Origin of the sequence: Pseudomonas bananamidigenes (genome assembly GCF_001679645.1) — a bacterium.
GTDB lineage: Bacteria > Pseudomonadota > Gammaproteobacteria > Pseudomonadales > Pseudomonadaceae > Aquipseudomonas > Aquipseudomonas bananamidigenes.
In genome coordinates, this window is record NZ_LRUN01000010.1 from 57,672 (window position 1) to 173,014 (window position 115,343).

103 protein-coding genes and 2 pseudogenes (2 of these 105 cut by a window edge) are annotated in these 115,343 nt (G+C 60.2%); 73 read left to right on the plus strand and 32 right to left on the minus strand.

The annotated features are described in order from the left end of the window. Window positions 1–413, minus strand: partial view of a response regulator gene (locus BBF94_RS04820; protein ID WP_065257907.1) — the start only. The gene continues 3,073 nt to the left of window position 1, outside the view; the window shows 413 of its 3,486 coding nt (coding positions 1–413); the start codon lies at window positions 411–413; its stop codon lies off the left edge, out of view. Window positions 414–676: 263 nt separating this feature from the next. Here BBF94_RS04820 and BBF94_RS04825 point away from each other — a divergent pair, with 263 nt between their 5' ends. The 12 genes from BBF94_RS04825 to BBF94_RS04880 all read left to right on the plus strand — a co-directional run bounded on the left by BBF94_RS04825 (window position 677) and on the right by BBF94_RS04880 (window position 13,839). Then, window positions 677–1,042, plus strand: a complete 366-nt coding sequence (locus BBF94_RS04825) for a response regulator (RefSeq protein WP_065257908.1) — start codon at window positions 677–679, stop codon at window positions 1,040–1,042. 92 nt (window positions 1,043–1,134) lie between these two features. Next, entirely contained in the window at window positions 1,135–2,424 is a 1,290-nt protein-coding gene (locus tag BBF94_RS04830; RefSeq protein ID WP_065257909.1) for a glycosyltransferase, read from the plus strand. 151 nt (window positions 2,425–2,575) lie between these two features. Continuing rightward, window positions 2,576–3,418, plus strand: coding sequence for a PI-PLC domain-containing protein (locus BBF94_RS04835; RefSeq protein ID WP_065257910.1), 843 nt, complete (start codon window positions 2,576–2,578; stop codon window positions 3,416–3,418). A 76-nt stretch (window positions 3,419–3,494) separates the two neighbouring features. Beyond that, window positions 3,495–4,400, plus strand: a complete 906-nt coding sequence (locus tag BBF94_RS04840; RefSeq protein WP_065257911.1) for an AraC family transcriptional regulator — start codon at window positions 3,495–3,497, stop codon at window positions 4,398–4,400. Window positions 4,401–4,627: 227 nt separating this feature from the next. Continuing rightward, entirely contained in the window at window positions 4,628–5,938 is a 1,311-nt protein-coding gene (locus tag BBF94_RS04845) for an ABC transporter substrate-binding protein (RefSeq protein WP_065257912.1), read from the plus strand. A 182-nt stretch (window positions 5,939–6,120) separates the two neighbouring features. Next, window positions 6,121–7,047, plus strand: coding sequence for a carbohydrate ABC transporter permease (locus tag BBF94_RS04850; protein ID WP_065257913.1), 927 nt, complete (start codon window positions 6,121–6,123; stop codon window positions 7,045–7,047). Between the two features lie 8 nt (window positions 7,048–7,055). Next, a complete protein-coding gene (locus BBF94_RS04855) occupies window positions 7,056–7,886 on the plus strand; it encodes a carbohydrate ABC transporter permease (protein WP_065257914.1) in 831 nt (276 codons plus the stop codon). A 23-nt stretch (window positions 7,887–7,909) separates the two neighbouring features. Continuing rightward, complete coding sequence (locus BBF94_RS04860) at window positions 7,910–9,013, plus strand: ABC transporter ATP-binding protein (protein WP_065257915.1); 1,104 nt, start codon at window positions 7,910–7,912, stop codon at window positions 9,011–9,013. A gap of 15 nt (window positions 9,014–9,028) precedes the next feature. Beyond that, window positions 9,029–10,501: a mannitol dehydrogenase family protein gene (locus BBF94_RS04865; protein WP_065257916.1), complete on the plus strand. Its 1,473-nt coding sequence runs from the start codon at window positions 9,029–9,031 to the stop codon at window positions 10,499–10,501. Between the two features lie 224 nt (window positions 10,502–10,725). Then, on the plus strand, window positions 10,726–12,222 hold the full coding sequence (xylB, locus tag BBF94_RS04870) for a xylulokinase (protein ID WP_065257917.1): 1,497 nt from the start codon (window positions 10,726–10,728) through the stop codon (window positions 12,220–12,222). A 13-nt stretch (window positions 12,223–12,235) separates the two neighbouring features. Beyond that, complete coding sequence (locus tag BBF94_RS04875) at window positions 12,236–13,174, plus strand: carbohydrate kinase family protein (RefSeq protein ID WP_065257918.1); 939 nt, start codon at window positions 12,236–12,238, stop codon at window positions 13,172–13,174. Between the two features lie 44 nt (window positions 13,175–13,218). Beyond that, on the plus strand, window positions 13,219–13,839 hold the full coding sequence (locus BBF94_RS04880; RefSeq protein WP_065257919.1) for a transglycosylase SLT domain-containing protein: 621 nt from the start codon (window positions 13,219–13,221) through the stop codon (window positions 13,837–13,839). A gap of 143 nt (window positions 13,840–13,982) precedes the next feature. On the opposite strand, the gene BBF94_RS04885 is transcribed toward BBF94_RS04880, so the two are convergent. Further along, entirely contained in the window at window positions 13,983–15,284 is a 1,302-nt protein-coding gene (locus BBF94_RS04885; RefSeq protein ID WP_065257920.1) for an OprD family porin, read from the minus strand. 268 nt (window positions 15,285–15,552) lie between these two features. Between BBF94_RS04885 and tssI the strand changes: the two genes are divergently transcribed. The 7 genes from tssI (at window position 15,553) to BBF94_RS04920 (ending at window position 24,909) form a co-directional block, all read left to right on the plus strand. Then, window positions 15,553–17,748: a type VI secretion system Vgr family protein gene (tssI, locus tag BBF94_RS04890; protein ID WP_065257921.1), complete on the plus strand. Its 2,196-nt coding sequence runs from the start codon at window positions 15,553–15,555 to the stop codon at window positions 17,746–17,748. A gap of 1 nt (window position 17,749) precedes the next feature. Further along, on the plus strand, window positions 17,750–18,313 hold the full coding sequence (locus BBF94_RS04895; RefSeq protein WP_082302368.1) for a transglycosylase SLT domain-containing protein: 564 nt from the start codon (window positions 17,750–17,752) through the stop codon (window positions 18,311–18,313). After that, complete coding sequence (locus BBF94_RS04900) at window positions 18,310–18,843, plus strand: hypothetical protein (protein ID WP_065257923.1); 534 nt, start codon at window positions 18,310–18,312, stop codon at window positions 18,841–18,843. Before BBF94_RS04895 ends, BBF94_RS04900 begins: the two co-directional genes overlap by 4 nt. Before the next feature lie 149 nt (window positions 18,844–18,992). Next, entirely contained in the window at window positions 18,993–21,065 is a 2,073-nt protein-coding gene (locus BBF94_RS04905; protein ID WP_065257924.1) for a type VI secretion system Vgr family protein, read from the plus strand. Further along, a complete protein-coding gene (locus tag BBF94_RS04910) occupies window positions 21,062–21,913 on the plus strand; it encodes a DUF4123 domain-containing protein (RefSeq protein ID WP_065257925.1) in 852 nt (283 codons plus the stop codon). Before BBF94_RS04905 ends, BBF94_RS04910 begins: the two co-directional genes overlap by 4 nt. 59 nt (window positions 21,914–21,972) lie before the next feature. Continuing rightward, the gene (locus tag BBF94_RS04915; protein WP_065257926.1) at window positions 21,973–22,767 is read left to right on the plus strand and encodes a hypothetical protein; all 795 of its coding nucleotides are present in this window, start codon (window positions 21,973–21,975) and stop codon (window positions 22,765–22,767) included. A 12-nt stretch (window positions 22,768–22,779) separates the two neighbouring features. Then, the gene (locus BBF94_RS04920) at window positions 22,780–24,909 is read left to right on the plus strand and encodes a lipase family protein (protein ID WP_065257927.1); all 2,130 of its coding nucleotides are present in this window, start codon (window positions 22,780–22,782) and stop codon (window positions 24,907–24,909) included. Between the two features lie 90 nt (window positions 24,910–24,999). Here the strand turns inward: BBF94_RS04920 and BBF94_RS04925 are convergent, their stop codons facing one another. Beyond that, window positions 25,000–25,296, minus strand: a complete 297-nt coding sequence (locus tag BBF94_RS04925) for a hypothetical protein (RefSeq protein ID WP_065257928.1) — start codon at window positions 25,294–25,296, stop codon at window positions 25,000–25,002. Window positions 25,297–25,791: 495 nt separating this feature from the next. Between BBF94_RS04925 and BBF94_RS04930 the strand changes: the two genes are divergently transcribed. Both BBF94_RS04930 and BBF94_RS04935 read left to right on the plus strand, forming a co-directional pair. After that, window positions 25,792–26,058 (plus strand): DUF2790 domain-containing protein, encoded by a 267-nt coding sequence (locus tag BBF94_RS04930; protein WP_065257929.1) that lies wholly within the window; start codon window positions 25,792–25,794, stop codon window positions 26,056–26,058. A 90-nt stretch (window positions 26,059–26,148) separates the two neighbouring features. Then, window positions 26,149–26,547 carry a hypothetical protein gene (locus tag BBF94_RS04935; protein ID WP_065257930.1) on the plus strand — a complete coding sequence of 133 codons (399 nt, stop codon included), beginning with the start codon at window positions 26,149–26,151 and terminating at the stop codon, window positions 26,545–26,547. On the opposite strand, the gene BBF94_RS04940 is transcribed toward BBF94_RS04935, so the two are convergent. Continuing rightward, window positions 26,544–26,813, minus strand: a complete 270-nt coding sequence (locus BBF94_RS04940) for a DUF1652 domain-containing protein (protein ID WP_065257931.1) — start codon at window positions 26,811–26,813, stop codon at window positions 26,544–26,546. The two genes, BBF94_RS04935 and BBF94_RS04940, sit on opposite strands and share 4 nt — an antisense overlap. 369 nt (window positions 26,814–27,182) lie before the next feature. Between BBF94_RS04940 and eco the strand changes: the two genes are divergently transcribed. After that, a complete protein-coding gene (gene eco / locus BBF94_RS04945) occupies window positions 27,183–27,668 on the plus strand; it encodes a serine protease inhibitor ecotin (RefSeq protein WP_065257932.1) in 486 nt (161 codons plus the stop codon). A 20-nt stretch (window positions 27,669–27,688) separates the two neighbouring features. After that, window positions 27,689–27,994, plus strand: coding sequence for an NIPSNAP family protein (locus BBF94_RS04950; RefSeq protein ID WP_065257933.1), 306 nt, complete (start codon window positions 27,689–27,691; stop codon window positions 27,992–27,994). 21 nt (window positions 27,995–28,015) lie between these two features. On the opposite strand, the pseudogene ilvA reads toward BBF94_RS04950, so the two are convergent. From ilvA to BBF94_RS04965, 3 genes and pseudogenes are all read right to left on the minus strand, one after another. Continuing rightward, a pseudogene (gene ilvA / locus BBF94_RS04955) lies at window positions 28,016–29,014 on the minus strand (threonine ammonia-lyase, biosynthetic); the annotation flags it as partial. A 200-nt stretch (window positions 29,015–29,214) separates the two neighbouring features. After that, window positions 29,215–30,138, minus strand: coding sequence for a magnesium transporter CorA family protein (locus BBF94_RS04960; protein WP_065257934.1), 924 nt, complete (start codon window positions 30,136–30,138; stop codon window positions 29,215–29,217). 7 nt (window positions 30,139–30,145) lie between these two features. Beyond that, complete coding sequence (locus tag BBF94_RS04965) at window positions 30,146–31,720, minus strand: RimK family protein (protein ID WP_065257935.1); 1,575 nt, start codon at window positions 31,718–31,720, stop codon at window positions 30,146–30,148. A 92-nt stretch (window positions 31,721–31,812) separates the two neighbouring features. Between BBF94_RS04965 and rimI the strand changes: the two genes are divergently transcribed. Then, window positions 31,813–32,916, plus strand: coding sequence for a ribosomal protein S18-alanine N-acetyltransferase (gene rimI, locus BBF94_RS04970; protein ID WP_065257936.1), 1,104 nt, complete (start codon window positions 31,813–31,815; stop codon window positions 32,914–32,916). Window positions 32,917–32,921: 5 nt separating this feature from the next. Here the strand turns inward: rimI and BBF94_RS04975 are convergent, their stop codons facing one another. Next, on the minus strand, window positions 32,922–34,067 hold the full coding sequence (locus BBF94_RS04975; RefSeq protein WP_065257937.1) for a PQQ-dependent sugar dehydrogenase: 1,146 nt from the start codon (window positions 34,065–34,067) through the stop codon (window positions 32,922–32,924). Window positions 34,068–34,117: 50 nt separating this feature from the next. Continuing rightward, entirely contained in the window at window positions 34,118–34,441 is a 324-nt protein-coding gene (locus BBF94_RS04980; protein WP_065257938.1) for a hypothetical protein, read from the minus strand. 186 nt (window positions 34,442–34,627) lie between these two features. Between BBF94_RS04980 and ku the strand changes: the two genes are divergently transcribed. After that, window positions 34,628–35,470 carry a non-homologous end joining protein Ku gene (gene ku / locus BBF94_RS04985; RefSeq protein ID WP_065257939.1) on the plus strand — a complete coding sequence of 281 codons (843 nt, stop codon included), beginning with the start codon at window positions 34,628–34,630 and terminating at the stop codon, window positions 35,468–35,470. A gap of 40 nt (window positions 35,471–35,510) precedes the next feature. Here the strand turns inward: ku and lpxO are convergent, their stop codons facing one another. Next, the gene (lpxO, locus tag BBF94_RS04990) at window positions 35,511–36,410 is read right to left on the minus strand and encodes a lipid A hydroxylase LpxO (RefSeq protein ID WP_065258020.1); all 900 of its coding nucleotides are present in this window, start codon (window positions 36,408–36,410) and stop codon (window positions 35,511–35,513) included. Window positions 36,411–36,853: 443 nt separating this feature from the next. Further along, complete coding sequence (locus BBF94_RS28120; RefSeq protein ID WP_082302370.1) at window positions 36,854–37,330, minus strand: hypothetical protein; 477 nt, start codon at window positions 37,328–37,330, stop codon at window positions 36,854–36,856. Here BBF94_RS28120 and BBF94_RS27905 point away from each other — a divergent pair. Beyond that, entirely contained in the window at window positions 37,239–37,433 is a 195-nt protein-coding gene (locus BBF94_RS27905; protein WP_176704416.1) for a hypothetical protein, read from the plus strand. The genes BBF94_RS28120 and BBF94_RS27905 overlap by 92 nt on opposite strands. Before the next feature lie 49 nt (window positions 37,434–37,482). Here the strand turns inward: BBF94_RS27905 and BBF94_RS04995 are convergent, their stop codons facing one another. Beyond that, the gene (locus tag BBF94_RS04995; protein WP_065257940.1) at window positions 37,483–37,941 is read right to left on the minus strand and encodes an anti-virulence regulator CigR family protein; all 459 of its coding nucleotides are present in this window, start codon (window positions 37,939–37,941) and stop codon (window positions 37,483–37,485) included. A gap of 307 nt (window positions 37,942–38,248) precedes the next feature. On the opposite strand from BBF94_RS04995, the gene BBF94_RS05000 reads away from it, so the two are divergent. After that, window positions 38,249–39,835: an ABC-F family ATPase gene (locus tag BBF94_RS05000; protein ID WP_065257941.1), complete on the plus strand. Its 1,587-nt coding sequence runs from the start codon at window positions 38,249–38,251 to the stop codon at window positions 39,833–39,835. A gap of 146 nt (window positions 39,836–39,981) precedes the next feature. Then, window positions 39,982–41,169, plus strand: coding sequence for an MFS transporter (locus BBF94_RS05005; RefSeq protein WP_065257942.1), 1,188 nt, complete (start codon window positions 39,982–39,984; stop codon window positions 41,167–41,169). Between the two features lie 3 nt (window positions 41,170–41,172). Here BBF94_RS05005 and BBF94_RS05010 read toward each other — a convergent pair whose 3' ends face one another. After that, window positions 41,173–42,210, minus strand: coding sequence for an alpha/beta hydrolase family protein (locus BBF94_RS05010; protein WP_065257943.1), 1,038 nt, complete (start codon window positions 42,208–42,210; stop codon window positions 41,173–41,175). A 235-nt stretch (window positions 42,211–42,445) separates the two neighbouring features. Continuing rightward, window positions 42,446–43,057: an FMN-dependent NADH-azoreductase gene (locus BBF94_RS05015; protein ID WP_065257944.1), complete on the minus strand. Its 612-nt coding sequence runs from the start codon at window positions 43,055–43,057 to the stop codon at window positions 42,446–42,448. 130 nt (window positions 43,058–43,187) lie between these two features. Between BBF94_RS05015 and BBF94_RS05020 the strand changes: the two genes are divergently transcribed. Together BBF94_RS05020 and BBF94_RS05025 are read left to right on the plus strand one after the other, a co-directional pair. Next, window positions 43,188–44,096 (plus strand): LysR substrate-binding domain-containing protein, encoded by a 909-nt coding sequence (locus BBF94_RS05020; protein WP_065257945.1) that lies wholly within the window; start codon window positions 43,188–43,190, stop codon window positions 44,094–44,096. Continuing rightward, window positions 44,093–44,452 (plus strand): MmcQ/YjbR family DNA-binding protein, encoded by a 360-nt coding sequence (locus BBF94_RS05025; protein WP_065257946.1) that lies wholly within the window; start codon window positions 44,093–44,095, stop codon window positions 44,450–44,452. Before BBF94_RS05020 ends, BBF94_RS05025 begins: the two co-directional genes overlap by 4 nt. 4 nt (window positions 44,453–44,456) lie before the next feature. Here BBF94_RS05025 and BBF94_RS05030 read toward each other — a convergent pair whose 3' ends face one another. Both BBF94_RS05030 and BBF94_RS05035 read right to left on the minus strand, forming a co-directional pair. Beyond that, complete coding sequence (locus BBF94_RS05030; protein ID WP_065258021.1) at window positions 44,457–44,882, minus strand: DUF1294 domain-containing protein; 426 nt, start codon at window positions 44,880–44,882, stop codon at window positions 44,457–44,459. Beyond that, a complete protein-coding gene (locus tag BBF94_RS05035) occupies window positions 44,879–45,709 on the minus strand; it encodes an undecaprenyl-diphosphate phosphatase (RefSeq protein ID WP_065257947.1) in 831 nt (276 codons plus the stop codon). Before BBF94_RS05035 ends, BBF94_RS05030 begins: the two co-directional genes overlap by 4 nt. 304 nt (window positions 45,710–46,013) lie before the next feature. On the opposite strand from BBF94_RS05035, the gene BBF94_RS05040 reads away from it, so the two are divergent. From BBF94_RS05040 to BBF94_RS05080, 9 genes are all read left to right on the plus strand, one after another. Next, a complete protein-coding gene (locus tag BBF94_RS05040) occupies window positions 46,014–47,648 on the plus strand; it encodes a methyl-accepting chemotaxis protein (protein WP_065257948.1) in 1,635 nt (544 codons plus the stop codon). Between the two features lie 81 nt (window positions 47,649–47,729). Beyond that, window positions 47,730–48,293, plus strand: coding sequence for a nicotinamide riboside transporter PnuC (gene pnuC / locus BBF94_RS05045; protein ID WP_065257949.1), 564 nt, complete (start codon window positions 47,730–47,732; stop codon window positions 48,291–48,293). Then, window positions 48,290–48,814, plus strand: a complete 525-nt coding sequence (locus BBF94_RS05050; protein WP_065257950.1) for an AAA family ATPase — start codon at window positions 48,290–48,292, stop codon at window positions 48,812–48,814. The genes pnuC and BBF94_RS05050 overlap by 4 nt, the downstream gene beginning before the upstream one ends. A gap of 343 nt (window positions 48,815–49,157) precedes the next feature. Further along, window positions 49,158–49,607: a hypothetical protein gene (locus BBF94_RS05055; protein ID WP_065257951.1), complete on the plus strand. Its 450-nt coding sequence runs from the start codon at window positions 49,158–49,160 to the stop codon at window positions 49,605–49,607. A 1-nt stretch (window position 49,608) separates the two neighbouring features. Continuing rightward, complete coding sequence (locus tag BBF94_RS05060; RefSeq protein WP_065257952.1) at window positions 49,609–50,178, plus strand: adhesin; 570 nt, start codon at window positions 49,609–49,611, stop codon at window positions 50,176–50,178. Window positions 50,179–50,249: 71 nt separating this feature from the next. Further along, entirely contained in the window at window positions 50,250–51,218 is a 969-nt protein-coding gene (locus BBF94_RS05065; RefSeq protein WP_065257953.1) for a heme utilization protein, read from the plus strand. A 63-nt stretch (window positions 51,219–51,281) separates the two neighbouring features. Further along, the gene (locus BBF94_RS05070; protein WP_065257954.1) at window positions 51,282–51,962 is read left to right on the plus strand and encodes a C39 family peptidase; all 681 of its coding nucleotides are present in this window, start codon (window positions 51,282–51,284) and stop codon (window positions 51,960–51,962) included. Between the two features lie 44 nt (window positions 51,963–52,006). Beyond that, window positions 52,007–52,753, plus strand: a complete 747-nt coding sequence (locus BBF94_RS05075) for a hypothetical protein (protein WP_065258022.1) — start codon at window positions 52,007–52,009, stop codon at window positions 52,751–52,753. 46 nt (window positions 52,754–52,799) lie between these two features. Then, window positions 52,800–54,107, plus strand: coding sequence for a hypothetical protein (locus BBF94_RS05080; protein WP_065257955.1), 1,308 nt, complete (start codon window positions 52,800–52,802; stop codon window positions 54,105–54,107). Between the two features lie 80 nt (window positions 54,108–54,187). Here the strand turns inward: BBF94_RS05080 and BBF94_RS05085 are convergent, their stop codons facing one another. Further along, on the minus strand, window positions 54,188–55,513 hold the full coding sequence (locus tag BBF94_RS05085) for a sigma-54 dependent transcriptional regulator (RefSeq protein ID WP_065257956.1): 1,326 nt from the start codon (window positions 55,511–55,513) through the stop codon (window positions 54,188–54,190). Between the two features lie 344 nt (window positions 55,514–55,857). Between BBF94_RS05085 and BBF94_RS05090 the strand changes: the two genes are divergently transcribed. The 3 genes from BBF94_RS05090 to nhaB all read left to right on the plus strand — a co-directional run bounded on the left by BBF94_RS05090 (window position 55,858) and on the right by nhaB (window position 59,272). Then, window positions 55,858–56,124: a hypothetical protein gene (locus BBF94_RS05090; protein WP_065257957.1), complete on the plus strand. Its 267-nt coding sequence runs from the start codon at window positions 55,858–55,860 to the stop codon at window positions 56,122–56,124. A 281-nt stretch (window positions 56,125–56,405) separates the two neighbouring features. After that, window positions 56,406–57,695 carry an NHL repeat-containing protein gene (locus BBF94_RS05095; RefSeq protein WP_065257958.1) on the plus strand — a complete coding sequence of 430 codons (1,290 nt, stop codon included), beginning with the start codon at window positions 56,406–56,408 and terminating at the stop codon, window positions 57,693–57,695. Between the two features lie 74 nt (window positions 57,696–57,769). Then, window positions 57,770–59,272 carry a sodium/proton antiporter NhaB gene (gene nhaB, locus BBF94_RS05100; RefSeq protein WP_065257959.1) on the plus strand — a complete coding sequence of 501 codons (1,503 nt, stop codon included), beginning with the start codon at window positions 57,770–57,772 and terminating at the stop codon, window positions 59,270–59,272. Window positions 59,273–59,317: 45 nt separating this feature from the next. Here the strand turns inward: nhaB and BBF94_RS05105 are convergent, their stop codons facing one another. From BBF94_RS05105 to gnd, 3 genes and pseudogenes are all read right to left on the minus strand, one after another. Next, window positions 59,318–60,127, minus strand: coding sequence for a Cof-type HAD-IIB family hydrolase (locus BBF94_RS05105; protein WP_065257960.1), 810 nt, complete (start codon window positions 60,125–60,127; stop codon window positions 59,318–59,320). Beyond that, a pseudogene (gene zwf, locus BBF94_RS05110) lies at window positions 60,124–61,646 on the minus strand (glucose-6-phosphate dehydrogenase). Before zwf ends, BBF94_RS05105 begins: the two are co-directional and overlap by 4 nt. Continuing rightward, complete coding sequence (gene gnd / locus BBF94_RS05115) at window positions 61,643–62,623, minus strand: phosphogluconate dehydrogenase (NAD(+)-dependent, decarboxylating) (protein WP_065257961.1); 981 nt, start codon at window positions 62,621–62,623, stop codon at window positions 61,643–61,645. The pseudogene zwf and the gene gnd overlap by 4 nt, the downstream one beginning before the upstream one ends. A 274-nt stretch (window positions 62,624–62,897) precedes the next feature. Between gnd and BBF94_RS05120 the strand changes: the two genes are divergently transcribed. The 4 genes from BBF94_RS05120 (at window position 62,898) to BBF94_RS05135 (ending at window position 67,825) form a co-directional block, all read left to right on the plus strand. Then, window positions 62,898–63,080, plus strand: a complete 183-nt coding sequence (locus tag BBF94_RS05120; protein ID WP_065257962.1) for a DUF6026 family protein — start codon at window positions 62,898–62,900, stop codon at window positions 63,078–63,080. A 213-nt stretch (window positions 63,081–63,293) separates the two neighbouring features. Continuing rightward, on the plus strand, window positions 63,294–65,042 hold the full coding sequence (locus BBF94_RS05125; RefSeq protein WP_065257963.1) for a phosphoethanolamine transferase CptA: 1,749 nt from the start codon (window positions 63,294–63,296) through the stop codon (window positions 65,040–65,042). Between the two features lie 146 nt (window positions 65,043–65,188). Continuing rightward, the gene (locus tag BBF94_RS05130; RefSeq protein ID WP_065257964.1) at window positions 65,189–67,435 is read left to right on the plus strand and encodes a TonB-dependent siderophore receptor; all 2,247 of its coding nucleotides are present in this window, start codon (window positions 65,189–65,191) and stop codon (window positions 67,433–67,435) included. Between the two features lie 183 nt (window positions 67,436–67,618). Then, window positions 67,619–67,825, plus strand: coding sequence for a hypothetical protein (locus BBF94_RS05135; RefSeq protein WP_065257965.1), 207 nt, complete (start codon window positions 67,619–67,621; stop codon window positions 67,823–67,825). A 102-nt stretch (window positions 67,826–67,927) separates the two neighbouring features. On the opposite strand, the gene BBF94_RS05140 is transcribed toward BBF94_RS05135, so the two are convergent. From BBF94_RS05140 to BBF94_RS05165, 6 genes are all read right to left on the minus strand, one after another. Continuing rightward, window positions 67,928–68,509 carry a DinB family protein gene (locus tag BBF94_RS05140; RefSeq protein ID WP_065257966.1) on the minus strand — a complete coding sequence of 194 codons (582 nt, stop codon included), beginning with the start codon at window positions 68,507–68,509 and terminating at the stop codon, window positions 67,928–67,930. 17 nt (window positions 68,510–68,526) lie between these two features. Beyond that, a complete protein-coding gene (gene zapE / locus BBF94_RS05145; protein ID WP_065257967.1) occupies window positions 68,527–69,645 on the minus strand; it encodes a cell division protein ZapE in 1,119 nt (372 codons plus the stop codon). A gap of 22 nt (window positions 69,646–69,667) precedes the next feature. After that, window positions 69,668–70,009: a nuclear transport factor 2 family protein gene (locus BBF94_RS05150; RefSeq protein WP_065257968.1), complete on the minus strand. Its 342-nt coding sequence runs from the start codon at window positions 70,007–70,009 to the stop codon at window positions 69,668–69,670. 51 nt (window positions 70,010–70,060) lie between these two features. Next, window positions 70,061–70,777 (minus strand): helix-turn-helix transcriptional regulator, encoded by a 717-nt coding sequence (locus BBF94_RS05155; RefSeq protein ID WP_065257969.1) that lies wholly within the window; start codon window positions 70,775–70,777, stop codon window positions 70,061–70,063. 177 nt (window positions 70,778–70,954) lie between these two features. Further along, window positions 70,955–71,914 carry an agmatinase gene (gene speB, locus BBF94_RS05160; RefSeq protein WP_065257970.1) on the minus strand — a complete coding sequence of 320 codons (960 nt, stop codon included), beginning with the start codon at window positions 71,912–71,914 and terminating at the stop codon, window positions 70,955–70,957. 26 nt (window positions 71,915–71,940) lie between these two features. Beyond that, a complete protein-coding gene (locus BBF94_RS05165; protein WP_065257971.1) occupies window positions 71,941–73,032 on the minus strand; it encodes a polyamine ABC transporter substrate-binding protein in 1,092 nt (363 codons plus the stop codon). Between the two features lie 99 nt (window positions 73,033–73,131). Here BBF94_RS05165 and BBF94_RS05170 point away from each other — a divergent pair, with 99 nt between their 5' ends. The 4 genes from BBF94_RS05170 to BBF94_RS05185 all read left to right on the plus strand — a co-directional run bounded on the left by BBF94_RS05170 (window position 73,132) and on the right by BBF94_RS05185 (window position 76,788). Further along, window positions 73,132–74,031, plus strand: coding sequence for a LysR family transcriptional regulator (locus BBF94_RS05170; protein ID WP_065257972.1), 900 nt, complete (start codon window positions 73,132–73,134; stop codon window positions 74,029–74,031). 142 nt (window positions 74,032–74,173) lie between these two features. Further along, window positions 74,174–75,640 carry a nucleobase:cation symporter-2 family protein gene (locus tag BBF94_RS05175; RefSeq protein WP_065257973.1) on the plus strand — a complete coding sequence of 489 codons (1,467 nt, stop codon included), beginning with the start codon at window positions 74,174–74,176 and terminating at the stop codon, window positions 75,638–75,640. 70 nt (window positions 75,641–75,710) lie between these two features. Further along, window positions 75,711–76,184 (plus strand): LEA type 2 family protein, encoded by a 474-nt coding sequence (locus tag BBF94_RS05180; RefSeq protein ID WP_065257974.1) that lies wholly within the window; start codon window positions 75,711–75,713, stop codon window positions 76,182–76,184. A 52-nt stretch (window positions 76,185–76,236) separates the two neighbouring features. After that, window positions 76,237–76,788 carry a GNAT family N-acetyltransferase gene (locus tag BBF94_RS05185; RefSeq protein WP_065257975.1) on the plus strand — a complete coding sequence of 184 codons (552 nt, stop codon included), beginning with the start codon at window positions 76,237–76,239 and terminating at the stop codon, window positions 76,786–76,788. On the opposite strand, the gene BBF94_RS05190 is transcribed toward BBF94_RS05185, so the two are convergent. Next, complete coding sequence (locus BBF94_RS05190) at window positions 76,778–77,701, minus strand: carbon-nitrogen hydrolase family protein (RefSeq protein ID WP_065257976.1); 924 nt, start codon at window positions 77,699–77,701, stop codon at window positions 76,778–76,780. The genes BBF94_RS05185 and BBF94_RS05190 overlap by 11 nt on opposite strands. 84 nt (window positions 77,702–77,785) lie before the next feature. Here BBF94_RS05190 and BBF94_RS05195 point away from each other — a divergent pair, with 84 nt between their 5' ends. Next, window positions 77,786–78,700 (plus strand): LysR family transcriptional regulator, encoded by a 915-nt coding sequence (locus BBF94_RS05195; RefSeq protein ID WP_065257977.1) that lies wholly within the window; start codon window positions 77,786–77,788, stop codon window positions 78,698–78,700. Here BBF94_RS05195 and BBF94_RS05200 read toward each other — a convergent pair whose 3' ends face one another. After that, window positions 78,701–78,955: a hypothetical protein gene (locus tag BBF94_RS05200; protein WP_065257978.1), complete on the minus strand. Its 255-nt coding sequence runs from the start codon at window positions 78,953–78,955 to the stop codon at window positions 78,701–78,703. Between the two features lie 153 nt (window positions 78,956–79,108). Between BBF94_RS05200 and BBF94_RS05205 the strand changes: the two genes are divergently transcribed. Beyond that, on the plus strand, window positions 79,109–79,426 hold the full coding sequence (locus BBF94_RS05205; RefSeq protein WP_065257979.1) for a DUF883 family protein: 318 nt from the start codon (window positions 79,109–79,111) through the stop codon (window positions 79,424–79,426). Between the two features lie 55 nt (window positions 79,427–79,481). Here BBF94_RS05205 and BBF94_RS05210 read toward each other — a convergent pair whose 3' ends face one another. After that, a complete protein-coding gene (locus tag BBF94_RS05210; protein WP_065257980.1) occupies window positions 79,482–80,513 on the minus strand; it encodes an Ldh family oxidoreductase in 1,032 nt (343 codons plus the stop codon). A 184-nt stretch (window positions 80,514–80,697) separates the two neighbouring features. On the opposite strand from BBF94_RS05210, the gene BBF94_RS05215 reads away from it, so the two are divergent. Continuing rightward, window positions 80,698–85,476, plus strand: coding sequence for a dermonecrotic toxin domain-containing protein (locus BBF94_RS05215; protein ID WP_065257981.1), 4,779 nt, complete (start codon window positions 80,698–80,700; stop codon window positions 85,474–85,476). A gap of 145 nt (window positions 85,477–85,621) precedes the next feature. After that, the gene (locus BBF94_RS05220; protein ID WP_065257982.1) at window positions 85,622–86,623 is read left to right on the plus strand and encodes a FecR family protein; all 1,002 of its coding nucleotides are present in this window, start codon (window positions 85,622–85,624) and stop codon (window positions 86,621–86,623) included. Between the two features lie 57 nt (window positions 86,624–86,680). Here the strand turns inward: BBF94_RS05220 and pvdQ are convergent, their stop codons facing one another. After that, on the minus strand, window positions 86,681–89,023 hold the full coding sequence (gene pvdQ, locus BBF94_RS05225) for a bifunctional acylase PvdQ (protein ID WP_065257983.1): 2,343 nt from the start codon (window positions 89,021–89,023) through the stop codon (window positions 86,681–86,683). Window positions 89,024–89,325: 302 nt separating this feature from the next. Between pvdQ and BBF94_RS05230 the strand changes: the two genes are divergently transcribed. Further along, entirely contained in the window at window positions 89,326–89,703 is a 378-nt protein-coding gene (locus tag BBF94_RS05230) for a fe2+ zn2+ uptake regulation protein (protein WP_065257984.1), read from the plus strand. A gap of 18 nt (window positions 89,704–89,721) precedes the next feature. Here the strand turns inward: BBF94_RS05230 and BBF94_RS05235 are convergent, their stop codons facing one another. Beyond that, window positions 89,722–89,910, minus strand: a complete 189-nt coding sequence (locus tag BBF94_RS05235) for a hypothetical protein (RefSeq protein WP_065257985.1) — start codon at window positions 89,908–89,910, stop codon at window positions 89,722–89,724. A gap of 157 nt (window positions 89,911–90,067) precedes the next feature. Here BBF94_RS05235 and BBF94_RS27910 point away from each other — a divergent pair, with 157 nt between their 5' ends. From BBF94_RS27910 to BBF94_RS05260, 6 genes are all read left to right on the plus strand, one after another. Then, entirely contained in the window at window positions 90,068–90,205 is a 138-nt protein-coding gene (locus tag BBF94_RS27910; RefSeq protein ID WP_176704417.1) for a hypothetical protein, read from the plus strand. A gap of 261 nt (window positions 90,206–90,466) precedes the next feature. Continuing rightward, a complete protein-coding gene (locus BBF94_RS05240; RefSeq protein WP_065257986.1) occupies window positions 90,467–91,717 on the plus strand; it encodes an MdfA family multidrug efflux MFS transporter in 1,251 nt (416 codons plus the stop codon). Between the two features lie 9 nt (window positions 91,718–91,726). After that, window positions 91,727–92,857 (plus strand): LuxE/PaaK family acyltransferase, encoded by a 1,131-nt coding sequence (locus BBF94_RS05245; RefSeq protein WP_065257987.1) that lies wholly within the window; start codon window positions 91,727–91,729, stop codon window positions 92,855–92,857. Window position 92,858: 1 nt separating this feature from the next. Beyond that, the gene (locus BBF94_RS05250; RefSeq protein ID WP_065257988.1) at window positions 92,859–95,309 is read left to right on the plus strand and encodes an aldehyde dehydrogenase family protein; all 2,451 of its coding nucleotides are present in this window, start codon (window positions 92,859–92,861) and stop codon (window positions 95,307–95,309) included. Then, the gene (locus BBF94_RS05255) at window positions 95,293–96,582 is read left to right on the plus strand and encodes a phenylacetate--CoA ligase family protein (protein ID WP_065257989.1); all 1,290 of its coding nucleotides are present in this window, start codon (window positions 95,293–95,295) and stop codon (window positions 96,580–96,582) included. The genes BBF94_RS05250 and BBF94_RS05255 overlap by 17 nt, the downstream gene beginning before the upstream one ends. Beyond that, entirely contained in the window at window positions 96,582–97,526 is a 945-nt protein-coding gene (locus BBF94_RS05260; protein ID WP_065257990.1) for a GNAT family N-acetyltransferase, read from the plus strand. Before BBF94_RS05255 ends, BBF94_RS05260 begins: the two co-directional genes overlap by 1 nt. Window positions 97,527–97,566: 40 nt before the next feature. On the opposite strand, the gene BBF94_RS05265 is transcribed toward BBF94_RS05260, so the two are convergent. After that, entirely contained in the window at window positions 97,567–98,100 is a 534-nt protein-coding gene (locus BBF94_RS05265; protein ID WP_065257991.1) for a hypothetical protein, read from the minus strand. Window positions 98,101–98,472: 372 nt separating this feature from the next. Here BBF94_RS05265 and BBF94_RS28535 point away from each other — a divergent pair, with 372 nt between their 5' ends. From BBF94_RS28535 to BBF94_RS05325, 12 genes are all read left to right on the plus strand, one after another. Continuing rightward, on the plus strand, window positions 98,473–100,464 hold the full coding sequence (locus BBF94_RS28535) for a methyl-accepting chemotaxis protein (protein WP_065257992.1): 1,992 nt from the start codon (window positions 98,473–98,475) through the stop codon (window positions 100,462–100,464). 157 nt (window positions 100,465–100,621) lie between these two features. After that, the gene (locus tag BBF94_RS05275; RefSeq protein ID WP_065257993.1) at window positions 100,622–101,068 is read left to right on the plus strand and encodes a DUF411 domain-containing protein; all 447 of its coding nucleotides are present in this window, start codon (window positions 100,622–100,624) and stop codon (window positions 101,066–101,068) included. Beyond that, on the plus strand, window positions 101,068–101,502 hold the full coding sequence (locus BBF94_RS05280; protein WP_065257994.1) for a YqaA family protein: 435 nt from the start codon (window positions 101,068–101,070) through the stop codon (window positions 101,500–101,502). Before BBF94_RS05275 ends, BBF94_RS05280 begins: the two co-directional genes overlap by 1 nt. 85 nt (window positions 101,503–101,587) lie before the next feature. Continuing rightward, window positions 101,588–102,613: an alpha/beta fold hydrolase gene (locus tag BBF94_RS05285; RefSeq protein ID WP_065257995.1), complete on the plus strand. Its 1,026-nt coding sequence runs from the start codon at window positions 101,588–101,590 to the stop codon at window positions 102,611–102,613. Between the two features lie 13 nt (window positions 102,614–102,626). Then, window positions 102,627–103,580: a D-2-hydroxyacid dehydrogenase family protein gene (locus tag BBF94_RS05290; protein WP_065257996.1), complete on the plus strand. Its 954-nt coding sequence runs from the start codon at window positions 102,627–102,629 to the stop codon at window positions 103,578–103,580. Between the two features lie 528 nt (window positions 103,581–104,108). After that, window positions 104,109–105,695: a glycogen synthase GlgA gene (gene glgA / locus BBF94_RS05295; protein WP_065257997.1), complete on the plus strand. Its 1,587-nt coding sequence runs from the start codon at window positions 104,109–104,111 to the stop codon at window positions 105,693–105,695. 18 nt (window positions 105,696–105,713) lie between these two features. After that, window positions 105,714–107,516, plus strand: coding sequence for a malto-oligosyltrehalose trehalohydrolase (gene treZ, locus BBF94_RS05300; RefSeq protein WP_065257998.1), 1,803 nt, complete (start codon window positions 105,714–105,716; stop codon window positions 107,514–107,516). Further along, the gene (gene malQ, locus BBF94_RS05305; RefSeq protein ID WP_065257999.1) at window positions 107,513–109,591 is read left to right on the plus strand and encodes a 4-alpha-glucanotransferase; all 2,079 of its coding nucleotides are present in this window, start codon (window positions 107,513–107,515) and stop codon (window positions 109,589–109,591) included. The genes treZ and malQ overlap by 4 nt, the downstream gene beginning before the upstream one ends. After that, complete coding sequence (locus tag BBF94_RS05310; protein ID WP_065258000.1) at window positions 109,588–112,362, plus strand: malto-oligosyltrehalose synthase; 2,775 nt, start codon at window positions 109,588–109,590, stop codon at window positions 112,360–112,362. Before malQ ends, BBF94_RS05310 begins: the two co-directional genes overlap by 4 nt. Window positions 112,363–112,391: 29 nt before the next feature. Beyond that, complete coding sequence (locus BBF94_RS05315; RefSeq protein WP_065258001.1) at window positions 112,392–112,721, plus strand: DUF2934 domain-containing protein; 330 nt, start codon at window positions 112,392–112,394, stop codon at window positions 112,719–112,721. 149 nt (window positions 112,722–112,870) lie between these two features. Next, on the plus strand, window positions 112,871–115,030 hold the full coding sequence (gene glgX, locus BBF94_RS05320) for a glycogen debranching protein GlgX (RefSeq protein ID WP_065258002.1): 2,160 nt from the start codon (window positions 112,871–112,873) through the stop codon (window positions 115,028–115,030). A 1-nt stretch (window position 115,031) separates the two neighbouring features. Beyond that, window positions 115,032–115,343, plus strand: the start of a protein-coding gene (locus BBF94_RS05325; RefSeq protein WP_065258003.1) for an acyl-CoA dehydrogenase family protein. Its footprint extends 687 nt past the window's final position; only the first 312 of its 999 coding nucleotides appear in the window; the start codon lies at window positions 115,032–115,034; the stop codon falls past the right edge of the window.

A 115,343-nucleotide genomic window follows, 5' to 3' on the forward strand; every position in this document is an offset into this window, starting at 1 on the left:
GCGCGTTGCAGGTCAATCATCGATTGCGCGTAGGTCGCCCACTCGGTCTGCAGGGCTTGCAGACGACGCAGGCGGTCGGTCTGAACCGGGTTGTCGGCCGTCAGCTCCAGCAAGGTGTTGAGTGCCACGGCGATACGCGGTTTGGCGGTTTCATAGGGATCGAGGAAATGTTCGTCGCCGCTGAGCAGGAAACCGCGCATGCCGGTTTCCAGATCGACCGTGAGTTTCACCGCTTCGTTGGCGTTATTGATGACGCGGTCGGTGTGCTCCACCCACTGGATCGTCGACAACAGATAAGTGATCAATGAAACAAAAAATACGGCACTGACGACGCCGACGCCCAAGGGCAGACTGACGTTACGGCTCAGGAGTTTGCGAAAGCGTTGCTCATCAACCGAAGACGGAGTGGACATGTGGCAGCCTTGTCGAACTGTCGAAAACCAGGGAGTTTGCCCCAAAACGGCGGCATGGATCCATTTTTCTCACAGTGTTAGCACTGTTTTCTCATATTTGCCTGCACCGAATTGCCAGCCAACGGGTATCCTGCCTGCCCGTCTGCCGCTGTTCTTTTTTGTATCCATTCGGGAACTTGTGGCCATGCGCCACTTACTCATGCAAGAGCCCGGCAAAATCCTTCGACCGGCGCCACCGCCCCCCTTTCTTGAGAGCCGCCACTATGTCCACCGCCACACCCACCATCCTTGTAGTAGAAGACGACACCATTGTGCGCATGCTGATCGTCGACGTGCTGGAGGAACTGGACTTCGAGGTGCTGGAAGCTGACGGCAGCGAACAGGCCCTGGCGATCATTCAGGATGTGAATCAGCACATCGATCTGATGATGACCGACGTCGGGTTGCCGATCATGGATGGTCGTCAACTGGCCAGCGAAGCGCGCAACGTGCGTCCGGCCCTGCCGATTCTGTTCGCCAGCGGCTATGCCGAGACCATTGAAGTGCCGGCGGACATGCACGTGATCGGCAAACCCTTCTCGATCGATCAATTGCGCGACAAGGTGAAAAGCATTCTGAATCAACAGTGACACACCGCGTCTCAGCGCGGATTCACCCTCGGGATATGTTTTAATCCGCGCGTTTTTTCTCTTCTCTCTCGTTCTTCAGGAAACACCTTTTCATGAGTCAGCCCGCAACCAAAGTCCTCGTCATTGGTTACGTCTGGCCGGAACCCCGTTCGTCCGCGGCGAGCGGGCACGTCATGCAGATTCTCGATACCTTTTTGCAGCAGGGCTGGGACATTACATTTGCCAGCCCTGCGGGCGTCGGCGAACATCCGGCCGATCTTGCCGAACTGGGCATCCGCACGGTTCCGATCGAATTGAACAACAGCAGTTTCGATGTCTTTGTCAGCGAGCTGGCGCCGGATATCGTGCTGTTCGACCAGTTCATGATCGAAGAACAGTTCGGCTGGCGCGTGGAAAAGCACTGCCCCGATGCCCTGCGCGTTCTGGAAACTTCGGACTTGCAGAGCCTGCGCCACGCGCGTCATCAGCGCTTGAAAGATCGGCTGAAGGCCAGCGACGACGCGGATGACTTCCACCAACTGTTCGCGCCTGCACTGCGCGAAGAATTCGAACGGATGGCCGACACCGATCTGGCCAAACGCGAGATTGCCGCCCTCTACCGCTGCGATCTGAACCTGATGATTTCACCGGTGGAAATCGAGCTGCTGGTGCAGCAGTTCAACTTGCCGCGCCATTTATTGCACTGGTGTCCGTTGATGGTCGAACCACCAACCACGCCGGCGAAAGCCTATGAAGATCGCGCGCACTTTCTGAGCATCGGCAACTTCCGCCACGCCCCCAACTGGGACGCGGTTCTATGGTTGAAGTCGACCGTCTGGCCGCTGATCCGCGAACAGCTGCCGAAAGCGCAACTGCATATCTACGGTGCCTACACGCCGCCCAAGGCCGCTGCGCTGCACAATGCCGCGCAGGGTTTTCACATCATGAACTGGGCCGAGGATGCATTGCAGGTCATGTCCGACGCGCGTGTCTGCCTGGCGCCCTTGCGCTTCGGCGCGGGAATCAAGGGCAAACTGATCGATGCCATGCTCTGCGGAACGCCGAGTGTCACCACGCCGATCGGCGCTGAAGGCATGCACACCGATCAGCCCTGGCCGGGCGCCATTTGTCGTACGGCGCAGGATCTGGCCAATGCCGCCGTCGAGCTGTATCGCGACGAGACCCGATGGCAGACAGCCCGGTCACAGGGGCAGGCGCTGCTCAGTCAGGTTTACCCACAGTCCGTCCATGGACCGGCATTGATCAACAGGTTGCAAGAGTGTCGCAACAATATTGTTCAACTAAGACGTGACAACTTTATCGGCAGCATGTTGCGTCACCACGCTCACAAGAGCACGCAATACATGGCCCAATGGATTGAAGCCAAGAACCAGCACAAATAACTTTCTTGAAACCTGAAAAAACAATAGCCAACAACTTGCATCAATCCCGGCATCGTCAATTCGGCTACCGGACTTTATAAACATCCTGCCCGCGCTGCCTGCATGTCTTATATGCGCAGCGCATTAGTCGAAACTTACGCAGGATGCACACATGAGCACCAATGACTGGATGGGTTCAACACCCGCCATTGATGTATTGTCGATTTCCGAACTGACCTTGCCGGGGACCCATAACGCCGGCAGTGACTGGCGCGCTTCGTATCCGTTTTTCGGCCCGCCGCGCCATTGGCTGGCCTGTCAGCACGATACTTTCATCACCCAACTGAACCGTGGCTCCAGAGCGCTCGACATCCGCCTGACCTACGACGCCCAGGCGGAAGGCCCGGACAGGTTCGTCATGCATCATAACGGCCACCGAAACTCTCGAACCCTTGGAAGACTGTTCAACGACGTCAATAAGTTCCTGGATAACAACCCGGACGAATTCATTGTTCTGGATTTTCACAGTCTCGACGGGGACGACTTCGACTACGACTACTTCAATAAAATGATCATGCACTTTCTGGGTCACCGCCTTGTTCCTCGCCGGAACTTGTCCTTGAATCTGCGAGATCTCAAGCGACTCCACACACAACAACGTGTGTTCGCGGCCGCCAGATCACATTGGCAACTGGATCACACGGTATTTCACGAATCGATCAGTCATCGATGGTCCGGCAACGGCATTACCAGTCAGGATGAATTGAGGCAGTTCATTGGCAGTGTCATGCAGAACCCGCCGGGGAGCTGGCGCCCCTGGTCATTGTCCGCCACCAGTTACACAGCCCTTGGCGGCCCCGTCGACATACACGACGAGTTGAACGAATGGTTCGACCTGGACAAAAGTGACTGGGCCTTGAAGTGCAACATCATCAACGTCGACTTCATGGAAGAGTCGGACCTGGTGGAATTCTGCCGGATAGCCAGTTTGATGAAAGCCCGGCAACGCACTTGATGGCCTGCCTGAAGGCTGGCGCAACGCGCTTGCAAAGAGGCATGATCGCCGGGCGATAACAAAAAAGTGCCCAGCCATGACCCGCACAGCCCGCGTGACCGACCCTTCTTACGAACTGATGGATGACCACAACGGGTTGTCCATCATCTATCGCCAGCACGGTTTCCCTTGCCCGCTGGTGCGCTGGCACTTTCACAAGGAATACGAGTTGCACTTGATCGTCGCCAGCTCGGGCAAGGTGTTCATCGGCGACTACATCGGCAATTTCCACCCGCAGACGCTGTTTCTGACCGGCCCCAACCTGCCGCACAACTGGATCAGCCAGGTGGCGGAGGACGAAGTGGTCGAGAAACGCGACATGCTGGTCAACTTCACCGATGAGCTGTTCGAAAGCGGCCATCAAGTGTTTGCCGAGCTGAAAACCCTGGCGCCATTGCTGGAACGTGCCCAGTACGGCATCGAGTTCCGGTGCCCGCACACGATCCGCCAGGCCACAAATCTGATGCAAAAGATTGCCGACACCCGGGGCATCACCCGTCTGGGGCACTTTTTCATTTTGATGGAGCTGCTCGCCGCCACTGACGACTATCAACTGCTGTCGGGCGTGACCACCCCGCAACTGGCCGACGAACACAATATCGACCGCACCAACCGCGCGGTGGATTACATCTTCGCCCACTACGCCCGCGAACTGCCGCTGGAGGAAGTCGCCGAGCATCTGGGCATGAAAACGACCTACTTCAGCCGTGTGTTCAAACAGGCGACGGGGCGCAACTTCATCGAGTTCGTCAATCGCCTGCGCATCAGCAAATCCTGCGAGTTGCTGGCGGACGGCGACAAACCGGTGACCGAGGTGTGCTTCGAGTCGGGTTTCAACAACATCTCCAATTTCAACCGACGCTTTCAGCAACTCAAAGGCATGACACCCTCGCACTACCGGCGTCTGGTGGTACAGCGTCTGACGGAGCAGAACCACGGCTGAACGCTGAAAACCTGTACGGTTTCATTACCCTCGCCTTCCTGAAATGCCCTTCCCTGTGCTGGCCGCCTCAATCCCGAGTGCAAAAAAGTATCGATTCAAGTGTCAGGGATGATTTGTCAGCCCTGCGTCGGAAGGCTGTAATCAGTGCACATTCTTCCCCCGCCGGAAGAACACAAAAACAATAACTGTCCTTCTGTAACCCGCCGGGTGCAGAAAAGGAGTGCACGATGCAACCCACTGCAAAAGCTCTGCTGGCCCTCACCTGCATGACCCTCAGCAGCGTCAGCCTTGGCGCCCAGACCCTGACCATCGCCACCGTCAACAACAGCGACATGATCCGCATGCAAAAGCTCTCGAAAACCTTCGAGACCGAGCACCCGGACATCAAGTTGAACTGGGTCGTGCTGGAAGAAAACGTCCTGCGCCAGCGCCTGACCACCGACATTGCCACCCAGGGTGGCCAGTTCGACGTGTTGACCATCGGCATGTACGAAGCCGCACTCTGGGGCGCAAAAGGCTGGCTGGAGCCAATGAAGGACCTGCCGGCCAGTTACGCCCTCGACGATGTGTTCCCGTCGGTGCGTGAAGGTCTGTCGGTCAAGGGCTCGTTGTATGCCCTGCCGTTCTACGCCGAAAGCTCGATCACCTATTACCGCACCGACCTGTTCAAGGACGCCGGCCTGACCATGCCCGAGCGTCCGACCTGGGAGCAGATCGCCGGCTTCGCCGAGAAACTCACCAACAAGGACAAGGAACAATACGGCATCTGCCTGCGCGGCAAGGCCGGCTGGGGCGAGAACATGGCGCTGATCACCACCGTGGCCAACGCCTATGGCGCGCGCTGGTTCGATGAGCAGTGGAAACCGGAATTCAGCGGAGCGGAATGGAAAAACGCGCTGAACTTCTACGTCGACACCATGAAAAAGTCCGGGCCACCCGGCGCATCCAGCAACGGCTTCAACGAAAACCTCGCGCTGTTCAACAGCGGCAAGTGCGCAATCTGGGTCGATGCCAGCGTTGCGGGCTCGTTCGTCACCGACAAGACCCAAAGCAAGGTCGCCGATCATGTCCGCTTCACCTATGCGCCGCATCAAGTCACCGACAAAGGCTCGGCCTGGCTGTACTCGTGGGCGCTGGCGATTCCCACCAGCTCAAAGGCCAAGGATGCCGCCAAAGAGTTCAGTGCGTGGGCCACCTCCAAAGAGTACGGCGAACTGGTCGCCAAGACCGACGGCATCGCCAACGTACCGCCGGGCACTCGTGCCTCGACCTACAGCGACGCCTACATGAGCGCCGCGCCGTTTGCCAAGGTGACGCTGGAATCGCTCAAAGCGGCCGACCCGAGCAAACCGACCCTCAAACCGGTGCCTTACATCGGCATTCAACTGGTGACCATCCCCGAGTTCCAGGGCATCGGCACCCAGGTCGGCAAGCTGTTCTCGGCGGCATTGATCGGCCAGACCACGGTCGACCAGGCACTGACCGCTGCACAGCAAACCACCGAACGCGAGATGAAGCGCGCGGGTTATCCGAAGTAGCCGCTCCTCATTTCAATTGTGGCGAGGGAGCTTGCTCCCGCCGCTGCGAAGCGGCCCCGAAAAACCAGCATGCGGTTTATCAGACATATCGTGTTGACCGGTTAACGACTGCTTCGCAGCCGAGCGGGAGCAAGCTCCCTCGCCACAGATATCTCGCTGTTTCCGAGTAAGTGACCACCACCATGAATACTTCAACTGCCAAAGCCCACATCGACCTGTCGCACCCCCGGCGCAAAAACCGCGTGGCCAACCCCGGCTGGTTTCTGGTCAGCCCGTCGGTGGCCCTGTTGCTGCTGTGGATGATCGTGCCACTGGGCATGACCGTCTATTTCTCGATGATCCGCTACAACCTGCTCGACCCGGGCATCAACGAGTTCGTCGGGCTGGATAACTTCACGTTCTTTCTGACCGACTCCGGCTTCCTGCCCGGTGCCACCAACACGTTGTTGCTGGTGGGCAGCGTGCTGCTGATCAGCGTGGTGTTCGGCGTTTTGATCAGTGCGCTGCTGGAGGCCAGTGAATTTCTCGGTCGCGGCATCGTGCGGGTGATGCTGATTTCGCCATTTTTCATCATGCCCACGGTCGGGGCGCTGATCTGGAAGAACCTGATCTTCCACCCGGTGTCCGGAATCCTGGCGTACATCTGGAAGCTGTTCGGCGCACAACCGGTGGACTGGCTGGCCCATTACCCGCTGCTGTCGATCATCATCATTGTGTCGTGGCAATGGCTGCCCTTCGCGATCCTGATCCTGATGACGGCCATGCAGTCCCTCGACCAGGAACAGAAGGAAGCCGCCCGCCTCGACGGCGCCGGTCCTGTGGCGATCTTCTGGCACCTGACCCTGCCGCACCTGGCGCGACCGATTGCCGTGGTGGTGATGATCGAAACCATCTTCCTGCTGTCGGTGTTCGCCGAGATTTTCACCACCACCAATGGCGGCCCCGGCTACGCCTCGACCAACCTCGCCTACCTGATCTACAACCAGGCGCTGGTGCAGTTCGACGTCGGCATGGCCTCGGCCGGCGGCCTGATCGCCGTGGTCATCGCCAACATCGCCGCGATCATTCTGGTGCGGATGATCGGCAAAAACCTGACTGACAAAGCCTGAGGCCCGCCATGACTCTTCAACAATCCCGCCGACTGCAAAGCCTGCTGCTCGGCACGCTGGCCTGGGCCATCGCGATCATCATTTTCTTCCCGATCTTCTGGATGGTACTGACCAGTTTCAAGACCGAAATCGACGCCTTCGCCACACCACCGCAGTTGTTCTTCACGCCTACGCTGGAGAACTACCTGCACATCAACGAGCGCAGCGACTACTTCAGTTTTGCCTGGAACTCAGTCGTGATTTCCTTCAGTGCCACCGCCCTGTGCCTGCTGATCGCGGTGCCGGCGGCCTACTCGATGGCGTTCTACGAAACCCAGCGCACCAACGGCACGCTGCTGTGGATGCTCTCCACCAAGATGCTGCCGCCGGTGGGCGTACTGATGCCGATCTACCTGCTGGCCAAGAGTTTCGGCCTGCTGGATACGCGCATCGCGCTGATCGTGATCTACACGCTGATCAACCTGCCGATCGTGGTCTGGATGGTTTACACCTACTTCAAGGACATCCCCAAGGACATCCTCGAAGCCGCCCGCCTCGACGGCGCCACCCTCGCCCAGGAAATGCTCCGCGTACTGCTGCCCATCGCCAAGGGCGGCCTGGCCTCGACCGTACTGCTGTCGCTGATCCTGTGCTGGAACGAGGCGTTCTGGTCGCTGAACCTGACCTCGTCCAAAGCCGCTCCGCTGACCGCGTTGATCGCTTCCTACTCAAGCCCCGAAGGCTTGTTCTGGGCCAAGTTGTCGGCCGTCTCGACGCTTGCCTGCGCGCCGATCCTGATCTTCGGCTGGATCAGCCAGAAACAATTGGTCCGCGGCCTGTCGTTCGGCGCCGTCAAATAAGAATTCGCAAGAGGAGCGCCACCATGGCCAACCTGAAAATCAAGCATCTGCAAAAAGGCTTCGAAGGGTTTTCCATCATCAAGGGCATCGACCTTGAGGTGAACGACAAGGAATTCGTGGTGTTCGTCGGCCCGTCGGGCTGCGGCAAATCCACCCTGCTGCGGCTGATCGCCGGGCTCGAAGAAGTCAGCGGCGGCACCATCGAGCTGGACGGGCGCGACATCACCGAAGTCAGTCCGGCCAAGCGTGACCTGGCGATGGTGTTCCAGACCTACGCGCTGTACCCGCACATGACCGTGAAGAAAAACATGTCGTTCGCCCTCGACCTGGCTGGCGTGCCAAAAGCCGAAGTCGAGAAGAAAGTCGGCGAAGCGGCGCGCATTCTCGAACTGGGCCCGATGCTGGAACGCAAACCGAAACAGCTGTCCGGCGGTCAGCGTCAGCGCGTGGCCATCGGCCGGGCGATCGTGCGCAACCCGAAAATCTTCCTGTTCGACGAACCGCTGTCCAACCTCGACGCCGCGCTACGGGTGCAAATGCGCCTGGAGCTGCTGCGCCTGCACAAGGATCTGAAAGCCACCATGATTTATGTGACTCACGATCAGGTCGAAGCCATGACCATGGCCGACAAAGTCGTGGTGCTCAATGGCGGCAGGATCGAACAGGTCGGCTCGCCGCTGGAGCTGTATCACCACCCCGCCAACCTGTTCGTCGCCGGGTTCCTCGGCACGCCGAAAATGGGCTTCCTCAAGGGCAAGATTGCCCGAATCGATGGCCCGAGCTGCGAAGTCTCGCTGGACGCCGGCACCCGCATCACCCTGCCTTTCAACGCCTCGCACCTCAGTGTCGGCAGCGCCGTGACCCTCGGCATTCGCCCGGAACATCTGGAACTGGCGCAATCGGGCGACTGCACCCTGCAAGTCACCGCCGACGTCAGCGAACGACTGGGCAGCGACACCTTCTGCCACGTCACGACCAACGCCGGCGAAGCCCTGACCATGCGCGTACGCGGTGATCTGGCGAGCCGTTACGGCGAACAACTGAACCTGCACCTGGACGCCGCCCACTGTCATCTGTTCGATGCCGACGGCGTGGCGCTGACCCGCCCGTTGCGCGCCGCCGCCTGATTTCGAGACCGACCGATGAAACTGAACCAACAGAACCTCAATCGCCTCACCGCCGAAGTGAAACTCCCGGCCTACAGCCTCAGCGAAACCCGTCAGGGCATCGCCCACATCGGCGTCGGGGGGTTCCACCGCGCACATCAGGCGTATTACACCGACGCGCTGATGAACACCGGCGAAGCGCTGGGCTGGGCCATTTGCGGTGTCGGTCTGCGCACCGAAGACCGCCGCGCCCGGGACGACCTCAAGGAACAGGATTACCTGTTCACTCTGTTCGAACTCGGCGACAGCGACGACACCGAAGTCCGCGTCATCGGCTCGATCCGCGACATGTTGCTGGCCGAGGACAGCCCTCAGGGGCTGATCGACAAACTCGCCGATCCGCAGATCCGTATCGTCTCGCTGACCATCACCGAGGGCGGCTACTGCATCGATGACAGCAACGGCGAGTTCATGGCGCACCTGCCACAGATTCAGCACGACCTGACCTACCCGCAACAGCCGCAAACCGTGTTCGGTTTCCTCTGCGCAGCCCTGGCCAAACGACGCGCAGCGGGCATTCCGGCGTTTACCGTGATGTCCTGCGATAACCTGCCGCACAACGGCGCCGTCACCCGCAAGGCGCTGCTGGCCTTCACCGCGCTGCTGGATCCGGATTTACGTGACTGGATCGATGCCAACGTCAGCTTCCCCAACGCCATGGTCGACCGCATCACGCCCATGACCAGCACTGCGCATCGCCTGCAACTGGCAGACAAACACGCCGTCGACGACGCCTGGCCGGTGGTCTGCGAGCCCTTCGTGCAATGGGTGCTGGAAGACAAATTCGTGAATGGCCGCCCGGCCTGGGAAAAGGTCGGTGTGCAGTTCACCGGCGATGTTTCGCCCTACGAAGAGATGAAGATCAAACTGCTCAACGGCAGCCATCTGGCGCTGACCTATCTGGGCTTTTTGAAGGGTTACCGTTTCGTCCACGAAACCATGAACGACCCGTTGTTCGTTCGCTACATGCGCGCCTACATGGACCAGGACGTGACCCCGCAACTGGCATCGGTGCCGGGCATCGACCTAACCGAATACAAAAACACGCTGGTGGCGCGATTCTCCAACCAGGCGATTGCCGATCAACTGGAGCGGGTGTGTTCGGACGGTTCGTCGAAGTTTCCCAAATTCACCATTCCGACGATCAATCGGTTGATTGCCGATGGGCGCGAAACCAAGCGCGCGGCGCTGGTGGTGGCGGCGTGGGCGCTTTATCTGAAGGGTGTGGACGAGAATGGCGACACTTATTCGATTCCGGATCCTCGGGCGGCGTTTTGTCAGGCGTTGGTGGCGGATGATGCGCTGATTACCGAGCGGTTGTTGGGGGTTGAGGAGATTTTCGGGGTGGCAATTGCGCGTTCGGCGGAGTTTGTCGCAGCATTCGAGTGGTGTCTGAACAGCTTGCGAGAAGAAGGCGTCACTCGGACTTTGGAACAGGTTCTAGCCTGAAAAGCCCCTCATCGGAACGCCGCCCGCCTAGCCCTCTCCCGGAGGGAGAGGGAACCTACCGAGGTGCTCTTTCGAGATACATCGACCTGAACGTTTTGAGTCGAACTCAGGAATTGAAAGGCTCCACGATCTGCTCCCTTTCCCCCTCTCCCCTTTGGGGCGGTCCGACGTTTCGGGAGGGTTGGGGTGAGGGGTAGTCGCAAAAAAAACAACAGGTTCACACCATGAACAACCAACAACTCTTCCTCGGCATCGACTGCGGCACCCAAGGCACCAAAGCCATCATCCTCGACGCCACCAGCGGTCAGGTCCTGGGCCAGGGTGCCGCTGCCCACACGATGATCAGCGGCGCCAACGGCCGTCGCGAGCAAGACCCCGCGCAGTGGCTGGAAGCCTTCGCCCTCGCTACCCGCCGAGCTTTATTGGCGGCCAATGTCGACGGCCAATCGATCCTCGGCATCGGTGTTTCCGGCCAGCAACACGGTCTGGTGCTGCTCGACGACCAGGGCCAGGTCCTGCGCCCGGCCAAGCTTTGGTGCGACACCGAAACCACGGCAGAAAACGATCGCCTGCTGACTTGCCTCGGCGGCGAAACAGGCGCGCTGGAACGCCTCGGCGTGGTCATTGCGCCGGGCTACACAGTGTCCAAACTGCTGTGGACCAAGGAACAACACCCCGCCGTATTCTCACGGATCGCAAAAATCCTGCTGCCCCACGACTACCTGAATTTCTGGCTGACCGGCCGTGCGTGCAGCGAATATGGCGATGCGTCCGGCACCGGCTATTTCAACGTACGCACCCGGCAATGGGATTTGCAGCTGTTGCGCGACATCGATGCCAGTGGCCGTCTGCAAGCGGCGCTGCCGGAGTTGATCGACGCCCATCAAGCCGTGGGCACGATCCTGCCGGCGATTGCCGAGCTTCTGGGCATCAACCCCAATGCGCTGGTGTCCAGCGGTGGCGGCGACAACATGATGGGCGCCATCGGCACCGGCAATATTCAGTCGGGGGCGATCACCATGAGCCTCGGTTCGTCCGGCACGGTGTACGCCTACGCCGAGGCGCCCAGGGTCAGCCCGGATGCCTCGGTCGCGACCTTCTGCTCATCCAGCGGCGGTTGGCTGCCGTTGATTTGCACCATGAACCTGACCAACGCCACGGGGGCGATCCGCGAGCTGTTCGAGCTGGATCTCGACACCTTCAACGCCTTGGTGGCCCAGGCGCCGATCGGCGCCGAAGGCGTAAGCATGCTGCCGTTCCTCAACGGCGAACGCGTGCCTCCCCTGCCCCACGCCACCGGCAGCCTGCATGGCCTGACGATCGATAACCTGACCCGTGCCAATCTGTGCCGTGCCGCCGTCGAGGGCACGACCTTCGGTTTGCGATACGGACTGGATCTGCTGCGCCAGAATGGTTTACAAAGCCGCAGCATTTGCCTGATCGGCGGCGGCTCGAAAAGTGCGGTGTGGCGGCAGATCGTCGCCGACATCATGAACACCCCGGTGATCTGCACCGAGCAAAGCGAAGCCGCCGCCCTCGGCGCGGCGATTCAGGCGGCATGGTGCAAGGCGTGGTCGAACGGCCACGAAGACAGCCTGACCGACTTGTGCGAGCGCTGCGTGAAGCTCGACCTGAACAGTGAAACCCTGCCGGTTGCCGCCAATGTCGCGGCCTTCCAGCAGGCCTATGAACGCTATCGACAGCATGTCGCAACCTTATAAAGAGCAAACAACTATGTACCTGGTGTGTGGCGAAGCGCTGTTCGATTTCTTCAGCCAAGACGATGCCGGCGGGCAGGCATCGAAAGTCAATTTCAAGGCGATTGCCGGTGGCTCGCCATTCAACGTGGCAGTGGGTTTGCGTCGCCTGGGCGTGGACTCGGCGCTGTTCGCCGGGCTGTCCACCGACTACCTCGGCCGGCGCTTGCGGCAAGTGCTGCAGGACGAAGGCGTACGCCCGGATTATCTGGTGGATTTCGCCGCCCCGACCACGCTGGCCATGGTCGCGGTGGGCGCCAATGGTTCGCCGCATTACAGCTTTCGGGGCGAAGGTTGTGCCGACCGGCAGCTGAGCCTGGCGCATCTGCCGACGCTCGGGCCTGAAGTACGCGGCCTGCACTTCGGCTCTTTTTCGCTGGTGGTGCAACCGGTGGCCGATACCCTGCTCGCCCTGATCCAGCGCGAAAGCGGCAAACGCCTGATCAGCCTCGACCCGAACGTGCGCCTCAATCCCGAGCCGAACATCGACCTGTGGCGCGAGCGGATCGCCACACTGGTAGAGCTGGCCGACCTGATCAAGGTCAGCGACGAAGATTTGAGTCTGCTGTATCCGGAGCAGGACCCGCAGCGTGTGATCGAAGGCTGGCTGCAGCATCGCTGCCAGGTGGTGTTCCTGACCCGAGGGGGTGAAGGCGCGACCGTATTCAGCCGTGCTCACGGCTCATGGTCGGTGCCGGCGTCTTCGGTGAAGATCGCCGATACCGTCGGTGCCGGCGATACCTTCCAGGCCGCATTGATCACCTGGCTGACCGAGCATGAGCTGGATTCGGTGGACGGCGTACAGCATCTGCAACGCGAACAGATCGACGCCATGCTCAGGTTTGCCGTAGAGGCGGCCGCCCTGACGTGCAGCAAGACAGGTCCGGATTTGCCTTATCGCCATCAGTTGACCTGACCGCGTAGACTGGCGCCCTTTTTTGCACGACGGGATGACGGCTTTTGAATTCGGGGCGCACGGCTGGACTGTTGGTATTGGCGGCACTGTTGAGCGGTTGCGGAACATCGCCGCCGCGTTCACCGGAAAACCTCTGCGAGATTTTCCGCGAGAAAAGTGATTGGTACGACGCCGCGCAAGTCACGCAAAAGCGCTGGGGCGTGCCGATCCAGGTGCCGTTCGCGATCATGTATCAGGAGTCCGGCTACCGCTACGACGCCAAGACCCCGCGCAAATACCTGCTGTGGGTGATCCCGTGGGGCCGGGTCTCGACCGCCGCCGGTTACGCCCAGGCCAAGGATGAAGTCTGGGCCGACTATCAGAAAAGCACCGGTCGCCATGGCGCCGACCGTGAAGATTTCGATGACGCCATCGACTTCGTCGGCTGGTACATGGACAAGACCACCTCGATCAACGGGGTGTACAAGTACGACGCCTATAACCAGTACCTCAACTACCACGAAGGCTGGGGCGGCTTTCGGCAGAAGACTTATGCCAGCAAGGCATGGTTGCCGCCGGTGGCGCGCAAGGTGCAGAACCGCTCGGACATGTACGGCCAGCAATACGCGGCGTGCAAGGATGACTTGAATCGCGGGTTCTGGAGCCGGTTCTGGCATTGGCTGTAGCGTAGACGGCAAAGACACCTTCGCGAGCAGGCTCGCTCCCACATTGAGATCTGCGTCGCCCCATATCCTGGGGCCGCTGAAGATCCCCCGTGGGAGCGAGCCTGCTCGCGAAAGCAATTGAACAGGCTCTACAGCTCTAACGATTACAACACCGAAAAGTTGTAGCTCACGATCAACCGGGTCTCATCCACGTCCCGGGCGAACTTCTCGTAGTTGGTGCGATAAGTCGCGTTACGCAGACGCAGGCTGACGTCCTTGAACGTCCCGCTCTGGATCACGTACTTCAGCTCGCTGTCGCGTTCCCACTCTTTGCCTTCCTGATCGCTGCCCGGCACCTTGATGTGATCGCCGTTCACGTAACGGGTCAGGAAGCTCAGGCCGTTGATGCCGATAGCCTTGAAGTCATAGTCGTAACGCAGCTGCCAGGAGCGTTCCTGCGCGGCGGCGAAGTCGTTGACCTGCACGTAGTTCACCAGGTACGGGTTGCTGCCATCGAGGTACGGCATCGAGTTGTCGCCGTTCATGCGCTGCCAGCCGGCGCTGAAAGTGTGGCCGCTGATGCCGTAGGACAGCATGCCGCTCAAGGCCCGGTTGTCGATGGAACCGGCTTTCGCATCGCCGCTGTCGGCGCTTTTCAGCAACCGCAGATCGGCTTTCAGTACACCCTCACCCAGCGGCTGGTTGGCCAACAGGCCGACGAAGTGCTGGCGATAGATATCTTCCAGCTCGGCGTAGTGATACTGAGCGGTCAGACGGTCGTTGATCTTGTAGTCGAAGCCGTACATGTCGAAATGATCGGCGGTGGTGTTGCACGCATAGCGCTTGTTCTTGCAGTGCACGCGAATGTCCTGGGAGTCGGTCGAATCCCGAGCGGTGTACTTGTCCAGGCGTGCGGCCATGAAGGTCAGGTCCTTCACTTCCTTTGAAGTCAGCATCGCGCCGTTGAACATGGTCGGCAGCAGGCGACCATCGTTGTACTTGAGCAACGGCAGATCCGGCAGCAGCGCGCCGTACTTCAGCACCGAGTCCGAGATTTTGACCTTGGCGGTCAGGCCCATTTTTGCGTACTGACCTTTCGAACCGCGCGGGTTGTCGCCGCTGGACGGCAGCAGGCCGCTGTTGCTGCGGTCGGGGCTGGAATCGAGCTGAAAGCCCGCCATGCCCAGCGCATCGATACCAAAACCGACGGTGCCTTCGGTATATCCCGATTGCAAATTGAGAATGAAACCCTGCGCCGACTCTTCGCGCTTGGAAGCGCCCTGATCACTGGAGGTGTGCCCGTCGCGGAAATCGCGGTTGAAATACACCGTGCGCGATTCGATCTTCGCTGTGGTGTCTTCGAAAAAACCGCCGGCCTGGGTCTGCGTGGTGAAACCGGCGCACAGCACCAAGGCTCCGAAGCCAAGCGACTGGCGCGGGGTGATGAGGGGAAATGGGGGACGCATTGAAAACTCCGACAAAACAACGATTGCGCAGGCGCGCAAACAAAACAGAAACGGCTCCCGTCCCGGCACAGTGAAGTGTCGGGAGGAAGTGAACACGCGGGGGTGAGCGCCCATGATGGCAGATGGCTTTGACGTGCTACAGGCGACTTTAGTCTGAAATTGACCGGCAGTTCAGATCAGCGTCCGGTCTTCAGAAACTTACGATTGTGCGAAGCCGGTGAATCCCGCTACATTTGCCTCCTGCTTATTCACGGACGGAATTCAGAGCATGCTGGACGCCAATGCCATTCATATCAGCTTCTCGATCGAGGGGGCTTCGGCCGACCTCCAGGTCCTCAGCTTCACCGGCCGCGAAGCCCTCAACGAACCGTTCCGTTTCGACCTCGAACTGGTCAGCGCCCGTCCCGACCTCAAACTCGAAGAACTCCTGCACAAGCCCGGTTGCCTGACCTTCGGCGCCACCGGCGAGGGCAAGATCCATGGTCTGGTGTATCGCATCGAGCAAGGCGATTCCGGCAAGACCCTGACCCGTTACAGCATCAGTCTGGTGCCGCAACTGGCCTACCTGCGGCATAACCATGACCAGCAGATTTTCCAGAACCTCAGCGTGCCGAAGATCATCGCCCAGGTGCTCGAAGATCGCGGCATTCTGGCCGATGCCTACAGCTTCCAGCTCAACGCCGAGTACCCGGAACGCGAGTACTGCGTGCAGTACGACGAGTCCGATCTGCATTTCATCCAGCGCCTGTGCGAAGAGGAAGGCATTCATTTCCACTTCCAGCACAGCAGCAACGGCCACAAACTGGTGTTCGGCGACGACCAGACCGTGTTCCGCAAACTGAAACCGGTGAACTACCAGCAAGACTCCGGCATGAGTGCCGACAAACCGGTGATCAAGCGCTTCAACCTGCGCCTGGAAACCCGCACCAGCCGCGTCAGCCGCCGCGATTACGATTTCGAGAAACCGAAGATCCTGCCCGAAGGCGCAGCCAAATCCACATTCGCCCCGGACCTGGAAGACTACGATTACCCCGGCCGCTTCACCACCCGCGAGCGCGGCAAGTTCCTCTCGACCCGTGCCCTGGAACGCCATCGCAGCGACTACAAACTCGCCGAAGGCCAGGGTGACGAACCGACCCTGACCACCGGCCATTTCCTCACGCTGGCCGAACATCCCCGCGCCGAATGGAACGACCTGTGGCTGCTGCTGGAGATTTTCCACGAAGGCAAACAGCCGCAGGTGCTGGGGGAAAACGTCACCAGCGACGTCACCGACAGCAAGAGCGATTTCCATCAGGGCTACCGCAACTCGTTTGTCGCGACACCGTGGGACGCCCACTACCGCCCTGCCCTCGAACACCCGAAACCGAAAGTCCTCGGCAGCCAGACCGCCATCGTCACCGGCCCCGCCGGCGAAGAGATCCACTGCGACCAGTACGGCCGCGTGAAAGTGCAATTCCATTGGGACCGCGAAGGTCAGGCCGACGACAAGACCACCTGCTGGCTGCGCGTCGCCAGCGGCTGGGCCGGCGCGGCCTACGGTGGCATCGCCATCCCCCGCATCGGCATGGAAGTGCTGGTGACCTTCCTTGAAGGCGACCCCGACCAGCCATTGGTGACCGGCTGCCTGTACCACAAGGAAAACGTCGTCCCCTACGATCTGCCGGCGAACAAGACCCGCAGCACCTTCAAGACCCTGAGCTCCCCGGGCGGCAAAGGCTACAACGAGTTCCGCATCGAAGACAAGAAAGGCGCGGAACAGATCTACATCCACGCCCAGCGCGACTGGGACGAAAACATCGAGCACGACCAGAAAATCCGCGTCGGCAATGAACGCCACGACACCGTTGAGGCCAACACCCTCAGCGAATTCAAGGTCGAGGAACATCGCATCACCCATCTGGACCGCAAGAGCGAAATGCGCGCCAACGATCACCTGACCGTAGGCGTGAGCCAGCATGTGAAGGTCGGCACCGGGCAGTTCGTTGAAGCGGGTACGGAGATTCATTACCACGCCGGCGAAAAAGTGGTGATTGAAGGCGGGATGGAGCTGACGGCCAAGGCTGGGGGGAGTTTCGTCAAGGTGGATGCGGGTGGCGTGACCATTAGCGGTGCGGAGGTGAAGGCCAATACCGGGGGTGCGCCGGGTACCGGCACTGGGATCGGGATTCTTACTCCCCTGATTCCAGCCGCAGCCGCCGTAGGGAGTGTCGGGCAATTGCTGGAGCGCAAGATTGTCCCCGAGAAATCCGAACATGACCTGGACTTTCTTGTCACCAGTCAGGACACCGGGCTACCGCTCAAGAACTTTCCCTACGTTATCAGGACCACCTCCGGCAAAAGCATCGTCGGCCGCACCAATGAAGAAGGCAAGACCGCAAAGATTTCGAGCACTGAAGCGGAAATGGCAGTAATCGAAGTCTTTGATGACATTCCACCGATCAACCCGGGATGGGACGATTGAAATGGCTGAAAAAAAACCACTGACCACCACTCAGAAGCCACTCACGCCGAAAGCGGACACGGCCTCAGCAAAAGTTGCCGTGGATGACAGTAAACGCTTGAAAGAAATCCGCAAACTGGTTGAAGCCAATAACCAATCCACGATTGATACCAACACCGTAATTTGCCAGATCTACATGGAATCGCGTTTCGATCCTGAAGCCGGTCGAGGGAAGCACGCAGCCAGGGGACTCATGCAAATGCAGGAACCTGCAGTCAAGCAAGTCTATAAATACCGTAAGAAAAAGGAACTGGGTCGTATGCCCAACCAGGCCCAGACTGACGAGGCATTCAGTGCCGGAGCGGCTTTTTACGCGTCTCCCCTTATCTGGGACGAAGCCCAGAACATCAGAATCGGTACCGAGTACATGCAATATTGGCTGGACATTTCGAGTTCCACCGAGGAGGCATACAAAAAGTACCGCGGTAAATCGAACGGGGTTTATTACCGCAAAATCAGTGAGTGTGCCAGAAAGCTGGACGCCAGCCCCAACTCTATGGAAGTGCTCAGAGATACATTGAAATGAAAAAACTGTGGTTCCCTTTCCTCCTCGCACTTGCCTGTGATCCCGCTTTTGCAGACGCCCCAAAAACCCTTCTGGACTGCCCCCTTTCGGACGGCTCGGTGGCCTCTCTGCTGTCCACCTCCAGCGAGGACGGGCAAAGACTTTCCGTCAAAATCGATAACCACACCGAAACGGCTTTCACCGACATGCCCGATTCAGACTTTGTTGGTGAAGTCGCCATGGCCAAATGCACGGGTTCCGGGCTGATCTACGCCATGAACTATGGCTCTCCGTATTTGAAAGGTGCCTTCATTCGCAGGCATCCGGGCAGCAAAGTTCTGGAACGCATCGATTTTGCCGAAAAGGCCCTCCCGGTTTCTCTGTACCTGAATGCGCAGCAGATGCGCCTGGTCATCCCCAACAATGGTTATGAGATCCCGGAAAAATTCATCGTCTACGACTACACCAGTCCGAAGGGCCAGCCGGAAGAACCCAAAGGGATGAATGTGATGCCTGACAAGAAAGGCTTCGAAATCATCAAACTGAAATGACCGCGTAGTCGTACAGCCTCGTATTCGTTGGCGAAATCGCCCGTCCTAAGGGAAAACCCTACGCCCCTGACGGGCATTTGCGGGTTGTACGAGCCGGGCTAATCCTGCACCATCCGCCCCTTGCTTATTCAATGGACGGAAATCAAGGCATGCTGGACGCCAATGCTACGCACATTACCCTCACGCTCGAAGGCGCTTCCGCCGACCTGCAAGTCCTCAGCTTCACCGGCCGCGAAGCCCTCAACGAACCGTTCCGTTTCGACCTCGAACTGGTCAGCGCCCGTCCTGACCTCAAGCTCGAAGAGCTCCTGCACAAACCCGGTTGCCTGACCTTCGGCGCCACCGGCGAGGGCAAGATCCACGGTCTGGTGTATCGCATCGAGCAAGGCGATTCCGGCAAGACCCTGACCCGTTACAGCCTCAGTCTGGTGCCGCAACTGGCCTACCTGCGGCACAACCACGACCAGCAGATTTTCCAGAACCTCAGCGTGCCGAAGATCATCGCCCAGGTACTGGAAGATCGCGGCATCCTGGCCGACGCCTACAGCTTCCAGCTCAACGCCGAGTACCCGGAACGCGAGTACTGCGTGCAGTACGACGAGTCCGACCTGCATTTCATCCAGCGCCTGTGCGAAGAGGAAGGCATTCACTTCCACTTCCAGCACAGCAGCAACGGCCACAAACTGGTGTTCGGCGACGACCAGACCGTATTCCGCAAACTGAAACCGGTGAACTACCAGCAAGACTCCGGCATGAGTGCCGACAAACCGGTGATCAAGCGCTTCAACCTGCGCCTGGAAACCCGCACCAGCCGCGTCAGCCGCCGCGATTACGATTTCGAGAAACCGAAGATCCTGCCCGAAGGCGCAGCCAAATCCACATTCGCCCCGGACCTGGAAGACTACGATTACCCCGGCCGCTTCACCACCCGCGAGCGCGGCAAGTTCCTCTCGACCCGTGCCCTGGAACGCCATCGCAGCGATTACAAACTCGCTGAAGGCCAGGGTGACGAACCGACCCTGACCACCGGCCATTTCCTCACGCTGGCCGAACATCCCCGCGCCGAATGGAACGACCTGTGGCTGCTGCTGGAGATTTTCCACGAAGGCAAACAGCCGCAAGTGCTGGGGGAAAACGTCACCAGCGACGTCACCGACAGCAAAAACGATTTCCATCAGGGCTACCGCAACTCGTTTGTCGCGACACCGTGGGACGCCCACTACCGCCCTGCCCTCGAACACCCGAAACCGAAAGTCCTCGGCAGCCAGACCGCCATCGTCACCGGCCCCGTCGGCGAAGAGATCCACTGCGACCAGTACGGCCGCGTAAAAGTGCAATTCCATTGGGACCGCGACGGCCAGGCCGACGACAAGACCACCTGCTGGCTACGCGTCGCCAGCGGCTGGGCCGGCGCGGCCTACGGCGGCATCGCCATCCCCCGCATCGGCATGGAAGTGCTGGTGACCTTCCTTGAAGGCGACCCCGACCAGCCATTGGTGACCGGCTGCCTGTACCACAAGGAAAATGTCGTCCCTTACGACCTGCCGGCGAACAAGACCCGCAGCACCTTCAAGACCCTGAGCTCCCCGGGCGGCAAGGGCTACAACGAATTTCGCATCGAAGACAAGAAAGGTGCGGAGCAGATCTACATCCACGCCCAGCGCGACTGGGACGAGAACATCGAGCACGACCAGAAGATCCGCGTCGGCAATGAAAGGCATGACACCGTTGAGGCCAACACGCTCAGCGAATTCAAGGTCGAGGAACATCGCATCACCCATCTGGACCGCAAGAGCGAAATGCGCGCCAACGATCACCTGACCGTGGGCGTGACCCAGCATGTGAAGGTCGGCACCGGGCAGTTTGTCGAAGCGGGTACGGAGATTCATTACCACGCTGGCGAGAAAGTGGTGATCGAAGGCGGGATGGAGCTGACGGCCAAGGCCGGGGGGAGTTTCGTCAAGGTGGATGCGGGTGGCGTGACCATTAGCGGTGCGGAAGTGAAGGCCAATACGGGTGGTGCGCCGGGGGTGGGTTCCGGTATCCAGATTCTGGAGCCGGTCATCCCGTGGGCCGCCGCCAAAGACAAGGCAGGCACCCTGCTCGTCCCTGCTGCCGCGCAAATGGCCCTGGCCAAAGCTGCGCGCAAGGCCGGTGACACCCGCTGCCCGATCTGCGAGGCCTGCCGTGAAGGCAAGTGTGATTTGGGAGCCGTGGCATGAGTGACGCGCTCAACAACTGGCTGGGTGAACAATCGCGCCTCAATCGCGTACTGATCCTCGTGCTCGACTGCCTCGCCGAACCGAACCCGGTCACGCCGTTGTACAGCGCCGGCGTAATGCAGCGCTCGGTGCAGCTCTACCGACGTACCGAGTTCGCCCAGTTTGCCGCCATCAGCCCATGGCTGACCGAACTCGAAAACCCGGGCAGCGAAGCGGTCACCCAATTGCTGGATGACCCGCAGCGTAACTGGGGCTGGATCGGCAGCATGGACAAGGCTGATCTCGACAGCCTGACCCATCACTGGATCGCCCGCATGGTCATCGACGAGGACGGCGATCGCTCGCTGTTCCGCTTCCAGGACAACCGCGTACTCGCCCGCTGCCTGGCCAACATGAAAGACACCGAATGGCCACTGCTGCTCGGCCCGATCAGCAGCGTGCTGTATTGGGATGAAGATCAGTGGAAAGGTGCGGACAACAGCAGGCCGGGCATGTATGCCGTGCCGAATCCGGCGCCTTGGCTGCAAGTCCCTACCCCGCCGGAACGAACCCGCGAAATCCTGCGAGCCAACCTTAAACGCTGGCTGTTGGTGTATCACGCCGAAACCGCCGCGAAACTCTCCGAAACCCGCCCAATCCTTGAATGGCTGGAAGAACAGATGGATCTGCTCGAAGCCTGGCAATGGAACGCACCAGAGCAACGGGAATTCATGTTGACCCTGCGCCTTGACCCCAAAAATGCCGGGGATGTGGCCTGGCAGCCCTTGCCGGGGGAAACACCGAAAAAGCATTTCGAGCGGTGCGCACGGTTTTTCGCTGTTCACAGCGATGACGTCGCACTGAATTGAAATCAAGACCTTGGGCGTCACTCGCTCGAAACGACCGCCACGGGACAAAGGACAATCAAATGCGTCATCGCAACGTTTTCAATGGTTTTTTTCGTAGTTTGATGATTGGGCTGGGTGCAATTGGGGCTACTGGTTGTTCGGTTGCTCAGCAGGACAGCTTTACGTTGGTGACTGAGCTTCCGCCAGGGTTTGAGATACTAGTTGAGGCGAAGTATGTGCCTCGGATGGGTGAGACGTGCAGTGTCCCTGTCAAGAGGGGACGTGAACATCCAGGTTACAAGTTCTTCGAACAGAAACACAGTGATAAGGCCCAAACTGCGAACTTTCAAGTTCCTTTGACCAGTATCGAAGGGGGATGCCCGCTCGTTTTGGATAATTTCGATTACGAAATTTATGCCAAATATGCCGCCGGCCCTTCTGACGTTGGAAGAGACTACTCAGGAGTTGGATTTCAGGAAGGTACGACGGACAAAGGAAGTCTTCCCTCTCCTCTGATGTTACAACGACAGTGTGAGTGGTTGTTTCGCACCACTGGGCCGGATCGAAATATCGTTAAGATCTTAAAATGCGCTCCAGTGGACACAGCGGAACAAGTAAACGGCTCCGTTGCGAAAGGGCCTTTGCAACGCACGCAGTTGGCAGGAAAGACGTTGAACGTTTCTTTCTCAATGTCCAATGAGGAAAGGCCAGCTGTCGGAGACAACTGGGTGAAATTCCCCAATGGATGGAAGAGGTGCATGGGCAAGAGTCTCGAAGACCCCTATGCATTCTGTCGCGGTAACACAACCGATTTCAAACCTTTCAAAATGCCGGACGGACGCGATTGCACCATCTATCCGACGTGTACCGAATAAGGACATTCATTAATGACGGTCAAAAAAGTAGAGCAACCGCTACTCAAAAACACCAAAGAACCCTGTCCGCTCAGAGGCACAAAAGTCCGTTTTCGACTGGTAGATGAGTCTGGTGATGGCAAGCCCTATGCCGGTTTGAAATATGTCGTAACCGACAGCGTCGAACAACGCTATGAGGGTACGCTTGATGCGGCTGGCTTTGGAGAAGTGTTGAACCACTATGAAGGCCCTGTTGTTCTGACAGTAGATCAGCCTTACGCCGGAGCGGAAGAAGAATATAACTGGTTGATGACACGTCCGAACTACCCGCTGAAAATCAGCGAATTACAAGTTCGAGCCGAAAAAACGCGCTTTATCCGTAAGGATGGCCAACGGGTTGACAACAACCCTGCAAAAGCTGAAGCGGGCCAGTTTTTTCATGTCGAAGTACGTCATCTTGTTGAAAAGAATTCGCATCTTCCTCCAGAGTCAAAAGCGAAATATCCTCCTAACCAGAACCTGCTGAAAGTCATGGGAGACATCGGCTTTGGCCCGGAGCAATCAAAGCTTTGGGGCGTTGCCCTAGTGCCAAACACACTCACAGTTCTTGAAGTTCGCCCGTTACGGGCTTTCCGCCCAATGCTTTCAAGAGACAATAAATTCAGCGCATTGAATTTGTACCAGCTCTCATTGTTTGCCACATTGAGCTATTGCGACTTCGGACAGGTACCAGCAGAACAGCCTACCGACACCGTCAGTTTTCCTCTCGACCCGAGCGTAGGAAACATGTTCGGCGAAGGCATGGCTTGCTATAAAGAATCGTGGAAGATCGATGCCAAACAATCATCGGCTTACTATCCGCTGTATGAAGATGTGCCTTATTCAAAACGTTTCGAAATCCTACCGTTCGACCCTGCCTTGTATGATCAAAACAAGCCTGAGCGTGGGCCAGAACAGGAGCATCCAGCGAAGTGGCACTTTTTCGATGACAGCAAAAAGAAAGGGGGCACCAATACTCAAGCATTCATCACCCATCACGACGAAATCATTCTTATTTCCATACGTGGGACATTAGAAGCCGTTGACTTTTTGCGTGATACCGATGCGGAGCAAATTCCGGTAAACCCCGGTGTGGGCAAGGCGCACCAAGGTTTCTACCAAGCCTATGAAGCGATGAGTAAGTTTGTCGAAACTTATCTCAATAGCTTTCATGTAAATCAAAAAGTCATCATTTGCGGCCATAGTCTTGGAGGCGCCATAGCGACTCTGCTTGCAGAAGCACTAAGACAGGGTTCAACAAAGTACGACATTCTCCTCTATACATACGGCTCACCCCGCGCAGGCGATGCAGACTTTGTTCAAGGCGCAGCGGCCTTGGCACACCACCGCATGGTCAACGATAACGACCCGATTCCAAGCGTGCCAGCGCCGTGGATGAACACTCGCAAAAGAATCTGGATGCCTGGTGCCGTCCTTAGTTTTATCACGGCGCCATTTGGCGCTCTGATTTTTGCCTTGGGTCTGAGTCGAACAGGAGGTTCACCTTACGAGCATCAGGGCGATCTGCACCACTTTATGCCTGTGCACTTCAAAGGGCGTGAGCAATCTTCCGTACTGTGGAACCCTGGATGCGAGTCCATCGAAGAAGCCGCGTGCACCCGGGCGGTGAAAAAGTTCGGCGACTTGCCTGATCGCGCCATGTTTATCCGCCAGCTGTTCAAGATGTCTGACCACTTCATGCTGGCATCTTACATTCCAAATGCATGGGCAACGTTGCGCCGCTGGCAACAGACCCAGGAAAGCGGCGGCACGGTGGTTACAAAGACTGAATACGACCAGATCTACTACCAATTGCAGGAAATGCAGGATCGCTTGAAAGCCAAAGAGGCGGAGTTGAACAGTCCTTTCCAATCCGATCGCCGAGCCGCCATGCAACAGGCAAGTGTATTGAGAGCGGAAATCGGTAGACTGGACACCTCTCGCCAGCGCCTTCATACCCTGAACTATCTCAAGCTCACACCTGAGGACATCTACGGTTCTGCCACTCAGGCATCAGAACATGATCAGAACGTTGAACGATGGCTGGCGAAGAAAGAAAACAATGTGGAGGTTCGACTCGCGATGATTCCTCAGGCGGGTAGTGCTCAGCTAAGGACTGCGTGATTCGGTATGAACATCCGATCTCACCGGCTTCATCCAGCCCAATGACCAAGGGGAGTCCAGACGGACTCCCCTTTTTGCTTTTGCGTTCCGTCAAACCGGCGCCTGCCAGTTCAACATCCGTTGCTGCGCAACCTGCAGCAAATCATTGCCGTCCTGCGCCAGCAGGTACAGTGCATGGGTGATGTGGGGAATGTCCTGGACATCGGCGTGTTTGAAGCACAGGCAATGCAGGGTTTCGAGCAGGTCGGCGGCGGCGCGTACGCGTTGGACGGCGGCTTCGAAGATGTCTTGGGGGTTGGCTTCGGTGTCGATGACCAGCGGTGCGCTGTCGGTGACGCCGCTGTTGAGCGGGAGGTAACGGGCGGAGCTTAGTTTCAGTATTGGCATTGGAATGACTCAAGGCAGCTTGAATGTAACCGCCGGCACCGTGACCAAACGATGGGGAGGCGGACTGTGTACAGGCTTGGTCAACCGAGAACCACCCGACTCGGCTCGCCCGAAGGCGACCCTGCACACAGCCGCCACAGCAATGCACTCCACAGACACGAATGTCCGTCGGGGCGAATAATGGCACACATGCACAGGTGATTACGTTAGGTGACCAAACCTAAGTCGCTGATTTTGCAGCGACACCAAAACCATAACCGCCCCGCTCCAGCCGCCGGAAGCAGACAAGGCAGCGGTTCCTGTAGGAAGGCGCCGAGACTCCCCCGAGAAACAATCCCCCGTCAGACAGCCGGCGTTCAGCCCGGTTAACCCTCGCTTAACGCCGTGGTCAAAGACTCTAGTCATCCGCACGCTCTCAGCTGATGCTGACGCCCAGTGCGGCAGGTCTGGCGTGTTTCACGCCGGGCTTTCTATCCGTCGCACGGGAGTCACTCCATGAACATTCGTCCGTTCCTGCTCACCACCGTCCTCGCCTGCACTGCGTTTGCCGGGCTGGCCCAGGCCAATGACACCACAACCACCAAAGCAGTGCCGTACACCTATGGCATGCCGTTGAACGTGGCCAAAGTGGTGTCGATGAGCGAGCAGCCAACCAAGGCCTGCAAAGTGATCGATGCCGACATGAAGTACATCGACACCAATGGCAAACCCGAAGAAATCACTTACCGGAAAATGTCTGACGCCTGCGACTTCCAGAACTGACAGAAAGCTCTGATTTGCAGCTTTGCGGTAGGCGGGCAAGGGTCCCGAAGGTTATGCTCGGGGCCCTCCTCACTGCCGCAAGGATTCGCCATGCAGTTGTCGTTTCGCACGTTGTCGACCATCACCTTTTCCCTGTGTTTCCTGCTGGCGCTGGCCTGGGGCCTCGTGCCGCAAATACTGCTTTCGATCTGGAGCATTGAGTACTCCGAGGCGGCAGGATTTGTCGCACGACGCATGGCGGTGCTGTTCGCGGCGTTGGGGGTGATGTTCTATATGGTGCGCAACGCGCCAGTGTCGATCGCGCGCAATGCGCTGAGCAACGGTTTTATCGTCGGCTGCTTTGGTCTGGCCGTACTGGGTTCTGCCGAATGGCTCAACGGCCATGCCGGCCCCGGGATTCTGCTCGCGGTGCTGGTCGAGTTCGCGCTGGGCCTTGGTTTCGTGCAGGCCCGGCGCGTGACGGTCGAACTGGGTGAAACCGTGGGTTAACCCACTTTCAAACGCTGTGCAGGCTGATGATTGGCTGTGCGTTGCGCAAGATCGGAGCGCAACCCGGCAATCAGGCCGTTGATTTCTCGGCAACTGTTCAAGTGAGTGGCATCGATGCCGCTGACCAGCAGATCGACCTGGTCGGTCTGATGGTCGCCGAATACCTTGACGGTCATCGACAGATCCGAAGACAGCGTGCATTGACAGCGTTTCGGCAGAAAGCTGCTTTCAATGATGTTGCGCAGTTCCAAGGCAGACAAAAACATGGCGAACCCTCTCCTTTCTGTGAGACTGCCAATCAAGTATTCACAAGTCCGTTACCACTGTTCCCGGCAGGTGTGTCCCCGCTGAATCCCTGGGTGTGGCAAGCGGCTGTACTGCGAAATGCCCATTGGAGTGTAGGCGCCCGGACTCGGTACGCCGCACCCGAACAACGCATAAAACGTGCCGTCCATCGGGTCGTGTTAACTCCGTTGAAAATCAATGGCTTGGCGAAAGCATCAGTCTCTGGTCCGTTGCAGAATGCAAGATCACCCCATTTGCGCCACGCATTTTGCAATCCACCGGTGGTTTGCATTCATGGCGCACGGCAGTGAAAATGCCCCCAACCACCCTACACCCGCCAGGAGGCTTCCATGGGAAAATTCACTGTCTACGCGACCGCCGGCCTGATGCTCGCGAGCGTCTCTACCCTTACTCACGCCGCCAAACTCGAAGACACGGCGCCCTACCCCAAAGCCGAAGCGGGCTTTACTCGCCAGGTCATTCACCTGCCGCAACAGGCCCAGGAAGACAACTTCAAAGTCGAAATCCTCGCCGGCAAAACCCTTGAGGTCGACTGCAACCGCCAGCGCCTGGGCGGCACTCTGGTAGAGAAAAACCTCGAAGGCTGGGGCTATCCGTTCTACCGCCTGGAACAAGTCAGCGGCCCTGTGAGCACGCTGATGGCCTGCCCGCCTGGTACCCAGAAAAAGCGCGCCTTCGTACCGGTGATCGGTGAAGGCTTCACCGTGCGCTACAACAGCAAGCTGCCGATCGTGGTCTACGCACCGAAAGACGTCGAGGTGCGTTATCGCATCTGGTCGGCTTCGGACAAGGTCGGCACTGCCATTCCCGAGTAACTCGCCAAGGAGCAGCGGCATTGATTACCTGCCATGTCAGATACGTGATTGATCCCTACCAGCTCGACGCCTTCGAAGCCTACGCCAAGACGTGGCTAGGCATCGTCGAACGGCTGGGCGGAACGCATCACGGCTATTTTCTGCCCTCGGAAGGCGCGAGCAACATCGCCTACTGCCTGTTCAGTTTTCCGTCCCTGGCGGATTACGAAAGTTATCGCCACATTGCACTGACCGACCCGGAAAGCACGGCATTGGTGGACGATCTGGTCGAAAAGAAGTTCATCGTCAGCTACGAGCGCAGCTTTCTGCGCCCGTTGTTGCCCTGATAACCCTTACGCCACAATCCCGCCGGCCGCAGCGCGCTCGGCAACGTGGCGCAAGCTGTCGAAGTTGATATTGGCGCCGGAGTCGATGGCGATCAGCGTCTGATTCCGCGCGCCGGTTCGCGCCACGTACTGCTTGATACCCGCGACCGCCAATGCGCCGGAAGGCTCGGTGATCGAGCGGGTATCGTCGTAGATATTCTTGATCGCCGCGCAGAGTTCGTCGTTGCTGACGGTGATCACTTCATCCACACAGAAGCGACACACCTCGAAACCATAGGCACCGATCTGCGCCACCGCCACGCCATCGGCAAAGGTGCCGACGCTGGGCAGCACCACTCGCTCACCCGCTTGCAACGCAGCCTTCAGACAGGCCGAGTGCTCCGATTCAACGCCAACGATGCGCACCTCTGGCCGCAGGTATTTGACGTAGGCCGCGATGCCGGCAATCAACCCGCCACCGCCCACCGGGACGAAGATCGCATCGAGGGGCCCCTGATGCTGGTGCAGGATCTCCATCGCCACCGTGCCTTGACCGGCGATGACATCGGGATCATCGAACGGCGGGACGAATGTCCGCCCGGTCTGTTCGGCCAGTTGCAGCGCGTGAGCCAGGGCAAACGGAAAACTGTCGCCATGCAGTACCGCCTCGGCGCCGCGACTGCTGACGCCCAGCACTTTCAATTCCGGGGTGGTCGCCGGCATCACGATCGTCGCCGCAATGCCCAACTCACGGGCCGCCAGTGCTACGCCCTGGGCATGATTGCCCGCCGATGCCGTGATCACTCCACGCGCCTTCTGCACATCGCTCAACTGCACCAGCCTGTTACAGGCGCCGCGAATCTTGAAGGAGAACGTCGGTTGCAGATCTTCGCGCTTGAGCAGAATCCGGTTGCCCAGTGTTTCGGACAGCGCCGGCGCGGGTTGTAGCGGCGTGCGCACTGCCAGTTCATACACCGGCGCGGCGAGGATCTTTTTCACGTACTGCTCGAGCAGGGCTTGCTGGGCGGGGCTGTAGCGCATGGTCGTCTCCTGACTTTTTATTCAAAACCCCGGAGACAGAAAGTAGAAACCCGCCTCTAGGGCGGGTTGGGTGCTGCAGTCGTGAGCTAGCCCGCCAAATGAGGAATGGCGGTAATAATGCTTGGCTGGCAGCGCAATACGGTGGAAGTCATGGGCTCGAAATTAGCCCGGGCGTTGCTGGCAAGTCAATGGCGATTTTTTCATTTCGCCAGGCGCCTGAGCCCGAACAACATCCCGCCCGCCCCCAACAGCATCGCAGCAAGAAACAACGGGTACGAAATCCACCACGGCGTTCCGGCGGTCATCATGCTGAATTCCGACATGCCGCCAATGCTGGCAATTAGGTTGAGCGGAAGGAACACCACGTTGATCAGCGTCAGCTTGCGCAACAGGTTGTTCATGCTGTTGTTCATCAGGTTGCCCCGGGCGTCGATCAGCCCGGAGAACACTGTCGAGTAGATTTCCGCCTGTTTGTAGCACTGGTTGTTTTCGATGATCAGGTCGTCGATCAGGCCAATGGCTTCGCTGCCGAAATGCTGTTTTTCCGCGTGATTGCGCAGCCGCGTGAGCACCGCGCCGTTGCTGTGCAGGGCGTTGATGTAATAGATCAGGCTTTCGCTGAGGTTGAACATCTGCACCAGATGCTGGTTCTGCATCGACGCGTTGAATTTCTGCTGCAACTCCCGGGCGACCAGTTTGATCACCTTCAGGTGCCCGAGGTAGTGATGAATATTGTTGAACAGCAGATCCAGCAACACATCCAGCGGCGTGTTGAGCGGCCGACCCGTGCCGAGACCGTGCAGCGGCGTATCGTCGGTGGCGATCACCAGCAACTGGCCCGGCGAAAACAGCAAACCGCAGGACGACACCTCGAACGCCAGGCTGCCGCCGCCGGAATAGTTCTCGGGCCGCTTCCAGATCAGAAACAGATGATCGGGATGGAATTCAATCCGCGACACCTCGTCCGGGTCCAGCGCCGAGGCCAGCGCGTGCTCATCGAGTTTGAAGTGACTGTGCAGCAAGTCCCGCTCGGCGGCGTCGGGGTCGCTGAACAGCATCACCTCGGCGTCCAGTTGCTCGACCCGCTGCAACGCGCCATGGCTCAGTGCGAAGCTGTTGATCATCGGCCGGTCACCAGGCCTGGCCACGGCGTTTGAGTTCCAGGCGGCGCACGAACTCTTCCAGCACCAGTGAATACAGATCGTCTTGCAGGTAGGCGTCCTCGATACCGGCGTCGAGGTTCGGGTTGTCGTTGACCTCGATCACCACCACCTTGTCGCCGGCCTGCTTGAGGTCGACGCCGTACAAGCCGTCGCCGATCAGGTTCGCGGTCTTCACCGCCAGTTCCACCACGGCACGCGGTGCCTCGTGAACGGCCAGTGTTCGGCACTCGCCATTGACGTCCTGGCCCTTGGCCTTGTGGTTGTAGATCTGCCAATGGCCCTTGGACATGAAGTACTGGCAGGCGAAGATCGGTTTGCGGTTCAGCACGCCGATGCGCCAGTCGTACTCGGTGTAGAAAAATTCCTGGGCCAGCAACAGCACTGAGTGCTCGAACAATTCGGCAGTGGCTTCGAGCAAGGCTTGCTGACTTTCAACCTTGATCACGCCTCGAGAAAAGCACCCGTCCGGGATTTTCAGTACCAACGGGAAGCCAAGGCGTTCGCCGACCCGCTCGAAGTCCTCCGGTCGCTCCTTGTAGAGAATTTCCGTGGCGGGCATGCCCAGTTGATGGCTGTTGAGCAGATCGGTGAGATAGACCTTGTTGGTGCAGCGCAGGATCGACGCCGGATCATCCATCACCACCAGCCCTTCGCTTTCGGCTTTCTTGGCGAAGCGATAGGTGTGGTTGTCAACGCTGGTGGTTTCGCGGATCAGCAAGCCGTCGTATTCAGCCAACCTTGCATAGTCCTTGCGCTCGATCAGTTCGACATCGATGCCCATACCCTTGCCGACCCTGACGAAGTTTTCCAATGCCTTCGCGTTGGAGGGCGGTAACGCTTCCTGGGGATCATGCAGGATCGCCAGGTCATAACGCGCCACTTGTGGTGAGCGCGGTACACGCCAGATCTTGCGGCTGAAGCCATCCAGCGCATTGGCAAACTGGTCTTCCTGGTCGTCGCGCAACTTGTGCAGGGCACCGGACTTTATGCCTTCGATGTGCCAGCCGTTGGTTCGACGAAACTCAGCTAACAGAATCGGACACGGAAACACTTCAAACAATTGCCGGGCCAGATCCTGCAACGGCTCGATATGGGTTCTGCCGAAATAAAGTGTCAGCGTGAAACCTTCGGTGTCGTTGTAAAGATGATGACTGAGAGCCTTTTCCAGAGTTTTGTCCAGATCATCCAGCGCCAGACCATAAAGGGATTTGCGGGTCAGTTCACTGATGGTGCGCACCGACGGAATAACCTTGTGCCCCCGGGCCTCAGCCAGCAACGAACAGTAGTAGCCGTGACCCAGATACTTGTAGCTGCGGCAAAGATTGATCACCTGCACCCGTTTCCCCGGCTCGCTGTCGGGCGGTTGTTCGAGGTATTCCTGGGCCGTCAGTATGTCCTCGCTGGGGAAGTACGAGGCCCAGTCTTCCTTGCGTTCGACGATGATCAACACTTGACTGGACGTTCTGATCTGCGGTTTTAAATAAGTTGCCGGTGGCAAACTTTGACTGGATACTTCGCGCCAATGACCCTGTACCGCTGACATAGAAATTGATCCGTTGGAGAACAAGACCATTTCTATTAAGCACGAACTTTTTCGAAAGTCCCGTTTCGTTACGCAACTTTTACGGCGGTCATATGAACACTGTTTTTCGCTTGGCGACAGTTGATGATTTAGCGGCGCTGCTGGCGCTGGAAATGCATTGTTTCACCACGGACCGGCTCACCCGCCGCAGCTTTCAGTGGATGATCACCCGCGCCCACGGCCAATTGCTGGTGGCCGAGCGCGAGGGGCAGCTATCGGGGTATGCGCTGGTACTGTTCCATCGCGGGACTTCGCTTGCGCGGCTGTATTCCATCGCCATTTCTCCCGAGGCACGAGGTGCCGGCCTGGGCAAACAATTGTTGCAACACATCGAAGCCTGCGCTCTTGAGCACGACTGCGTTTATCTGCGGCTTGAAGTGCGCATCGACAATCCCGCCGCCATCGCCTTGTACGAACGCAGCGGCTATCGGCGTTTCGCAGTGATTCACGATTATTACGAAGACCATGCGGACGCCTTGCGTCTGGAGAAACGAATCCTGCAACACCGCGATTCGCGCAGCATCAAGGTGCCCTACTACCGACAAACCACCGATTTCACCTGCGGGCCGGCCTGCTTGCTGATGGCCATGGGTGCTTTGCAGGCCGATCGCTTGCTGGAGCGCCGCGAAGAATTGCAACTCTGGCGCGAAGCGACCACGGTGTTCATGACCGCCGGCCACGGTGGTTGCAGCCCTCAAGGCTTGGCGCTGGCGGCCTGGCGCCGTGGGTTTCGCGTTCGCTTGCAACTGAGCATGGCGGGGCCGTTGTTTCTCGACGGAGTGCGCGACGCGCATAAAAAAGACGTCATGCGCCTGGTGCATGACGAATTCATGGCACAACTGAAAGACACCGATGTGGAACAGACCATCGGCACGTCACTGGATTTGCCGCGACTGCTCGGTGCCGGCGGACAACCGTTGGTGCTGATCAGCAGCTATCGCCTGACCCGCTCCAAATCCCCGCACTGGGTTATCGTCACCGATTGCGACGAAGATTTCGTCTATCTGCATGACCCGGATGTCGACCACAGCCAGCATCGTCAGCCCATGGACTGCCAGCATGTGCCGGTCAGCCATGGGGAGTTCGAAAAAATGTGCCGGTTCGGCCGGGGCAAGCTGCGGGCGGCGGTGATCCTCTACGCCCGCTCACCCGCATGAAGCGTTCATTTGAGTCCGACCTTGTACAGCGCACCGTCGGACTCATCCGTCAGCACGTACAGATAACCGTCCAGGCCCTGCCGGACATCGCGTATCCGTTGCTTCAAATCGCCCAGCAAGCGCTCTTCGTGCACCACCTTGTCGCCGTCGAACTGCAGGCGAATCAGTTCCTGAGTGGCCAGTGCTCCGATGAACGCATTGTGCTGCCAGGCTTTGAAGCGATCGGCATCATAGAACGTCATGCCGGTGACGCCCGGTGATTTTTCCCAGACATGGTGCGGTGCAACCGTGCCTTCGACGGTTTTGCCCCGGGCTTCCGGTATCGGCTGCATCGAGTAGTTGATGCCGTGGGTTGCCAGCGGCCAGCCGTAGTTCTTGCCGCGTTCGATGATGTTCACCTCGTCGCCGCCACGGGGGCCGTGTTCGTTCTCCCAGAGCGTGCCGTTCCACGGGTTGAGCGCTGCGCCCTGCGGGTTGCGATGGCCGTAGGACCAGATTTCCGGACGGACACCGGACTGGCCGACAAACGGGTTGTCGTCCGGAACCTTGCCGTCCGGGTAGATGCGCACGACCTTGCCCTGCAACTTGTCCAGATCCTGTGCGGTGGGGCGATCGTTGTTCTCGCCGAGGGTGATGAACAGATAACCGTCACGGTCGAACACCAATCGCGAGCCAAAGTGATTGCCGACCGACAGCTTTGGCTCCTGACGAAAGATCACGTTGAAGTCCTTGAGGGTTTTCAGGTCGTCCGACAGTCGCCCGCGTCCCACGGCCGTCCCGGCCTTGTCACCGGCGCCACCGCCTTCGGCGTATGACAAATACACCAGCCGGTCCTGCTTGAAGTCCGGCGACAGCACCACATCGAGCAAGCCGCCCTGCCCCTTGGCCCAGACCTTGGGAACGCCATCGATCGGTGCCGACAACTTGCCGTCAGCCCCCACCACCCGCAGGTTGCCCGGACGCTCGGTCACCAGCATGCCCTGTCGATCCGGCAAAAACGCCAGCGCCCAAGGATGCGCCAGGCCCTGGGCGATGGTGGTGACTTCAAGGGTGCCCTGCTCGCTTTGCAGCTCTTTGGAGGCGGCGGCAAACGCCGGACTGCAGAGGACTGTGCCGGCACACAGCCCGGCCAATAGGGTTTTACGCAACATGCACGATTCCTTTTGTTCGATTGAAGGGCTGGCAGAAGCGGTTCTGCCATTCAACGGTTGCTGTCGCCGTCACGGGCGGGTGGATTGGGAATGAATTTCGGCGGTGTGCCCGGCACCGAACGCGCCGGCTGACCATTGCCGATGCCGCCGTTTTCGAGGGTGGGCTGTCGAGGTACAGGCACGGTGTTCGGCCCGCGAATCACCGGATTGGCGGGCTGCGTGCCCTGCATGCTGTTGGGATTGGCCCGGTGGATCGGGCTGTTGTAGGGATTGCTGCTGTTGCCGGTCGGACTTTGTGCCAGCAGCAAGGCATCAGCGTGAACCAGCCCGCCACTGAAGGCGAGCAATGCGATGCCTGACAGAAAACGGTTCATGGACGGCCTCTCTCGATGCGCTGGATTCAGAGCCTTCGAGTCCACGCTACGCCGAGGGTTCGGATTTGTTAACCCCGTCCTCGCTAAACAAGGTGTAACACGATTTGACCTGCAGCTCGCCGGCAACCCGCAGAAACTTTTGCGCAGGCAGACAGGTCAGCCGAACATCACGCGGAGAACGGCAGCATGGCTCGGGCAATCTGGAAAGGCGCAATCAGTTTCGGACTCGTGCATATCCCTGTGGCACTGGTCTCGGCCACCTCGTCGCAGGGCGTGGACTTCGACTGGCTGGACAGCCGCAGCATGGACCCGGTGGGTTATAAACGGGTCAACAAGGTCACCGGCAAGGAAGTCACCAAAGAGCACATCGTCAAAGGTGTGCAGTTCGAGAAAGGCCGATATGTGGTGCTCAGCGAGGAAGAGATCCGTTCGGCGCACCCGGTTTCGACCCAGACCATCGATATTTTTTCCTTCGTCGACAGCGCGCAGATCCCGTTGCAGAACATCGATACGCCCTACTACCTCGCCCCTGACAAGCGCGGCGGCAAGGTCTACGCCTTGCTGCGTGAAACCCTGAGCAAGACCGACAAGGTCGCGCTTGCCCGTGTGGTTTTACACACGCGCCAATATCTGGCGGCGTTGATGCCGCTGGAGTCGGCGCTGGTGCTGGTGAAACTGCGCTGGCCGCAGGAAGTGCGCAGCCTCGATGAACTGGCACTGGGCAGCGAGGTGACCAAACCGCAACTGGCCAAAGCCGAGCTGGACATGGCCAAACGGCTCGTTGAAGACATGAGCGCAGACTGGAAACCCGAGGATTACCACGACGAATTCGAAGACAAGATCATGGCCCTGGTGGACAAAAAGGCCCATGAAGGCAAGATCGAAGACGTTGAGACCGCAGACGGCGAAGAAGAGCGCAAGTCTGCTGATGTGATCGACCTGACGGAACTGCTCAAACGCAGTCTGGGAGGAAAAGCCGCTGCCAAACCGGTCAAGAAAACAGCCAAAAAAACCAAAAAGGCCTCGTGAAATGAATCGGGCGACTGTCTTGCAACAGTCGCCCGAGTTATCAGATCAGAATGAAGATGGCCAGCAGACCACCGAAGATCGCCCACTTTTCCAGGTAGTAGCGCGTGCGATTGCGTTTTTTCAGTTCTTTGCCGCGCAGGCGGATCTTGTAGATTCTGGTGAACAAGCGGTTGATGCCACCCGTGCGGTCGCCGGCATCGTTCGGAGCCCCCGCCGCCGACATTACAGTGCGGCTGAACCAGCCGTTGAATGCAGCCGCCCAGCGATACTTCATCGGGCGCTCGACGTCGCAGAACAGAATGATGCGGTTCTGGTCGGTGGTGTTTTCCGCGTAGTGAATGTAGGTCTCGTCGAACATCACCGCTTCACCGTCGCGCCAGTGATAGCTCTCGCCATCGACGTTGATGTAGCAACCGGCGTCGTTCGGCGTTTCCAGGCCCAGGTGATAACGGTAGGAACCGGCATACGGGTCACGGTGACGCACCAGTTTCGAGCCCGGCGGCAACTCGGCGAACATCGCGGCCTTGATCGAACCGATGCTCTGCACCAGTTCAGTGGTGCGCGGGCACATTTGCAATGCCGACGGGTGGCTGTCGCCGTACCATTTCAGGTAGAAGCGTTTCCAGCCCGTCTTGAAGAACGAGTTGAAACCGACGTCGTCGTACTGATTGGAGCGCTTGATCGCACCGGCACGCAGAAGATTCTGACCTTCCTCGCGGATTTCTTCCCAATGGGCCTGCAACGGGCTCAGATCGGGAAAATCTTTCGTATCGAGGTAAGGCTTGTTGGGGATCTTCGAGAACAGGTACAGGAAGCAGTTGACCGGCGCCAGGAACGTCGAGTGGTCACTCAACTGGCGGCCCAGCTTGTGGCGCACACGCCCACGCAGGTGAACGTATGCAATGGAAATGACATAAATAGCGGCAATGATGAGTTTCACGGAAATGGTCACACGTCAAAAGTGAACAAACTGCGCGCCTGCCGGCCAGGGGCTCAGGACATGATGCAGTGGCATGAATACAAAATACGGTCCCGAGGGCACTTCCCTGAGCGCTCGCCGTCAGCGGCTATTGGGTGATCGGATGGCATTTTAGCCATACTTTGTAACCAATGGTGAACCTCATCTGTGAAAAACTGTCCGCCGAATCGGCCAAACTCGGCTCCCGAGTGAGCCCTGTCTGTCACCTCAGCGATACGGCAGCTCATCGAGTGAATGAGAAAACAGCGCGACAGCGGGCCGGAGTCAGGTGTCTGGTCCGGAGGGTGAGCCTGATGAAACGGGGAAACGCTCTGAGCATTCAGGCGCTTGACCCGGCACTTTCGTACCGGGTGAATGGAGAACCGCACCCTGACGTGTAAAGGGTGCGGCTGGCGGGTTCGGGTTTACCTGGAGGTTGAAACGCCTGCCTTGCTCAAGCCTTTGGCATTGTGATCGCCCGGCGTTGTAGCCGAAATCGCCGTAGCCTTCGACAAGCCGCGTGTCGTCTTGGAATGCGCGACGCCCGAGGTGGTTGCCCCGTGTCCACGCTCAGCGCCGTGATCGCGCCCCGCATGACGTCCGCTCACACCGTGATCCCGAACGGCCCTGCCTGCATGATCCGCTTCCTGGCCTTCTGCGCGGCCATTGTTGGAGGCACTGCCTGAATGCCCGGCGTTATCGCCGCCATGCCCTGCATTCCCCGCGCCGCCGCCGTGGCTTCCACCACTGCCCGCACCGCCTCCGCCATTCCCGCCATGACCGCCCCCATCCTTGGCATAGGCTGAAGCCATGATCGACAGTCCGGAAGGCAACAACGGCGCAGCCGCAAACATCATGACGCACGACATGACAGCAACGAATCTTTTCTTTTCAAAACGCATGATGGCATCCACAAGGGTTGGTTTTACTGCCCTCTCAGACGCACACGGCGAGATCTGGTTCAGCGACAAACGACCGGCGGAATCGGTTTTGCCCCATATATAAAGTGAGTGAGAACGCCTTGCTTTTACAGCCGGTATCCCAGCCGACCCGACTAGTCGAACGCGCCATTCAGAACTTCGTAAATGAGCCCGCTTGCGATGGCCACCAGAATCAGATCGGTACCCGCCTGTTGCCATTCATATCCGTCGTAATGAGGCAGCCGCCCCACCAGCCGGCCATCCAGTTTTTTGGCAATGCCGGGCGGAAGAGGTTTTCCACGTGCCAGGTTTTTCTGGATTCCGGGTGGCAACGCAGGTCCGGGACTCCAGTAGTCTCTGTAACCGTTGAGCACGCCCAGCACACTGCCTCGATCGATAACGGGCGCAGGCGCGCGGCCTGAATTGAACCCCTTGTTCTTGCCACCCTGATTTCCATGCCCCTGACTGTTCTCGGGCCCGCCCTTTCCATGCCCTTTGCCATTGCCGTTTCCGGGGTCTGCCAACGCCGTTGCGGAGCCCGCAATCAACGCCAGGCAAGTAACAGATGCCACAACCAAACGTGCCTTGAACATGACCATTCCTTACAAGAAGAAACTGCTTGTTGGAATGTAGACGAGCTTGCGGATGTCGGTCAGGTTTTCCTTATCGACTGCCATACAACTGCCGCATGACTTATGCGACAATGCGCGCCATGTCTGGCATGAATCCCGCCTTTATTGCCCAACAGCTCTGGACGATGAGTCCGGATGCTGCTCTCGCCCCACGCCCGCTGGCACCATGCAGACGGTGACCGGGCCCGGGAAGAAAAAGCTCCAAAATGCCCCAGAAACGGCCCAAGCGCCCGATGTGCGGCTCGCAACCCATTGATAGGTAAAGCAATTGATCTCCACAGCTAACATCACGATGCAGTTCGGCGCAAAGCCGCTGTTCGAAAACGTTTCGGTGAAATTCAACAACGGCAACCGTTATGGCCTGATCGGCGCCAACGGTTGCGGCAAGTCGACGTTCATGAAAATCCTCGGCGGCGACCTTGAGCCGTCTGCGGGCCAGGTGATGCTCGAGCCGAACGTGCGTCTGGGTAAATTGCGTCAGGATCAGTTCGCCTACGAAGAATTCACCGTGATCGACACCGTGATCATGGGTCACGAAGAGCTGTGGAAGGTCAAGGCCGAGCGCGACCGCATCTACTCGCTGCCGGAGATGAGCGAAGAAGACGGTATGGCCGTGGCCGAGCTGGAAACCGAATTCGCCGAGATGGACGGCTACACCGCCGAGTCCCGCGCCGGTGAACTGCTGCTGGGTCTGGGCATTCCGCTGGAACAGCATTTCGGCCCGATGACCGAAGTCGCACCGGGCTGGAAACTGCGCGTGCTGCTGGCGCAAGCCCTGTTCTCCGATCCGGAAGTGCTGCTGCTCGACGAACCGACCAACCACCTGGACATCAACACCATCCGGTGGCTGGAGTCGATCCTGACGGCGCGTAACAGCACCATGGTCATCATTTCCCACGACCGTCACTTCCTCAACAGCGTCTGCACCCACATGGCCGACCTGGATTATGGCGAGCTGCGTCTGTTCCCGGGCAACTACGACGAGTACATGACCGCCGCGACCCAGTCCCGTGAGCAACTGCTGGCGGACAACGCCAAGAAGAAAGCCCAGATTGCCGAACTGCAGACGTTCGTCAGCCGCTTCTCGGCCAACGCCTCGAAAGCCAAGCAGGCCACCTCCCGTGCCAAGCAGATCGACAAGATTCAGCTGGCCGAGGTCAAGCCATCGAGCCGCGTGAGCCCGTTCATCCGCTTCGAACAAAACAAGAAACTGCACCGCCAGGCCGTGACCCTGGAAAAAATCTCCAAGGGTTTCGACGGCAAGACCCTGTTCAAGAACTTCAGTTTTACCGTCGAAGCCGGCGAGCGCGTAGCGATCATCGGCCCGAACGGTATCGGCAAGACCACCCTGCTGCGCACCCTGATGGGCGAACTGACCCCGGACGCCGGTACCGTGAAGTGGACCGAAAGCGCCGAGCTGGGCTACTACGCGCAGGACCACGCCCATGATTTCGAAGACGATGTCAGCCTGTTCGACTGGATGGGCCAGTGGACTCAGGGCGAACAGATGATTCGCGGCACCCTGGGCCGCATGCTGTTTTCCAACGACGAGATCCTCAAGTCGGTGAAGGTCATCTCCGGTGGTGAGCAAGGTCGCATGCTGTTCGGCAAACTGATCCTGCAAAAGCCGAACGTCCTGGTGATGGACGAACCGACCAACCACCTGGACATGGAATCGATCGAGGCGCTGAACCTGGCGCTGGAAAACTACCCGGGCACGCTGATTTTCGTCAGCCACGACCGGGAGTTCGTATCGTCCCTGGCCACGCGCATCATCGAGCTGAGCCCGAACGGCGTGACCGACTTCAGCGGCACCTACGACGATTACCTGCGCAGTCAGGGCGTTGTGTTCTAAGAGCTGCTGCAAGCTTCAAGTGAAAAGCCCTGTCCTTGCGACGGGGCTTTTTTTGCTTCGAGGAAAAGATCGTTAGCCTGCTTTCTTTTAATCCGACGCCAAGCCATGATGCGACCTCTCCCACCGCCGCCCGCGAACGAGTCCTCATGTCTGTGCAGCAACAGCCACCGCAAAGCTCCATGGCGATCACCCTGCAAATCGTCTCCATCGTTTTTTACACCTTTATCGCTTTTCTCTGCATTGGTCTGCCGATTGCGGTGTTGCCCGGTTATGTGCATGAACAGCTGGGCTTCAGCGCCGTCGTTGCGGGGCTGGTGATCGGTTCGCAATACCTGGCCACCCTGCTCAGCCGGCCGATGGCCGGACGCCTGTCAGACACCGTCGGGACAAAGCGCGCGATTGTTTATGGCTTGCTGGGGATCGTACTCAGTGGTCTGTTGACGCTGGTTTCCACGTTGCTGCAGGACGTCCCGTCAATGAGCCTGATCATCCTGATTGCCGGACGTCTGCTGCTGGGGATTGCGCAGGGACTGATCGGCGTCGGCACCATCAGTTGGTGCATGGGCCAGGTCGGTGCCGAGCACACCGCCCGTTCCATCGGCTGGAATGGCATCGCCTCCTACGGCGCCATTGCCATCGGTGCACCGCTGGGCGTGTGGATGGTGGCCGATTACGGCTTTACCAGCCTCGGTATTGCGCTGTCGACATTGGCTGCCGGCGCCCTGCTGCTGATCCGCAACAAGCCGTCGGTGCCGGTGGTGCGCGGCGAACGTCTGCCGTTCTGGAGGGTTTTCGGGCGAATTGCGCCGTTCGGTGCCAGTCTGAGTCTGGCCTCCATCGGTTACGGCACCTTGACCACCTTCATCACCCTTTATTACCTCAGTCGCGGCTGGACCGGCGCGGCGTACTGTCTGACGGTGTTCGGGGTGTGTTTCATCCTGTCGCGGCTGCTGTTCATTTCCGCCATCGCCCGATTCGGCGGTTTTGCATCAGCCATCGCCTGTATGAGCATCGAAACCGTTGGCCTGTCGTTGCTGTGGCTCGCCCCGTCGACCGGTTACGCACTGATCGGTGCCGGACTGACCGGTTTCGGGCTGTCGCTGGTGTACCCGGCTCTGGGCGTGGAAGCGATCAAGCAGGTGCCCGACTCCAGCCGCGGTGCCGGTTTGAGTGCTTATGCCGTGTTTTTCGATCTGGCACTGGCGATTGCCGGACCGCTGATGGGCGCGGTGGCATTAAATCTGGGCTATTCGTGGATATTCCTGGGGGCGGCGCTATTGTCCGTGAGCGCACTGGCGTTGACCGGGTGGCTCAAGCGCCGGGCAATCGCCTGACGCTTACTGGTCCGCCGTCTGCATCCCCGCCCGGGAGGGCTTGCCCAGCGCGTGGGAAAAAAACCGCCCGGCTTCGGAAATCAGGTTGCGATGGATGTCTTCACGATCCACGCCATCGGCATCGGTACACAGTGCCGGCATGGCGATGATCTGTTGTTCCGTGCACGGCGCCATGAATACGAAATGCCCGGCTCCGGCCAGCAATTTGAAGTCCGGCGCAGTCGGCAGTTTGCGCGCCAGGGCGGCGGCATTCTTGTCGAACGCCACCAGTTTGTCCCCGTCTCCGCTATACAGCAGCACCGGCACATGCACGTCGGCGAGGGTGTGCCGGCCGAATTTCAAGCTCAAGGGCGCCATCAATAACAAGGCATGCACCCGAGGGTCGGCCACCGGTTGCAGGTCGTCGCGGTCGACGATCAGTTCACCGTTTGTATTGCAGGCGTCACGATCGTCCGGACGCTCCTGGCAATAACGCCGCAGGCGATCGAGGTCAGGTTGCGCACCTGAAAGGATCAGCGCGGTCTCGCCGCCCGCCGAATAGCCGATCACGCCAACCTGATCGGCGTTGACGAACGGTGCGAGCATGCGATCGCCGAGGGTGGCGGTAATGGCTTCGGAAATCTGGATCGGGCGGCCATACAGATTGCTCAAAGTGCCGAGGCGACTGTGATCCCGGGAGTTGTCGCCGGGATGAATGACCGCCACCACCACAAACCCCTTGCGTGCCAGCGACGTGGCGAGGTCGTGCAGCGCCAGCGGCGTGCCGGTGTTGCCGTGGGACAGCATCAGCATCGGAAAACGGCCGAGGGCGATTTTGGTGTCTTCGCCGGCTTCGACCGAATAGCCTTCGAGCAGGCTCATGTGCTCGCGGTCGCTGGAGGGGTAGAACGCGATGGCACGCATCGGTTGCAGGTCGAGCGGATCGAGGAACGTCATCTCGTGATAACCGACGCTCCAGCGTGGGTGCTGGCCGGGGGCTGCGTGCACTGAATTCAGGCTGCCGAGCAGGCAAATCAGTAACGTTGCACAAAGACGCATCATGGGATGCCCCACCCTGTTGTTACTCAATCGAAAGATCCGTTGTGTTCGACGCCCGAAACTCCGTGGTTCGGTGATCCGGCGCGGCGTTGCACTCAGACGTTGATCATCAGACTGCATAACCCGGGCCAGATTATGTAACAGTCAGACACAAAAAACTCCGTATCTGGCCCTTGCAGAACCAGAATACAGAGTTTTTTGGGTGTTGCCTGAACGAGAGCTGTTCTTTACGAAAGCCTTACGCAGCGGCGAACAGTTGCTCGCTGATGCGGGTCTGAGCCGCGCTCATGGCGTTGTTGCGGACTTCTTCACCGTAGGCCAGACCTTCGGCCCGGACGATTTCGATGTCGGTGATGCCCAGGAAGCCGAATACCAGTTTCAGGTAGTCTTCGTGAGCCACGCCCGAAGGCTGGCCGGCGTGGATGCCGCCCGAGGTGGAAACGATCACGACTTTCTTGCCACCGCACAGGCCTTCAGGGCCGGCTTCGGTGTAACGGAAAGTCTTGCCGGCGACGGCGATGCGGTCGATCCAGGCCTTGAGCTGGGTCGGCACGGTAAAGTTGTACATCGGCGCGGCGACAACGATGGCATCGGCGGCGATGAACTCGGCCAGGGTGTCGGCGCTCAGTTCGGCTTCGTGCTGTTGTGCGGCATCGCGCAGTTCAGCGGTGGTGCCAGCGGCAACCAGAGTGGTGGACGAGAAGTGGCTGATGGCGTCGGCCGCCAGGTCGCGGTAGGTCACCACAGCGCTTGGCTCGGCGGCCTGCCAGGCTTTGACGACTTCGGTGCTCAGCTGACGGGAAGCGGAGTTGTCGCCCAGAATGCTCGAATCGATGTGCAGCAGTTTCATTGTGGAATCTCCTGGAAAGAATCGCCGGTGGCGACGGAATGGAGACAATCCTACCGACGAAACCAATAGCTGATTAGACGGCAACAATGCGATAGTTTGTCCCACTGATAGAACAGTTGGATGTCCCCCCATGCAAGACCTCAACGATCTCTACTATTTCGCCAAAGTGGTCGAGGCCGGCGGATTCGCCGCTGCCGGCCGCTTGCTGGGCATTCCCAAGTCGCGGTTGTCGCGACGGATTGCCGAACTGGAAGAACGGCTGGGCGCACGCCTGCTGCAACGCACCACCCGTCAGCTGAAGCTGACAGCGGTCGGCGAACGCTATTTACGCCACTGCCAGGCGATGTTGCTGGAAGCGGAAATGGCCGACGAAACGGTGGCCAGCATGTCCAGCGAGCCACGGGGACGCTTGCGGGTTTCGAGCCCGACCGGACTGGCCCACGAAATGCTGCCGGTGGTGATCAGCAACTTCCTCGGCAAATACCCGCAGGTGCAACTGGAAGTCACCCTGCTCAACCGTCGCGTGGATCTGATCACCGAAGGCATCGACGTGGCACTGCGCGTTCGCGAGCACGGCGACGAAGAACCGATGCTGGTGACCCGTCGCTTGCGCCAGGCGCAAATGGTGGTGGTCGCGAGCCCTTCTTTTATACAGGGCGTGGAAATCAATCACCCGCAGGACTTGAAAACCCTGCCGGTGCTCGGTGCGCTGGAGGCTGATCGGATGGTGCATGTGCGCCTGCTCGATCAGCACGGCAAAAGCTGCGATCTGGCGCTGGAAGCCCGGTTGGGCATCGACGATTTCATCGTACGCAAGGCGTGTGTGCTGGCCGGCCAGGGCTTCACCCTGCTACCGATGATGTATTGCGAAGCGGAGCTGAACAACGGCACGCTGGTGCAGTTGCTGCCTGGCTGGTCATTGCCCGGCGGCTGGCTGCAGGCCGTCTACCCGCACCGACGCGGGGTGATGCCGGCGGTGCGTGCCTGGATCGACCATCTGGTGGAGTCCTTCAATGCCTGTGGAGAGCGGTTGTTATGAAACAAGGAAAGATGAGCGAAACGGATGTCGCAGACTTCTGCCTGGCATTGCCCGGCGCCCGTGACGACTACAAATGGGGCGGTGTGCGGGTGTTCTCGATTGCCGGCAACAAGATGTTCGCCTTGCAGGGACTGCGCGGTGAATCGCTGGCGTTCAAGGTCGACAAGGATCTGTTTCTCGGTCATTGCGACCGACCGGGCATTCACCCGGCGCCGTATCTGGCGCGGGCGCAGTGGATCATGATGCACCCGCCCTACCCCTTGAGCGCCGAGGAACTGCGAGGGTTGCTGCAACGCTCTCACCAGTTGGTGGTGAGCAAATTGCCGAAGAAAACCCAGGTGGGTTTGCTGCTGTAACGCCCTACCCCAACGACAGGCTCGAACCCAGGAACAACTGGTCGATCCAGAACACCTGGTGCAACGCGACGATCACCCAGAACAGCACCTGAAACGACACCTTGCGCGTCTTGTGCCGCAAGACCTGCTGGGCGATCAACGCGCCCGGCCAGCCGCCCGCCAGTTCCACGGCGTGCAGGACGTTTTCAGGCGTGCGCCAGGCCTCGGCGCGGGCCTTGCGCTTGTCGGCCCAGTACAGGAAAAACGCCAGCACGCTGACGATGCCGTAGGCCGCCAACGGCAGAAGGGAGATCCCGCGCAGCCACATCGACAGCGAGCCGGACAGCGGCAACGCACAGACGATCAGCCACACGAACAGCTTCAATTTCAAATGCTGGATGCGGCCACCGTAAGGGCCGCGATCCTGGCGGCGTGCGCGGGCATCACTCATGCCTTGGCCGCCGCCCAGTCCACCCAGCCGAACTGCCATGTCGCCAGAATCAACAGACCGAACACGATCCGGTACCAGGCGAATGCCGCATAACTGTGGCTGGCAATGAATTTCAGCAAGCCGCGCACGGCGATCATGGCGAACACGAACGCCGTGACAAAACCGATGGCAAACACCGGAAAGTCCGCCGGCACGAACAGGGCGCGATACTTGTAGCCCGAATAGACCGCCGCCCCCACCATGGTCGGCATGGCCAGGAAAAACGAAAACTCGGTGGCCGTCTTGCGCGACAGACCAAACAACAGGCCACCAATGATGGTCGAGCCGGAACGCGAGGTGCCGGGGATCATCGCCAGGCACTGGGCGAAACCGACCTTCAGCGCATCTTTCCAGGTGATCTCGTCGACCGTCTCGGCGTGCACCTCATGTTGCCGACGCTCGGCCCAGAGCATGATGAGGCCACCCACCACCAGCGCCGTCGCCACGGTGATCGGGTTGAACAGGTACTTGTGAATCAGATCGGCAAAAATCACACCCAGCACCACCGCCGGCAGGAAGGCGATCAGCAGGTTGGCGGTAAAACGCCGTGCGCCCGGCTGGGTCGGCAAGCCGATGACCACGTCGAGAATCTTGCGGCGAAACTCCCAGACCACCGCGAGAATCGCGCCGAGCTGAATGATGATGTTGAACGCCATGGCGCGTTCCCCGCCGAAATTCAGCAAGTCGGCGACGATGATCTGGTGTCCGGTACTGGAAATGGGCAAAAACTCCGTCAGCCCTTCTACAACTCCAAGAATCAATGCCTGCAAGGCGGTCCAAAGATCCATCAATCCCCCAGAGAGCGATGCACGGCGGCATGCCCCGATAGTATTTTTTTACGTTCACTGCGTTCAGCGTAGCGGTTTGTTGCTGTACCGATTCCGCGCGCAAAGGATCCACACGAAACGGTCAAAATTTCGTGAAACGGCAACTTGGGTTCAGGTTTTCACGCGCGGGGCCGAAATCCTAACAGACAAGCCGTAATCGCGCTGCCGCGCTCTACGACTTGGGTCGCGTATGCCCGGCCGGCGAAACGTGGTTGGATGCTGGCGTTGATTTATTACAAGAAAAAGAAACCGGAGTGACAGCGTTATGAACAGCTTGCGCAGTGTGTCGATCAGCCGACGCTTGTGGCTCATCTTGATTGTGGCGGTGGTCATGCTGTTGACCCTGGGTCTGTTGATGCTCAAGCAGATCCACGACGACCTGTATCACGCCAAGGCCCAGAAAACCCAGCATGTGGTGCAGACCGCCAGCGGTGTGCTGACCTATTACCAGGGTCTGGAAGCGGCCGGAACCCTGACCCGCGACGCGGCACAGAAACAGGCGCTGACGGCGATTCGCGGCCTGCGCTACGACCAGAACGACTACTTCTGGATCAACGACCTCACGCCCGTGATGGTCATGCACCCGACCAACCCCAAGCTTGAGGGCCAGAATCTTTCGGCGATTCGTGACCCGGACGGCTTTGCGGTGTTCAACGAAATGGTCGCCATCGCCAAGGCCAAGGGTGCCGGCATGGTCGATTACCGTTGGCCCAAACCCGGGGCCAGCGAGCCGGTGGCCAAGACGTCCTACGTGAAACTGTTCGAGCCCTGGGGCTGGGTGCTGGGCTCCGGCGTGTACGTCGACGATGTGCAGGCCGAGTTTCAGGGCCAGGTGGTCAAGGCGTCGGTTGTCGGGCTGGCGATTGCGCTGATCATGGGCGTGCTGGTGATCCTGATTGCCCGCAGCATCGTCCGCCCCTTGCAGGAAACCGTGAATGCCATGGCCAACATTGCCAGCGGCGAAAGCGACCTGACCCGCAGCCTCGACACTCACGGTCAGGACGAAGTCACCCATCTGGCGCATCACTTCAATGCCTTCACCGCCAAGCTGCGCCGGGTCATCGGTGAATTGCAGGCGTCCGCCAGCGCGCTGGGCGATTCCTCGCGGGAACTGGGCAGCGACGCCGCCCAGGCCCAGCAGCGCAGCCAGCAGCAGTCGCAGCAGATGGAGCTGGTGGCGACGGCCATTAACGAAGTCACCTACGGCGTGCAGGATGTGGCGAAGAACGCCGAGCATGCCGCCAGCGAAATGCGCGATGCCGAGGCTCAGGCACAACAGGGCCAGATCAACATCGATGGCAGTCTGCAGCAGATCGACACCCTGTCCGGCACCATCGATCAAGCGGTTGAAGTCATCCGCACCCTGGCGGCGGAAAGCACGCAGATCGGCAGCGTCCTTGAAGTGATCCGTTCGATTGCCGAGCAGACCAACCTGCTGGCGCTCAACGCCGCCATCGAAGCGGCCCGCGCCGGCGAACAGGGTCGCGGTTTTGCCGTGGTGGCCGATGAAGTCCGCCTGCTGGCGCAACGCACGCAGAAATCCACGGCGGAAATCCAGTCGATGATCGAGCGCCTGCAAAACCATTCCGAAGCCGCCGTGAAGGTGATCGGTGACAGCAGCAAGGCTTCACAGCTGACCATCGAGCAAGCCGGACTGGCCGGTGCCAGCCTCAATGCCATCGGCCAGGCGTTGCGTAACCTCAATGGCCTGAACGCCTCCATCGCCAGCGCGACCCTGCAACAGGCGCACGTGGTTGAAGACATCAACCAGAACGTTACCCAGGCTGCCGGCCTGTCCCACAGCACCGCACTGGCGGCCGAGCAATCCAGTGCAGCGAGCGTGCGACTGGGCCAATTGAGCGAGCAATTGAACGGATTGCTGCGCCAGTTCCGCGTCTGATCCCGGTCACCGGTGGGAGCTCACGCCCACCGGTTTTTGGGTACAATCCGCTCCCTCTTCTACTCCCTCCAAGGATCTTGCATGTCCGGGCTCGAACTGTTTGCCGCCGCCCTCGGTGTGATCGCCGTCTGGCTGACGGTCAAACAGAACCCCTGGTGCTGGCCGATCGGGCTGGTCATGGTGTTGCTCTACAGCTGGGTTTTCTTTGACGTGAAGCTGTATTCGGACATGCTGCTGCAGGTGGTCTACGCTGCGCTTCAGGTCTACGGCTGGTGGCAATGGACCCGTGCCGGAACGATGCACGACGGGCGTGAGGTCAGCCGGCTCGGCATGTCTTCGATGCTCAAAGGGTTGGCCATCGGCGCTGCCGGCAGCCTGCTGCTGGGCGGGGCCATGGCGCACTGGACGGATGCGGCGCAGCCCTGGCTCGATGCGGCACTCACCGCGTTCAGCCTGGTGGCGCAATTCTGGATGGCCCATAAACGCCTGCAATGCTGGGCGTTATGGTTCGTACTGGATGTCATCTTCGTCGGCCTGTTTCTCTACAAGGCGCTGTATCTCACCGCAGCACTGTACGCCCTGTTCACCCTGATCGCGGTGCAGGGCTGGCGGGAATGGCGCGCCGACCCGGCGCTGCGCGCATGAAAGTCGTTGTGCTGACCGGGCCGGAATCCACCGGCAAGAGCTGGCTGGCGAGCGAACTCCAGCAACGGTTCGGCGGTCTGCGGGTCGACGAGTACGTACGCTGGTTCATCGAGCAGAATCCTCGCGATACCTGCCTTGCCGACATTCCCGAAATCGCTCGCGGCCAGTTGCAGTGGGAGGACGAGGCGCGAGCGCAACAGCCTGATCTGTTGATTCTGGACACCCATCTGCTGAGCAACATGCTCTGGAGCCAGACCCTGTTCGGGGACTGCCCTGCCTGGCTGGAGAGGGAACTGCTGGCGCGCCGATACGACCTGCACCTGCTGCTGTCCCCGGAACAGATCGAGTGGACGGACGACGGTCAACGCTGCCAGCCGCAACTCGCTGAACGGATGGCGTTTCATGAGGCTACCAGGGACTGGCTGGAGCGACATCACCAACCGCTCAGGCTCATTCAGGGCAATTGGGCAGCTCGCCAGACCCAGGCTTTCGACGCCGTGCGGGCGCTGCTGGGACGCTGACCCGCTTTCGGGGCTTTCGACTCTGTTGCGGGTGAAAGTGTCCGATCCTGAAACACTCCCTTTAAGGCAAAGCGCCCGTTTCAACGGCCTTCATTGTTTTGTCACCCGACTTGTTACGCTCATGAAACACCTGCCCATGAACCCTTGTTCCAGAGCTTTGCAATGGGTACGGGCAGTTGTTTCGCCCGGGCTTTGTTTCAATCGTGAAACAGCTTTTGTATCAAGGCTGCACACCCATTCGCCAAGTCGTTGAAACCCCTGAACATTTAAAAACCGGCACAGCTTTCGCTCTCTCCTTCACAACGCTGACTAGGGCCAGCCCACTGAAGAAGGAATTGCCGCCGTGGGAAACATCAACAAAGCCTTTACCTGCCTTCTGCTGATCGGATCTGCAGCCAGCACTTTCCTCAGTTTCAACGTTCAGGCCGAAGGCAATGGCGTGATCGTGCTCAATCGCGAAGTCCAGCCGATTCCGATCGGGCGCAGCGCCCCGGGCAAAGACCCTTACCCGACCACAGTCAATGCCAACCCGTCCGGCCGCATCGACCAGGCAATGACCAGCACCGAACTCAATGACGGTGACTTTGCCAGTGTAGCCAGTGGCTCATCGATCCGCGGCAACATGGCAATAGGCTCCAGCCTCCCCGGCACCAACGTCCTGACCAATCCGAACGGCCTGCCCGGCATGACCGCCGGCCATGGCGGCGGCGGTGGCGGCACGATTTCCAACACCATCAACCGTTCCCTCAGCAGTGGTCTGGCTCCGCTGACCCGCATGGCCGGAGGCCAATGAGATGAATCGTTCCCTGATCCTTCTGGCACTGCTTGGCTGCACCAGTGCAATGGCCGACCCAAGCGCCGTGGACAGCGCCAACATTCAGAACTCGGGCGTGCAGTACAACGGCAATTTCAACGTCAACCAGGCCGCCGGCGACCAGCAGCAACAGACCAACGTCAAGTCGATTGCCATCGGCACGTCGGCCAGCGCCACCACCAGCGTTCACCAGAAAATCGACACGCCCGCCGACCGCTCGCTCAACGCGAGCTCGACCATTGGCGGCAACGCTTTCAGTAACGGCAACGGCGCACTGGGTGTGAACCAGGGTTCCGGTGCCAACAACCAGATGGCCAACGCCATGCGGATCAGCATCAGTGCTGCGCCGCAGAGCATGGACGACAGCGCACTTTCTCAACAGAACGTGGCGCTGTTACCGAACTCAGGAGCAACTGGTACCCCCGGCAGTCGCCAGGTCACGACAAGTGATCAGGCCTTCACCGGCAGTCGCGGGGTCATCCAGGTGAACCAGAGTGCCGGGGTGGGGAACCGAATGGCTAACACCCTGAGCATCCGGGTCGCTGACTGACCCAAACAAGAAGCAGTGCAATTAGAAAGTACCAACACTTAACCAACTAATAAGCACGACGGAGAAACACCATGAAACCTACAATGGCTCTCAAACCACTGGTTTTCGCACTCGCCGCAGTGATGGCAATCGCAGCTCAGGCAGGCGGCCGTGATGAACATCACGGTCATGATCATGGACCCAAAGGCCCAACCCTGGAAGAACTGCTGCAAATCACCGCCGGTGCAGGCGCTGCAGTGATCGACCAGCAAACCAGCGACGGCAACGTGGTGCTGAACCAGGGCACCAACAACAATGCCAACGCCAGCAACGCTGTCAACGGCGCCAACGGCAACATCGGCATGAACAACGCCGCAGGCGATGGCAACCAGCAAGACAACGCCGCCGCACTGGCCACCGCTGACGAAAGCTTCATCTTCGGCGCTGCGGTTTCCGCCTCCAGTGCAACTCAAATGAACACCGGCAACACCGTTGCGAACTACTCCAGCACCGCCAATGCCAGCCTCAACAACGTCGGCAACGGTGGCTCGGGCAACATCGGCGTGAACAACGCTGCCGGCGACTTCAACCAACAGAAAAACAACCTGGCAATCGCTGTATCCGGTGGTCGTGTAGCTAACGCCGCTGCTGCCGCCAACCAAACCTCGACGGGCCTGGGCGTCGCCAACAACGGCACTCAAACCTACAAAAAAGATACCCTCACTGGCACTGTCAACGCCGCCGGCGCATTCGTGGCCGCAGGCACCGCAGTCACCAAAGACGATGATCATGGTCACGGTGGCTATGGCAACAACGACAGGGGCCATGGCAAAGATCAGAAATCTGACTTCGTTGCCGTGGGTGTCTTCGGTCTGGCTGGCGTGACCACTCAACAAGTGCTGACTCCAGACGGCTGGAAAAACCCAGTCACCAACACCGCCAGCATGACCAACGTAGGCAACAACTGGTCCGGCAACGGTGGCTTCAACAACGCCGCCGGTGTTGGCAACCAACAAAGCAACTCGCTGTCCATCGCTGCAGGTTGCAAAGCCTGCATGTAATCGCGATCGAAACGAAAGCCCCGGAAACGGGGCTTTTCCTCAGTCCGCACAGGCGTATCGATCATGCGCAAGACAACCCTCCTCGCTCTGCTTTGCCTTTCCGGCCTCGCCCAGGCGGCCCAGATGCCCGTGGCTGCCCTGCCCGGTGGCACGCTCATCTACAAACACGTACAAAGCATCCGCGAGCGCAAGTTTTCCGACATCGTCGAACAAAAAACCGATTTCAGCTGCGGCGCCGCCGCTCTGGCAACGGTACTGCGCCAGGCTTATTGGCTCGACGTCGATGAAGAGCACATCATCAAAGGCATGCTGGTCAATTCCGACCAGGAGCTGGTCCGTACACAGGGCTTCTCCATGCTGGACATGAAGCGCTACATAGAAAGCATCGGCATGCGCGCCAGGGGCTACAAGATCCCACCGGAAAAACTCGACGCGGTCACTATCCCGGTGGTGGTACTGATGGAAATTCGCGGCTACAAGCATTTCGTGGTGTTGCAGCGGGCGGACAAGGATTGGGTCTACATCGCAGACCCGGTCTTAGGGCACAAACGCTACAACCATGATGACTTTGTCAAAGGCTGGAACGGTATCGTCTTTGCGATAGTCGGCCCCGGATACGACAAGAGCAATGCATTGCGCAGTCCTCCGGTACCGCTGACCGCCAAGAACAAGCTCGATACTTTCAACCCCGTCAAAGATGCTGAATTGATGGACTTCGGGTTCATACAGAGCGACTTCTTTTAATCGCCGATTATAAAGAGTGGGGCTGGATGTCCCGGGAGCAGCAGATGAAAACCTCATACTGGCTGGCCGCCGCCTGCCTGGCAGCGAGTGCGTCAGGCTATGCCAATGCAGGATTCAAACCCATAGAAATCCAGGACTCGGAGCTGTCTCAGCTTCGCGGTCGTTACGTCATGCCGGGGCGGATCATCAGCTTCGGCATTGTCATGAACAGCACCTGGCGCAACGCCAGTGGCGATCTGATCGGGGCTACGACCTCGATGCAACTGCAGGCTGCAACGATAAAACCCGAATTCTACGTCTCGACCATCAAGGAAACCGGCAACGGCAGCACCCCGCAAACGGGCACCGGCACCGTGACTGGCGGAGCGGGACTCAACAGTTCCCAGGGCGTGACCCAAAGCGTTCGCGCCGCCGGCGACGGCAACTCGGCCTACAACAACGTCGCCATCAATGTTTCCGAGGCCAATCAGGCACCGGCACTGGTGCCGGCTCAGGGCCAGGCCCTGGTTGCCGGACAAACGATTACCGGCAGCAATGCGGCCGGCAGCGTCGCCGTTTCGGCCACAGGCGGCGGCGTACAGATGGCCATCCAGGCCGCCGGCAATCAGGGCACCGCCCTGCAACAAGTGGCCCAGGGCGGGCTGCTGCAGAACACTCGCTTGCTCGGTAACGCGAACGTCGTCAACAACCTGACAACACTCAACGTAGTCCTGAGCAACAACGGCATGAGTGCCGGCGCTCTGGACTGCAATCTCTCTCAACTAAGAGCACTACGCAATATCGGATATTGAACTACGCTGAGTCTCGATCCATTGGGCTTAAAGGGACGGCTTATTCATGTATCGATCAGTATCACTGCGTGCCGCTGTATGTTTGAGTACTCTTCTACCCGCGGCGATGCTGCAAGCAGCACCCGATGCGGATGTTGAAACCTTGAAACGGGAGCTTCTGGAGCTCAAGCAACGATACGAAGTGCAACAGAAAGCCCTGGCGGTGCTCGAACAACGGGTGCGCCAGGTCGAGGATCAACCGGCTTCACCTCCACCCAAGCGTCTGGCCAAGTCGCCAGCCGACATGAAAGGCAATCCCAAAGTGGCCGCCGGTACCGGCGCCGCAGCAGCGTCGGGGGGCGCAGCGGGGGGCAGCGGGGCTTCTTACGGGCAGTCGCTGGCCGATGACTCGCAACCGGCACAGAGTGTGTCCAACCTGTACGACGAGGCCAGCGGCTTCTTCGGCGGTGGCAAGTTCAGCTTTGAAACCGGCATCACCTATTCGCGTTACGACACGCGCCAGTTGATTCTCAACGGTTTCCTGGCACTGGACTCGATCTTCCTGGGCAACATCAACCTTGACCGGATCAAGGCCGACACCTGGACCCTCGACCTGACGGGCCGCTACAACTTCGACAACCGCTGGCAATTCGACCTGAACGTGCCGGTGGTGTACCGCGAATCGACTTACCAGTCCGGCGGCGGCAACGGTGGCGCATCCAACGTCACTACCGAGCAGGACGTCACTCGCGATCCAACCATTGGCGACGTCAACTTCGGTATTGCCTACAAGTTCCTCGACGAATCGGTCAATACGCCGGACGCCGTGGTATCCCTGCGGGTCAAGGCGCCTACGGGCAAGGACCCGTTCGGTATCAAGCTGCGCAAGACCAACGACAACAGCAACCTGTTCGTGCCTGACACCCTGCCCACCGGCAACGGCGTCTGGTCGATTACACCGGGCATCTCGCTGGTCAAGACATACGACCCTGCGGTGCTGTTCGGCAGCCTCTCTTACACCCATAACCTGGAGGAGTCGTTCGACGACATCAGCTCTACCGTCAACCAGAAAACGCCGGGCAAGGTCCGGATCGGCGACAGCTTCCAGATCGGTGCGGGCATCGCCTTCGCACTCAACGAAAAAATGAGTATGTCGTTCTCGGTCTCCGACCTCGTACAACGCAAGAGCAAGCTGAAACAGGATGGCGGAGACTGGCAATCGGTGGTGTCCAGCGACGCCAACGCCGGTTACTTCAACGTCGGCATGACCATCGCGGCCACCGACAACCTGACCATCGTGCCCAACCTGTCCATCGGCATGACCGACGATGCCCCGGACTTCTCCTTCAGCCTGAAATTCCCGTACTACTTCTGACCGCCACAAATGAAAAGGCCCGCTGCGAGTGCATCGCAGCGGGCCTTTTCAGCTTCTTCCTTCCGAAGAAGCACCGCGCCCTAGCGGATCTGGTGTTTGTGCAGCAAACGATAGAAAGTCGGCCGGGAAACCCCCAGCACCTTGGCAGCCACACTGAGGTTGTCGCTGTGGCGGTTCAGCACATCGCAAAGCGCCTGGCGTTCGGCCCGGGTCTTGTAGTCTTCAAGGGTGCCCATCGGCGTGGCAAACGACTGCTGACTGATCAACCCCAGGTCGCGTGCCTCGATCTGCCGACCTTCGGCCAGCACCAGGCCGCGACGCACGCGGTTGGCCAGTTCCCGCACATTGCCCGGCCAGTCGTGCTTGCCCATGGCGATCAGCGCATCTTCACTGAAACTGCGTGGCCGGCGACCGGTCTCGTGGCTGTAGAAGTGGGAAAAGTGGTTGGCCAGCATCGACAGATCACCATGTCGTTCGCGCAGCGGTGCCGTCACCACCTGGAGCACATTGAGCCGGTAATACAGATCCTCACGGAAACGCTTCTTCTCGATGGCAGCTTCAAGGTCCACGTGGGTTGCCGCCAGTACACGCACGTCTACCGGGATCGGCTGGCTGCCGCCCACTCGTTCGATGTGTTTTTCCTGGAGAAAACGCAGCAGATTGGCTTGCAGTTCCAGAGGCAGATCGCCGATCTCGTCGAGAAACAATGTTCCGCCGTTGGCGGCCTCGATGCGTCCGACCTTGCGCTGATGAGCGCCGGTGAACGCGCCCTTTTCATGGCCGAACAGTTCGGACTGGATCAGATGCTCGGGAATCGCTCCGCAGTTGATCGCCACGAACGGTTTGCTGTGTCGCTGCGATTGCCGGTGCAGAGTGCGGGCGACCAGCTCCTTGCCGGTACCGCTTTCACCGCGAATGAGCACCGGCGACTCGGTGGGCGCCAGTTTGCTCAGCAGCTTGCGCAGCTCGCGAATCGGCTTGCTGTCGCCCAGCAATTCGTGTTCCGGCTGGTCCACATGAATCGTGCCCTGGCCGCGCAAACGCGCCATGCCGAACGCCCGACCGAGGGTGACTTGCACCCGCGACACGTCGAACGGCAGGGTATGAAAGTCGAAGAACCACTCGCAGACGAAGTCGCCAACATTCTGCAGCCGCAATACTTCCTGATTCAGAACGGCGATCCATTCGGTGCCGCTGCGACTGATCAACTCCTTGACGGCTTCCGGTCGTTCAAGATGAAAGGGCTGCAAACGAAGCAGGCCGACATCGCAACTGCGGTCAGCGGCATTTTCCAGACTGCAACTGTCGACATCCCAGCCGACCGCCCGTAAACCGGGCAGCAATCGGTGACAGTCGTCACAAGGGTCGACTACCAATAAACGTCGTAACGCAGGCGCTTCGCTCATGACTGTTCCTTGGCGCCAAATTATGGGAAATGATTGTAAAAACAGTCATTTGGCACACCTGGCTGTAACGTTAGCAAGAATTTGACGGCGCCTTGTATCGATTGCTTATAGGCGTACAAGCGAAGCAGTTATAAGAACCTGTTTTGTTAGTTGGCTATCGACTCGATTCTTTCAGCCAGCTTTCAAAAAGCGTCGTAATAAGGATTGTATGAAAGAAAGTCGAAATTTCTTCAAATCCTGTGTGACCTGCCGGCAGGTTGCGTGCATCAGTACAAGTAACTCGCCGAACGGTAAGCCCAACCGACGGCACATCACTTGATTGGGCACTACAGAGAGAAGAACCCATGACCGCCCCGCTCCGTATCAACGAAGCTCTTTTGATTGCCAACCGCGCATTTAAACCTTTCCAATGCGTGGCCTGGGCCCCACAAGACGGCAATGGCGAACTGAGCCTGACCGTCATCGACCGCACCAATTCGCAGATTGGCCGCACCCGCATTCCAAGCAGCGCCTATTCCGACCCGGCCCAACTCGAGCATTTGTTGCAACAGGCCCGCGCCGAACTGAGCGATGAGGGTTACACCCTGCAGTCCTGGTCGATGCCACATTGATTAGAGGGCTACGCGGATGACTTTCAAGTCATCCGCCCTCTTCCGTTAGTTGCCAAATCCTTATTAACTTCAGCTTCTTTGTATAACGCTCTTCGATACTTTCGCGCCTGAATGCTTGTCAGGCTTGCGACTGGTTCCAAAAGTCACTGTTCTGGCACAGTGCGACCCTCCACCTGTTAGTTCTGTCAGTTGTACTTGCAACTGTTCAGGGATTGAATGTTTCGCCATGCCGTCACCGACCGCTCTCACGGATCCGGGTCGACGCGCAAGGAGAAGCATGCATGTCAACTCACACCGCTATTGCGCTGCCGACACTCAGGAATAACGCCGGGCAACTCGACAAGGCTTTTGCCAGCAATGGTGTGACTCAGGTTTATTTTGCCGGCAGCCTCTGCAGTCTGACTCAGCACGTGGCTCTCGATCCGCAGGGACGCATCCTGGTGGCAGCCAAAGTCGGTACACCCCTGGGCTATCGATTCGGCCTGGCCCGATTGCTCGAAGACGGCTCGGCGGATCTGGGTTTCGGCTTTCAAGGCAGTGTGATCGGCTGGTTCGCCATCGGTTTCGAAGCCACCGGCAGTAAGGTCCAGGTCCTGCCCGACGGGCGAATTCTGCTGGCAGGCCTGCATTACGAGTCCGAACACCGTACCCTGCCCGCTCTGGCACTGTTCGATGAGCATGGCCGGCCCTCGGCGGACTTCGGTGATAACGGCGTCAAGATCGTGCGCCTGCCCGGCGATCTGTCCCTGGGGACCCGCGATACGTGGCTGCCGCCAGGTGTTCCGGGAGCAGAAGCCTGTGATTTTGCTGTCCAGAACGATGGACACATTGTGCTGATTGCCAATCATCACTGTTCGCTGGCCGACCACGTCGGCATGCTGATCCGCGTCAAGCCTGACGGCAACCTCGACGAAACCTTCAATGGTCGCGGATTTGTGATGGTCCGGCACTTGCTGCTCAATACCTGGCTCGGCGGCTTGTCGCTGCAGGCGGACGGGCGAATCGTGGTGGCGGGTGCGATCGACTTTCCCCAGGAAGGGCTGCTTGCTCGCTACCTGCCGGACGGACAGCTCGATGACCGTTTTGCGGTGGACGGCTTCCTCTCGTTCAAGGCTCAGGGACACAGCGCCCTGGCGACCCGGGTCATTGAATCGGGCCAGCACCTGCATTGCTTCGGCAGCAGCCGCGACCCGATTCGCTGCATGGCGCTGACGGTGCACCCTAACGGTCGCCCCGAACTGCATTGCAACAACGGTCAACCCAGTCTGCTGGACATCGGTCCCAGCGGTTGCCAGTGGAGCGCCGCGCAACCCATGCCGGACGGTCGGATCATCGCTGCCGGCGCCACCATCGGAGGCGTCGAAGCGGACTTCATCGTCGCCCGCTACCTGGCTGACGGCCAGCTCGATAACAGCTTTGGCGCCGGCCAGGGCTGGTTACGTACGCGCCTGGGCCGCAGTCTCGACACCGCCACGTCCCTGGCACTGCAACCGGAAGGCGGCATTCTGGTCGGTGGCTATTCGTTGGACGGCAACTACCGCGCCGTGGTGGCGCGCTATCTGAACCCATGATCAGAAACGTCCCACACTTGATCTTGCTCAACGCTTGCGGCACCTTGCGCGCTTCTTAAAGCAAGGAGCAACCGATGTCCGGTTCAATGGTCCAGGCGTTCGCGCACAACTTTCTCGGGCATTCGCCCCGCTGGTACAAGGCGTGCATCGTCGGGTTCCTGATTCTCAACGCAGTGGTGCTGTGGTTGGCAGGTCCTGTCGCTGCAGGCTGGCTGTTGGTGATCGAATTCATTTTCACCCTGGCCATGGCGCTCAAGTGCTATCCGCTGATGCCCGGCGGCTTGCTGCTGATCGAAGCGCTGTTGCTGAAGATGACCACTCCCCAGGCGCTGTACGAAGAGTTACAGCACAACTTTCCGGTGATCCTGCTGCTGATGTTCATGGTCGCCGGCATCTACTTCATGAAAGACCTGCTTCTGTTCCTGTTCTCGCGCCTGCTGCTGGGCGTGCGTTCGAAAATGCTGCTGGCGCTGATGTTCTGCTTTTTGTCGGCGTTTCTTTCGGCTTTTCTCGACGCGCTGACCGTGACCGCTGTAATCATCAGCGCCGCCGTTGGTTTCTATTCGGTCTATCACCGTGTCGCCTCGGGCAACGATCCGCGTCAGGACAGCGAATTCAACGACGATCAGCAGTTGCCGAAGCTGCATCACGAGGATCTGGAGCAGTTCCGTGCCTTTTTGCGCAGCCTGCTGATGCATGGCGCTGTCGGAACCGCGCTGGGCGGCGTCTGCACGCTGGTCGGCGAACCGCAGAACCTGCTGATCGGCCATGAGATGGGTTGGCACTTCGCCGAGTTTTTCCTCAAGGTTGCACCGGTTTCCCTGCCAGTGCTGGTCGCCGGCCTGCTGACCTGCCTGTTGCTGGAAAAACTGCGTTGGTTCGGCTACGGCACTCTGCTGCCGGACAACGTGCGCGCCGTGCTCGCCAATTACTCGGCCGAGGACAATGCCGAACGCACACCACGCCAGCGTGCCGCGCTGCTGGTACAGGCTGGTGCCGCATTGATCCTGATCGCCGGGCTGGCCTTTCATATCGCTGAGGTGGGCCTGATCGGCCTGATGGTCATCGTCCTGATCACCGCATTGACCGGCATCACCGACGAGCACCGCCTCGGCAGCGCATTCAAGGACGCCATGCCGTTCACCGCATTGCTGGTGGTGTTCTTCGCCGTGGTGGCGGTGATCCATGACCAGCAGTTGTTCGCGCCGTTGATCCAGTGGGTGCTGGCATTGCCCGCCGAGCAACAGCCGGGAATGCTGTTCATCGCCAATGGCCTGTTGTCGGCGATCAGTGACAACGTGTTTGTCGCGACGATCTACATCACCGAAGTGAAGCAGGCGTTCCTGTCCGGGCACATGAGCCGTGAACACTTCGAGACACTGGCCATCGCCATCAACACCGGCACCAACCTGCCGAGCGTGGCGACGCCCAATGGTCAGGCTGCGTTTCTGTTTCTGCTGACGTCCGCGATTGCGCCGCTGGTGCGGTTGTCCTACGGGCGGATGGTGTGGATGGCGTTGCCCTACACCCTCGTGATGGGCTTGCTCGGCTGGTATGCCGTGAGTTACTGGCTGTAGAAACAACAACGGGAGCCCTGGGGCTCCCGTTTTTTCATGGGCCGATCAACGCGGCAAAATGTACCGGTCGATGGCCTGCGCCACACCGTCCTCGGTGTTCGGCCCGGTCACCACGTCGGCCTGACGCTTCACGGCATCCTCTGCCTGCCCCATGGCGATCGACAGTCCGGCGACATGAAACATCGCCGGGTCATTGCCGCCGTCGCCAATCGCTGCCGTCTGCGCCAGTGGTACGCCCAGATGCTCGGCCAGCGTCGTCAGTGCGGTGCCCTTGTTGGCTTCCAGCGCCGTCACGTCGAGATACACCGGCTGCGAGCGCGAAACCTGCGCCATTCCATTGACCTTCGGCAGCAAGCGCGCCTCCAGCTCGATCAACAGTTCGGTGTTGTGGCTGGTGGCGACGATCTTGTCGATACGCTCCAGGTATGGCTCAAAGCTGTCCACCACCACCGGCGGATAACCCAGGCCATGCTGCTCACGCGGGACCATCGGCCCGTGAGGGTCCTTGAGCAGCCAGTCGCCGCCACTGAACACCCAGATTTCGACCTCCGGCTGATCGACGAACAGCGCCAGTGCCGTCAGCGCCGCCGTGGCCGGAAGGTAGTGAGCGACCAGAATGCTGCCGTCCGGGTTGACGATCGTGCCGCCGTTGAACGCGGCGGTCGGCAGATCGACGCCCAGGGCTTCGATCTGCTGCAACATGGCTTTGGGCGGGCGCCCAGTGGCGAGGCTGAACAGCACGCCCGATTCGCGCAACGAACGAACGGCATCGAGGGTGCGCTGACTGAGACTGTGATCGGGCAGCAACAGCGTGCCGTCCATGTCGCTCAAGACAAAACGGATCGGCTCACTCATCCGAGACCATGCCAGACGCGACCATCGCGAGTCAGCAGATCATCGGCGGCCTTCGGCCCGTCTTCGCCGGCGGCATAACGCTGTACGCTCGCGTCCTGCTGCCAGGCATCGAGGAACGGCTGCACCGCGCGCCAGCCGTTCTCGATGTTGTCGGCACGCTGGAACAGCGTCTGGTCGCCGGTCAGGCAATCGTAGATCAGGGTTTCGTAGCCGGTGGACGGCTGCATCTCGAAGAAGTCCTTGTAGGCGAAACCCAGTTCGATGTTGGCCATGTTCAGCGCCGCCCGGGCCGTTTGGCCAGCAGGTCGAACCACATGCCTTCGTTGGGCTGGATCTGGATACGCAGATAGGTCGGCTGCAATTCGTCGACTTCGGTGTCGCGGAACTGCGCATACGGCGCCGGTTTGAAACAGATGACGATCTCGGTGTCGCGCACGCTCATGCGTTTGCCGGTGCGCAGGTAGAACGGCACGCCGACCCAGCGCCAGTTGTCGATCATCACCTTGAGCGCCACATAGGTTTCGGTGGTGCTGTCGGGCGACACGTTGGCCTCTTCGCGATAACCGGCCAGCGGCTTGCCGTCGATTTCACCGGCGCCGTACTGACCGCGCACCGAGTTGGCCCGCGCTTCTTCAGTGGTCCATGGACGGATCGCGCCCACCACCTTGGCCTTCTCGCCCCGCACTGCGTCGGCGCCGAATGCGGCCGGCGGCTCCATCGCCACCATGGCCAGCAGCTGGAACAGGTGATTGGGCACCATGTCCCGCAGAGCGCCGGTGTGTTCGTAGAAACTGCCACGGGTTTCGACGCCGACGGTTTCGGCGGCGGTGATCTGCACGTGGTCGATGTAGTGGTTGTTCCAGAACGCTTCGAACAGGCTGTTGGAGAACCGGCTGACCAGGATGTTCTGCACGGTTTCCTTGCCCAGATAATGATCGATCCGGTAGATCTGCTTTTCCGACATGACCTTGAGCAGGCAGGCGTTTAACGCCTCGGCGGTTTTCAGGTCGGAACCGAACGGTTTTTCGATCACCACCCTTCTGAAGGCTTGCGGCGTTTCTTCAAGCAACCCGGCGCTGCCGAGACGGCGCACCACTTCGCTGAAGAAACGCGGCGCGGTGGCCAGGTAGAACACCGCATTGCCGGTGCCGCTGTCGGCGATTTTCGCCGCCAGCGCGGAATAAGTGCTGTCGTCCAGGAAATCGCCCTGAACATAGCTGATACCTTTGGCGAGCTTGGCCCACAAGGCCGGATCAAGCATCTGATCGCCCTTGCCGACCTTCGCCGCCACTTCGGTACGGATGAAATCTTCGAGCTTTTGCGCGAAGGCTTCATCCGTGATGGCGTTGTGGTCAACGCCCACGATCCGCAGATTGTCGTCAAGCAAGCCGTCGCGACTGAGGTTGTACAGCGCCGGCATCAGCAAGCGCTTGACCAGGTCGCCGTGGGCACCGAACAGAAACAGCGTGGTCGGTGGTGCGGGTTCTGCCTTGGATTTTCTGCGGATCGTATGGGTCATTTCTTCGGTGTCTCCACATGGCCGCCGAAGCCGAAGCGCTGGGCCGAGAGAATCTTGTCGCCGAACGTGCCCTGGCCACGGGAGCGGTAGCGCGAGAACAGCGAATTGGACAGCACCGGTACCGGCACCTTTTGCTCCATGGCCGCTTCGATGGTCCATTGGCCTTCGCCGCTGTCGGCCACGGAGCCGGAGAAACCGTCGAGTTTCGGGTCGACCGCCAGGGCATCGGCGGTCAGGTCGAGCAGCCACGACGACACCACGCTGCCACGACGCCAGACTTCGGCGATGTCGGCCACGTTCAGGTCGAAACGCTGATCTTCGGGCAACAGCTCGCTGGACTTGGTCTTGAGGATGTCGAAGCCTTCGGCGAAGGCCGCCATCATGCCGTACTCGATCCCGTTGTGGATCATCTTCACAAAGTGACCGGCACCGGCGGGGCCTGCGTGGATGTAGCCGTGTTCGGCGCGGTGATCATCGGACTTGCGGTCCCTGGTGCGCGGGATGTCGCCCATGCCCGGGGCCAGTGCGGCGAACAGCGGATCCAGGCGTTTAACGGTGTCGGCATCGCCGCCGATCATCATGCAGTAACCGCGCTCCAGGCCCCAGACGCCGCCGGAGGTGCCGACATCAATGTAGTGCAGGCCCTTCTCGGCCAGGGTCCTGGCCCGGCGGATGTCGTCCTTGTAGTTGGTGTTGCCACCATCAATGATGGTGTCGCCCGCTTCAAGCAGAGTGCTCAGGGTTTCAATGGTGTCTTCGGTCGGTGCGCCGGCCGGGAGCATGACCCATACGGCACGTGGCTTGGCCAGGCCAGCGACCAGCGCAGGCAGGTCGGCGACGCCGGTAGCGCCCTCGGCGGCCAGGGTGTCGACAAAGGCGGTATTGCGGTCGTAAACAACGGTGGTGTGACCGTTGAGCATCAGGCGCCGCGCAATATTGCCGCCCATGCGGCCCAGTCCAATAATCCCGAGTTGCATGTGCTGATGCTCCTTACTACAAATAAAAGTGTGTCAAAGGTTATAGCCCAACGCGCTCATGGAGGTTAGTCCAGAGCGTCGGTGTGAAGTTTCCGGGTATTGTGCCCGATCCAGACTGATAACGTCGGGAAACGTGGCGAAGACACAACGACCATGAAAAATAAAAAAGTTCCATTCACGAGCAAAAGAAACCAGAATCGGCGCCGATAGCAGATCAGGGTCCCGAAACCGGGACTTGACCTGCAGTTGAGACACGCCATTTGCGAGGTGAGCAATGGGCACAGTACACACAGCAATGCCGCCACAAACCCTGTACGTCACGATCCGCCGCGATGAATTGCGCCAGTTGCAGGATGAACGCGACCAGCTCAAACAAGAGTTGGCGCAACTGCGTCTGATGACCCAAGGCACCGAGCCAAAGCCTCTGCCGCGCGTCCAGCGTTCGCCGCACGCCTGATTGCCCGCCTGCCCCGGGAACGGCTGCCTGGCCGTTCCCGCATGATCCGCCTTTTGCCACGTGCGGCAACTCACGAAGTTTTCACACTCGCTTGTTGATACTCCGGCCCATTCTGCCGCGCACGTCCGTGCGCGGCTTCCGTTCGTCGGTTTTCATGTGCCCGTTTCATGAAATGGCCCGACGGTGGCAATGGTGATCGAGTTGGAGTGCTGAATGGCATTGTTCAAACGCAGCAAGTCTGCTGCGGCAGGTTTTGACTGGGCCGGTTTAATCTGGCTGTTCGTGTTCTTCTGGTACTTCTCCGGTATCACTCAACTGCTGATTCAGCTGACCGGCACCTCGGGCTTCACCGGGTTCCGTCAAGCCTTCGTGATGAGCGCGGTCTGGCTGGCGCCGATGCTGTTGTTCCCCAGACGCACCCGCATGCTTGCCGCCGTGATCGGCGTGATGCTGTGGGCCTGCTCGATGGCCAGCCTGGGCTACTTCTTCATTTATCAGCAGGAGTTCTCCCAGAGCGTCATCTTCATCATGTTCGAGTCGAACGTGTCGGAAGCCGGCGAGTACATCACCCAGTACTTTGCCTGGTGGATGATTCCGGCGTTTCTCGCTCACACCGCATTCGCGTACTTCCTGTGGACCCGCCTGCGTCCGGTCTACCTGCCTCGCGGCCAGGCTTTCGTGGCGGCCATGGCGATTCTGATCGCGGTGGTCGGTTATCCGCTGATCAAGCAGACCCAGCGCACCGGCAGCTTCGCCGGCGGTTTCGAGAAATTCGAAACCCGCATCGAGCCGGCCGTGCCGTGGCAGATGGCCGTGGCGTACCACCGCTACCTCGAAACCCTGAGCGAAATGCAGGGCATGCTTCACAGCGCAAGCAAGATCCCGCCGCTGCATAACCTCAAGGATGCCGGTGCCAATCAGCCGGCGACCCTGGTGCTGGTGATCGGCGAGTCCACCAACCGTCAGCGCATGAGCCTCTACGGCTATCAGCGCAAGACCACACCGGAGCTGGACAAGCTCAAGGATCAACTGTCGGTCTTCGATAACGTCGTCACCCCGCGTCCGTACACCATCGAAGCGCTGCAGCAGGTGTTGACCTTCGCCGACGAAGAGAATCCTGATCTGTACCTGTCCACGCCATCGCTGGTCAGCATGATGAAACAGGCAGGCTACAAGACCTTCTGGATCACCAACCAGCAGACCATGACCAAGCGCAACACCATGCTCACGACCTTTTCCGAACAGGCCGACGAGCAGGTGTACCTGAACAACAACCGCAACCAGAACGCCGCGCAATACGACGGCGACGTGATCGAGCCGTTCAACAAGGCCCTGACCGATCCGGCCCCGCGCAAGCTGATCGTCGTGCATCTGCTCGGCACCCACATGAGCTACCAGTACCGTTATCCGCCGAGCTTCGACAAGTTCCAGGATCGCGATGGCGTCCCGGCCGGTGTGCGTGACGATCAGGTGCCGACCTACAACAGCTACGACAACGCGGTGCTGTACAACGACTTCGTGGTGTCGAGCCTGATCAAGGACTACGCCAAGTCCGATCCGAACGGCTTCCTGCTGTACCTCTCCGACCACGGTGAAGACGTGTTCGATTCAGCGGGCCACACCACCCTGGGCCGTAACGAAAACAAACCGACCGCACCGATGTACACCATTCCGTTCATGGCGTGGGCCTCGCCGAAGTGGCGCGAAAACCACGACTGGAGCTTCGCTGCCGACCTGAGCCGGCCTTACAGCAGTGCTCACTTGATCCACACCTGGGCGGATATGGCCGGTCTGAGTTTCGATGAACTGGACCGCAGCAAAAGCATCGTCAGCGCCAGTTTCAAGCAACGCCCGCTGTTGATCGGCAACCCCTATGAACGTGAACAGCGCGCCTTGATCGACTTCAGCCTGATGAAGCCGAAAAAGCCCGAGACTGTCGTGAAGGAAGTGGTCAAGCAGTAACCTGGAAAGGGCCGGAAACGGCCCTTTTTTCATGCCTTCGCAACACCCGGAAATGACAATATTTCTCGTTTGTCACTAAATCGCCCTCTCCCCCTTCGTCTTTGAACCAAAGGAAATTTTCCCTCGAAGACAAGGAGTCGGCTGCAATGTTCGCGCCCATCACCCGTTCCATGACCCTCACCCTGGGCCTGTGCAGCGCTGCATTGAGCCCTGATCTGCTGGCTGAAACCGAAGTCGAAAAACAGTCAGAGACTCTCGCTCCGACACTGGAGCTGGCGTCCACCAGCGTCACGGCCGAAGGCCTGGGTTCCACCACGCAAGACACGGGTTCGTACACCACGGGCGCCATGAGCACGGCGACGCGGTTGAACCTGTCGATCAAGGAAACCCCGCAATCGATATCCGTGGTCACCCGCCAGCAAATGGATGATTTCAAGCTCGGCACATTGTCCGAGGCCATGAGCCAGACCACCGGCGTGGTCGTGCAGCACAACGATTCGGACCGGGTCAGCTATTCGTCACGGGGCTACCCGATCAACAACTTCCAGATCGACGGGATGCTCAACACCTTCAACCGGATGAAATCCGACTCCGACACGATCATCTACGACCGCATCGAAGTCGTACGCGGCGCCACCGGCCTGACCACCGGCGCCGGTGATCCTTCGGCGACCATCAACATGGTGCGCAAGCGCCCTACCGCACAATTGCAGGCCCTGGCCGGGGTCAGCGGCGGCAGTTACGACGATTATTACAGCTACGTCGACGTGGGCGGCCCGCTTGCCTTCGATGGCCGTGTGCGCGGGCGCAGCGTGCTGGCCTATCGCGACAGCCAGTCGTTTCGCGACAAATACGCCCTGCAACGGGAAGTCGGGTACGGCATTCTCGAGGCCGACCTGACGGAATCGACGGTGGTGGCCGTCGGTTATGACTATCAGGACAAGCAGGTTCAAGGCAGTTCCTGGGGCACCGTGCCCTACTGGAACGCCAACGGCGGCAAGGCCGGTCTGGGTCGTTCGACCAACATGGCGACATCCTGGAGCTCGTGGCCGATCAAGGACAAGACCGCCTTCGCCAGCCTCGACCAGGCACTGGCCGGGGGCTGGCATCTGAAAGCGGCCTATACCCATCGCCAGAGCGATACCGACGGCAAGGTCTACTATGGGGGTGCGGGGTTCCCTGCCGACGATCGCAGCGGGATGACAGCCTATACCTCGCACATGATCGGCACGCAGAAAATGAAGGTGTATGACGTCAATGTCTCCGGGCCCTATGCCTTGTTCGGTCGCGAGCACGAGATGATGTTCGGCTATGGAGAGTCCGAGCGCAGCGAACGCAGCCCCTACACGATCGCAGGTGCGGTGCCGCCGGGTTACGAAAACATTCGTGACTGGAAATACATGGGCGACATCAGGACATTTCCCGACACCGTCACCGGCCTGACCGGTTCCACCTCCAGCACCCGGCAGAAAGCCGGTTACCTGGCCACGCGCCTGAGCCTCACCGATGATCTGCATGCGGTACTGGGCAGCCGCTACGGCAGCTGGAAGTCTTCGACCTCATCCACTTCGTTCGATGACAACCTGCAAGTCAACGGTATCGATGCCAGCAGCCAGCAACACAACGACATGTGGACCCCTTACGCCGGCCTGCTCTACGACCTGACGCCCGAATACACCGTGTATGTCAGCTACACCGACATCTTCAACCCTCAGGAATACCGCGACGCCAATCGCAAATTCATCGAGCCGGTGGTCGGCAGCAACTATGAAGCGGGTCTCAAGGGCAGCCTGCTCGATGAGCGTCTGAACATCGCCACGGCGGTATTCTGGAGCAAACAGGACAACGTGGCCGAGCTGGACGATTCGGTGCCGCCGGATCCTGTGACCGGTGAAGAGTTCTACAAGTCCGGCGGCAAGGGCAACAAGGTCAACGGTTTCGAAGCCGAAGTCTCGGGCGAGATCCTCGACGGCTGGAACATGACCGCCGGCTACACCTACACCCACGCGGTGAACGGCGAAAAACACCGCGCCAACACCAACCAGCCGCTCAACATGTTACGTCTGTCCACCGCGTATCGCCTGCCCGGTGACTGGCACGCGCTGACCGTGGGTGGCGCAGTGAACTGGCAGAGCGATGTCTATGGCAGCTCGAACCGACCGGTCGGTCGCGGCACCGATGGCCGGCTCATCACCGAACGGGCGCGGATCAGCCAGGGGGCCTACACCGTGGTCAAGCTGATGTCGCGCTATGAATTCGACAGACATCTGTCGGCATCGCTGAACGTCGACAATCTGTTCGACAAGAAGTATTTCGACAACGTCGGCTTTTACAACGGCGTGTACTGGGGTGATCCACGCACGGTGACGCTGAGCCTGGACTGGAAACTCTGACGTCTTTCCCGCGACCTGCACGCGCCATCGGTGCGTGCGGCACGCCTCCGCCCCCTCGGAAACAATCGGTAAAACCTGCACGGGACGCACGTTAACCTCGGGTTAATGCCCTCGGCGGACACTGCGCGCCGAAGCACTGATTCATGGACGAACGGCTCCGACATTTTTTCGTAGGAGACAACCATGAAAACCACGACTGCACTGCTTGCCGGTCTGATCACCTTGGCTTCCGCCAGCGCTTTCGCCGAGGGCGGCGCCGAACGGATGAGGCATCACTGGGAAAACTTCCCTGTTCACACCGCCCAAAGCCAACAGGCTGACACCAAAGCCAACGAACTTCGCGTTCCGGACGACCAGACCGCACAGGTCACCGAGCATTACCGTCCGTGATGTAACGGTTTACCGATGGATCTGCGATGGCTCCGCTCTGGCTTCGCAGAAGACAGTTGGGCGTCCTTCGGGGCGCCTTTTTTATGCCTGCCTGACGTCGACTCAGTGCCCCCAGATGAGCGCCTCCGTCCAGCCCAGCTCGGCAAAGTCCTCCGCCCGCAATCCGGATTCGCCGGTACAGAAAAACTCGTCCAGTTGCGGCGGTTTTACCGGTGTGCCGCTGAGCATGGCGTGGACCTGGCCACGATGGTGGATCTGATGTTCGAACAGGTGCGAAATCATACGCAGACGGCTGTCGTGCTGCGGCGTGTCCCGGGCGATGGTGACCAGGCGTCCCAGATCGTCATCGCGCAGTTGCTCGCAATAAGCAATCAGGCGGCGGTCGACATGGGCCTGTTCACGGCGCAAGGCCCGGGCCTCGGTGAAAGGCTCGTCTGCGCTGAAGAACACGTAGCAATCAGGATGCGGCTCGTCACCACGCAACTCGCGTTCCAGTGCATCGACGTAGAACCAGTCGCACGTGAGGATGTGATTGAGGGTCAGGCGAATGCCGGGGAAGAAACTGACCCTGGGTGCCGTCAGCTCCGTGTCATCGAGCTGCAGCCAGGCCTTGGCCAGTCGATGATTGGCCCAGGCATTCTGATAAGCCATGGTGAGCAAGTGATGGGACAGTGGCTGAATCATGTGACGCCCTCCGTGCATCAGGTCTCGACGAAGCGTTGCAGCTGCATCTCCTGCAAACGGCTGAGGGTCCGGCGGAACGGGAATTCCAGATAACCCTCGGTATACAGCGCCTCCATCGGCACCTGCGCCTCGATGTACAGCGGTACCTTGCGGTCGTAGCATTCGTCGACCAGGGCGATGAAGCGCCGCACACCGTCATCGTGCACCGACAGTTGCGGCAGTTCCCGATCGCCCGCCGCCACGCGTTGCGCACCATCCTCAGTGCCACGGGCAATCCGCCCTTCGCGCTGTTTCGCGCTCAGGTTCGGTACCTCGCTCAACAGGATAGCCCGGTAGGTGTCGCACAGCGTGATGAAGTCCATCGCGGCGAAGGGTTGCTCGCACAGGTCGGCATAACGGCACCACAGCACCGACTCGCCGGCCTTCACGACATTCAAGGCCCGATAGCCGACCGGCACCGGTTCGGTACTGACGCACTGCCCGGTCGCCAACGCATCGAACACCTTCGACAGTGCGCAATCCTGCTCCGGCACCGCCACCCAGTAGCGCTGCTCGATCGCCCCCGGGTGCAGGCGATGATCCTCCGCACCGTTCACCGCAACCACCTGCATATGCTGCTTGATCGCAGTGATCGCCGGCAGGAAGCGGTCGCGGTTGAATCCGTCGGCATACAACTGATCCGGTGGCAGGTTGGAGGTGCAGACCACCACCATGCCCTCATCGAACATCACCTGGAACAAGCGGCCGAGGATGATCGCGTCGCCAATGTCATTGACGAACAGTTCATCGAAGCACAGCACCCGTACTTCAGCCGCCAGCTCCCGGGCCAGTGCCCGCAGAGGGTCGGCGATGCCGGTCAGTTGAAACGAGCGCTGATGCACCCAGCCCATGAAATGATGAAAGTGCTGACGCCGGGCCGGCACGCGCAGGCTTTGATGGAACTGGTCCATCAGCCAGGTCTTGCCCCGCCCGACCGGGCCCCACAGATAAACGCCGGTGACCGAACGGGCACCGGCGTGCAGGGCTTCATGGCATTTTTGCAGCGCCCAGACCGCGTGTTCCTGGGCTTCATCCTGGATGAAGCCCCGGTGCTCGACGGCGTGTTGCCAAGCGCTTAATGGAGAGTCGAAAGTCATGCGCGGCAGTATGCCACGATGGCTACGCGGAAATATCCAGCCGTGCGATTTTGCCCTGCTCATTGAGGCGGAAGGTGTACCGCAGTTCCAGCGGACTGCCGGGAAACGACCCGGAAATCAATCCTTGTACCAACACCTTGCCGGTACGCTGCTGGACGCCCAATACCTCGACCCGAGGCTGATAGCGTCTGGCAGTGTCTTGCATCCAGTCGGCAATGGCCTGCGGGCCGACCTGATGATGGCCTTCATCAAACACATGGGCATCCTCGGCAAAAAAACTGCCGACCCGGGACGTATCGCGAGCATTGGCGGCGTTGATGTACTCGACGATGGCCGGGGCGAGTATCGAGGTGGGATGGAACATGAATGCAACTCCTTGTTTTCGGTTCTGTCGCCATCCTAGAACAGCCCTGCGTCAGTTTTTGTCAGGAGTGAAACGCCCGCTGTCATCCGGTTGCATCTGCCGCTGCCAGGTGCGCAGCAGGTCGCTGCGGCGCCCCGGATACCGCTCGCCCTGCAGGCTGACAGCGGAAATCCGGTCGGTGCGAAACGTGCGATACGCGCCACGCAATTCACACCACGCCACGATGATCCGCACTTCGTTGAGAAAGCCAAGCGCCAGGGGCCAGATCAAGCGCTGGCTCGGTACCTGCTGCGCATCGGCGTAATCGATGTGCAGCTTGGCCTGGTCGCGGATCGCCTGACGAAACATGTTCAGCGGCACCACATTTTGCGGAAAGCCGTAACCGGGCGGCCCGGGCATGACCGTCGGATTGCGCAAGGCTTCCTGGGCCTGGGGGTCGAGCACCGCCGCAATTTTCGCCAGGGCGTCCGCTGCGGCTTTGCTCAGGACTTCGTCGCCACGCTGATCGACGTAGCGCAGGCCGAGAACGATGGCTTCGGTTTCATCGGCGTTGAGCATCAGCGGTGGCAGAAACAAACCGCTGCGCAGCACATAACCGATGCCCGCCTCACCATGGATCGGCGCGCCGAGCGCCGTCAGTTCGGCGATGTCGCGATAGAGGGTGCGTTCGGAGATTTCCAGCTCCGACGCCAGCGTCGCCGCGGTGACCGGGCGCTTCTTGCCGCGCAGTACTTGCAGCAAGGTCAGTAGACGAGTGGTTCGCGACACGATGCGGGGCTCTGGACGGAAATTTGCCGGAGCTTAGCAGAGCCTGGTGTCAGAAATTGTCAGGATCAACGTGAGAGCGAGCCTGCTCGCGAAAGCGGTGTATCAGACAACGATGAGTCAGCGGGTCTGACGTCTTCGCGAGCAGGCTCGCTCCCACAGGGTCGTGCTGTGGCTGGCCTATCTATCAACTTTGTGACGGGCCGCGTAGAGGCAGAGCATCTCCATGGCCAGCGTCGCCGCGGCCAGCGATGTCACGTCCGCATGGTCATAGGCCGGAGCCACTTCTACCACGTCCATGCCTACCAGATTGATCCCGCGCAGACCGCCGAGAATTTCCAGGGCCTGCACCGTGCTCAACCCGCCGCAGACGGGAGTGCCGGTGCCCGGAGCAAACGCTGGATCGAGACAATCGATGTCGAACGTCAGGTACACCGGGTTGTCGCCGACCTGCGCACGAATGGCCTCGACAATCGCCTCACAACCGCGGCGATGCACCTGCCGCGCATCCAGAACCTGAAACCCCTGATGATCGTCATTGGTGGTGCGCAGGCCGATCTGTACCGAGCGTGCCGGATCCACCAGCCCTTCCCGCGCCGCGTGCCAGAACATGGTGCCGTGATCGACCCGTTTGCCACCCTCGTCCGGCCAGGTGTCGCTGTGAGCGTCGAAGTGGATCAGCGACAGTGTGCCGTGCTTGCGCGCATGGGCCTTGAGCAGCGGGTAGCTGATGAAGTGGTCACCGCCGAAAGTCAGCATGGCGCTGCCTGAGCCGAGGATGTGCTCGGCGTGGGCCTCGATACTCTCCGGGATGGTGTGCGGCGAGCCGTAATCGAAATCGCAGTCGCCGTAATCGATCACCGCCAGATGATCGAACGGGTCGAACGCCCATGGCCAGTGCCGCTCCCAGGCGATCCCGGTGGACGCCGCACGAATCCCCCGAGGCCCGAACCGCGCGCCCGGACGGTTGCTGGTGGCGGTGTCGAACGGCACACCGCTGACCGCCACGTCCACGCCCCGCAAGTCGCGGCTGTAGCGCCGGCGCATGAAACTGGTGATCCCGGCGTAGGTGCTTTCGGCAGCGGTGCCGTAAAGGCTGTCACGGGTCAGGGCCTGATCGTTCTGCATTGGCACGTCCATCGGTGTGCTCCTTGGTTTTTCCAGTGTTATTGATGGCTACGGAAAGTGGTCCACAGGCGTGTGCGCTGACGCATGTCCTTGAGGCTCATGCTGCGGTCGGCGTAAAGCCGCTCCCGCACTTCGGGTTTCGGGTAAATGTCCGGATCGTTGCGCACCGCTTCGTCCACCAGCGGCGTGGCGGCCTGGTTGGCAGTGGCGAAGAACAGCGTGTTGGTCAGCGCTGCCACGGATTCGGGGCGCAACATGAACTCGATGAAGGCCCGCGCCGCCTCCGGGTGCGGTGCGTCCTTGGGGATGGCCAGATTGTCCTGCCACACCAGCGTGCCTTCTTTCGGAATCCGGTACGCAACCTCGAACGACTTGTTGGCCTTGCGCGCCTGATCGGCTGCCATGCTCGCGTCACCGTTGTAGGTCAGCGCCAGGCACACGCTGCCGTTGGCAAGATCGCTGATCTGTCGGCCCGTGGCGACGTACAGCACCGAGGGCTGCAGCTTCTGCAACAAGGCTTCTGCAGCGGCGAGATCGTTCTTGTCGGTGCTATAGGGGTCCTTGCCGAGGTTGTGCAGCGCCAGACCGATCACTTCCTGCGGCGAATCGAGAATGGCGATCCCGCAATCCTTGAGCTTGCTGGCGTATTCGGGTTTGAACAGCAGATCGAGGCTGTTGAGCGGCGCGTCCGGCAGCCGCTGCTTGACCGCCTCGACGTTCATGCCCAGGCCGAGCGTGCCCCAGGTGTAAGGCACAGCGTAGCGATTGCCCGGATCGACAGCTGCCAGTTTTTCCAGCAGGTCCGGATCGAGATTGGCGTAGCCCTTGAGTCCCTCGTGAGGGATTTCCTTCAAGGCGCCGGCGGCCAAGCCACGAGCCAGCACGCTGGACGAAGGCACCACCACGTCGTAGCCGCTGCCGCCGGTAAGCAACTTGGTCTCCAGCACTTCCGAGGTATCGAACGTGTCGTAGCGCACGTGAATGCCGGTTTCCTTTTCAAAACGCTGCAAGGTTTCAGGCGCCACGTAATCGGCCCAACTGTAGAGGTTGAGGGTCTTGTCTTCGGCCTGAGCGACAATGGAGACGGTAAGCAACAACGCGGGGAAACACAGCTTGAACAAGGGAGCCATGACGAGCACCTGACCGAAGGAAGTGGTGGCAGGATGCGCCGTCCATTACATTGCATAAATATCAAGTTTGTTAACCTGACTTTATGCCGGAGTAATGTGATGCTCGGTCAGCTCCACGATGTCGACTTGCAGCTTTTGCGCCTGTTTCTCGGGGTGGTCGAGTCCAACGGCTTCAGCGCCGCTCAGGGTGAATTGGGCCTGAGCCAGTCGAGCATCAGCCAGCAAATGGCCAAGCTGGAAACCCGTCTCGGCTATCGGGTGTGCAACCGTGGCAAGGGTGGTTTCAGCTTGACGCCCAAGGGTGAACAACTGCTGATCGCCGCACGAAACCTGTTCGACTCGATCGAAACCTTCCGCCATCAATCCAACGGCGTCGCCGGGCGTCTGATCGGTGAAGTACGGCTGGGACTTTCCGAAGCTGTCGATCAATCGGTGCTGCAACGGGTGGCCGAGGCGATCCGGCGCTTTCGCGAACGGGATGAATCGGTGCGCATCGAGCTGATCAGCGCCATGCCAGGTGAAATGGAGCGTCTGTTGCTGCAACAGCGACTGGATCTGGCCATCGGCTACTTTTCCCAGGTGCAACGCGCCTTCGACTACCGTGAACTGTTCAGCGAAACCCAGCATCTGTATTGCGCCCCCGGGCATCCGCTGTTCACCGATGAGGCGCCTGATGACGCGGCATTGCAGGCCTGCGACCGGGTCGATCATCCGTACCGTTTTCTGCGCAGCGACGAACCGTTTCAGGGCAAGGTCTGCTCGGCGCGCTCTGAGCAGGTCGAAGGCACCCTCGCCTTCATTCTGTCGGGTAAACATCTCGGTTACCTGCCCAGCCATTACGCCCGCCAATGGCAGGACAAAGGCCTGCTGCGCCCGGTGCTCGAAGGCGAGTTGAGCTTTGAAGTGGCGTTCCATCTGGCCCGCCATCGGGCGCAGATACCGGGGGATGCGCAGAAGGCGTTTGAAGAAGATCTGCTGTTCGCCTTTGGTCGAACCTGAGCATTTTCTGGAACGCGGAGCGTCCCCAGCTGCATTCCCACGCAGAGCGTGGGAACGATCATGCGTTGCCCTCGCCCCTCGCTTGCGGCATCCTGCGCACCCATTTTCCGACCCGGCCCCGCATTGCGGCACGCAAACCACCATGACCGTCTCTGAGAAAGCCCCGCGCAACAACGACCTGATCTACGGTCTCAATGACCGTCCGCACTTCACCGCGACGGTGTTTGCCGCGCTGCAACACGTCCTGGCCAGCTTCGTCGGCATCATCACTCCGACCCTGATCATGGGCGGCGCCCTCGGTCTGCAGAGTGAAATCCCGTACCTGATCAGCATGGCGCTGTTCGTCTCCGGCCTCGGTACTTTCGTTCAGGCCAGACGTTTCGGCCCGGTCGGCTCCGGATTGCTGTGCCTGCAAGGCACCAGTTTTTCCTTCATCAGCGTGATTCTCAGCGCCGGATTCATGGTCAAGGCCCGGGGCGGCGGCACCGATGAGATCTTGTCGACGATCTTCGGCGTGTGCTTCTTTGCCGCCTTTATCGAAGTGGTGCTGAGCCAGTTCATCGGCAAGCTGCGCATGCTGATCACCCCGGTGGTGACCGGCACCATCATCACCCTGATGGGCCTGTCGCTGATCAAGGTGGCGATGACCGACATTGCCGGCGGCTTCGGCGCAGCGGATCTGGGCGCGGGCAGCCATGTGTTCCTGGCGGCACTGGTACTTGCCACCATCGTGGTGCTGAACCGGGTCGACGTGCCGTTCCTGCGTCTGGGCGCGATCGTCATCGGCCTGACCCTCGGCTACGTTGTGGCGTGGCTGATGGGCACCGTGGATTTCGCCAACCTGCCCGAAGTGCCGGTGGTCAGCGTGCCGGTGCCGTTCAAGTACGGTTTCAACTTCGACTGGGTGGCTTTCGTGCCGGTGGCGGTGATTTTCCTGGTGTCGCCGCTGGAAGCTGCCGGTGACCTGACCGCCAACTCGATGATTTCCCGGCAGCCGGTCAAGGGCCCGCTGTACATCCGCCGGATCAAGTCCGGGCTGCTCGCCGACGGCCTCAACTCGGCCATGGCCGCAGTGTTCAACAGCATGCCGATGGTGACGTTCGCCCAGAACAACGGGGTGATTCAGCTCACTGGCGTGGCCAGCCGTTACGTGGCGTTCTTCATTGCCGGTCTGCTGGTGTTGTTGGGCCTGTTCCCGATGATCGGCGCGGTGCTGCAACTGATGCCGAAACCGGTGCTCGGCGGCGCGGAGCTGGTGATGTTCGGCACCGTGGCCGTGGCCGGGATCAAGATCCTCGCCGAGGCCGGCCTGCACCGGCGCAACATGCTGATCGTGGCAATTTCCGTCGGCATGGGCCTGGGCATCGCCGCCGTGCCGGAGGTGCTGCGGGAACTGCCGCAGGCGCTGCGCAATATTTTCGAATCGCCGATCACCGTCGGTGCGCTGTGTGCGATCGTACTGAATCTCTTCCTGCCGGAAGAATTCATTGAACTGGAAGAAGATGACTTCGATCCGGAAGCCTCTATTCTTCAGGTCATGGAAAACCCCGAGACCCCGGCCAAGGGTGAACCCGCATCAAAGGCCGCTGTCGCACAGTTGAACCGTTGAGGGTGTCCGCTCGATGAAAAAAGGGCTGACACCGGCAACGGTTCAGCCCTTTTTCAATGAGAGAGCATCAATGCGTCGTATCCAAGCCGTCCTCCTGTCCCTGCTTCTGCTCTCCCTCAGCGCCTGCGCGTTGTTTCCCGACCGCGACCCGGTGAACATCAACGTGGTCGGCGTCGAACCGCTGCCGAGCCAGGATCTGGAAGTGCGCTTCGCCATCAAGCTGCGCGTGCAGAACCCCAACGAAACCGCCATCGACTACAACGGCATTGCGCTGGATCTGGACGTGAATGGTCATTCTTTCGCTTCCGGGGTGAGCGATCAGAGCGGCTCCATTCCACGATTCTCCGAAGCCATCGTCAGCGTTCCCGTGAGCATTTCTGCGTTTTCGGTGCTGCGCCAGACCCTGGGCCTGAGCCAGACCCAGTCGCTCGACAACCTGCCTTACGTGCTGCGCGGCAAACTGGCGGGCGGCGTCTTTGGCACCATGCGTTTTGTCGACAGCGGCAAGCTCAGCCTGCCACGAGCCAGTGCCGCAACCTGGTAAAGATGCGGTAGCCTGCGACGCTCACTGGCAGAAAAATGGAAGTCGCAGGTTTATGGAAGACACGCCCACGCTGTACACCGAACGGTTAGTCCTGCGCCCACTGGTACTGGCCGACGCAGAGGCCATCCAGCAGCAATTTGCGCACTGGGAAGTGGTGCGTTACCTGAACGCTTTGGTGCCCTGGCCTTATCCGGACGATGGCGCCCTCACCTACCTGCGTGACATTGCGCTGCCGGCGATTGCGGCGGGCAAAGAGTGGCACTGGACGATTCGTCTCAAGTCGGCACCAGAGCAATTGATCGGCAACATCAGTCTTATGGACGAGCCGGATAACCATCGCGGGTTCTGGCTCGCCCCGGCCTGGCAGGGCCAGGGCCTGATGACGGAAGCCAGCGAAGCCGTGACCCGCTACTGGTTCGAAACCCTCGATCAACCGCTGATGCGCGTGCCGAAAGCTGCTCCGAACATTGGCTCGCGCAAGCTCTCGCAGCGCACCGGCATGCGCTTGATCCGCACCGACGAGGATGACTTCGTCAGTGGCCGCTTCCCTCGGGAAATCTGGGAAATCACCCGAGAGGAGTGGCAGCAGCGCCTCAAGCAGTGAAGCGAACACCCGGTTTGGCGCGCTCATCCACGCTCAACTCGAATACATCCGGCCGTGCATAGTGGCCGACCACGTCGTAGTCATAGCGGGCCCGCACCAGTTCATCGGTATCGATCTCGGCGGTGAGCAATCCGGCCTCGCCCCGAAGCGGCCCGGCCAGTACGTCGCCCATCGGCCCGACGATCACGCTGCCACCGGCAATCAGTGGTCGATCCCCCGGCCAGTTGGCAATCTCCACACCCAACTCGTTCGGCGAGGCCTGGATCTGACAGGCGCTGACCACAAAGCAGCGCCCTTCATGGGCGATGTGGCGCATGCTGACCTGCCACATCTCGCGCTCGTCCACGGTCGGCGCGCACCAGACCTCGATACCCTTGGCGTACATCGCCGTGCGCAGCAGCGGCATCATGTTTTCCCAGCAGATCACCGCGCCGAGCTTGCCGACCTGCGTGTCGAGCACCGGCAAGGTCGAACCGTCGCCCTTGCCCCAGATCAGCCGTTCGGTGCCGGTGGGCATGAGTTTGCGGTGTTTTGCCACCAGGCCCGCCTGCGGGTCGAAATACAGGGCGGTGCAATGCAGGGTGCTGCCGGCGCGTTCGATCACACCGATCACCAGATTGGCCCCGGTGCGCGCCGACAGCCCGGCCAACGCTTCGGTTTCCACGCCCGGCACATCGATGGCGTTGGCGAAGTAACGGGCGTAGGCCTCGCGCCCTTCGGGCAAGCGATAACCCAGTTGTGTGCCGAAGCCCTCGCCTTTGGGGTAACCACCGAGCAAGGCTTCGGGCATCACCACCAATGAGGCGCGGGATTCGAGGATGGCGTCTTCCCAGCTCAGGATCTGCTCCAGGGTTTCTCCCTTGCCACCGGGCAAGGCACCGATTTGCAGGGCGGCAACGATTGATTTGGGCATGGTGGTCACTCCGTGAGGTTCAGGTGTTGCTCATTCTCCGGCGCCACGGGATCATGAATAAAGCCCGACTCACTGCTGAATGATATGAGCCAAATGAATATCGCCACCGTCGACCTGAACCTGCTGAAAGTCTTTGAAGCGCTGCATGAAGAGTCCAGCGCCAGCCGTGCAGCGTTGCGTCTGGGCGTGACGCAATCGGCAGTCAGCGCGGCGTTGCGCCGGTTACGTGAGGTTTATGGCGATCAATTGTTCGTGCGCACCGGTCGGGGCCTTGCGCCAACCCTCAAGGCCAATCAGCTGAAACCGGTAGTCAGCGATGCCTTGAACAAGTGTCGGCAAAGCCTGGCGATGGTCGACCCGGCGGCCAATCAGTACGACGGGCGCTCGGTCAGCATCGGGCTGTCGGATGATTTCGAGATTGCCTACGGGCGGCGTCTGATCGAAGAAATCGGGCGACGGGCGCCGAAGCTGCGTCTGATCTTCCGCCAGACCCACAGCCAGATCGTCGCCCGGGCCCTGATGGAGCGCAGCATCGACCTGGCGATCACCGCTGGCGGTTTCGCCGAGCGGCTGCTCAGCCGCCAGGTATTGGGCGAAGGGGGTTACGCGTGCCTGGTGGACCCGGCGAGCCTTGCGCCCGGCCAGCAGCAGATCGGTCTGGAGGAATTCGTGGCCCGGGAGCACATTCTGGTGTCCTCGGGCGGCTTTATAGGGATCACCGATGAGGGGCTGGCGGCGCTCGGTTTGAGTCGCCGGGTGTGCGCCTCGACCACGCATTTCGCGGCGTTGCCGCACCTGCTCAAGGGCAGTACCGCTGTGGCGACCATCCCGACTCACGCGGCGCAGGCCATTGCGTCACTGAGCGGATTGGCCCTGCTGCCCTGCCCGCTGGCCTTGCCGCGTTATCCGGTCGAACTGGGCTGGCGCACCAATACCCAGATCGACCCGGTTGTGCTGAAAGTGCGCGAAGCGATTGCCGCCAGTTTCAAGACCGAATGATTACTTGTTGGCTGCCATCAACCGGTTGACTTCACTGCGCACCATGTTGGCGAACTCCGGCGGCGACATGCCGTCCAGCTCGGCGCGCACGAATTCGGCCCATTTGCCCTTGCGCTTGGAGCGCTCGCCGAACAATCGTGCGGCTTCGCCCTTGGCTTTACCCAGATTGTTCTGCCAGAGTTCGAACAGTCGGGATTTCTCGTCTTCCACCGCCGCGCGCTCTGCGAGGGATTTGTTGGCCAGATTGAAACTCATGGGGAATTACCTGCTGCATGAAATGGCGACATCTTACACGCTGGACGGAAATCCCCGGCGCTGGTTTTTCCTCTCGAGAGAAATTCACTGCAACTTTTCAAGCGGCGCCACACTCCATTGAACACTGTCCATTCACTTGCAAGGAGTCACCCAATGGCCCGCAAAAGCGCCGTTCAAGCCGCTGAAGACCAAATCAAGGATCAAGCGTTCAGCGAACTTCAGGCTCTGATCGAAGAGTCGGACAAGCTGCTCAAAAGCAGTGCTTCACTGGTCGGCGAGGAAGCCGAGACCCTGCGCGGGCAAATTGCCTTGAAGTTGCAGCAGGCGCTGGACTCGGTCTCCAGCGTGCGCGACCGCACCAGGCCGGCGGTTGACGCCACCGAAAGTTACATCGGCGGCCACCCGTGGCAGACCGTGGCGATCTCGGCCGGTTTCGGTCTGGTGGTCGGTCTGTTGCTTGGCCGCCGCTGAGCGAGTACAAAAAAGGCGAGCCATCGGGCTCGCCTTTTTCATGTCCGGCAAAACGTCACTCGCCCGCCAGTTCACGCAACTGCGCCAGGGTTTGCTCATCCAGCACGATGCCCTCGGCCAATGATCTGGCCCGCTGCAAATGCCGCCGATCGCCCGGCAAGCGCTTGAGCCCTGCCCCGTGCATCTGCCTGACCAGCTCCTGACTGCGCTCGGCGAAGCGCTGCCCGGCGGTCTTGCTCGGGTCGATCACGATCAGCAACTGACCGGTCCACGGGGTTTTGGCCCCTGGATGGTTCTTCCAGTCGAATTCGAACGAGAAGTTGCCGCCGGTCAGCGCGGCGGCCAACAGCTCCACCATCATCGACAGCGCCGAGCCTTTGTGCCCGCCAAAGGGGAGCAACGCCCCGCCTTCGAGAATCGCTTTCGGATCGCAGGTCGGCTGACCGAGGCTGTCCACACCCATGCCCGCCGGCAGCCTTTCGCCTTTGCGTGCGGCAATCTGTACATCTCCGTGGGCGATGGCACTGGTGGCCAGATCGAACACGATCGGCGCACCGTCGGCACGCGGCGCGGCAAAAGCGATCGGGTTGGTGCCGAACAACGGGCGGTCAGCGCCGTGGGGCACGACACAGGTCATGCTGTTGACCACGCTCAGCGCCACCAGACCTTCGTCGGCGAAAGGCTCGACGTCCGGCCACAGCGCGGCAAAATGATGGGAATTGCGGATCGCCAGTATCGCGATCCCGGCACGGCGAGCCTTTTCCACCAACAGCGAACGCGCCGCGGCCAGCGCAGGCTGGGCAAAACCGTTACCGGCATCGACACTGACAAAGCCTGAAGCCACGTCCTCGACTATCGGCACGGCCTGGCCATTGACCCAGCCGCTGTCGAGGGTCGAGACATAACCCGGAATCCGGAAAACGCCATGGCTGTGGGCGCCGTCGCGCTCAGCGTTGGCACAGTTGTGCGCCAGGGTCCTGGCGACCTCGTGGGAGGTACCGTGACGGATGAAGATTTTTTCCAGCAGTTGGGTCAGCTCGTCCAGAAAGACCGTGGACGAGACCGCATGATCGTGTGGCGCAGACATCTGAAGCTCCAGAATAATTATTGGAGGGAACAACAGCGTACGAACTGACGCATCCGGATTAACCACGGGCAGCCGGTGGCCTGTCAACCCTGCGAGATATTCATATACCACCCTTGCATTGCGTGCGTCCCCCAATCTCGAGCCCCACTACTCACGTGCAGACGCACACTGACGAGGCTTGACGATGCCCACCCCCACTTCTGCATTACTGTTTCCCGAAGCACTCGACGCCCCGGGCCGGTGGCCCGAACTGGGCAAGACCCACGGCCTGGAAGAAAAGGATTTCAGATGGCTGGCCGATGTCAGGCTGGCGTCCGATACCCTGCGGCGCCAGCAAAGGCCGCCCATGTACGCCGAACGTGTTCTGCTCAACGCCGACAGTCAGAATCCCGTTCCACTGCCGGGTGCATTTGTTCTGAGTGACACGCCTTACGACGAGGGCCAGATCCTCTACACCCCGCAAGAAGGCATCCGCAAATACCACAGTCGCGCGGACCTGAAGGCTCAGCTCGAATCACGCCTCGGAACAACCGACGGTCAGGACACCTTGCTGGCATTTCTACCCTTGACCCAGCAGCGACGACTACAGGATGCCGAGCGCATTTCAGTGACGTTTTCGATCATTGAGGGGGATGTATTCGAGGAGCGTGATTCCAGCCTCAGGCAAGGTCCCATACTCAACGCCCAGGCCATGCTGGACGAACTCAAGAAGCTGCCGACCCTGACGCAATGGCTGGACAGCGCACTGGATGAACTGCTCAAACCTCATTTCGGAGCGCTGCAACAACGTCATACCCGTGTCAGCGTTCATGCGGCCCGCGACGGTGAAAACCATCAGGCTTCCAACGGGGATGCCAGCGAAGCGGGCTCCATGAGTCTGAGCGAGGCGGTGTTGACGCACTATCGCCACCAGCGCTGGCCGGGTGATCGTCTGCCCGGGTTTTCCCACCCCGACAGGCCACCGGGCACGCACGATCAGGAGCAATGGAAAAATGCCGTCACCCAGGCATCGGGCATGTTGCCGGCCCTGCTGTTCCGCCAACTGGAGCATTACTGGAACGGCGCGGCGACCCTGGGATCGACCCGTCGCACATTGCTCGCCCGGGTCCTGGAAGACCAGGCCCGCGTCGACTGGCTGCTCAAGCGCGAGGCGGGAATACTCGATGCCAACCAGTTCTGCACGTTGCTTCAGTTGATTCGCCCCGCTGCCGAGGGCCCCCCCGCCCCCATCGCCGAGACCGTACGCCTCTGGGAAAACCCGGCCAATTATGTGGAGCTGGCCGGATCGCTGATGATCAGCGGTGCCGGCTCGTTTCTTTACACGCCCTCTCAGGGTCTGCAGCAGCTCAAGGATTATCAGGACCTGAAAGCCACCCTGCAGGAAAAATTCCTCGCCGAAGGTCACGAAGACGAGCTCTATGGGCTCCTGAGTCTGGATGAACGCAGCCGCTTTCTGGGTTTCGATCAGCCCCGGGTTTCGGGAGAGCGGGTAGCCGGCGAGGTCTTCCGGTTCCTCGGCGAATCGATCATCACCAAGCAGCGCCAGAACATCGAATACGCCCTGCAGGTGTTCCGCCTCAGCGACGGAGCGGTGAACCTCCACGCATTGTTCGACAAGAGCCTGGACATCCGCTCGATGATTCACGAGCGTTTGCAACAACTCGACACGCAGGGACGCTGGAGTACGCAGCCGGTCTGGTCCGGCAGCCAGCAGCCTTCGATCGTTCTGGCCGACAAGGCCCGCGCGGCCATAAGGACCTTCCATGCCGTCGACACTCCACTCCTGGAAAGTCTCGACAAGCAACCCATGGCGACCCGCGACACCCAGCGAGACTGGCTTGAAAACATGAAAGCGGATCTGGGCCACGCCTGGTTTGTCGGCATAAACGGTGAAGCCAGGCTCAGGGCATCGAGCGACAGTCTGCCCGACTGGGCCCGGGTGCTCGTCGAGACCGTCATCGATGCCGATCGGCCGAGCCACCTGGAACGACGTAGCCTCAACGGTTTCCGGCCCGACGCCTATGCACTCACCCTTGAGTCTCCCGACGGCAGGACGGTCTGGCCCCTGGCCCATTGCGTACTCATGACCGAGCGTGGAGGGCTCGACACCCGACATTCCGGGCGCACCGTGCTATGGACGCCCGCGCTGGGTCTGGAGGTTTTCGAAAACATCGCCATCGCCCGCCAGGCACTGGACCGACGCTTGCTCGACAATGTTCAACGTCTGTCGCTGCTGGAAAATATCGTTCCCGATCAGTACCTGCCCCATCAGCGCTACACCCTCGGACGGTTTCGCATCATCCTTCGCAACGTGCTGCACGAGCGCATGCAATCTTGCATCGAGCACTATCTGGCAGGTTGTGAACAGGTGCGTCAGCGTGTGACTGAAGTGATAAGGCGGGACAAGGCATTGTCAATGCTGCGCAAGACGCCGCTCCAGACCAATCTGCGCCTGGCATGCGAGCACGCCAGGGCCATCGAAAACCAGCAGACCTACCCTGCCTGGCTGAGCATGGCTCCGGTCAAGGATCAGAAACGGCACATCGAACTGCTTGAACGGTGGAACAAGAGTGTCATCGATGATCAGGATTACCTGAGCGGCGTGACTCCGCTGGCCGAGCATGTCCAACAAGCATTGAAAACTTCGCTGGGTCTTCGTTTTCCAAACGAGCATCTCGATCCCCGGCAGATCGAGATCATTCCCAATCTGGCGTTGGCCGGCCCGTCTTGCGACCTGGTGGATTTTGCCCTGAATCACGTCAATGTACTCCAGGGCACGGGGTACAGGGTTGCCTCGAAAACCTACGAGGCCTTGCCTCCCGGACTGGACCGCAAAATCGTCGATCAGTTGCTGCTGTCACTGGAGATCCCGGATACCTTCGGTCGAAAAGTGGCTGCGGCACTATCGACGAACACAGTTGAAGGCCGTGAACGCAAAAAGCGTTTTTTCCAGCAGATGCCCTGGCAACTGATGCAGCACGCCCATGCATTGAAACTGCAGCAGCATCTGTCTGCGAAGGCTTACGAGCAAATCATTCAGGGACTGGACATGCCCGATGGCTATGCCCGAGCCACGGTGCCCGGCGCTCATGTAGTCGTCAGCCCGCTGACACTGGTCAAGACACCCGGCGCCAATCCAGAGACCGTACCAGGCCTTTACGTCTTTTCTCCGGGTCAGAGGCACGAAGGACCGCTGGTGCTTTACGCGCCCTACACCGAACACGTGTTCCACGAGTTCGGGGACGAAAAGGCGTTGATCGCGGCACTGAATACGCCGGGTTCTCTGCAAAACCTGTTGATTCGGCGCTTGCCCCCCGGAAGGCAGGCGGTCTTTCGCAGCCTGCTGGCAGCTACCGTGGATGAGATCAGCGAAATGACCCTGGCCAGCCGTCCTGTCGAAGGCAACCTGCTGGAGCAGTTGTACGAAGATAATCTGGAGTTATTGCAACGACAGCTCGAGTCGCAGACCGACCGCGAAGCACAGTCCGATTGGGAAGTCGCCAAGACCCTGTTCAGCCGGGGCATCAGGCAGGTCTCGGCCATCCTGCCGGGCAAACTGGCCTTTGTGCCCTTTCTCTGGCGTGCCTTTGACAGCTTCGAGGACTCGGCCGAAGCCTTGCAGGATCATCACTGGAAACGCGCCTTGCAGTCCTTTATCGGCGGCGGAGTGCAAATGATTCAAATGGCGATGCTGCCAGAAATATCGGCCGGTGCTGCAGTTGCCGAACAGGAAGACGAAACCGCCGATTTCAGTGAATTCGAGCCGACTTCGCCGATGCGCACCCGGATGCAATCATCGGAAGCCGACGACGTTGCACTCAAGGATCTCGTATATGGCTCAGTCACCGGCACTTACCGGCAACCCACCTCCAATCGCGATTACACCGCCATCGATGGCAAGGTCTACGAGATCAAAAAAAGTGACTCGGCCTGGCAACTGGCAAGCACGGGAAAACACGGCCCGCTCTTTCAAAAAAGCGGCCTGGCGATGGTTCAGGTACCGGCCTGGCAGACCGTTCACTACGGCCAGGCCTTCAGGAAGCTGGCCGAGCGCAACACCATCTCCCGTCTACGCCGGACCATGTTGAACATCGAGGCTCGCGGCATGGATGAAATCCGCCTGAAGTACCCGGAAAAAGCCCGGGTGCTGGTGAACGCCATCGATCTCGCGCGACGCTATGCATTCTATTGCCTGCATAACCTCACACCACTCAGCAGCGGAACCGACAATCCGCGGGTATCCCGCTTCCTGGAAGATTTTTTTGATGTGCCCCGCATCACCACTGCAATGCTGGTCAAGATCAACAACACGATCATCCCGATCTGCCAGGCGCTGGTGGACCCGACCGATGAACTGCTGGACACCGATCGCTTCGTTGTTGGATCAAACCGGTTCCTGCCCGATGTCATTGCGTTCGTGCTGGACGGCGACGCAAAAAAACAAGTGCATTTCACTGAGCACTTCTTCGACCAGCAGTTGGATCAGTTCAAAACCTATTTGCTGGAGCCGTTCGATGTCGATGGCCATGCGCAGGCCTCGACACTGATTCATGAATTTGCCCACCAGTTCAGCAAAGCACTGGATATTGCCTCGTTGAGGGCACGGGAGCCGTTCAGCGACCTGGTTTCGACCATCACAGCCTCTGGGGCGTTACTGTTTCAGGAGCTCGAGTTCGATCAGAAATCCGCATTGTCATTGAGCACTCCGAGGGCGCAGCTGTTCGCGGAATGGAACACGACAATCAAGTCCTGGGTCAGCATCGACAACATTCCGGAGTTGCAGCTCATCAGTGCCGAGGTTCTCAAACTGACGAAAAGCCAGACCATCCGGGAGGCCCGCAACGCTTTTCTCGATCAGCAATCGCCCGACGCACGGATTGACGTCATTCTGCGCAATGCCGATTCCATCGCCCGTCTGATCTGCGAAATCGGCCGCCAGCTGGATCCGGTCCAGTCCCCTTGAACGTAAACATTCGCGAGCCCGGTTCCCGTGCATCCTGATTTGCAGGTATCGGGTGAAAAATGCCGCCATTGATGGGAAATAGCCATGACCGCAGTTCTCGCCACCTTCCCGTCAAGGTTAGAATGCAGCAAATCAGGACGAGTCAATGACCCAGAACACCCTCTCCGAAGCCGAATACGATGCGATCACCGATGCCGCTGCGCATTGGTGCATGCGCCTGCACGCCGTCGATTGCACCGCCGAGGAACGGCTCGCGTTCGAGCAATGGCGCAGTGCGCACCCGCTGCATGCCTTCGAGTACGAGGCCATGCTGGAAATCTGGGAGGTCGCCGAACACCTTCCGCGCCCGGAGCCGGCGGTGGTCGCACCGATCCGCCGACCGACCCGGACCTGGCGTCAATACGCGGTAGCAGCGTCGGTCTGCGCGATGGCGCTGCCACTGGCGGCCTGGACCGGATGGAACCTGGGCTGGCTGCCCGACAGCTATCAGCACTTTGCGGCCACCGATAATGTTCGCCATGTCACCCTGGGCGATGGCAGTCAGGTCGAGTTGAACCTCAATACCGAACTGACTTTCAGCAACTACAAGGACGAGCGGCGTGTCACCCTGAAAAAGGGTGAAGCGTTCTTTGAAGTCAGCCATGACCTGAGCCACCCGTTCATCGTCAAGGCAGCCGAAGGCAGGATTCGTGTCACCGGTACCCGTTTCAATGTCTGGATGTATGAAGATCAGGTGAAGGTCAACCTGGTCGAAGGTTCCGTGCTGGTCACCAGCAACACTCAGTTGTCCGGTGATGGCCTGCGTCTGGGGCCTTCGATGCAGGCGCGCTACAGACACGGCGATTACATGCCGCAAATCAGCCAGACCTACGCCGGCGACACCTCGCTGGCCTGGCGCAGCGGAAAGTTGATTCTCGATAACCTGGCGTTGAACGAAGCCCTGCCTCTGATCAACCGTTATCTGGACAAACCGCTGATGCTGGCCGATAACGCCACGGGGTCGATCCGGGTCGGCGGTATCTACAACATCAAAGAGCTCAACAGCTTCGCCGGCTCGATGCCCAAAGTCCTGCCGGTGTTCATCACCCGCAACAAGGACGGCAACCCGGTGATCAATCCGATGCCGCAGCAACCGCCAAAAAGCTGAAGGCCGCCTCTTTACGGAGGCGGCCTTCAATGTGTGTTGCGACAGTGTGACGACTGATTACTGCGCCGCCACGCTTCCCGATTTATCCAGTGCTTCACTGACGCTTTGCACCTGATACTGGGGATCGGCCTTGATCTGCTGTTCGGTGAACGGCAATGCGCTCCACTGTTTTTTCGAAAAGGCTTCGGTCTGATCCCGCGAGTATTTCGACGCCGGATCGCTGGACAGCGAAAACGCAAGCAGCCCCTGAGCGTGCGGCCCGTTGTCATCGAACGTCACCACTTGCAGATAGCTGGTGCCGCTGACCACTTCCAGTCTGCCGTCTTCACGGGGCACGCTCTGGATCGCGTTGTAGATGCCCAAGGTACCGGGACCGCCATGAATCGGCGTCTGCTGACCGCCGCTGCTGGCCACCTGGACATCGCCCCAACGGGTTTGCGCGGTCAGCCCCATCTTGCCGGCCGATTCCGCTGACGCCAGCATCGCCTCACGCAGCGCCTTCATCACTTCGGGCTTTTCAGTCGCCAGTCCGCGCGGGGTGTGCCGGGCGTCCTTCGGGTCGAATGCCACGCGCCAGGCATCCGGCGACGCCTGCAGGGCTTGCATGATGGTCTGGAAATGCACCAGGCCGATTCCCGAATCCAGATTGGCTCGACCATCCCACGCCTTGAGACTGGCGCACACAGGCTTCAATGCCGCTTCGCCAGCGGCCTGTGTACCACAGAACTGCAACAGGTCCGGCAGTACCTGGCTGGCCAGGTACACCTGATCGTCCATCACCATGTGTTGCAAGTCCTGCACCGAAATCCTCCCCTTTTTGCTCAGGCTTGCCAGGCGATCCAGTGCAAAGCGCGAACGCAGACCCAGTGGCTGATCCTGCTGACTGATCAACGGCGAAAATCCGGTCAGCGGTTGCGCAGGATTGGCCAGCCAGGCCGAATCGTTGGAGTGCTGGACGAAATCCTTGCGCAACAGTTGCGGCAACTGGCTGGAAGCGAAAATGCCCTGCTGTGCCGCTTTCGGATCGATATCCCAGGCGCAGTCACTGTTGGAGCCATCGAGCACGATCATCTGCAACCCCATGCGTGGATCGCTGCATTTGGCCAGCTTGTCGACGCTGACGTTCGGCACCACCGACAGGTTCATGTACAGCGTCTGCCCCTTGTCATCCACAGCCAGCGTATTGACCCACGGGATGCCCTGAATCTTGTGTACCGAGTCCCGCAATTGCTTGAGGCTGGCCGCCTGGTTCATGGCGTACCACTGCGTCAGCACACGGTCGTTGTCGAGATTGGCGTCGCGCAGGCTGTAGGCGTACTGGTTGTCCCAGTCCAGCTTGCCGGGCCATTGCACGATCGGACCGAACTGCGAGCTGTAGATGTCCCGAGTCACCGGCACGATCTGGCCATCTGCCTGTCTGGCCTGAACGGTGACGGTCTGTTTGTTCAATGGCAGGGATTTTCCGTCCAGCAGGTAGCGGGTCGGATCCTTCGGATCGAGTTGCAGGCGATACAGGGTGAAATGTTTGGACGCATCGACGGTATGGGTCCAGGCCAGATGCCGGTTGAAACCGATGTTGATCATCGGCAGGCCTGGCAACGCAGCACCCATCACATCCAGCTTGCCCGGAATGGTCAGGTGCATCTGGTAGAAACGCATGCCGCCAACCCACGGGAAATGCGGATTTGCCAACAACATGCCGCGACCGTTAAAGGAACGTTCGCTGCCCACTGCCACCGCGTTGCTGCCGCGGTCCAGTGCAAAGCGTTGCAGGCGAGTGGCCGCCAACTGATAGGCCCGGGTACCCTGTTCGACCCGAGCGCTGGCCTGAGGTGGCGTCGCCCCCGCCAGCGCCTCGGCGAACTGGCCGACGCCGCCCTCTACCAGCAACCGGCGCGTCAGCTTCACCAGGTCTTCGGCGGTGATTTCCCGCACCCACTCGCCCTGACACTGCGGTGGCAGCCCCTGCTGGCGACGCTCGGCCAAGTAGCGGTTGTAGCCGGCGGCATAACCTTGCAGCCGATCACGCACCTCGACCGGCTGGGCCTGCCAGAACCCACTGACCGCCTGCGGGGTGTTGAGCCACTGGAAGAACACATCACTGACGCGATTCTCGCGCTCTTCGACCGTCATCTGCTCCGGACCGAAATAACGTGAACGCTCGCCGTTGACGGTCACGATCTCGTTGGCCAGCAGGCACAGATTGTCCTGCGCATAGGCGTAACCGATGCCGAACCCGAGGCCGCGTTCGTTCTGCGCACGGATGTGCGGGACGCCGAACTGCGTACGACGGATGTCGGCCTCGGCCTGGGAGGAAGGGCTGAAGGCATGCGCCGACAGACTCAGCCCGAGAAACATGCCGGCAAGGGTCAGCCCGGTTAACCGCCTGGAAATAATCACGCTCGCTCCTGATCGAAATGCCGAGGAGCGGATCCACGTCGTACCGAACCGTTTGAGATTGCAGCGGATCCGCTCCGGAAAACACCCTTGCGTCCACGCGCAATGAGCCTGATCGGAAAACGAAACCGATGAAAAAAAATTTAGGGAAATACCCGGGCGATTCAGGCCCTGATCACGGGAAAAAGACGAATCAACGACAAATTTTCTACATTTTTCGCTTCATGATTTGTCGGGCTGATACGTCTTGTTTAAAGAGAGCACCAGAAATCCTTCCTGATCAGGCTCTGAAAAGGAGTAATCCCATGTACAACCCGCAACTACCATCGGACGGTAGCCAGGCACATCAAGGAGCTTCCATGGGTTCGCACGCCGGCGTATTCGGACAACGCGCCGAACGCCACGGCAATGAACGTATTCGCCTGCTGCTCAAGAGCTTCGGCCTGCGCACCAGCCTGATTCGCCTGAAAGTCATCGACGCCCTGCTGATCGCCGCCGAGAGCGACCGTAGCCTTGGCGTGCGCGGTGTTCACAGCCAATTGCTGGAGCTGGGCATTCCGCTGTCGTTTCTCAGTGTGCGCGAAGTGTTGAAGCGTCTGTGCGCCGAAGGTGTCATCACCTTCAACGCCGACAAGAGCTACAGCCTGCATCCACAGGCCGCCGCTGTCCTCAACAGCCACTGAATCCCTTCCCGAGCGCCGTCAGGGTTTGACCTTGCGGCGCATCACGCCGTTGATCACCACCACGACCACCGCCACCCCCATGGCGATGTACTGGAACATTTTTTCGCTGAGCATCCCGGCGTTCTGCAGCCAGGACAGGCCGAGCATGATCGCCAGCACGGCGACGGCGATCAGAATCGAATATTTCAAACGTTGCGACTGGGTCATTGCGGGTTCCTGAAACCTGGAAATGTATCGGTTTTGTATCGGCGTTGATGCCATGCGCATACCCATTCGCGGGGATGCGCCGCCATAAACGCGGTCACATGTTACAGCCGATGAAGAGATTTGACTTCATGCGGCTTTAACCATGAGGATTCTTGAAATGCTGCGTCGAATCACCTGGCTGATTCCAGTTCTGGCACTGCTCACACTGAGCGGCTGCATCATCATCCCCCACGGCGGCTGGCATGGCGATCATCGCTACTACGGCGCCGGCCCTGGTTACTACCAGCATCGGTAAATCCGACATTTGAAGAACACCGACAATGCTCGTTTCAAATGCAACATTTGATTGAATGCCCATGAAAAATGCCCACGAGGATGTGGGCATTTTCTATTGTTTTCTTATCATCAGGCTTCGGACGTTTCGCTACTGACTGTAAGAGAACAGGACTTCGCAATATTCGGTAAATTCCCGACACATCTGGCCACATCAACATCGTAGGAATGCGCCCTGCTCGCTCCTAGCCTTCGCCTTTCCAATCGAAGGCTGTCAGCACGCATGCAACGAACGCTCATTCACATCTCTCCACTGAAAACATCAGGCTTCTGCCTGGCCATCTCGCTATTCGAATGGCTGACCTATATGGCCAGCGATCTGGTGATGCCTGCCATGCTGGTGGTGACCCAGGACCTCGAAGCAGATCCACGTCATATCCCCAACGCATTCAATCTGTATCTGATCGGAGGCGTCTGCCTGCAGTGGCTGATCGGGCCTCTGTCCGACCGGTTCGGCCGCCGCACGCTGCTGTTGAGCGGCTGCGCCCTCTTCGGCGTCACCTGCGCAGCAGCGTTCGCCACACCTGGTATCGAAACCTTCAACGCATTGAGGCTGTTGCAAGGCATGGGCCTGGGGTTCGTGGTGGCCGTCAGCTACCCCGCACTTCAGGAAGTGTTTTGTGAGGCGGATGCCGTGCGAATCATGGCCTTGCTCGGCAACATCGCATTGCTGTCTCCGTTGCTCGGCCCATTACTGGGCAGTCTGCTGCTGGAATGGCTGAGCTGGCGCGAACTGTTTCTGGGTCTGGGGCTGACAGCCGCGATCGCGTGGCTCGGGCTCTTTGCCTGCATGCCCGAAACCGTCGGGATCGTTCGTCGCGATGGCGGCCGGCTGGCTGCGGTCCCACTGTCCTGGCGCCAGACCCGTCTTCGGTACGCGGCCCTGTCGCGCAACCGGAACTTTCTCGCTGCAAGCTTCGCGCTCGGGCTCATGAGTCTGCCACTGATCGTCTGGATCGGCCTCTCACCGTTGTTGTTGATCCAGTTACTGGGCCTGTCGACCCGAGAGTACGCCTTGTGGCAGATCCCGATATTCGCGGCGGTCATCGTCGGCAATCTGATCCTTGATCGTTTGCTGGCATTGCGCGAGCTGCCGCAATTGATTCGCCTGGCGCTCTGGCCGTTCTGTCTGGGGCTGCTGATCCTGCTGGCCGGCGCACTGACCGGCGCCTCCCTCGGCCTGTTGATCAGCGGGCTGGTGCTGTACGCCGTGGGTCTGGGCATCAGTAATGCCGCGCTCTATCGCCTGGCACTGTTTTCCAGCGATGACAGCAAAGGCCTGGTGTCAGCGGTGATCGGCATGATCTCGATTGCAGTAATGGGCGCCGGCGGCTCGATCATCGCCGCGATCGGCGCAGGTTCCCGCCTTGAATCCTTCGCCTTGTGGGCGGCACTGGGTGGTCTGCTGAGCCTGCCATTCCTGTACCGGTTTCTTCGGGCTTCAAAGCCACAAACCTCCTCCAGCCAGCCATAAGGACATCCGATGTTCCATTTCCCTCACAGCGACGCGCTCTGTGCGATGACGCGACCCTACTGTTCGGAGTCCGTGCCAACGGCGCTTTTCGACCAGGCCATGGCCGAAATCAGCCGATTCCACTGTGAATATACGCCCGGCTACGAACATTGGTTGAACGCCAACGGCCTCACCGCGGCGGACCTGGACAGTCTCGACGACTGGTCGCAACTGCCCCCGATCTTCGCCAGTTTTTTCAAACAGCAACAACTGCTCAGCCCGACCGGTACAGACGCTTTGGAGCTGACGTCGTCCGGCACCAGCGGCCAGAAAAGCCGCATGCGCTACGACAAGCGCAGTCTTGGGGCCGCCCAGTTCATGGTCGAACGGATTTTCCACCACTACGGCTGGGACAACCCGCAGACACCGTGCAATTACTTGCTCCTGAGCTACGAGCCCGAGGTCAGCCTGCGTCTGGGAACCTCTTTCACCGATCAGTTTCTGTGCCGTTTCGCGCCCGTCAATCGCGTGGTCCACGCACTGCGTCGCACGGGTGGCAATCATGAGTTCGACGGTTTTGGCGTGATCGCGGCCTTGCAGTCCTTCGCCGAAGAGGGCTTGCCGGTGCGGATCTTCGGCTTCCCTGCCTTTCTCTGGCAGACCCTGCAACGCATGCGAGCCACCGGGGTGCCTGACCTGCAACTGGCCGAGGGCTCACTGGCCCTGTTTGGCGGTGGCTGGAAGACCCATGCGGCACAAGAGATCCCCCGTCAGCAGCTGTACGAGCGAATCCACGAGCAGTTAGGCATCGAGCCGTCCCGCTGCCGCGACGGTTACGGTGCGGTCGAACACCCGGTGCCGTATCTCGAGTGTGCTCACCATCGTTTCCATGTTCCGGTCTATTCGAAGGTCTTCGTGCGCAATCCATCCGACTTCACGGTGTTGTCTTACGGTCACCAGGGCTTGCTGAGTTTCGTCTCGCCCTACATTTCCTCAAGCCCCGCCCACGCGGTGGTCATGAGCGATCTCGCCACCCTGCACCCAGGCGTCAGCTGCGGCTGTGGTCTGTCCGCCGACTGGTTCGAACTGCATGGCCGCGCCGCGACCACCGCCGGCAGAAGCTGTGCCATGGCCGCCTCTGAACTGCTGGGGGCTCTCTGACATGTACCTGATCAATGGGCAGCTTCACGACGAATACACCCTCGACCTCGCCCTGGAACAGCTTCACCTGGATTTGCCGCATCGGTTGGCCGAGGCGCTGGACACATCGACCGTCCTGGGTGCCGCAGCCACCTTTGCCAGGCGCTTGCAAATCGCGGATCCGGCATTGCCACTGGATCCCGAACAACGCCAGGCGCTGATCGAGTTCTGCCAGCCCGATGCGCTGCGGCGCAAGCTTGAGCGCGAACTCGGTGAACAACCAGGCTCCCTGCGCCGCATTGATTATCGTCAGTCGCGCTTCGAGCGCTGGAGCCCGTTGGGTCTGGTGGTTCACATCACCCCGGGCAATGCGCCGCTGCTGGCGTTTTGCGCCGTGATCGAAAGCCTGCTGGCCGGCAACGTCAACTGGCTGCGCCCCAGCAGCAGTGATCAAGGCCTGACGGCGCGATTGCTCCACGCCTTGACGCAGTGTGACACGACCGGCCGGATCGCCGGGCATGTCGCCGTCACACCGACCACCACTGCGCAGATCGGCCAACTGTGCCAATGGGCCAACGGCGTGTCGGCGTGGGGAGGCGAAGCGGCGCTGCAAGCCATACGTCAACAACTGCCACCGGGATGTCGCTGGATCGATTGGGGCCACCGGATCAGCTTCATCTACCTGACACCGACGGCCGTCTCGCCGCAAGCGTTGGACGCCGTGGCCGACGAAGTCTGTCGCCTCGACCAGCAGGCCTGCTCCAGCCCGCAATGGTTGCTGGTGGACAGTGACGACGAAAGCACTCTGCATTCCATCGGCAAGGGCCTCGCCGAGGCGTTCGAGCGCCGCTCCCGACACTGGCCGGCCTTGTCGCCTTCGATCCAGGAAGCTTCGGAAATCACCACCCGCATGGCGATGGCACGCCTGGCTTACAGTTTTGCCGGGATCCGTGGTCAGGTCTGGCAGGCATCCGACTGGCGAATCATCTGGTCCCACGACTCGCAGCTCGCTCCCTCGCCCCTGTTTCGCAGCCTGCTGCTCAAGCCACTGCCACGCAGGCAGCTCGCAGACGCGCTGCTACCCTGGCGGAACGTGCTGCAAAGCGCCGGGTTGATCTGTACTGAACACGACATGGCCGAGCTGGCCCGGACTCTGATTGCCGCCGGTGTCACCCGGATCACTCCGGTGCAGACGATTCACGAGGGTTACGAAGGTGAACCCCACGACGGCGTTTATGCCTTGCAGCGCTTGAGCCGCCGCGTGTCGGTCAGCCTGCCGGCCACCACTCTGGCAGCCCGTGCCACGCTCGACCCGGTGCCAAAACCTCCCGACGTGGCCGGCTTGCCGATCATGAGCAAAGACGCCTTCGTTGCTCGCCCGATCCATCCAGCCGCCCGGCTGTACTTCCGCTCCGGTGGCAGCAGCGGAATTCCGGCGCTGTCCGGTTTCAGCTATCGCGACTTCGATCGGCAGATGCGCGCCACCGCCGACGGGCTGTTTGCGGCAGGTCTCGATCCTGAACGGGACCGGGTGATGAACCTGTTCTTCAGCGGCGGCCTGTATGGCGGCTTTTTCAGCTTTTCCAAAGTGCTGGAGCTGCTGGGTGCCACACACCTGCCGATGGGCGCACCGGCCGATGACGACTATCGCGAAATCGCGCAGTTGATCGTCGATCGGCGCGTCAACGTGCTGGTCGGCATGCCGAGCACCCTGCATCGTCTGTTCCTCAGCGAACAGACACGGCTGCGTGACTATGGCGGGATCGAAAAGGTCTTTCTCGGCGGCGAACATCCCGGTGAGCAAAGCCGCGTATTGATGCGTGAATGCGGCGTCCGGCTGATCCGCTCCGCGGTCTACGGCAGTGTCGATGCGGGGCCGCTCGGCCATGCCTGCCCGGCCACCGACGATGGCGTGTTTCACCTGATGAGCGATATCCAGCATCTGGAAATTGTCGACTTCGACGCCGATCGAGCGGTGACCGGCAATGAAACCGGACGGCTGGTATTCACCTCCCTGGGGCGCGAAGGTCAGGACGTCCGGCGCTACGATGTCGGCGACAGCGGCCGCTGGATTGCCGGCGTGTGTGAATGCGGCCTGCCCACTCCACGCTTCGAACTGCTGCAGCGCCACGGCAGACTGGTGCGCATCGGCACGGACTTCATTTGCCTGACGCAACTGGCCGAGCATCTGCAGAGCGAATTCCAGCTGATCCTCGACCATGCCCCGAACGGCCTGGAGCGCATGCGAGTTCTCTGCCCGCGGCAAGCCGACGACGTCCGGCATCGCTTGTCGGGTTATCCGACGCTGGCGGTACTCATCCAGACAAGCCTGCTGAGCCTGGAGGTGGAGACCTGCGGCAGCGAGCGATTCACCCGCAACCGACACAGCGGCAAGACGCCGCTGCTGATCGACAATCGAAGGGTTCGTCCCTGTGCAGACCAGCAAGGAGCCGAACATGAACACGCGGTTTGAACTGGCAGAACTGGTGACGTTTGCGCGACAGCATTCGCACTTTTATGCCAATCACTTCGCCGGACTTCCCTTGCAGTTGCCCTCACTGGAACAACTGCCGGTGATTGACCCCGCGCAATACTGGCAAGGCAGCCCGGACCTTGACCAATGGCCTGTTCTGACAGCACCGCTGAATGACGCCCTGATCTTCAAGACGGGAGGAACCACCAGTGCCGGCAGGTTTTCACTGTTCAGGCGCGAAGAGTGGCAGACCCTGGTGGCCGACTTCGGGCGCAGTCTCGATGCGCAGTTGAGCGACGGGGACCGGATCGCCAACCTGTTTTTTGTCGGGGATCTGTATGCCAGTTTCATCTTCACCCATGATGCGCTGGCGCATGTACAAACCGAAGTCGTGGAGTTTCCGTTCACCGGTCATGTCGACTCGAACACTCTGGCTGATGCGATTGTCCGGCACCGGATCAACGTGCTGGCCGGTGTGCCCGCCAATCTGCTGTCCTTCGCGGCGTGGCTCGAACGGCATGACCGTGTCCTCGGGGAGGTCACCACCTTGCTCTACGCCGGCGAAAGCCTGTTCGACGCACAGTTGCAACGGCTGACACGGGTAATGCCCAATGCCCGAGTGGCGTCCATCGGCTATGCCAGTGTGGACGCCGGGTTCATCGGCGCCAGCGATCGAGACTGCGACCTGGGTGAACACCGGGTTCCAGAGGGGCACGCCGTGCTGGAGATCCTCGATGAACAGACCGGTGAGGTGATCGAAGCGTGTGACCGTGTCGGACGCCTGGTGACGACCAACCTCACGCGCCGGTTGATGCCGTTGATCCGTTACCCGGTCGGCGACCGTGCCTGCTGGCGCGAGCCGAGCGGGACGTCCCGACGCAAGTTCGCGCTGATGGGCCGCTGCGCCGACAGCCAGCGGGTACGAGTGGGCATTCTGACCTTGTTGCCGCAATCGATCGGCGAGACCGTGCGACGCATCACCGGGAGCGACGATTGGCAACTGGTGATCGAGCAGGAGGGGGCAATGGATATCCTGCGCCTGCTCTGGGCGCCGGACACCATGGCAGCGGCGACGACTGAAAGCGATCGAGCGCTTTACCGAGCACTGATCGAGGACTATCCGTTGATCGAACAGCTGTGCGCCGAACACTTGCTGGCATTGCAGGTTCTTCGCTGCAACGTTCAGGACCTGACACGTGATCCTCGCTCCGGCAAACGTCAGCGAGTGGTGGATCGACGTGTCTACAACGGCTCTCGTCTGGAGGATCGTTGATGGAGCCGATCATCCTGCGTGGTTACCGCACCTGTGACGCCGTTGCCGTGAGTCGCCTGTTCAGAAGGATCTATGGCGACCATTACGCTCAGCCGCATGTTTATCTGCCGCTCATGATCAGCCAGAACCATGCCGATGGACGCTGGCACTCGTGCGTGGCGGTGACGAACGATGAAATAGCAGGACATGCCACGTTGATTCTTGATCACGGAGCGCCGGTCGCCGAACTGGCGCTGAGCGTGGTGGATCCACAGTTCCGTGGCCGGAATGTCGCCACACGTCTTGGCCGACACTTGCTGATCCATGCCCGGGCGCTCGGCTATCAGGGGGTCACGATCAAGCAAATGACTCATCACACGTACACACAGAAAATGGCCGCCAGGCTTGGTTTTCACAACACCGGATTATTGCCCGATCATGCACCGTCGCCCTTTGGCGATGGCGTGGCGGAATCACTCGTTCTGGGTTATGCCCCTGTGGAAGGTTGTCGCCGCCCACTGCCGGCATTGGCCTGGCCGGACGGGTGTCGTGAGTTCATGCAGCGGATGTGTGACATATTCGGAACGCGATCGGACGTTGCGCCCTGGCTCCGCTCGCCCGCGCAGCTGGAACAGCGATGGGGGCGATATGACGGGGTATTCAGCGAAATTGACGACGGTTTGCTCAGACAGTTACAGCAATTGCCCGCTCATTGGCTGATATCGATAAGGCTCAGGCTTGCACAGAGCTTCGACAATGCCTGGCGCCGATTATCGAAGACCGGGTTCGTGTTCACCGGACTGGCGCCCGATGACAGAAGTGAGGGATGGCTGGCGTTGTTTCATCGCGGATTCCAGCCCGGATCCCTGACACTGCATTGCCCGCGAATGCAGTTGTTGCACGACGACATGCAGCGACAGATCGCCTCGCCGGCGACGCTCCAGGCCTGCGGCACCGGTCCATGAACGCAAGAGCCCGCCCCGTTACCGGGGCGGGCCCTGCCTTTTACGCCTTGGCACTCACGCCTTTGTCGGTAGGAAGCACACGCTCACCGCCCTGCCCATAGGTTTTAAGGCTTTGCAGCACATAAATGGCTTTCTTGTACTCCGGGATCAACCCATTGGCGTACTTGTTGCCCTTGAGGCTGTTGTTGTTGATGGTGTCCAGTTGCGTGGCGAAATACTCCAGCGCGTTGAACTTGGCATCCGGGTCTTTCTGGATGCCGAAACGATCGAACTTGTCACCGGCATTGAGCAGCGTCATCGACGTCACTTCGGAAATAAGGCCGCGACTGCGCAAGAACTCGCTCAGCTTGCCCAACTGCTTGGCCGACACGTTCTCCGGATCGAAGCCCTTGATGCTTTTGTGCAAACGCTGCTTGTCCATTTCCGCCGTGTTGAGAACGGTGGGGTCGTTGCCGACCAGGGCCAGCATCTGCTTGACCTTCACACTTTGGGAAACCGGTTTGCTCGAACTGGCGGTATCTCGAACCAGCAAACCCGCCTTGGGTTGCCAGGCTCCGGTATAGCCAACGGTCATGAGCGTGCTCCTTGCGAAAAGAACATGAAAAATATCCTTGTGAAACGTCTTGAATTGCCCGGAGTATCGGTCGCGGAACTGATGTCACCAACGAATTTTTCACATTTTTACAATTTATGTACATTTCCGATACATATTCACGCCAACCCCGAATTCACTAATCCAGAGACTTCTCCAGAGCCTCGATAAAATCGATTTTTTACTCTGACGAACGAGCTGGTTAGTTTGAATGTGTCGATTCTGATACTTGCCGTCGTGTTTTTTAGCACGCAAGTACCTAAAGCTTCCCTGCACCACGACGATATCTAAGGGATACCCCTACTGCGCTGCTCTTCGCCCCTAATAAGAAACACTGCTCAAGGACCGGTTTACATGCCCGCACTCCGTACCATTCAGGCTCGTTACACACTGTTTCTGGTTCTTTTCATACTGCTGCTGTCGATCCTGACGGTGGTCGGCATCAGTCAACTGGTTGCCCCGAAATTGCGCCACACCGAAGAGCAGGTGGTGCTGAACCGCATTGCCGAGGTTGCGCAACAGATTCAGGGTGAACTGAACAAGGTTCAGTCGCAGCAACGCAGCATCACCCAGACCATTCCCCTGCTCGACAGCGCCGCCATCGACACCGTACTGCCGGGTCTGGTGGACCAGTACGGAGAGTTGAAAGTCTTTGGTGGTGGCATCTGGCCGTTGCCCGGTCAGCGTGAGGCCGGTCGCAACAAGTTCAGCACCTTCTGGCACCGTGACAGCTCCGGCAAACTCGCCGTGAACACTTTCTGGAACAGCGACGCGGCACCCAACTATTACGACCAGAGCTGGTACAAGGGCGGCATGCAGACCCCACGCGGCCAGTGCGCCTGGGCCGCCGCCTACAAGGACGACGCCAGCGCCGAGCCGCGCACCAACTGCGCCATGGCCATTCAGAAAAACGGCGCCGCGTGGGGCGTATCGACCATCGACGTCACGCTGGGATTCTTCAACGAACTGGTGGCACGCAAGGAAAAAGACCTCAACGCCGAAATGCTGATCGTCGAGGCCGACGGCAAGATCATCAGCAACAGCACGCGCATCAGCGGTCCGATCGTGTTGAAGAACATCAGCGAACTGACCTCCAGCTCCACCTTCGCCAGCCAGGTCAAGGCCGGTCTGCAGAAGCCCGATCAGGCACAGCGCGTCGAGTTCGACAACAACGGTGAAGCCAGCACCTTTTTCATGCGTCCGATCGAAGGGACGCCATGGTTTCTCGCCACCGCCCTGCCGACCCGAATGCTCACGGCCCAGCGTGACGATGTGCTCAGCAGCCTGAGCCTGTTGCAGATTCCGCTGGTGGTCCTGCTGGTCCTGTTGCAGGTCTATGCGATTCGCCAACTGGTTGCGCGCATGAAGGCGCTCAAGGCCAACATCGATTCGCTGTCCAGCGGTGATGCCGACCTGACCCGCCGCATCACCATCCGCGCCGAAGACGAGCTTGGGGCCATCGGCCATTCGGTCAACACCTTCATCGCGTATCTGCAGAACATGATCGGTGAGGTCACCCAGGCCACTGGCGCCATGGCCTCCAGTCTCGACAACCTGCAACGCACATCGGCACACACCAGCCAGATCCTGTTGCGCCACGCCTCGGAAACCGACCAGACCGTCACCGCCATCAACGAGATGAGCTCCACCGCCGAAAGCGTTGCGCAGAACGCCGCCGAAACCGCCGCGTTCACCCAGCGGGCCAACGAGAACGCCGACCGTTCACGCGTCGTGGTCGGTGAAGCGACCAGCAGCGTCGTAGCATTGATCGACGAAGTGGCCAGTGCTACGCACAAAGTCGAAAACATGCAACAGGACGCCCAGCGCATTACCGAGATCCTGGGCGTGATCGGGGCGATTGCCGGCCAGACCAACCTGCTGGCGCTCAACGCCGCCATCGAAGCCGCCCGTGCCGGCGAGCAGGGACGCGGGTTCGCCGTGGTGGCCGACGAGGTCCGCGCCCTCGCCGCCCGGACCCAGGCCAGTACGTCGGAGATCAATGAAATGCTGACCCGTCTGACTCAGGGTGTGAGTTCATCGGTCAGCGCCATGGAAAACACCCAGGCCAGTTGTCAGTCCGCCGCCGATGCCACTGCACGGGTCACCAGCGGGCTCGATGACATGGCCGGTTCCGTCAGCCACATCAACAGCCTCAGTGCCCAGATTGCCACAGCCGCCGAGCAGCAGAGCGCCGTCACCGAAGAAATCAACCGCAGCATGGTGCAGATCCGCCACATGGTCGATGAGCTGGTGCAAAGCGGCCAGGCCAGTGAAACCAATACCCGTCAGCTGCTGGAAGCCAACAGTCGGGTGAGTGCGATCATGGGGCGGTTCAAAGTCAGCTGACAGCATTGTCATCTTGCGCTCAGGATGCCGTCAGCCTTGATCTACGATCATGCTGACGGCCTGTCTTGTATCAACTGGAAACACTCCGTTGATGCCCGGCAGGAAAAACCGGTCAAAATGCGTTCTTTTTGACTGTCATCCGAGTCGAGAACTCTTCATGAAAAAGTCTCTGCGTCTGACTGCCCTGAGCGCACTGTTCATCTCATCCCTGGCGCAAGCCGCCGACCTCATCCCGATCGAAGTCCACCGCGACGCCAACTGCGGCTGCTGCAAAAAATGGATCAGCCACCTGGAGGCCAACGGTTTCAAGGTCGAGGATCATGTCGAAGCCGATATGAGCAGCTTCAAGCAACAACACGGTGTGCCGCCGCGCCTGGCGTCCTGTCATACGGCGATCATCAACGGCAGATTCGTCGAGGGTCACGTGCCGGCGGAACAGGTGCTGGCCCTGAGCAAGCGTGATGACCTGCTCGGCGTGGCGGCTCCCGGAATGCCGATGGGCTCGCCGGGCATGGAAATGGATGGCATGAGCGATGCCTATCAAGTGATCGGCCTGAAAAAGAACGGTGCCGACGTGGTGGTGGCGGACTACCCGGCCCATTGATGACGGTGGGTTATCTCGGGCTGTTCCTTGCCGCGTTTGGTGCGGCAACGCTGTTGCCGCTGCAATCGGAGGCCGTGCTGGTCGGGCTGCTGGTCAGCGATCGCTACTGGCTTTGGGGCCTGCTGGCCGTGGCGACCCTGGGCAATGTCCTCGGCTCGCTGGTGAACTGGTGGCTGGGGCGCGGACTGGAACGGTTTCGGGACCGGCGCTGGTTTCCGGTAGGCCCCAAACATATGGCCCGCGCCCGCGCTCACTATGAGCGCTATGGGCATTGGTCGCTGCTGCTCAGCTGGTTGCCGGTGATCGGTGACCCTCTGACGCTGCTCGCCGGCGTCATGCGTGAACCGATCGGGCGCTTTCTGTTGATCGTGACGTTTGCCAAGGGTGCCCGCTATGGGGTGCTGGCGATGCTGACGCTTGGCTGGCTCGGTTGAACCATCAGGCGCGGGCATTGCCTGTGTTTAACCTCGCCCTAATCCGGCCGTTCCACCATCGGCCCATTTCCTGTGGAGTTGCCCCATGTCTGTGTCGCTGACCCGCTGGCTGCCCGGCCTGCTGCTGACCGCTGCCCTGCCCCTGTTCGCCCATGCCGAAGGCCCGCAATACGGTCCGGAACTGCAAGGCTTCGATTATCCCTACACCCTCAAGCACTTTGCCTTCCAGTCCCAGGGCCAGTCTCTGCAGATGGGTTACATGGACGTCGCCGCCCACGGCAAGGCCAACGGGCGCACGGTGGTGCTGATGCACGGCAAGAATTTCTGCGGCGCCACCTGGGACAGTTCGATCCAGGCCCTGAGCGAGGCCGGTTACCGGGTGATCGCCCCGGACCAGATCGGTTTCTGTACCTCCAGCAAACCCGATCATTACCAGTACACGTTTCAGCAACTGGCAGCCAACACCCAGCAATTGCTGAAGGCGCTGGGCATCCAGAAATCCACCCTGCTCGGCCATTCCACAGGCGGCATGCTCGCCACCCGATATGCGCTGCAATACCCGGATCAGGTCGAGCAACTGGCGCTGGTCAACCCGATCGGCCTGGAGGACTGGAAAGCCCTCGGCGTACCTTGGCGCAGCGTCGATCAGTGGTACCAGCGTGAACTGAAGGTCACCACCCAGGGAGTTCGCGACTACGAGCGCAGCACTTATTACGACGGCCGCTGGAAACCCGAATTCGACCGTTGGGTGGACATGCTCGCCGGCCTGAGCAACGGCCCGGGCAAGACTCGGGTCGCCTGGAACTCAGCGTTGATCTACGACATGATCTTCACCCAGCCGGTGTATTACGAGTTCAAGGACCTGAAAATGCCGACCCTGCTGCTGATCGGAACCTCCGATACCACAGCCATCGGCAAGGACATTGCGCCACCGGAGGTGAAAGCGAAAATCGGCCACTACGACGTGCTTGGCAAGCAGGTGGCGAAGCTGATCCCGCGATCCACCCTGGTGGAGTTCCCTGGCCTGGGCCACGCTCCACAGATGGAAGAACCGGCGCAATTCCACCAGGCGCTGCTCGGCTGGCTGAACAAGACCAATCCCGTTCGTTGAGGAGTCAAGGCTGATGGCGGTGCAGATTGCAGTGATCGATGACTGGCAGGACGTGGCTCGCGACGTGGTCGACTGGTCGGTACTCGACAGTCTCGGTGAAGTGACCTTTATCCATGAGTACCCGGCGGACAACACCACACTGGCCGAACGTCTGGGGCGATTCGAGGTGATTTGCGTGATGCGCGAACGCACGCGTTTCGATGAAGACCTGCTCAAGCGTCTGCCGAACCTCAGGCTGCTGGTCACCGGCGGCATGCGCAATGCGGCGCTGGACCTGCCGGCCGCCGCCCGACTCGGGATCAAGGTCTGCGGCACCGACAGCTATAAACATGCGGCGCCGGAACTGACCTGGGCTTTGATCATGGCTGCCACCCGCAATCTGGTGAACGAAGCCAACGCCCTGCGCACCGGCCAGTGGCAGCAGGGTCTGGGCGGCGACCTGCACGGCAGGACGCTCGGCATTCTCGGGCTCGGCAGTATCGGCCAGCGCGTGGCGCAATTCGGTCAGGTGTTCGGTATGCGCGTGATCGCCTGGAGCGAAAACCTCACTGCCGAGCGCGCTCAAGAAGTCGGCGTCACTTATGTCAGCAAGCAGGCGTTATTCGAACAGGCCGACGTATTGTCCGTGCATCTGGTGCTCAGCGACCGCAGCCGCGGGCTGGTTGACGCCCAGGCGCTGGACTGGATGAAGCCGACCGCCCTGCTGGTCAACACGGCACGCGGACCGATCGTCGACGAAGCGGCGCTGATCAAGGCCCTGCAGAAACAACGCATCGCCGGGGCCGCTCTCGATGTGTTCGACCAGGAGCCGCTGCCGGCACTGCATCCGTTGCGCACGCTCGACAATGTGCTGGCCACACCCCACGTCGGGTACGTCAGCCGACAAAACTATGAGCAGTTCTTTTCGCAGATGATCGAGGACATTCAGGCCTGGTCGGCGGGAGAACCGATTCGCCTGCTGAACTGACTCACATCGGCTTCGCGGGCTGCCCGTGCCCGCGAAGCAGCACCCACTGACCGCACGCCAACATCACTGCCCGCACCGCAACAGTGCATCTGCACATTTGTCACGCCCGAAAACATGACTGAGCAGTCACCGTTTTGCGTCCTTCGTCACCGACAGCATGCACTTCGTCGGTGCGTGCACCCTCCCAAGCCACGGTTTCCGTGACTCAGCAACAGATTGTCGAACAATTCATCCGATTGCCCTGGCCCGCTCTAGGATCTGACCTAGACTGGTTTTCTCGGGGTCAGACCGAGCGGTCACAAAGCCGAAAATTAATCGAAACTTTTGCTGATCGCACCGGGTCATCTGAACAACAGGGCCTGAGCGTTTGGTTCGTTCCTTGCAGCGGCCTCTTCACCCATTCTGCTTGCGCGTGTTGGGTAGCGTTTGCTCACCGATGCGTGGCGCGTTTGCGCCCGGCCACAGGATCCGGCCATGGACATCGCTTGTTCAAGACAAGAATCAGATCAAACAAAACGGGAGATTCATATGATCAGTGCGGCATTGGATATTCAGGGAGAGCGTGCTCACCAGCCGGTCGGCGAATCGAGCAGCACGAGCGTTCCCGGCAGCCGGTCGATCAACGTCCCGGGTACGAAGACGCTGAAACCGGTAGTCAGTCAGAATCCCAACAAGAAGAAAGTGTTGTTCGTGACCTCGGAAATCGCCGATCTGGTGAAGACCGGCGGTCTGGGTGACGTCTCTGCCGCGCTGCCCCGAGCGATGGCGCATCTGCATGATGTCCGGGTGCTGATCCCCGGTTACCCGCAAGTGATGAACAGCGAAAACCCGATCCATATCATCGGTGAACTGGGTGGCCATGCCGCGCTGCCCCCCTGCAAGATCGGGCGCATGGACATGCCTGACGGTCTGGTCATCTATGTGTTGATCTGCCCTGAACTCTACGCTCGCGACGGCGGCCCTTATGGCGCCAACAACGGTCGCGACTGGCCGGACAACCACATTCGCTTCGCCCGACTGGGGCTGGCCGCCGCCGATATCGCCGCCAATCTTGCGCAAATCCACTGGTGCCCGGATCTGGTGCACGCCCACGACTGGCCTGCCGGTCTGGCACCCGCCTACATGCACTGGCGCGGGCAACGCACGCCGACCCTGTTCACCATTCACAACCTGGCCTATCAAGGCGTGACCAGCCTGGGTTCGTGCCCGGAACTCGGAATTCCCGCCCACGCCTTGCAACAGGAAGGCATGGAGTTCTACGGCAAGATGTCGTTCCTCAAGGCCGGCATGGCCTACTCGAGCCACATCACCACGGTCAGCGCCACCTACGCGCAGGAAATCACCACCCCGGATTTCGGCTGCGGCCTCGACGGATTCCTCGCCGCCAAGACCCAGCAAGGTTTGCTCAGCGGCATCCCCAACGGCATCGACGAGAGCTGGGACGCCGCCACCGATCCTCATCTCTTCGCACCCTTTGCCATCGGCGACTGGGAAGGCAAAGCCATCAACGCCGCCCATGTGCGTGAACTGTTCGGCCTGAATGAATCTCAAGGTCCGCTGTTCGCCGTGGTCTCGCGTCTGGTTTACCAGAAGGGCCTGGACCTGACCGAAGCGGTGTCCGAGTACATCGTGCAGAACGGCGGCCAGATCGCCATCATCGGGCGCGGCGAGCCTGAAGAAGAACAGGCCATGCGCGAACTGGCCCTGCGCTTTCCCGGCCAGATCGGCGTACGCATCGGCTTCAATGAAACCGACGCCCGCCGGATGTTCGCCGGCAGCGATTTCCTGCTGATGCCTTCGCGCTACGAACCCTGCGGTTTGAGCCAGATGTACGCCCAGCGTTTCGGTTCGTTGCCGGTGGCGCGCAACACCGGGGGGCTGGCGGACACCATCGAAAACGGCGTCACCGGTTTTCTGTTCAACGAGTCCACGGTGGACAGTTACCGCGAAGCCCTGAGCCGTGCCTTCAAGGTGTTTGCCTTCCCCGACCTGCTCAACGCCATGCGCTGCCGGGCAATGGCGGCGCCGTTCAACTGGTGCAAGGCCGTCGAGCCCTATGCCGAGCTCTACGAACAACTGGTGGCCAAGGCGCTGGGCAAGACGCACCACAAATAACCAGGGAGGTTTTCAACGATGCCGTTACGGTCCCCTGAAACCTGGCCCCACGGCGCGATCATGCTGGACGCCGACCATACGCAGTTCGCATTGTGGGCGCCGGATGCGTTTTACGTCAGCGTCGAGCTGGACGACGGCCAGTCCCTGCCGATGCTGCCACAGGCAGACGGCTGGTTCGTGATCAAGAGCCGCTGCCCCGCCGGCAGTCGCTATCGCTACAACATCGACGGCGAACTGGAGGTGCCCGACCCGGCCTCCAGGGCGCAGGACGGCGATCTCGACCGCCACAGCGTGGTAGTCGATCCGCACCTCTATTCCTGGCGGAACACCACGTGGCAGGGTCGCCCCTGGAATGAAGCGGTGATCTATGAACTGCACGTCGGCGCCCTCGGTGGATTCGCTGAAGTCGAACAGCATCTGGCGCGCCTCGTCGGTCTGGGCGTCACCGCCATCGAGTTGATGCCGATCGCGCAGTTTCCCGGCGATCGCAACTGGGGGTACGACGGCGTGCTGCACTACGCGCCACAGGCTTCCTATGGCACGCCGGAGCAGCTCAAGCACCTGATCGACAGCGCGCACGGCTACGGCCTGGCGGTGATTCTCGACGTGGTCTACAACCACTTCGGCCCCGACGGCAATTACCTGCATCGCTACGCCAAAGGCTTCTTTCGCGAGGACAAGCACACACCGTGGGGCGCGGCCATTGATTTCCGCCGCCGTGAAGTGCGGGACTTCTTCATCGAAAACGCACTGATGTGGCTGCTGGAATACCGTTTCGACGGCCTGCGTCTGGATGCAGTGCACGCCATCGAGGATCCGGACTTCCTGCAAGAACTGGCACAGCGCATCCGTCAGCAGGTCGACCCGTCGCGGCACGTGTGGCTGACGGTGGAAAACGAGCACAATCAGGCCAGCCTGCTGGAAGACGCCTACGACGCCCAGTGGAACGACGACGGCCACAATGCCCTGCATGTGCTGCTGACCGGCGAAACCGATGCCTATTACGCCGACTACGCCGAACACCCCACCGAACAACTGGCCCGCTGCCTGAGCCAGGGTTTCGTGTTTCAGGGTCACCTGACCCGCCACGGTACGCCCCGTGGCGAACCGAGCGAGCACCTGCCGTCCACCGCGTTCGTGCTGTTTCTGCAAAACCATGACCAGATCGGCAACCGCGCCTTCGGTGAACGCCTGCATCGACTGGCCGATCCTCGCGCCCTTGAGGCCGCCACCGTGTTGCTGCTGTTGTCGCCGATGATTCCGCTGATGTTCATGGGGGACGAATTCGCCGCCGAACAACCGTTCCTGTTTTTCACCAGCCATCACGGCGAACTCGCCAGGCTGGTGCGCGAAGGCCGGCGCAACGAATTCGCCGCGTTCAGCGCATTCGCCGATCCGCAACGCCGCGAGCAGATTCCCGATCCCAACGCCGAGCAGACATTCCACGCCTCGCAACCAAGGCTGCTCGGCAGCGGCTCGTCGAAACAGCAGGCCACACTGGCGCTGTATCGCCAGCTACTGCATTTGCGCCACCAACACATCATTGCGCACCTGCCCGGCACCCAGGCACTTGGCGCTCAGGTTCTGGGGTTTGGCGCCGTCAGTGCACGCTGGCGACTGGGGGACGGCAGCGAGCTGCGAATCGACCTGAACCTCAGCGACACGCCCGTGGTCAACCCACCACAGGCCGACGCGGTGTGGCTCTTTCGACAACCGCCTGCCGCCGACCTGCAGGACACGGGGCAACTGCCCCCGTATTGCGCGCTCGTCAGCCTCACGGCCGCAACCCCTTTGCCCCCACTGGATGGAGAGCGCCTATGAGTGATGCGCAACTGGAAATTCTTGCCAGCCGGGCCGGCCTCGCGGTCGACTGGATCGACGCCAACGGGCGTCCACAAAAAGTTGCACCTGCCATACTGCGCAATGTACTGACCGGGCTCGGTCATCCGGCCAACACTGCCCAGGAGATCGACGCCAGTCTGCTTGAACTGCAACAAGCGCAACAAAATCGCGAGCTTCCTCCCCTGTTGACGGCCGATGTCGGCGTGGGCCTGGATCTGGCGCGTTATTTCGAACCCGAAAGCCCCTGCGAGATTCATCTGGAGGACGGTACGCGCCTGTCCCTCAAGCTCGATGCCGACGCGATATTGCCCGGCGAGATCCCGGTCGGTTACCAGCAAGTCCACATCGCCGGTCAACATTTCACCCTGGCCGTGGCGCCCGAGCGCTGCTTCAGCGTGGGCGACGCCGTGGACAGCCCGATTCCCCGTGTCTGGGGCCTGAGCGTGCAGCTTTACAGCCTGCGCCGCCCCGGCGATGGCGGTTTCGGCGATACCCAGGCCCTCGAGGATCTGGCCCGCAGCGCCGGCGAGCGCGGTGCCGACGCCCTGGCGATCAGCCCGCTGCACGCGATGTTCAGCGCCGATACCGGGCGCTACAGCCCCTATTCGCCTTCCAGCCGTCTGTTCCTCAATTCACTGTATGCCGCGCCCGGGACGATTCTTGGCGAGCGGGCCCTGCGTGACGCCATCGATGCCGCCGGACTGGCGGATCAGTTTCAGCAACTGGAAGACCTGAAACTGATCGACTGGCCCGCCGCCGCCGACGCCAAACAAAAACTTCTGCAAGCGCTGTACGAAGGCTTCATCCGTGGCGAGCATCCCCTGCAGGCGGACTTCTCCAGCTACCGCGATGCAGGCGGCGAAGCACTGGAAAACCACTGCCGCTTCGAAGCCATCCAGGAAATGCGTGCCGCTCGAGGGGAAAACCTCGACTGGCGCGAATGGCCCGAGCACTGGCGCGACCCGCGTGGCGCGGCGCTCGCGGCCTTCGCCGAGGAGTACGCCGGGCGCATCGGTTATTTCGCCTTTTGCCAGTGGTTGATCCATCGCTGTCTGGAGCGCGCACAAAATGCCGCCCGCAGCGCCGGCATGGGCATCGGCCTGATCGCCGACCTGGCGGTGGGCGCCGATGGCGCCGGCAGTCAGGCCTGGAGTTTTCAGGACGAACTGCTGGCCTCACTGACCGTCGGCGCGCCACCGGACATTCTCAACCGCTCCGGCCAGGGCTGGGGCATTTCCGCGTTCTCCCCGGAGGGGCTGGTGCGCAACGGCTTTCGCGCTTTCATCGACATGCTGCGCGCCAATTTCGCCCACGCCGGCGGGCTGCGTATCGACCATGTCATGGGGTTGCAACGGCTGTGGGTCATTCCCAAGGATTCGCCACCGGCCGACGGCGCCTACCTTTATTACCCGATAGACGATTTGCTGCGTCTGCTGACCCTCGAATCCCATCGGCATCAGGCGATCGTGCTGGGTGAAGATCTCGGCACCGTCCCCGACGGCCTGCGGGAAAAACTGATCGCCCGGGCCATGCTCGGCATGCGCGTGCTGTTGTTCGAACAGGACAACACCTGGTTCAAACCGATCCTCGACTGGCCGGACAACGCCCTGGCCACCACCAGCACCCACGATCTGCCGACGCTCAACGGTTGGTGGCATGGTCGGGACATCGACTGGAATGCCCGACTCGGGCTGATCGACGCCAATGGCGAAATCGACTGGCGACGTTATCGCGAGCGCGAACGCGACGGTTTGCGCAATGCCTTGAGCCAGGACCCGCAGAATTTTCGCGAGGAATCCCACGAAGCCGATCAGGTGGTCGACGCCAGTGTCCGCTTCCTCGGCCATACCCGCGCGCCACTGGTACTCCTGCCGCTGGAAGACGCGCTGGGCCTGGATGAACAGGCCAACCTGCCCGGCACCATCGACACCCACCCGAACTGGTCACGGCGTTTGCCGGGAACCAGCGCAACCCTGCTCGACGGTGTCGATGCCGCCCGGCGCCTCGAACTGCTGGCCTGTGCCCGCCTGCAAGCCGCCGAGCGTGACCAATGAGTGCCGTGCAGAACCAGACCGTGCGCGCGACCGTGCGCCTGCAGTTTCACAAGGGTTTTACCCTCGATGACGCCGTGCCATTGGTGGCGTACTTTGCCCGGCTCGGTATCAGCCATGTTTATGCCTCGCCGCTGCTGGCGGCCCGCGCCGGCTCCATGCACGGTTACGACGTGGTCGATCCGACCCGGGTCAACCCCGAACTTGGCGGCGAACCGGCATTGCGCCGACTGGTGGCGGCCCTGCGTGAACACGACATGGGCCTGATCCTCGACATCGTCTCCAATCACATGGCCGTCGGCGGCAGCGACAATCCCTGGTGGCTCGATCTGCTGGAATGGGGCCGGCTCAGTCCCTATGGCGAGTTCTTCGATATTCAGTGGCACTCGCCCGATCCACTGATGGAAGGCCAATTGCTGCTGCCATTCCTCGGCAGCGATTACGGCATTGCATTGCAGGAAGGATCGTTGCCACTGGTATTCAATGCCGAGTGCGGCACCTTCCACGTCGAGCATTACGAGCATCACTTCCCGATCTGCCCTGGCGATTACGGCGAATTGCTCAACAGCGATGAGCCCGTGAACGAAGCGCTCAAGTCGCTGGCCGACCGTTTCAGCACCCTGAGCTACCAGACCGATGCCCGCTCGCTGGCCATCCCGCTCAAGGAAGAGTTGCAGCAACTGGCCCGCGATCCGCACATTCTGCAAACCCTGCAGAACAACCTGGCGCGCTACGACTCGAAGACCGACGACGGCTTCCGGCGCCTGCATCAACTGCTGGAGCGACAAAGCTATCGCCTGGCGAGCTGGCGCACGGCGGCGGATGACATCAACTGGCGACGTTTCTTCGACATCAATGAACTCGGCGGTCTGCGGGTCGAGCGGCCTGCCGTGTTCGAAGCGACCCATGGCAAGATCTTCCGCTTGATCGAAGAAGGCCTGATCGACGGTCTGCGCATCGACCATATCGACGGCCTCGCCGATCCACGGGGTTATTGCCGCAAGCTGCGTCGGCGCCTCGATTTTCTGGCACCGGGGCGACACCTGCCGATCTACGTCGAAAAGATTCTCGGAGCAGGTGAAACCCTGCGCGCCGACTGGGCGGTGGATGGCAGCACCGGTTACGAATTCATGAATCAGTTGTCGCTGTTGCAACACGACCCGGACGGCGAGCACGTGCTTGGCGACTTCTGGCATCGCCGCACCGGGCGGCCCGCCATGTTTATCGAAGAAGCACGACTGGCCCGTCAGCAGATTCTCAACGGTTCGCTGGCCAGCGATAGCGAGAGCGTGGCTCAGGCACTGTGGCAAGTGGCGCGGGACGACCTGATGACCCGCGACCTGACGCTCGGCTCGATTCGCCGGGTATTGCAGGCGCTGATCGTGCATTTCCCGGTGTACCGCACCTACATCAGCGCCATGGGCCGTTCAGAGCAGGACGAGGTGTTTTTCCGCCAGGCCATGGAGGGCGCACGCCAGACATTGGCCGAAAACGACTGGCCGGTGCTTGAATCCGTGGCCGGCTGGCTCGGTGGCCAGCCCTGGCGACACAAGCCACGCGGGCGTTCACGCAAGATCCTGCGGCATGCCTGCGTGCGCTTTCAACAACTCACCTCTCCTGCTGCCGCCAAGGCCGTGGAAGACACCGCGCTGTATCGCTCGGCAGTGCTGCTGTCGCGCAATGACGTGGGCTACAACACCGAACGCTTCAGCGCGCCGGTCAGTGATTTTCACGCGACCAATCGACAACGCCTGGCGACATTCCCCGACAACCTGCTGGCCACCGCCACCCACGACCATAAACGCGGCGAAGACACCCGCGCGCGGCTGGCCGTGCTCAGTGAGCGCAGCCACTGGTACACCGAGCAGGTCGAGTTGTGGCGTGCCCTCGCCCGCCCGTTGCGCCAAGACGATCAGGTGCCGTCGGCTTCCGATGAGTTGATCCTCTATCAGGCGCTGATCGGCAGTTGGCCGCTGGAGCTGCGCGACGACGATCAGGCCGGACTCGCCGACTATGCCGGACGTATCTGGCAGTGGCAGCAAAAGGCTTTGCGCGAAGCCAAGCTGCAAAGCAGCTGGAGTGCGCCGAACGAGGCCTATGAGCAGGCTGCGCAGTCGTTCACCGAGCAGTTGTTGACGGCTGCCGAGGGTGAGCTGCTGCGCGGGGCTCTGCTCAAGAGCGTCAACAGCATTGCCGCTGCCGGCGCGCTAAACAGCCTGGCGCAAACCTTGCTGCACATGACCGTGCCGGGGGTGCCGGATCTGTATCAGGGCAACGAGTATTGGGATTTCAGCCTGGTCGATCCGGACAACCGCCGGCCTGTTGATTACCGCCTGCGCGAGCAATCGCTGAAACCTGCCGCCGTACCGGAGCTGCTGTCGAACTGGCGCGACGGGCGCATCAAGCAAGCGTTGATCGCGCAGGTCCTGAACCTGCGCGCCGAACACATCGAGCTGTTTCGCCGCGGCTCGTACCAGGCCCTCGAGGTGCTGGGCAGCCAGGCGCATAACGTACTGGCGTTTGCCCGTGAACACGAGGGGCAACGGGCAATCGTGATCGTGCCGATTCGCTGCGCGAGCTTGCTCGAAAATGCTGCCGTGCCCCAAGTGGACGCGCTGCGCTGGGGCGATACGCGGGTCGAGTTACCGTTCGCTACCTGCGACGAAAATCTGAAGGGACTTTTTTCAAGCAGCGCAGTCACAAAAAACAGGAAGCTGGAGGTCAGCGCTGCGCTGGGGGACGTCCCGGTCAATCTGTTTATCCAACACTTCTAGAAGCATGAGTTCATTTCAGGAGCATTGCGATGAGTAACGACGATAAACGCATCCGCGAATTCGCCTACCAAATCTGGGAGTCGGAAGGTAAACCCGAAGGTCAGGAAGAACGCCACTGGGAGATGGCGCGCAAACTGGCCGAAGCCGAGGCCCTGGCGCCGAAAAAATCGCCGAAGGCTGCCGGCAGCAAGACCGCTGGCAAGACCACGACCACCAAACCCGCCGCGAGCAAGGCGCCCGTTGCCAAACCCGGGACAGCCGCAAAGGCCAAGCCGGCGAGCGCCGCCAAAGTGATACCCCCGGGCGAGAAAGCCGCCGAGAAAAAGCCCCGCGCCCCTCGTAAACCCCCGGCGGTCTGAAGCTTTACGACCCATTGAATTGAATGAACACGTGGCGGGTTCCCTCGCCACGCGGGGCGCGCTCGCCCTGAAAAAATGAACTTCCTGTTTCGGCGAGCCTGCTCGCTGCCACAGAGGATTGATGCCCACCCCCAGTTGCAGGAGCAATCATGACCCGTCCAAAACAAACCGAGCCCGCCGCCCATGCCGAGCCCACACGAATCCGTGAAGGTCTGCCCTTCCCGCTCGGTGCCACCTGGGATGGTCTGGGGGTCAACTTCGCGCTGTTTTCCGCCAACGCCACCCGGGTCGAATTGTGCATCTTCGACGATGCCGGGGAAGTCGAACTCGAACGCATCGAGCTGCCGGAATATACCGACGAGATCTTCCACGGCTATCTGCCCGACGCTCATCCGGGACTGATTTATGGCTACCGAGTCTACGGTCCTTACGACCCGGCCAACGGCCACCGTTTCAACCACAACAAATTGCTGATCGACCCCTACGCCAAGCAACTGGTCGGCCAGCTGAAATGGTCCGAAGCGCTGTTCGGCTACACCATCGGCCACCCGGATGCCGACCTCAGTTTCGACGAGCGTGACAGCGCGCCGTTCGTGCCCAAGTGCAAGGTCATCGACCCGGCGCACACCTGGGGCAACGACCATCGGGTCAGCGTGCCGTGGGACAAGACCATCATTTATGAAACCCACGTACGCGGCATCAGCATGCGCCACCCGGCGGTGCCGGATAACGTGCGCGGTACGTTCGCCGGGCTGATGGTCGACGATGTGCTGGAACATATCCGCAAACTGGGCGTATCGAGCGTCGAACTGTTGCCGATCCACGCCTTCGTCAACGACCAGCATCTGCTGCACAAGGGCATGACCAATTACTGGGGCTATAACAGCATCGCGTTTTTCGCCCCGGACCCGCGCTACCTGGCCAGCGGCAAGATCGCCGAGTTCAAGGAAATGGTCGCGCACCTGCACGAAGCCAACCTCGAAGTGATCCTCGATGTGGTCTACAACCACACCGCCGAAGGCAATGAACAGGGCCCGACCCTGTCGATGCGCGGGATCGACAACGCCTCCTATTACCGGCTGATGCCGGACGACAAGCGCTTCTATATCAACGATTCCGGCACCGGCAACACCCTGGACCTGAGTCACCCGTGCGTGCTGCAAATGGTCACCGACTCTTTGCGCTACTGGGCCAGCGAAATGCACGTGGACGGTTTCCGCTTCGATCTGGCGACCATCCTCGGGCGCTATCACGACGGTTTCGACGAGCGTCACAGCTTTCTCGTCGCCTGCCGTCAGGACCCGGTGCTGCGTCAGGTGAAACTGATCGCCGAACCCTGGGACTGCGGACCCGGCGGCTATCAGGTCGGCCACTTTCCGCCGGGCTGGGTCGAATGGAACGACAAGTTCCGCGACACCGTGCGTGCCTTCTGGAAAGGCGACGACGGCCAGCTCGCCGACTTCGCCAGCCGCATGACCGCCTCCGGGGAAATGTTCAACCAACGTGGCCGACGCCCTTACTCGTCGGTGAACTTCGTCACCGCCCACGACGGTTTCACCCTCAACGATCTGGTGTCCTACAACGACAAGCACAACGAGGCCAACGACGAGAACAATCAGGACGGCAGCAATAACAATCTGTCGTGGAACCATGGTGTCGAAGGCCCTACCGACGACCCGGAAATCAATGCGTTGCGTCACCGGCAGATGCGTAACTTCTTTGCCACGCTGCTGCTGGCCCAGGGCACGCCGATGATCGTTGCCGGCGACGAATTCGCCCGCACCCAGGACGGCAACAACAATGCCTATTGCCAGGACAGCGAAATCGGCTGGGTCAACTGGGACCTGAGCGAGGACGGCAAGGCGCTGCTGAAGTTCGTCAAACGCCTGATCAAGTTGCGCCTGGCTTATCCGATCCTGCGCCGCGGTCGTTTTCTGGTGGGCGAATACAACGAGGATATCGGGGTCAAGGACGTGACCTGGCTGGCACCGGATGCCACCGAGATGGGCACCGAACACTGGCACGACGCGCACAACCGCTGCCTGGGCATGCTGCTCGATGGCCGCGCGCAGGAAACCGGCATTCGCCGCAAAGGGGCCGATGCCACGTTGTTGCTGATCGTCAATGCCCATCACGACATCGTCAATTTCACCTTGCCGGAAGTACCGGAAGGCCGTTACTGGACCTGCATGATCGACACCAACCAACCGTCGATTCGCGGTCAGGAGCGCTTCGATTTCGGCCATGAGTACTCGGTCACCGGCCGTTCGCTGTTGTTGTTCGAACTGCAACGGGACGAGGAAGACTGACATGGAGCTCGCTGACTATCTGGCATTGCACGCACCGGACTATGGCGACACGGCTGCCCTTGGACGCTGTTTGCGGGAGATGGTCGAAGCCGGACTGGATCGGCTTCCGTTGCCCGGTAACGGCCACACACTGCAGCGTTGGCAACGGCTGTCGGAGGTCGGCGGGCATGATCTGGGGCTGTGCAAACTCTACGAAGGCCACACCGATGCCCTGGCGATCATCCATCAGCTCGGCGGCACGCCGACACCCGGCAGCACCTGGGGCATGTGGGCTGCCGAACCGCCCCAGGCGCGGGTGCGGGTCACGCCTTCC

Coding starts and splice junctions, on each gene's coding strand:
- BBF94_RS05005 (WP_065257942.1), top strand. CDS start 39,982: ATGTCTGTGCAGCAACAGCCACCGCAAAGCTCCATGGCGATCACCCTG.
- BBF94_RS04965 (WP_065257935.1), bottom strand. CDS start 31,720: ATGTCAGCGGTACAGGGTCATTGGCGCGAAGTATCCAGTCAAAGTTTG.
- BBF94_RS04830 (WP_065257909.1), top strand. CDS start 1,135: ATGAGTCAGCCCGCAACCAAAGTCCTCGTCATTGGTTACGTCTGGCCG.
- BBF94_RS05095 (WP_065257958.1), top strand. CDS start 56,406: ATGTCAACTCACACCGCTATTGCGCTGCCGACACTCAGGAATAACGCC.
- BBF94_RS05175 (WP_065257973.1), top strand. CDS start 74,174: ATGACCGTCTCTGAGAAAGCCCCGCGCAACAACGACCTGATCTACGGT.
- BBF94_RS05195 (WP_065257977.1), top strand. CDS start 77,786: ATGAGCCAAATGAATATCGCCACCGTCGACCTGAACCTGCTGAAAGTC.
- treZ (WP_065257998.1), top strand. CDS start 105,714: ATGCCGTTACGGTCCCCTGAAACCTGGCCCCACGGCGCGATCATGCTG.
- BBF94_RS05240 (WP_065257986.1), top strand. CDS start 90,467: ATGCAACGAACGCTCATTCACATCTCTCCACTGAAAACATCAGGCTTC.
- BBF94_RS04935 (WP_065257930.1), top strand. CDS start 26,149: ATGCAGTTGTCGTTTCGCACGTTGTCGACCATCACCTTTTCCCTGTGT.
- BBF94_RS05235 (WP_065257985.1), bottom strand. CDS start 89,910: ATGACCCAGTCGCAACGTTTGAAATATTCGATTCTGATCGCCGTCGCC.
- BBF94_RS05200 (WP_065257978.1), bottom strand. CDS start 78,955: ATGAGTTTCAATCTGGCCAACAAATCCCTCGCAGAGCGCGCGGCGGTG.
- BBF94_RS05090 (WP_065257957.1), top strand. CDS start 55,858: ATGACCGCCCCGCTCCGTATCAACGAAGCTCTTTTGATTGCCAACCGC.
- BBF94_RS28535 (WP_065257992.1), top strand. CDS start 98,473: ATGCCCGCACTCCGTACCATTCAGGCTCGTTACACACTGTTTCTGGTT.
- BBF94_RS05255 (WP_065257989.1), top strand. CDS start 95,293: ATGAACACGCGGTTTGAACTGGCAGAACTGGTGACGTTTGCGCGACAG.
- BBF94_RS05275 (WP_065257993.1), top strand. CDS start 100,622: ATGAAAAAGTCTCTGCGTCTGACTGCCCTGAGCGCACTGTTCATCTCA.
- eco (WP_065257932.1), top strand. CDS start 27,183: ATGGGAAAATTCACTGTCTACGCGACCGCCGGCCTGATGCTCGCGAGC.
- BBF94_RS04825 (WP_065257908.1), top strand. CDS start 677: ATGTCCACCGCCACACCCACCATCCTTGTAGTAGAAGACGACACCATT.
- BBF94_RS04910 (WP_065257925.1), top strand. CDS start 21,062: ATGAGTGACGCGCTCAACAACTGGCTGGGTGAACAATCGCGCCTCAAT.
- BBF94_RS05205 (WP_065257979.1), top strand. CDS start 79,109: ATGGCCCGCAAAAGCGCCGTTCAAGCCGCTGAAGACCAAATCAAGGAT.
- BBF94_RS05030 (WP_065258021.1), bottom strand. CDS start 44,882: ATGAGTGATGCCCGCGCACGCCGCCAGGATCGCGGCCCTTACGGTGGC.
- BBF94_RS04895 (WP_082302368.1), top strand. CDS start 17,750: ATGGCTGAAAAAAAACCACTGACCACCACTCAGAAGCCACTCACGCCG.
- BBF94_RS05215 (WP_065257981.1), top strand. CDS start 80,698: ATGCCCACCCCCACTTCTGCATTACTGTTTCCCGAAGCACTCGACGCC.
- BBF94_RS05310 (WP_065258000.1), top strand. CDS start 109,588: ATGAGTGCCGTGCAGAACCAGACCGTGCGCGCGACCGTGCGCCTGCAG.
- BBF94_RS05285 (WP_065257995.1), top strand. CDS start 101,588: ATGTCTGTGTCGCTGACCCGCTGGCTGCCCGGCCTGCTGCTGACCGCT.
- BBF94_RS05170 (WP_065257972.1), top strand. CDS start 73,132: ATGCTCGGTCAGCTCCACGATGTCGACTTGCAGCTTTTGCGCCTGTTT.
- BBF94_RS05130 (WP_065257964.1), top strand. CDS start 65,189: ATGTTCGCGCCCATCACCCGTTCCATGACCCTCACCCTGGGCCTGTGC.
- BBF94_RS05040 (WP_065257948.1), top strand. CDS start 46,014: ATGAACAGCTTGCGCAGTGTGTCGATCAGCCGACGCTTGTGGCTCATC.
- BBF94_RS05280 (WP_065257994.1), top strand. CDS start 101,068: ATGACGGTGGGTTATCTCGGGCTGTTCCTTGCCGCGTTTGGTGCGGCA.
- BBF94_RS27905 (WP_176704416.1), top strand. CDS start 37,239: ATGATCGACAGTCCGGAAGGCAACAACGGCGCAGCCGCAAACATCATG.
- BBF94_RS04835 (WP_065257910.1), top strand. CDS start 2,576: ATGAGCACCAATGACTGGATGGGTTCAACACCCGCCATTGATGTATTG.
- BBF94_RS04875 (WP_065257918.1), top strand. CDS start 12,236: ATGTACCTGGTGTGTGGCGAAGCGCTGTTCGATTTCTTCAGCCAAGAC.
- zapE (WP_065257967.1), bottom strand. CDS start 69,645: ATGACTTTCGACTCTCCATTAAGCGCTTGGCAACACGCCGTCGAGCAC.
- malQ (WP_065257999.1), top strand. CDS start 107,513: ATGAGTGATGCGCAACTGGAAATTCTTGCCAGCCGGGCCGGCCTCGCG.
- BBF94_RS05025 (WP_065257946.1), top strand. CDS start 44,093: ATGAAACAAGGAAAGATGAGCGAAACGGATGTCGCAGACTTCTGCCTG.
- BBF94_RS05220 (WP_065257982.1), top strand. CDS start 85,622: ATGACCCAGAACACCCTCTCCGAAGCCGAATACGATGCGATCACCGAT.
- nhaB (WP_065257959.1), top strand. CDS start 57,770: ATGTCCGGTTCAATGGTCCAGGCGTTCGCGCACAACTTTCTCGGGCAT.
- BBF94_RS05105 (WP_065257960.1), bottom strand. CDS start 60,127: ATGAGTGAGCCGATCCGTTTTGTCTTGAGCGACATGGACGGCACGCTG.
- BBF94_RS05135 (WP_065257965.1), top strand. CDS start 67,619: ATGAAAACCACGACTGCACTGCTTGCCGGTCTGATCACCTTGGCTTCC.
- BBF94_RS05185 (WP_065257975.1), top strand. CDS start 76,237: ATGGAAGACACGCCCACGCTGTACACCGAACGGTTAGTCCTGCGCCCA.
- BBF94_RS05015 (WP_065257944.1), bottom strand. CDS start 43,057: ATGAAACTGCTGCACATCGATTCGAGCATTCTGGGCGACAACTCCGCT.
- BBF94_RS04905 (WP_065257924.1), top strand. CDS start 18,993: ATGCTGGACGCCAATGCTACGCACATTACCCTCACGCTCGAAGGCGCT.
- BBF94_RS05265 (WP_065257991.1), bottom strand. CDS start 98,100: ATGACCGTTGGCTATACCGGAGCCTGGCAACCCAAGGCGGGTTTGCTG.
- BBF94_RS04860 (WP_065257915.1), top strand. CDS start 7,910: ATGGCCAACCTGAAAATCAAGCATCTGCAAAAAGGCTTCGAAGGGTTT.
- BBF94_RS04840 (WP_065257911.1), top strand. CDS start 3,495: ATGACCCGCACAGCCCGCGTGACCGACCCTTCTTACGAACTGATGGAT.
- BBF94_RS05050 (WP_065257950.1), top strand. CDS start 48,290: ATGAAAGTCGTTGTGCTGACCGGGCCGGAATCCACCGGCAAGAGCTGG.
- speB (WP_065257970.1), bottom strand. CDS start 71,914: ATGGACGTGCCAATGCAGAACGATCAGGCCCTGACCCGTGACAGCCTT.
- BBF94_RS05075 (WP_065258022.1), top strand. CDS start 52,007: ATGAAAACCTCATACTGGCTGGCCGCCGCCTGCCTGGCAGCGAGTGCG.
- BBF94_RS04940 (WP_065257931.1), bottom strand. CDS start 26,813: ATGTTTTTGTCTGCCTTGGAACTGCGCAACATCATTGAAAGCAGCTTT.
- BBF94_RS05315 (WP_065258001.1), top strand. CDS start 112,392: ATGAGTAACGACGATAAACGCATCCGCGAATTCGCCTACCAAATCTGG.
- ku (WP_065257939.1), top strand. CDS start 34,628: ATGGCTCGGGCAATCTGGAAAGGCGCAATCAGTTTCGGACTCGTGCAT.
- BBF94_RS27910 (WP_176704417.1), top strand. CDS start 90,068: ATGCTGCGTCGAATCACCTGGCTGATTCCAGTTCTGGCACTGCTCACA.
- BBF94_RS05190 (WP_065257976.1), bottom strand. CDS start 77,701: ATGCCCAAATCAATCGTTGCCGCCCTGCAAATCGGTGCCTTGCCCGGT.
- BBF94_RS05260 (WP_065257990.1), top strand. CDS start 96,582: ATGGAGCCGATCATCCTGCGTGGTTACCGCACCTGTGACGCCGTTGCC.
- BBF94_RS04975 (WP_065257937.1), bottom strand. CDS start 34,067: ATGTTGCGTAAAACCCTATTGGCCGGGCTGTGTGCCGGCACAGTCCTC.
- BBF94_RS05230 (WP_065257984.1), top strand. CDS start 89,326: ATGTACAACCCGCAACTACCATCGGACGGTAGCCAGGCACATCAAGGA.
- BBF94_RS04845 (WP_065257912.1), top strand. CDS start 4,628: ATGCAACCCACTGCAAAAGCTCTGCTGGCCCTCACCTGCATGACCCTC.
- BBF94_RS04865 (WP_065257916.1), top strand. CDS start 9,029: ATGAAACTGAACCAACAGAACCTCAATCGCCTCACCGCCGAAGTGAAA.
- BBF94_RS04980 (WP_065257938.1), bottom strand. CDS start 34,441: ATGAACCGTTTTCTGTCAGGCATCGCATTGCTCGCCTTCAGTGGCGGG.
- glgA (WP_065257997.1), top strand. CDS start 104,109: ATGATCAGTGCGGCATTGGATATTCAGGGAGAGCGTGCTCACCAGCCG.
- BBF94_RS28120 (WP_082302370.1), bottom strand. CDS start 37,330: ATGCGTTTTGAAAAGAAAAGATTCGTTGCTGTCATGTCGTGCGTCATG.
- glgX (WP_065258002.1), top strand. CDS start 112,871: ATGACCCGTCCAAAACAAACCGAGCCCGCCGCCCATGCCGAGCCCACA.
- BBF94_RS05140 (WP_065257966.1), bottom strand. CDS start 68,509: ATGATTCAGCCACTGTCCCATCACTTGCTCACCATGGCTTATCAGAAT.
- BBF94_RS04930 (WP_065257929.1), top strand. CDS start 25,792: ATGAACATTCGTCCGTTCCTGCTCACCACCGTCCTCGCCTGCACTGCG.
- BBF94_RS04850 (WP_065257913.1), top strand. CDS start 6,121: ATGAATACTTCAACTGCCAAAGCCCACATCGACCTGTCGCACCCCCGG.
- BBF94_RS04960 (WP_065257934.1), bottom strand. CDS start 30,138: ATGATCAACAGCTTCGCACTGAGCCATGGCGCGTTGCAGCGGGTCGAG.
- BBF94_RS05065 (WP_065257953.1), top strand. CDS start 50,250: ATGAAACCTACAATGGCTCTCAAACCACTGGTTTTCGCACTCGCCGCA.
- BBF94_RS04855 (WP_065257914.1), top strand. CDS start 7,056: ATGACTCTTCAACAATCCCGCCGACTGCAAAGCCTGCTGCTCGGCACG.
- pnuC (WP_065257949.1), top strand. CDS start 47,730: ATGTCCGGGCTCGAACTGTTTGCCGCCGCCCTCGGTGTGATCGCCGTC.
- BBF94_RS04915 (WP_065257926.1), top strand. CDS start 21,973: ATGCGTCATCGCAACGTTTTCAATGGTTTTTTTCGTAGTTTGATGATT.
- tssI (WP_065257921.1), top strand. CDS start 15,553: ATGCTGGACGCCAATGCCATTCATATCAGCTTCTCGATCGAGGGGGCT.
- BBF94_RS04920 (WP_065257927.1), top strand. CDS start 22,780: ATGACGGTCAAAAAAGTAGAGCAACCGCTACTCAAAAACACCAAAGAA.
- BBF94_RS05150 (WP_065257968.1), bottom strand. CDS start 70,009: ATGTTCCATCCCACCTCGATACTCGCCCCGGCCATCGTCGAGTACATC.
- BBF94_RS05290 (WP_065257996.1), top strand. CDS start 102,627: ATGGCGGTGCAGATTGCAGTGATCGATGACTGGCAGGACGTGGCTCGC.
- BBF94_RS05120 (WP_065257962.1), top strand. CDS start 62,898: ATGGGCACAGTACACACAGCAATGCCGCCACAAACCCTGTACGTCACG.
- BBF94_RS05210 (WP_065257980.1), bottom strand. CDS start 80,513: ATGTCTGCGCCACACGATCATGCGGTCTCGTCCACGGTCTTTCTGGAC.
- BBF94_RS05010 (WP_065257943.1), bottom strand. CDS start 42,210: ATGATGCGTCTTTGTGCAACGTTACTGATTTGCCTGCTCGGCAGCCTG.
- BBF94_RS05020 (WP_065257945.1), top strand. CDS start 43,188: ATGCAAGACCTCAACGATCTCTACTATTTCGCCAAAGTGGTCGAGGCC.
- BBF94_RS05245 (WP_065257987.1), top strand. CDS start 91,727: ATGTTCCATTTCCCTCACAGCGACGCGCTCTGTGCGATGACGCGACCC.
- BBF94_RS05125 (WP_065257963.1), top strand. CDS start 63,294: ATGGCATTGTTCAAACGCAGCAAGTCTGCTGCGGCAGGTTTTGACTGG.
- BBF94_RS05085 (WP_065257956.1), bottom strand. CDS start 55,513: ATGAGCGAAGCGCCTGCGTTACGACGTTTATTGGTAGTCGACCCTTGT.
- BBF94_RS05165 (WP_065257971.1), bottom strand. CDS start 73,032: ATGGCTCCCTTGTTCAAGCTGTGTTTCCCCGCGTTGTTGCTTACCGTC.
- BBF94_RS04885 (WP_065257920.1), bottom strand. CDS start 15,284: ATGCGTCCCCCATTTCCCCTCATCACCCCGCGCCAGTCGCTTGGCTTC.
- BBF94_RS05250 (WP_065257988.1), top strand. CDS start 92,859: ATGTACCTGATCAATGGGCAGCTTCACGACGAATACACCCTCGACCTC.
- gnd (WP_065257961.1), bottom strand. CDS start 62,623: ATGCAACTCGGGATTATTGGACTGGGCCGCATGGGCGGCAATATTGCG.
- BBF94_RS04925 (WP_065257928.1), bottom strand. CDS start 25,296: ATGCCAATACTGAAACTAAGCTCCGCCCGTTACCTCCCGCTCAACAGC.
- BBF94_RS05060 (WP_065257952.1), top strand. CDS start 49,609: ATGAATCGTTCCCTGATCCTTCTGGCACTGCTTGGCTGCACCAGTGCA.
- xylB (WP_065257917.1), top strand. CDS start 10,726: ATGAACAACCAACAACTCTTCCTCGGCATCGACTGCGGCACCCAAGGC.
- BBF94_RS05180 (WP_065257974.1), top strand. CDS start 75,711: ATGCGTCGTATCCAAGCCGTCCTCCTGTCCCTGCTTCTGCTCTCCCTC.
- BBF94_RS05070 (WP_065257954.1), top strand. CDS start 51,282: ATGCGCAAGACAACCCTCCTCGCTCTGCTTTGCCTTTCCGGCCTCGCC.
- rimI (WP_065257936.1), top strand. CDS start 31,813: ATGAACACTGTTTTTCGCTTGGCGACAGTTGATGATTTAGCGGCGCTG.
- BBF94_RS04995 (WP_065257940.1), bottom strand. CDS start 37,941: ATGTTCAAGGCACGTTTGGTTGTGGCATCTGTTACTTGCCTGGCGTTG.
- BBF94_RS05080 (WP_065257955.1), top strand. CDS start 52,800: ATGTATCGATCAGTATCACTGCGTGCCGCTGTATGTTTGAGTACTCTT.
- BBF94_RS04900 (WP_065257923.1), top strand. CDS start 18,310: ATGAAAAAACTGTGGTTCCCTTTCCTCCTCGCACTTGCCTGTGATCCC.
- BBF94_RS05035 (WP_065257947.1), bottom strand. CDS start 45,709: ATGGATCTTTGGACCGCCTTGCAGGCATTGATTCTTGGAGTTGTAGAA.